This window comes from Verrucosispora sp. WMMA2044, from assembly GCF_027497155.1.
In the GTDB taxonomy this organism is placed as follows: domain Bacteria; phylum Actinomycetota; class Actinomycetes; order Mycobacteriales; family Micromonosporaceae; genus Micromonospora; species Micromonospora palythoicola.
Map to the genome: position 1 here is coordinate 57,672 of NZ_CP114913.1, position 112,593 is coordinate 170,264.

The following is a 112,593-nucleotide window of genomic DNA, read 5'->3' on the forward strand; positions in this document are numbered from 1 at the left end:
GGTTGGAGTCGGTGGGCGTACCGCTGAAGGGGCGCATCGCCCCGGCGGAGCAGGCGCTGCCGGGCCGGGCCGTCGGCCGGCTGTCGGACCTCGGCTGGGGTGGCCGGCTGCGCGGGCTGGTCGGGCCCGGCGCACCGGACGGCCCAGTGCCCGACGACGTGGCCGCCGCCGTCGTCGAGGTGCTCAAGGCGTGGGCGCACGGTGACGACCCCTGGCCGGACCGGCCGGTCGGGGTGGTCGCGGTGGGCTCCCGGACCCACCCGGCGCTTGTCGGTTCGCTGGCCGAGCGGATCGCCGCCGTCGGCCGGCTGCCGCTGCTGGGCCAGGTGGTCCCCGCCGGGTCGGTGGCCGCCGACGGTCCCCGTGGCAACAGCGCGCAGCGGGTACGCGCCCTGCACGGCACCCTCACCGTCCCCGCCGACCTCGCCGCCGCCGTCGCCGACCTGGGCGGCCCGGTGCTGCTGGTGGACGACCTGGTCGACTCCGGCTGGACCATGACGTTGGCGGCCCGGGAACTCCGCCGAGCCGGTGCTGCCGGCGTGCTGCCGCTGGCGCTCGCCCTCGCCGCCTGAGGGTGCGACCGGAACCACGATCGGGTCGGCTCGCCAGGTGCCCGATCAACGCGGCGGTACGGTGGGCCCATGGCTGACCAGGCACCCGACGCGCCCGCGCTCGGGTCGGTGCGCACCGCCGAGCGACACGCCGCCGGCCAGGCCCCCGGCGTGGCTCCGGTAGCCGGCCAGGCGCCTGCCACGGCCTCGGCGGTACCGGATCGCGCCACGCTGCGGTTGGCCCTGGTGGTCGGCGGGCTGGTGCTGGCGGTGCTGCTCGGATTCGGGCTCGGGCGGATCAACGGTGGTGGTGAACCCACGGCGGCAAGCGGCACCGGCAGCGCGCTGGCCGAGCACCCCCACGCCCCCGGCGCCGGCGCGCACTCGCACGGCGCCGACCAGGACGCGGCGGCCGAGGCCGGCGGTCTGGCGGTCAGCCGGGACGGATACACGCTGACCCCACTGGCCGACGAGTTCACCCTCGGGCAGGCCGGTGAACTGCGGTTCCAGATCCGGGACGGGCAGCGCCGGACGGTCACCCGGTTCGCTGTCGTGCACGACAAGCCGATGCACGTGATCGTGGTGCGGCGGGACCTGTCCGGGTACCAGCACCTGCATCCGACCATGGCGGTGGACGGCACCTGGTCGGTCCCGCTGACGCTGCCGTCGCCCGGCGTCTGGCGCGCGTACGCCGACTTCACCGCCGTCGCCGACGACGGCCGGCAGACGGCGACCACGCTCGGGGTGGACCTGGTCGCGCCGGGCGACTACACGCCCCGTGACCTGCCCGGCCCGGCGACCACGACCAGGGTCGACGAGTTCACCGTCGAGTACCGGGGCGCTCCGCAGCCCGGGCTCACCGTGCCGGTCGACTTCCGGATCACCGGGGCGGACGGCGTGGGCCCGACGCTGGAGCGCTACCTCGGTGCGTACGGCCACCTCGTCGCCCTGCGCCAGGGTGACCTCGGCTACCTGCACGTGCACCCGGAGGCGGAACTTGTCGACGGCGCGATCCGGTTCTGGCTCACCACACCAGCGCCCGGGCGGTACCGGCTCTACCTGGACTTCGCGACCGGGGGAGCGGTACGCACGGCGGAGTTCACCGTGTCGGTGTCGTAGGGCGGGTCAGCCCGCCGTCCGACGCATCGGGGTGGTGGTGGGATCCGAGGGCCGGCGGATCGGCCGGCGGGCGAGGTAGCGCAGCAGGTCGCGGATGTGGTGCTTCTCCTCCGCCGGCACCGCCGGATCCGCCAACCGTTGCAGGATCACCCGCACGTCGGCCTCCACCGGGCCGTCGTCGCCACGCCGCCACGGCCCGGAGCCCGCGTCGGGCAGACCGAGGGCGCGGAAGGCCGCCGCGACCGGCAGGTCGAGCGCCGCGCAGAAGCTGCGGACCTTGGCCAGTTCGGGGTAGTCCTGCCAGTCGCCGGCGAGCCAGCGGAAGACGGTCGAGCGACCGACGCCGGTGTGGGCGGCCAGGTCGGTGACGGTCCAGCCGCGCTCCTCGCGGGCGTCGTCGATGGCACGGCGCACGAAACGCGCGAAGGCCATCTGCGGCGAAACCTCTGCCGAACCCATCCGGTGGGTCTTCCCTCCCGACCGGCACCCGTCGGTGCGCTCTTCGAGAGTAGTACGGGAACGTTGCCGAACAATTGACTGATCGACCAGACGATTTCGGTGGCGGACGGCGATTCCGTCACATCGTCGGCGGCAGTTGCGTGAGCAGCGTCTCCAGCCGGGGGTTGAGCTGCCACTGGGTGACCAGGTCCCGGTACTCCGCGCGCTGGGCGGCGGTCGGTTCGGCGCCGGTCCGGCGGGCCCGGATGAGCAGGTTCCGCGGGGTGTGCGCGGAGTCGACGAACTCGACCACCTCGGCCCGGTAGCCGTGCAGGCGCAGCAACCCGGCACGCAGCGCGTCGGTGAGGACGTCCGCGAAGCGCTCCCGCAGGATGCCCTGCCGGGTCAGCAGGTCGTACGGGGGCGGGGCCGGCCGGGTACGCAGCTGCGCCGCGACGTCGTGGTGGCAGCACGGCGCGGCGAGCACCCAGCGGGCGCGCCAGCCCACCGCCCGGGCCAGCGCCTCGTCGGTGGCGGTGTCGCAGGCGTGCAGCGCGAGCACCAGGTCGGGTGACGGCTCGACGGTCGCGTCGGCGATCGTGCCGGCGACGAACCGCACCCGGTCGGCCCAGCCCAGCCGCTCGGCCAGCTCGGTGTTGCGGCGGCGCTGGTCGTCGCGCACGTCCACCCCCACCAGCTCGACATCGACCCCTGTGCTGGACAGATAGCGGTACGCGGCGAAGGTCAGGTACGCGTTGCCGCAGCCCAGGTCCACCACCCGAAGTGGTCGGTCCAACTGCCCGGCCAGCCCGTCCGGCAGGGTGGCGGTCAGCGCCCGCAGGAACGCGTCCACCTGCCGTCGCTTGGCCGCCGAGCCGCCGATCTCGGCGAAGAGCGGATCGCCCGGGTCGAGCAGGTACTCCTTGCTTCGGTCGTGCCCGGCGGCGGCCGGGGCAACCGACCGGCTCGCCGTGCTGCGGTGCACCTGGGCCTCGCCCGACTTGGTCACCCGCAGTTGCAGGGTGGCGTCGGCGGTTTCCACGTGCCAGTTGCCGAACGGCTCGGCCAGCAGCGCCTCCACCGCCGCCTCGGCCTCCGGCCCGAGACTCAGGTTCCGGGTGTGCGGCCGGTCCCCGTCGGAGGTGGAGATCTGCAGCCGCTGACCGGCCTTGAGCGCGACGGGACGCAGTTCGGCCCGGACCATCGAGGGACGCTGGCCGCGTCGCCGTCCGGCCGCCACGGCCCGGGTGAGGGCCGGTCCGAGCAGCATCGAGCGGACCTCGGTCAGGGCGGAGTCCAGTGGTTCGGGCATCGCTCCATCTTCCCGGACGATTCGGCGGCATCGTCAGCTGGCAGGCGGCCACGACCCCCCGCACTGCCCATCCGCCAGCTCTGCTTCAACCGACGCACAGGTTCCGGCGGGTAGCCGGTGCGTGGAGTGAAGCAGAGCAAAGGGGGCGGACAGCAGGTACCGCCCGGGCGGCGACGGGTCGGTCAGCGGCGCTGGCCGCGCTCCGTCGCCTCGGGCGGTACGTCGTCAGTCGGTGGTCGCTTCGGCCGGCGTACCGCTGTCGGCAGCGGCACCGCGGCGGCGTCGGCGGCGGCGCGGACGCGGGGCGGCGTCGGTGGCTCCGTCCTCGCTGCGGTCGGTGGCTGCCTCGGCGGGGGTGCCGTCGACGGCCGTCGAGACGGTCTCGGCGCCCGCCACCGCCTCGCCGGCCCGGCGGCGCCGGCGACGTCGGGGGGTACGGGTGCCTTCCTCGGCGTCACTCGCGGTGGCGTCGGTCGGCGTGGTGTCCGCACCGTCCTGCCGGCGACCGCTGCCGCCGCGTCCACGGCCACCCTCACCACGGCCGCCCTCACCACGGCCACCGTCGCCGCGAGCGCGGCGGCGGGTGCCGCGCGGCTCGCCCCGCCGGGAGCGGCCACCACCCAGATCCTCCTCGACCTCGGCGGCCAACCCGGCGCGAGTGCGTTCCGCGGTGGGCAGGGTGCCGGTGATCTCAGTGGAGATGTGCAGGTCGGTGTAGAGATGCGGCGAGGTGTGGTACGTCTCCGGCGGCTCGGGCATGTCCAGGCCGAGCGTCTTGTCGATGATCCGCCAGCGGGGCATGTCGTCCCAGTCGACGAAGGTCACCGCGACCCCGCTCGCGCCGGCCCGACCGGTCCGGCCGATGCGGTGGGTGTAGGTGTCCTGGTCTTCCGGACAGTCGTAGTTGATCACGTGGGTGACGCCGCTGACGTCGATGCCCCGGGCCGCCACGTCGGTGGCGACCAGGGTGTCGATCTTCCCGGCCCGGAATGCCCGCAGGGCCCGCTCCCGGGCACCCTGCCCGAGGTCGCCGTGCACCGCCGCGACCGCGAAGCCCCGGAAGTCCAGGTCCTCGGCGACCCGGTCGGCGGCCCGCTTGGTCCGGGTGAAGATGATGGTCAGTCCACGGCTCTCCGCCTGGAGGATCCGGGCCACGATCTCGATCTTGTTCATCGAGTGGGTGCGGTAGACGAGTTGCTCCGTCTGCGGCGAGGGGCCGGTCTCGGCGGTGTGCCCGGCGTGGATCGTGATCGGGTGGCGCAGGAAGCGTCGGGACAGCGTCACGATCGGGTCCGGCATGGTCGCGGAGAAGAGCATGGTCTGCCGGTCCTCCGGCAGCATCGCCAGGATCCGCTCGACGTCGTCCAGGAAGCCGAGGTCGAGCATCCGGTCGGCCTCGTCGAGCACCAGCGCGCGCACCCCGTGCAGGCGCAGGTGCTTCTGCTTGGCCAGGTCGAGCAGGCGGCCCGGCGTGCCGACGAGAATCTCCACACCCTTGCGCAACGCCTCGATCTGCGGCTCGTACGCGACACCGCCGTAGATCGGCAGCACGCGTACGCCCCGGGTGCGGCTGGCGGCGGCGATGTCCTTGGCGACCTGGATGCCCAGCTCGCGGGTTGGTACGACGACCAGGGCCTGCGGCAGCCCGTCACCACCCTCGTCGGGTGCGAAGACCCGCTCCAGCAACGGCACGCCGAAGCCCAGCGTCTTGCCGGTGCCGGTCGGTGCCTGCCCGATCAGGTCAGCTCCGCGCAGCGCGATCGGCAGCGCGTACTCCTGGATGGCGAAGGCGCGGGTGATGCCGGCCGCGGCCAGCGCGTCGACGGTCTCGTCGCGCGCGCCGAGCTCGGCGAAGGTCGGTGCCTCCGGTCGGACCGGGGCGGTCGGGGCCAGTTCCTGGCCGTCGATGATGTCTTGAATCGGCTCACTCATGTGGATTTGGGGGTGCCCTCTCGTGGGTGCGCCCCGTCATGTCCGCAGGGCGCGTTCGGTATGGCGCGGGCCACACGGTCGGCGGCAGAGAGCCGAACGGACCGGGCCGCACGCGCGCCGTGGGTCGGACTTCGACCGGATCGGAGTTGACTCCGGCCGGATCGGCACCTACGGCAACTCCTCCATGCTACCTGAACGGGTTAAACAGCGTCCCGATTCCATGGGGGCGGGCAACGACGCAAAGGTTTGTAAGTGACCTGTATCACAAACTGTGGGCGATGGTCGGGCGATTTGGCGCGGGTCTGCCGCGCCGCCGGCGGACGGTAGCCTGCGCACGTGTCCACCCCCACTCCGCCCGGCCACGGCGTTCCGGCCGCGCCCGGTGACGCCGCGACGGTCCCGCCCGGCGACGCCGTCACCGACCTGCTCGGTCTGGTGGCCCTCGGCGAACTGCTCGCCTTCGACCGGATGGCCGCCGATGCCCGGCTCGCCCCCGACCTGCGTCGCCGGGCCGCGCTGAGTGAGATGGCCGCTGCCGAGATCACCAACTACCGGCGGCTGGCCGACCGGCTCGCCGCGCTGGGCGTGCCGCCGGACGACGCGATGGCGGCGTACGTCACACCGTTGCAGGCGTACCACGACTCGACCGAGCCCCGCGACTGGGCCGAGGCGGTCACCAAGGCGTACGTCGGTGACGCCATCACCGACGACTTCCTTCGGGAGATCGCCGCCGCCCTCGGCGAACCCGAGCGTCAACTGGTCCTCGACGTGCTGCACGAGTCGCGGTACGCGGAGTTCGCGGCCGCCGAGATCCGGCTCGCCATCGAGAACGATCCGACCGTGGCGGGCCGACTGTCGATGTGGGCCCGACGCCTGGTGGGCGAGGCGCTGTCCCAGGCGGGACGGGTCGCCGCCGCCGACCACCGGGCCCTCACCACGCTGATCGTCGCGGGTGGTCAGGTCGACGTGGCGGAACTGTTCCGGCGGCTGACCGCCGCGCACACGGCGCGGATGGTCGCCGTCGGGCTCAACAACTGAGACCGGCAACAGGAGTGCGGCGTTAAACCCCGCCCACTGATCCTGTCGCCGGTCCGTCGGAACGTCAGCGGACGGTGAAACCGACCGCTCGGGGGGACGCCTCGGCGATCTCGACGTAGGCGACCTTGCCCACCGGCACGATGATCCGCCGCCCCTTCTCGTCGGTCAGGGAGAGGGTGCCCTCGCCCCTGGCGACGGCGTCGGTCACGATCCGCTCGATCTCGGCCGGCGACTGTGCGCTCTCCAGGACCAGCTCGCGCGGCGCGTACTGCACGCCGATCTTGACCTCCACTGTGCCTCCTCCATCGGGCGAAATGGCCGCCCTGCGAAGGCTATCCGATCACAAGGTCGAAGGTCAGGCTGACTCACCTTGCAGCGGAAAGCTGGCGATGCCCCGCCAGGACAGCGCCGCCACCAACGCCTCGGCCTCGGCCTTGGGCACCTGCCGCCCACCGGCCAGCCAGAACTGTGCGGCGGTCTCGGCCGCGCCCACCAGGCCCGAGGCGAGCAGCTCGGCGTGCGCCCGGCTGACCCCTGTGTCGGAGATGATCGTGTCGGTGATCGCCGCGATGCAGCCCTGCTCGACCCGCTCCACGCGCTGCCGCACGGCCGGCTCGTTGCGCAGATCCGACTCGAAGACCAGGCGGAAGGCCTCGCTCTCGTGATCGACGAAGTCGAAGTACGCCCGCACCGACGCGCTGACCCGCTCCTTGTTGTCGGTGGTGCTCGCCATGGCGTCGTGCACCTTGGCGACGATCGCGTCACAGTGCGTGTCGAGCAGCGCCAGATAGAGCTCCATCTTGCCGGGGAAGTGCTGGTACAGCACCGGCTTGGAGACCCCGGCCCGCTCGGCGATGTCGTCCATGGCCGCAGCGTGGTAGCCCTGCGCGACGAACACCTCCTGAGCAGCGGCAAGTAGCTGCTTGCGGCGCGCCGAACGGGGCAGGCGCGTGGGTCGGCCGGCGGTCTGGGCGCCGTTCCCCACAGCGGTCATGGGAACCTCCGAGGTTGTCGTACGGGCCGGCATATCACCCGAACCGGTCGGGGCCACTCGGCCCTTCGCGGAATTGGCCCGCCGCTGTAACTTATCGCCACTGTCGCCACACGGTAGCCTCAGCGGGGGCGACCAAGGAGCGCGCGGTGAGTGAAACAGGGCAACCCGGTGCCGCCACCCCGGGAGAGCACGGCGACGGGACGGGTCAGCGCGATGACCTGGCCCGATCCGGCAACGGGTGGTCGGCGTCCCCGGTCGACTGGTCGTGGGGCCCCGAGGTCGTGCCTGGCTCCGACGTGACCGGTTCGCGGTCGGAGTCTCCGTCCGGTTGGGCCACCGCCTCGTCACGCCACGCCGACCTGCCCGCTCCCGTCGGTGAGCAGGCGGAGCCCGAGCGGCCCGTCCGGGTCAACGGCAACCACGTCAACGGCCACCAGCCGAACGGCGCGCCCGTCGCCGACCAGTCGACCGGTGGCCGGCACGTCCCGGTCAGCGCGCCACCCGGCCTGCGCGGGCCGGCCCAGGATGCGGGCAAGGACCGCCTCGTCGTGCCGGCGCCTCGTCCGGTGCCCTCCGGCGAACAGCCAGGCACCGCCGGAACCGGTCGGCCGACCTCGTCGCCCCCGGCCGTGCAGGTGCCGCCGGTCGGCACCGCCCCCTCCGGCTTCGAGATGCCACCCGGCCTGCACGCACCCTCCGCCGAACGGTCCGCCGACGGCTGGCAGCACGGCTGGGACGACGCTCTTCGGCCGGAGCCGGCCGGTAAGCCCTGGCCGACCGCGCCCGCCGCCGATCCGGCGGCCGGGCCGGCTGACCGCCCTGCGGTCGACGGCACCGACCAGCCCGGCCGCTGGCCGGCCGCGTCGGGCGGCACCGACCAGCCGGCCGGCTGGTCGCCTGCCGAACCGCCCGTCGGTGGCCCGGACCGGCCCACCTGGGCCCAGCCCGACCCGGTCCGCGACTGGGCGCCACCGTGGGCGCGGGACGAGGACGCCCCCACCGACCGTCGGTCCCGTGAGGCGTCGGCCCGGAACTGGGCCAGCGAGCCCAGCCGCCCGTACGAGCCGCTCCGCGCCGAGGCGACGCGACCGTACGAGCCGGTTCGCGCGGAACGGCCCCGGCCGTACGAACCCCGTCGCGACGCCGAGCCTGATCCGGAAGGGCAGCCGCCCATCGGGCCCGACCCGGCGAACCAGCCGGCGGTCGTCGATCCGACCAGCGGCCCTCCGGACTCGCCGCGTCCCACCTGGGCGCGCTCAGCCGACCTGCCGCCGGCCGCTGAGCGTCCGTCCTGGGCGCTGCCGTCCGCCAGCGACGATCCGACCAGCCCACCGTCGGCCCCCCAACGTCCGTCGTGGGCGCGGTCGCCCGAGGTGCCGCCGGCGGCGGAGCGTCCGTCATGGGCGTTGCCGCCGGTCAGCGGTGCGCCGGCCAACGAGGGCCCGCCCTGGGGTACCCGGAACGAGGATGCGCCGCCGTGGGGCAACCGGTCCGGCGGCCCGCCGGCCGACGAGCGGCTGCCGTGGGCGCTGCGCCCGGCCAGTTCCCCGCCGGCCGGTACGCCGTCCGGCGCCGCCGATCCGACGAGCGCCCCACCGGCCGCGGCCCGGCCGCTCGCCCCTACCTCCGGCGTACCGCAGCCGACCGGTCCGAGCCGGCGGGAGACAACCGAGCCCGGCCCGACGCCGCCGGTCGCCGAGGCCCGGTCGGCCGGCGATCCTCCGGGGTACCGACCGTTCCGGCTGCGGCCGGTTCCGGACGAGCCGGCACCCGCGCCCGCCCCGGTCTCCGCGCCGCCGGATCCAACCACCACCGGGACAGCCCCGCCCGGCGAGATCCCGGGTGCGTCCGATCGCCGCGAACGCACCCCCTCTGCGCCCGTCCCGACGAGCGCAGCCCCCTATGCGGCACGCCGATCCGCGCCCGATCCGGTCCCGCCGACCGAGCCGGCCGGCGACCGTTCGCGGGACAGCACCACGGCGGTGTTGCCGCAGCGCGTCCCCGCCGAACCGGACGTGCCCGTCGTGCCGGAGCCGCCAGCTGTGGAGCCACCCGCCGAAACCCCGGAACTAGCCCGGATCGCCACTCATCTTCGCCGTGACGACGAGCCGGCCCCGCTGCGGGACCGGCCGGAGGGCTTCGACGTCAACGCGATCCTCGCCGCCGTTCGCGGCGTCGAGGGCGTACGCGACGCCGCCCTGCGGCGTACCCCCGCCGGAGCGCACAGCCTCCGCCTCGACCTCGCTGACGGTGCCGACCCGGCCGAGGTGAGCCGACATGTCGCCCGGTTGTTGCAGGAGCGGATGGGACTGGCTGCGGCACCTCGCGGCCTACCCGGAGTTCCCGCCGTGCCGGTGCGTCGGCGCGCCACGGAGAGCCGGAGCGAGGCGGGTGAGACCCGCCCGTCCGCGGAGCCGCGGCGCCCGTCCGCCAGACCCGGCGGCACCCGGACGGAGACTCCGCCGAGCCGGCCGGAGACGGTGCCGGAAACCACCCGGCGGCGCCGGCAGTCACCGGCACCGAACCGGGGTCGGGCGGTCGTCGACGAGCCGGGTGCGTCCGGCAGCCCGGCGACCCTCGGTGCGTCCTACTCCGGCGGGCAACTCACCACGACCGAGTCCGCGCCGTCGCGACCGCTGGACACCGGTGGGGCGCCGGGCCCCCGGGTGGTGCTCGACCACGTCCAGGTGAGCACGTTCGGGCTCGACGCCAATGTCGAGGTCCGGCTGGTCGCGGGCGACCGGAACGCCTCGGGGTACGCCACCGGGCCCGCCGTGGACGGCTTCGTGCTGCGGTTGTGCGGGGTCGCGGCGGCGGCGGCGATCGACGAGCTGCTCTACGCCGCCGGTCCCACGGCGGAACGTGGCCGGTGTTTCGTGGAGCACGCCGCGGTGGTGCCGTTCGGCAACTGCGAGGTGGCCACCGTGGTGGTGCTGCTGGTCTGCGACGGGTGGGTCGAGCAGTTGGCCGGGTCCGCTCTGGTGGCCGGCGATCCCCGGCAGGCGGTGGTGCGGGCGACCCTGGCCGCGGTCAACCGTCGACTGGAGGCGCTGCTGGCGTGAGCCGTTCCAGGCAAACTGGAACGGTGAAGCCTGCCACCCTCTGGCCCGAACGGCTGTTGCCCGCTCACTCGGTTCCGCCGCCCTGGCCGGGGCGGGAGGTGCGACTGGACGGAGCTGTCACCTACGTCCGGGAGACGCCGGCCACCGCCCCGAACGCCGAACCGGCGTTGTACGTGCACGGTCTGGGCGGCTCGTCGCAGAACTGGACCGACCTGGCCGGCCTGCTCGCCGATCGGCTGGACGGTCAGGCGATCGACCTGCCCGGCTTCGGTCGCAGCGAGCCGGGCCGGCGCTACACCGTGCCGGTCTTCGCGGACCGGGTGATCCGCTGGATCGAGTACTCCGACCGCGGGCCGGTGCACCTGTTCGGCAACTCGCTCGGCGGTGCGATCTCGGTACGGGTGGCGGCCCTCCGGCCGGATCTGGTCCGGACGCTGACCCTGGTGTCGCCGGCCCTGCCGTTTCTCGACTTCCGCCGGTCGTTGCAGGGACGGATGCTGCCGCTGCTGGCGATCCCCCGGGGCGAACGGGTGGCCGCCTGGCGGCTGGCCCAGCTCGCGCCGGAGGTGATGGCCCAGCAGGTGATGGAGGCATGCGTGGCCGATCTCAGCCGGATCAGCGACCAGCGTCGGAGCGAGGCGCTGGAGGAGATCCGGGTGCGCTACGAGGCGGAGCACTACGCGGCGGCGTACGTGCGCACCTTCCGTGGCCTGGTCTCCAGCTTCGTGCGGTCGTACCTGCCCGGGTCGGGCTCGCTGTGGCGGATGGCCGGTACGGTGCGCGCACCCTCGCTGGTCATCGGGGGACGGCAGGACCGGCTGGTCGACGTACGGGTGGCCCCGCAGGCCGCGCGGGTGATCCCGGACAGTCGACTACTCATGATCAATGGTGTCGGGCATGTGGCCCAACTGGAGGTGCCGCGCCTGGTTGCCCGGGCGGTGCTGGGCCTGCTCGCCGAGGCGGGGGAACCCGCCCGCCGGGCAGACCTGGCAGGATGACCGGGTGCCCAGCCCTGGTAGCCGTCGACGGTCGGCTCGTCCCGCTGGCCGTCACGCCGTCCGGCGACCGTTTTCGCACCGTGACCGAGCGGCGGCTCCGGTCGCTCCCGCCGCGCACGGGGTGCGGCGAGGGCTCGGATCGGGTGCGCTGGTCCGGGTAGCGATGCTGGTGGCCGCCGTCGGTGCCGCGGTGGCGATGGTGGCCGGCGGCACCGGCGTGGGCTCGGGGGCAGCCGACGAGGTCGCACCGGTGGTCTCCGGGCCGGTCGTGGCCCCGTCGTCCCCGGCACCCGTGCGGACACCGTCGCCGGTGGCGGTGTCCCCGTCGCCCGCGCCACCGGTCCTGCGGGAGCCCGGTTCGATCCCGTCGACGGGTCCGGGGCGGTTCGGCTACGACGACCGGGCCGGCCCGGTGCTGGGTTCGGCCGGTGACCTCCGGCGCTACCGGGTGGCGGTGGAGTCCGGCACCGGCGTGGACGCGGGCGAGTTCGCCCTGGCGGTGCGGACGGCGCTGGCCGGCCCGGGCAGTTGGGTGGACAGTGGTCGACTGCGGCTGCGGCAGGTCGAGCGTTCCGCTCGTCACGACTTCACCGTCTACCTGGCCACGGCTGGGACGGCGGGTCGGATGTGCGCCGCCGGAGGGGTGGACATCCGGGTCGGTGGCCGGCCGTACACCTCCTGCCGGGCGCCGGGAAAAGTGATCATCAACCTGGACCGGTGGCGGCTGTCGGTACCGCACTTCGTCGAGGCCGACGTGCCGCTGTCGCTCTACCGGACGTACGTGGTCAACCACGAGGTCGGGCACGAGCTGGGCAACCGGCACGAGCGCTGCCCGGGGCGCGGCGAGCCGGCTCCGGTGATGATGCAGCAGACGCTCTTCCTCAAGGGGTGCGTCGCGAACCCGTGGCCGTACCTGGACGGTCGGCGGTACCAGGGCCCGCCACTCTGAGCGGCGGCCGGACGATCAAATCGCGGTGATGTGCCGGAAAGGGATGCGACGATGGCGTCATGCCCTCTTCGCCCCTTTGGCGCGATTACGACCACTCGGCTCGACCGTCGGAGCCGGAGAATCGGCCTCGCCGACCGGTGGTGCCGCACCGGGTGGTCGTGACCCTGGGCATGGTGCTGGTGCTGGCCGCCACCACGGCGGTGCTGCTGGTCCGAACCGGTCAGCGGGTGGCCGCGCCGGAGCAGGGCTTCGGCAACCGGGTCGCCGCCGGGGCGGGTGGCGACGAGCAGGCCCGGCCGAGCAGGTATCCGTGGGTGGGTGACGGCAGCTTCACGGTGGCCGGTGACCAGTCGCCGGTGCACGGCGAGGGTGGTCCGGTGGCCCGCTACCGGGTCGCCGTCGAGCAGGGCACCGGCCAGGATCCGGTCGCCTTCGCCGCCGTGGTCGACGGGGTGCTGGCCGACAGGCGTAGCTGGATCGGCACCGGGGAGCTGCGCGTGCAGCGGATCGCCGAGGCGGATGCGGCCGACTTCACCATCTACCTGGCCACCCCGCGAACCTCCGAGGCGATGTGCGCCGAGGGGGGACTGAGTACCGAGGGCTACACCTCCTGCCGGCTGCCCGGGCAGGTCATCATCAATCTGGCCCGCTGGCTGGAGGCGGTGCCGGACTACGGCGCCCCGCTCGAGGTCTACCGGGCCTACGTGATCAACCATGAGGTCGGGCACGAATTCGGGGAGGGACACGAGGCGTGCCCGGCGCCCGGAGACCCGGCGCCGGTCATGCAGCAGCAGACGTACGGCCTGGATGGCTGCCTGCCGAACGCCTGGCCGATTCTCGACGGTCGCCGGCACGCCGGTATTCCCGCTCCCGCATAGCGGGCGACGTGTCGCTGCTCATGGTCGATGGGCACGTCGGCGAGCGACAATGGCCCGGTTGTCCGCCACATCGATCCCGGGGAGTCCACCGTGTCGCTGCCCCCGCTCGTCGAACCCGCCGCCGAGCTGACCGTTGACGAGATCCGCCGCTACTCGCGCCACCTGATCATCCCCGACGTCGGGGTCACCGGGCAGAAGCGGCTGAAGAACGCCCGGGTGCTCTGTGTCGGCGCGGGTGGCCTCGGTTCGCCCGCCCTGATGTACCTGGCCGCCGCCGGTGTCGGCACGTTGGGCATCATCGACTTCGACACCGTCGACGAGTCCAACCTCCAGCGCCAGATCATCCACGGGGTCTCCGACGTCGGACGCTCGAAGGCCGAGTCGGCCGCGGCGAGCATCCGGGAGATCAACCCGCTGGTGAATGTCGAGATCCACAACACCGCGCTGGACCGGGACAACGTCCGCGACATCTTCGCCCAGTACGACCTGATCGTCGACGGCACCGACAACTTCGCCACCCGCTACATGGTCAACGACGCGGCGGTGCTGCTCGGCAAGCCGTACGTCTGGGGGTCGATCTACCGCTTCGACGGCCAGGCGTCGGTGTTCTGGGCCGAGCACGGTCCCTGCTACCGGTGCCTCTACCCGGAGCCCCCGCCGCCGGGCATGGTGCCCTCCTGCGCCGAGGGCGGCGTGCTCGGTGTGCTCTGCGCCTCGATCGGCTCGATCCAGGTCAACGAGGCGATCAAGCTGCTCGCCGGCATCGGCGAGCCGCTTGTCGGCCGGTTGATGGTCTACGACGCCCTGGAGATGAGCTACCGCAAGATCAAGGTCCGGAAGGACCCGAACTGCGTGCTCTGCGGGGAGAACCCGACACTCACCGACCTGATGGAGGACTACGAGGACTTCTGCGGTGCGGTGTCGGAGGAGGCCCAGGAGGCGGTGGTCGACGCGACCATCACCGCGTCCGAGCTGAAGGAGTGGCAGGACGCCGGCAAGGACATCTTCCTCGTCGACGTCCGGGAGCCGGCCGAGTACGAGATCGTCCGCATCCCGGGGGCCACGCTGATCCCCAAGGGCGAGATCCTCTCCGGTGAGGCGCTGTCCAAGCTTCCGCAGGACCGGCAGATCGTGCTGCACTGCAAGTCCGGCGTTCGCTCCGCCGAGGCGTTGGCCGCGTTGAAGGCGGCCGGTTTCCGCGACGCGGTGCACGTGCAGGGCGGCGTGCTCTCCTGGATCAAGCAGATCGATCCCTCGCTGCCCGCCTACTGATCCCACCGCCGAGGGCCCCGTCGCCATTTCCATGGGGGCGGGGCCCTTCGCCGCCACCCTGCCGTCGGTCGGATCTCACCTATCCGTCCTCCTGAGGCGAGATCATGTTTGCGCCGGTAGCGTGGCCGCCGTGGTCGACATCGACGCCGCGATCGGGTTCGTGGTGGCTCACGGGGACGCGGTGGAGCGTGCCCGCCTGTCCTGGTTGCGTACCGGCACGCAGCCATCGCCGGAAGTGCTCGACAGCGCCGAGGTCGGGCAGACACTCGGCGGCGGCTGGCCGGCGTCCTGGGGCGACGAGGTCGCGTCGGTGGACGCGACCTGCTTCCGGCTGGCGGAACTGGACGATCTCGGCGCGCTCGGCCGGCCGAGCGCACGTCGGGCGCTGGACTGGCTCGCCGCCGGCCAGCAACCCGACGGTTGCTGGGAGGAGGACCGGGCCCTCGCGGACTCCGCGCCCGAGTGGGCCCGTCCGGGGGACCCGGAGGCGCGCCTGTACCTGACCGCCAACGCCGCGTTCTGGCTGACGGTGGCGGGCCTGGACGCGCGGGCCGCCGGGCCGTTGGACCACCGGGTCGGCGGGGCGTACGCCGGTGTGGTGCACGCCGCCAGCCAGGCGCTCGCCGCTCACCTGCGCCCGGACGGCAGTTGGCCGTCCTTCCTGGCCGCCGGTTGGCTCAGCGCGGCCGTCCTGCACCGGCAGCAGATGTTCTACGAGTCGGCGCAGATCAAGGCGGTCCTGGCGGAGCGGTTACCGCAGGCGTCGGCGGCCGACGCCGCCTGGCTCGCCGTGACGCTGCGCCGGGTGGGCGTCGACCATCAGGAGTGGACGCTTGTCGCCGCCCGACGCCGCCTCACCGAGACGCAGCGCAGCGACGGCGGCTGGAGCAGCGACGACGGCCACCAGTTCGACGTACACGCCACCCTCGCCGTCATCCGCGCCTTCCGCTGACCCCGGCCTCCGCGCACCCCTCCCGTGTTGAGGTGGAGGGGGTCAGGGGCGGAGGTGGCCGGTGCCGGTGACCACGTACTTGGTGCTGGTCAGTTCGGGGAGGCCCATGGGGCCGCGGGCGTGCAGCTTCTGGGTGGAGATGCCGATCTCCGCGCCGAAGCCGAACTCGCCGCCGTCGGTGAAGCGCGTCGAGGCGTTCACCATCACGGCGGCCGCGTCGACCCGGGCCACGAACTCCCGGGCGGCCGACTGCGAGTCGGTCACGATCGCCTCGGTGTGGCCGCTGCCGTAGCGCCGGATGTGCGCGACCGCCGCGTCCAGTGAGTCGACGACGGCGGCGGAGATGTCCGCGCTGAGGTACTCGGTGCCGAAATCCTCGTCGGTGGCCGCCACCACCGCGTCGGAGTGGGCCGCGACCCGGGCGTCGCCGTGCACCGTCACCCCGGCTTCGGCGAACGCGGCAAGCATCGCGGGCAGGAAGGCGTCGGCGATGTCGGCGTGCACGAGTAGCGACTCGGCGGTGTTACAGGTGGACAGCCGCTGCGTCTTGGCGTTGAGCGCGATCGACACCGCCATCGACAGGTCGGCGGCGGCGTCCACGTAGACATGGCAGTTGCCCACCCCGGTCTCGATCACCGGCACGGTCGACTCCTCGACCACGGTGCGGATCAGCGATGCTCCGCCACGCGGGATCAGCACGTCGACGAGCCCTCGGGCCCGCATCAGCTCCTTGACCGAGTCGCGGCTGCTGGCGTCGACCAGTTGCACCAGGTCGGCGGGGAGGCCGGCCTGGTCGATCGCGTCACGCAGCACCGTGACCAGGGCCGCGTTCGAGTGCGCGGCCGAGGAGGAACCGCGCAGCAGCGCCGCGTTGCCGGCCTTGAGACAGATGCCGGCAGCGTCCACTGTCACGTTGGGTCGCCCCTCGTAGATGATGCCGACCACGCCGAACGGCACCCGGATCTGCCGCAGCTCCAGCCCGTTGGGCAGGGTCGAACCGCGGACCATCTCGCCCACCGGGTCGGGCAGCGCGGCCATCTGGCGCAGCGCGTCGGCGATGCCGGCCACCCGCCCCTCGTCGAGGGCGAGCCGGTCCAGCACGGCCGCGCTCAGCCCGGCGTCGCGCCCGGCCGCCAGGTCCGCGGCGTTCGCGGCCAGGATCTCCGGCGTACCCGCCACCAGCGCGTCGGCCATCGCGTGCAGCGCGGCGTCCTTGGCGGTACGCGTGGCCACGGCAAGCGTCTCCGCAGCCGCTCGCGCCCGGCGGGCCTGCTCGCTCACGCTCATCTTCCACTCCTCAGGTGTCGGCCCTGGTCGGGCGATTCACAGCAGCACCAGGTCGTCGCGGTGGACGACCTCCCGTTCGTACGCCGGGCCGAGTGCCGCGGCGAGGTCGGCGGTCGACCGCCCGAGCAGGCCGGGCAGCTCGATCGCGTCGTAGTTGACAAGTCCTCGGGCCACCGGTGCGCCGGAGGTGTCGACGAGGTCGACCGGGTCGCCGGCGGTGAAGGCACCGTCCACGGCGGTTATCCCGGCGGGCAGCAGCGACTTGCGTCGGCCCACCACGGCGGCCACCGCGCCCGGGTCGAGATGCAGCCGCCCCCGGGGCGCGGTGGCGTGGGCGAGCCAGAACAGCCGGGCGGCGGGTCGCCGGAGGCTGGGGTGGAAGAAGGTGCCGACCGGCTCACCGGCCAGCGCGGCGAGCGCCTGGGTGGCGGAGGTGAGCACCACCGGGATGCCGAAACCGGTGGCGATCCGGGCCGCCTCGACCTTGGTCACCATGCCACCGGTGCCGACCCCCGCCCGCCCGCTGCCGCCGATCTCGACACCGACGAGATCCGCCTCGTCGCGTACCTCGGCGATGCGACGGGAGCCGGGGCGCGCCGGGTCGCCGGTCCAGAGCGCGTCGACATCGGAGAGGAGCACCAGCAGGTCGGCGTCGACGAGCGCGGCCACCAGCGCGGCCAGCCGGTCGTTGTCGCCGAACCGGATCTCCTCGGTGGCGACCGTGTCGTTCTCGTTGACGATCGGCACCGCCCGCAGGTCGAGCAGCTTGCGCAGGGTGCGGTACGCGTTGCGGTAGTGGGCCCGCCGGGTCACGTCGTCGACGGTGAGCAGCACCTGGCCCACGGTGCGGCCGTGCCGGGCGAAGGCGGCCGCGTACCGCCCGATCAGCAGGCCCTGGCCGACGCTGGCGGCGGCCTGCTGGGTGGCCAGGTCGCGCGGTCGCCGGGGCAGCCCGAGTGGGGCGAGGCCGGCGGCGATCGCGCCGGAGGAGACCAGCACCACCTCGCGGCCGTCGGCGGCCCGTAGACCGAGGGCGTCGACAAGCGCGTCCACCCGCCCGTCGTCCAGGCCGCCGGTGGCGGTGGTCAACGAGGAGGACCCGATCTTGACAACGACCCGCCGGGCCGCCGTGACTGCGTCGCGCACCCGCCCATTCTGCGCTGTCGTCGCGGCACGTCCCGCCGCCGTTCCCATAGTCTGGCCGCTTGTGACACCTGACGAGTACGTCGAGGCGGTGCTGGAACTGGTCGACCGGATCCCGCCCGGCCGGGTGATGTCGTACGGGGCGGTGGCCGACGCGTTGGCCGAGCGCTCCGGGCGGGCGTCGGCCCGGCTGGTCGGGGCGATCATGGCCCGCCACGGTGGTGGGGCCCCGTGGCACCGGGTGGTGAACGCGTCCGGCGGACTGCCGCCCCGGCTGGCCCGCGAGGCGCGGGCACGTTGGATCGCCGAGGGGACGCCGCTGCGCGGTACCGGGGTGGACATGCGGTCGGCCGGGTGGTGGCCCGGGCAGGGGATGTGACCCCCGCCATAACGTGAGTAATATTCGGCCTCATGACCGCACTGCCGGGTGGCTCCGGCCCCACGCCCGCCTCCGGCCTGGCGTCTACGACCTCCGCCTCGGTTCTGCCGGGCGCGACCTCGACCGTGCTGGGCACGCTGCCCAGGGGCGTGCACGCCGGCTACGCGCTCGGCTCGCTGGCGACCGGGGCCTTCGGCACCGTGCCGGGTCTGCTGCTGCTGCCCTACCTCACCGACACGCTCGGGGTGGCCGCCGGGGTGGCCGCCCTGCTGGTGCTGCTGCCGAAGGCGTGGGACGTGCTGGTCAACCCGGTCGCCGGGCGGATCTCCGACCGCACCCGGTCGCGCTGGGGTGCACGTCGTCCGTACCTGCTCTTCGGTGGGCTGGCACTTGCCGTCCTTTTCGGGGCCATCTTCGCCGCGCCGTTCGGAGCCGGTCCCGCCTCCGGGGCGTACGTCGCCGTCGCGTTCCTGGCCACGGCTACCGCGTTCGCCTTCTTCCAGGTGCCGTACGTGGCGATGCCGGCCGAGCTGACGAGTGACTACACCGAACGTACCCGGATGATGACCTGGCGGATCGCGGTGCTGGCGCTGGCCATCCTGGTCGCCGGTGCGGTGGCACCGCTGGTGCGCGACGCGGCCGGCGGAGGCGTTCCCGGGCACCGGTGGATGGGCGTCTTCGTGGCCGCCCTCATCGCGCTCGGCGCCGTCGGCGCCTTCCTCGGCACCCGGTCCGCCCCGCAGGGCACGGTCGGCGAGAGCGAGCCGAGCCTGCGCGCCCAACTCACCGTCGCCGCCCGCAACCGGCCCTTCCGGGCGTTGCTGCTCTGCTTCGTGGTGCAGTCCGCCGGGGTGGCCACCATCCTCGCCGGGGTCCAGTACTTCGCCGACCACGTGCTGGCAGATCCGACGACCGGCCCGACGGTGCTCTTCGTCTGCTTCGTCGGCCCGGCGCTCGTGGTGATGCCGCTCTGGTCCCGGGTGGGTGCGCGGGTGGGCAAGCTCGCCGCCCTGGTGGCGGCATCGCTGATCCTGGCCGCCGGCGGACTGGCGTTGGTCGCCGCGCCGGTGCTGCCGGCCGCCGTGGTCTACCTGTTGGTCGCGTTCCTCGGCGTCGGGTACGCCGGACAACAGGTGTTCGCGCTGGCCATGCTCCCGGACTGCATCGCGTACGACACCGCGCGCACCGGCCGCCGGCAGGCCGGGGTCTTCACCGGCGTGTGGACGGCCGGTGAGACCTTCGGTCTGGCCCTCGGCCCCGGCATCTACGGGCTGGTGCTCGCCCTGACCGGCTACGTCTCCTCCACCACCGGCACCTCCGCCACCCAGTCCGACACCGCCCGCCTCGGCGTCCTGCTCGGCTTCACGATCCTCCCCGCCCTCCTGATCGGCCTGGCCACCCTCCTGCTGCGCCCCTACGACCTGACCCCCGCCCGCCTCACCTCCACCACCCCACCCCCGACCACCGCCGATCATGCAGTCGTGGCAGGAACAGAAGCCGCTGAAAACCACGGAAAGGGCGCCACAACTCAATGATCGACGAGAACCGGCCGGACGGGATGCCGGCGGAGCAGGTGCTGGCGGAGATCCGCGAGCTGCGGGCGTTGGATCGACCGACGCACGGGGGGCGGCTGTTCGCGTACGTGTACGACCCCGCGGTGCCCGGGCTGGACGCGCTCGCCGCCGCCGCGTACGCCGAGAGCGCCCACGTCAACGGGCTCGACCCGACCGCCTTCCCGTCCCTGCTGGCCATGGAGAACACGCTTGTCGCGGCGGCGGCGCGGCTGCTCGGCGGCGGGCCGGGCACGAGCGCACCGGACGTCGTCGGCAGCGTCACCAGCGGCGGCACCGAGTCGCTCATCCTGGCCGTCAAGACCGCCCGGGACGCCCGGCCGGACATCGCGGCACCCCGGATCGTGGTACCGGCCAGTGCCCATGCCGCCTTCGCCAAGGCGGCTCACTACCTGCGGGTGGAACTCGACACCGTGCCGGTCGACCCGAGCACCCTGCGCCCGGCCGTCGCCGACGTGGCCGCCGCCCTCCGGCCGGAGACGGTGCTGGTGGCCTGCTCCGCCCCCTCGTACGCGCACGGCGTCGTGGACCCGGTCGAACAGATCGCCGAGGTGGCCGCCGCCGCCGGGGTCCGTTGCCATGTGGACGCCTGCTTCGGTGGCTGGACGCTGCCGTACCTGCGGCGCCTCGGCCTGCCGGTGCCCCCGTTCGACCTGGGCGTGCCCGGCGTCACCTCGATCTCGGTGGACCTGCACAAGTACGCGTACGCGCCGAAGGGCGTGTCGGTGCTGCTGCACCGCGATCCGCAACTGCGTGCCCCGCAGTACTTCGCCTACGCCGACTGGCCCGGGTACACCATGATCAACCCGGTGATCTCCTCCACCCGCTCCGGTGGGCCGATCGCCGCCGCGTACGCCACCGTGCGGCATCTCGGTGACGACGGCTACCTGGAACTGACCCGGCGCACCTGGGCGGCGGTGTGCACCCTGACCGAGGCGGTACGCGGCGCCGACGGGTTGCGGCTGGTCGCCGAGCCGGAGTCGACGGTGGTCTGCTTCACCGCCACCGAAACCGGGCCGGACCTGTTCGTGCTGGTCGACGAGTTGGCCGCGCGGGGCTGGCACACCCAGCCCCAGCTGTCGTACGCCGGCCTGCCGCCAAGCGTGCACCTCACGGTGACCGCCGCGGTGGCACCCCGGGCGGCGGAGTTCGGTCCCGATCTGGCCGACGCGGTCGCCGCCGCCCGCGCGGCGGGCCCGGTCGCGTTGCCGCCGGAGCTGCGGGCCCTGGCTGGCACGCTGGCGCCGGAGGGGCTCACCGGCGATGTGGTCGCCGGGCTCGCCGCCGGACTCGGGCTGGGCCCGGGTGGTGGGCTGCCGGAGCGGATGGCCCTGGTCAACACGTTGCTCGACGCCGCCCCACCGGCGCTGCGTGAACGGCTGCTCGTCGAGTTCGTCAGCCTGCTGCAACGTCCCGCGTGGTAGCGCCCACCGGTTCCTGATCGTGCACCGCTCGGCGACGTCCGTCGCCGGGCGGCGGCCACCGCAGACGTCGGGTCGCTGTGGTTGACTGTCGGGGACGGGAGGGGGAGCGGTCGTGCAGCTGCCTGCGGTGCTCGGTGAGCCGATCCGGTTCGTGCTCAACTGGGGCCGGCGCTACTCGCTCTGGGTCTTCAACTTCGGCCTGGCCTGCTGCGCCATCGAGTTCATCGCGACAAGCATGTCCCGGCACGACTTCATGCGGCTGGGCGTGATCCCGTTCGCGCACGGTCCCCGGCAGGCCGACCTGATGGTGGTCTCCGGCACCGTCACCGACAAGATGGCTCCGGCGATCAAGCGGCTCTACGACCAGATGCCCGAGCCGAAGTACGTGATCTCGTTCGGTGCCTGCTCCAACTGCGGCGGCCCGTACTGGGACTCGTACTCGGTGACCAAGGGGGTCGACCAGCTCATCCCGGTCGACGTGTACGTGCCCGGCTGCCCGCCCCGGCCGGAGGCGCTGCTGCACGGCATCCTCCGGCTCCAGGAGAAGATCGCCGCCGAGCAGTCCGGCATCGGCGGGGTGTCCCGCACCGACCCGCTCGCCCCACCGGTCGACGCCCCGCCCCGCGACGGCGCCCCCGCCCGCTCGGTCGCCTCCCTGACCGCACCGCCGGTGCGTCCACCGAATCCCTGACCGGCGGAGGTGCCCGGCCGGGTGTGGACCGCGGTCCGGTCGGTCCGGCGAGACCGGTCGCTCGGCTGGCCGTCCGGGTGGTGTGGCTTCGCTAGCGTACGGATCATGACCGATGTCGCCGAGCAGCGTTCCGCCTTCATCGTCGAGGTGCTGACCGAGGAGTTCGGCACCCTGATGGCGCTCGACCCGGCCGCCTTCCGGCGCAAGTTCCGCAAGATGGCCGCCTCGCCGTTCGCCTTCTACCGGGGCAGTGCCAGCCTCTTCTACGCCGACCAGCGGGGCGACTTCGCCGACGACCGCTTTCTCGACGCGCGGACCAGCCGGGTGTGGATCCACGGCGACCTGCACGCGGAGAACTTCGGCACCTACATGAACGGCTCCGGTCAGCTCGTCTTCAACGTCAACGACTTCGACGAGGCGTACGTCGGGCCGTTCACCTGGGACCTGCGGCGGTTCGTCGCCAGCGTCGCGTTGATCGGCTACACCAAGGCGCTCTCCGACCGGGTCATCAGCGACCTGGTCACCTGCTTCGCGAACGCGTACCTGGTCGAACTGCGGGCCATCGCCGCCGGTGGGGACGACGCCATCGGGTCGATCACCCTGGACAACGCCGACGGGGTGCTGCGCCGGGTGCTCCAGCAGGCGCGGCTGAACACCCGGGTCGACCTGCTGCGCGGACAGACCACCATCGACAACTACGAGCGGCGCTTCTCCGTGGGCGACGGGGTGTACGAGATCGACGGGGACGTGCGGGCGCGGGTGTGCGCGGCGTTCGAGGCGTACCTGGAGACGCTGCCCCCCACGGTGCAGGCCCGGCCGCTCGCCGCTCAGATCAAGGACGTGGTGTTGCGCAAGGGGGTGGGCATCGGCTCGGCCGGCCTACCCTCGTACAACCTCCTGCTGGAGGGGCACACCCAGGCGTTGGAGAACGACGTCGTGATCTACATGAAGCAGGCTCAGGTGCCGGCGGTGGCCCGCTACGTCGACGACGAGCGGGTCCGTGGCTACTTCCGGCACCAGGGGCACCGCACCGCCGAGTCGCAGCGGGCCCTCCAGGCGCACGCCGACCCGTGGCTGGGCTTCACCGAACTCGACGGCGTCGGTCAACTCGTCGCCGAGGTGTCCCCGTACGCGGCCGACCTCGACTGGGCGGACGTCAACGAGCCGGAGGAACTGGCCGGGGTGCTGGCCGACCTGGGGCGGGCGGTCGCCCGGATGCACTCGGTGGCCGACGACGAGTCCAGCCACGACCTGGTCGACTACTCGACCGAGGAGGCCATCGTCGCCGTCGTGGACGCGGACACCGCCGGCTTCGTCGGGCACCTGGTCGACTTCGCCCACACGTACGGGGTACGCGCCCGTCACGATCATCAGCTCTTCGTCGACCTGTTCCGCAACGGCCGGCTGCCCGGCATCTGACCCGAGCCTGCGGGGTGTTCAGCGGGCGAAGTCGAGGACGACCTTGATGTCCTGCGGTCCGGGCGAGTAGGCGGTGGCGTACTGGGCCAGCGGCACCCGGCGGGTGATCAGTGAGGCGAGCCAGGCCGGGTCGGCCTTGGAAAGGGCCTCGGCGGCACCCTCCCAGTGCCGCCGGTTGGCGTTCACCGAGCCGAAGACGACGTTGTTCTCCAGCACGAGGGTCCGGTTCAGCGCGCCCGCGTCGAAGTCGATCGTCCGGCCGCCGCTGGAGACCCCGGCCAGGCAGACGATCCCGTTGGGACCGACCTTGCACATCGCCTCCAGCACGACCGCCGGCGCGCCGGTGCACTCGACGATGACGTCCGGTTCGAGGTCCAGCTGGTCGAGCGGTCCGGAGTGGTACGTGGCACCGAGCGCGCCGGCGAGCGCCGGCTTCGGGCCTTCGGTGGCCAGGTCGAGCACGTGCACGGAGAGGCCCCGCTGACTGGCCAGCAGCGCGGCGAGCAGGCCGATCGGGCCGGCACCGGTGATCAACGCGGTGCGGGGCTGCCACTCCGCCCGCAGGCCGATCCGGTCGACGTGGTCCCACGCCTTGACCATCACACTCGTCGGTTCGAGCAGCATCCCCACCTCGATCAGTGCGGGATCGAGTCCCACCGCGAAGCGGGGCTGCAACCGCCACCGCTCGCGGGCGAAGCCCGGCAGCGCCTTGATGCCGTGCTCGGTGAACAGGCCGTTGCGGCACATGTCCCACTCACCGACCGCGCAGTTCGGGCAGGGCATCGGATCGGGATGCCGGACGATCCCGGCCACCAGGTCGCCCGGCTGCCGGGTGCCGGTCGGATCCTCCAGCACCCGACCCAGTGACTCGTGACCGAGCACCAGGTGATCGGTGCCGGGCGGCGCCTCGCCGTACTGCCCCTCGATGATCTCGATGTCGGTTCCGCAGACGCCAACCGAGAGGGCCTCCACCAGGATCGGTCCCTCTTCGGGGGCCGGTTCGGGGTAGTCGTCGAGCAGCCGCAGCGAGCCGGGTACTCCGGGAATGACGGTCACAGCGCGCACAGACTTCATCCTGGTGGCCGCCGACGGGTGGCACCGGCGAAGCGCACCGGAGTCACCCGCTTGCGTGCACCGGCCGCCCGCGTACCGGGTCGGTTGCCGTCCGGCGCCGCCTCCGCACGAGGCGAGGACGCCGGCCGCAGGGCCTAGGATCAGCGGCATGACACCGGAAGAGGTCGGCCAACGGCTCGTCGCGCTGCTCGCGCCCGTCGAGGCCACCGCGACGGTCTCCGGCGGTCAGGTCCATGCCCGGGCCACCGTCGACGTGCCCCCGCACGCCTGGCGGGCCGCGCTGCTGGCCGCTCGGGACGACACCGAGCTGGCCTGCGACTACTTCGACTGGCTGTCGGCGGTCGACGAGCTGGCCGACGGGTTCGACGTGGTGGCCCACCTCTGGTCCACCGCGCACCGGCACGGGGTGCTGTTGCGGGCCCGGGTGTCCCGCGACACACCGACTGTGGACTCCGTGGTGGCGGTCTACCCGGGGGCCGCCTGGCACGAGCGGGAGACTCACGAGATGTTCGGCATCGACTTCGCCGGGCACGCTGGCCTGCTCCCGCTGCTGCTGCCACCGGAGTTCGAGGGGCACCCGCTGCGCAAGGAGTTCGTGCTGGCATCCCGGGTGGCGAAGCCCTGGCCGGGCGCGAAGGAGCCGGGTGAGTCGGAGGCCGGCGGTGGACGCCGCCCGATCCGACCCCCGGGCGTGCCCGCGCCAGGTGAGTGGGGAGTCGTGCCGACCCCCGCCGGTGCCGGTGGGGTGGGGGAGGGCCCACGCGGCGGCACCCCGGCCCGCCCGGCCCGGGAGCGCCCGGCCCGTCCGGCACCGGGTGCCCGCGGGCCGCGTACCCCTCGGGAGGCCGGCTCCACCGGGGAGCCGGCGGCCCCCGGCGGCCCGACGGCTGGGGATCCGCCAGCATCCGAGGGTGGTCCGGCGCCGGATGACGGAGGTGGGGCCTGATGCCGCTCTGGCTGGAACTGGTTGTCCGGATCGGTGGCGTGCTGGCCGCCTTCCTCGTCCTGCCGTTGCTGGTGGGCCAGGCGGAACACAAGGTGATGGCGCACATGCAGGGCCGGCTCGGCCCGATGTACGCGGGCGGCTTCCACGGCTGGGCGCAGTTGATCGCCGACGGGGTGAAGTTCGTCCAGAAGGAGGACGTCACCCCGCGCGCGGCCGACCGACCGGTGTTCCGGTTGGCTCCGGCGGTGGCGCTGGTGCCGTACCTGCTGGCCCTGCTGGTGATCCCGCTCGGCCCGAACGACCTGGTCGGGCAGCCGCTCGACATCGGGCTGTTCTTCGTGCTGGCGGTGGTCGGGGTGGGCGTGCTGGCCGTGCTCATGTCGGCCTGGGCGTCGGCCAACAAGTACAGCCTGCTCGGTGGGCTGCGTGGTGCGGCACAACTGCTCGGTTACGAGCTGCCGCTGGTGCTGGCCGCCGCGTCGGTGGCGATGGCCGCCGGGACGCTCAGCCTCTCCGGCATCGTCGAGGCGTGGCAGCCGTGGTGGCTGCTCTGGCAGGCACCGGCGATGGTGATCTTCTTCGTGGCCGGGCTGGCCGAGATCCGCCGGCCACCCTTCGACATGCCGGTCGCCGATTCGGAGCTGGTCTTCGGCTACCTGACCGAGTACACCGGACTGCGCTTCGCGTTCCTGCTGCTGGCCGAGTACGTCGGCATCGTGGTGATCGCCGCACTCACCACCGTGCTGTTCCTCGGCGGCTGGCAGGGCCCGTTCGCCGACGCCCAGCTCGGCTGGCTCTGGACCCTGCTCAAGGTCGCCGCCGTCAGCTTCGTGATCATCTGGCTCCGGGTCTCCTACCCCCGGCTGCGCGAAGACCAGCTCCAACGCCTCTGCTGGCTGGTCCTGGTCCCCGCCGCCCTGGCCCAACTAGTCCTGACCGCCGCCATCCGCCTAACCCTCTGACCCCACCCCGAGACGACCCCCGTTGATCAAGAAGTTCACGTCCGGATTCGAGCCGACAGAGACGCAAACTTCTTGGTCAACAAGCGTGGGTGGGGTGGGCTCAGAGGAGGGGGGTGTGGGAGGGGTTCACGCGCTCGGTGGGGGTGGGGGGTTCGGGTGGGGTGCCGGTGCCGAAGGGGTGGCCGCCGAGGGACTCGCGGTCGTGCGGGGTGAGCCAGTTCGACAGGTCCGGGCCGAGCGGCACCACGCCGGTCGGGTTGATGTCCCGGTGCACCTCGTAGTAGTGCCGCTTGATGTGGTCGAAGTCGATCGTGTCGCCGAAGCCGGGCGTGGTGAACAGGTCCCGCGCGTACGCCCACAGCACCGGCATCTCGCTGAGCTTCTGCCGGTTGCACTTGAAGTGGCCGTGGTAGACCGGGTCGAAGCGGACCAGCGTGGTGAACAGCCGGACGTCGGCCTCCGTGATCGTGTCGCCGACCAGGTAGCGCTGCCCGGCCAGTCGCTCACTGAGCCAGTCCAGCCGGTCGAACAGCCGCCGGTACGCCCGCTCGTACGCCTCCTGGTTGCCGGCGAAGCCGCACCGGTAGACGCCGTTGTTGACGTCGGCGAAGACCACCGCGTTGACCTCGTCGATCTCGGCGCGCAGGTGTTCCGGGTAGAGCTGCGGAGCGCCGGGCCGGTGGTACGCGGTCCACTCGGTGGACAGGTCAAGGCTCATCTGGGCGTAGTCGTTGGTCGCCACCTGCCCGGTGGGCACGTCCACGATGGCCGGCACGGTGATGCCCCGGGGATAGTCCGGGTAGCGCGCGAAGTAGGCCTCCTGGATGCGCTCGATGCCGAGCACCGGGTCCCGCCCGTCCGGGTCGAGATCGAATGTCCAGCTCCGCGCGTCGTGCGTCGGGCCGGCGACGCCCATCGAGATGGTGTCCTCCAGGCCGAGCAGCCGCCGTACGATGATCAGCCGGTTCGCCCACGGGCAGGCGCGGCTGACGACCAACCGGTAACGCCCCGGCTCGACCGGATAGCCGTCCCGCCCGTCGGCGGTGATCCGGGTGGTGATGTAGTTCTGGTCCCGCTTGAACTCACCCGGCTCGACGTACCTGCCGCCGGTGCCCTTGCCGTCCTCGCCCATGTCGCCCCCAGGGTGTGCCCGTCTCGTCCGCACCCCATCATGGCGGATCTCCATCCGACCGGCCCGGTGACCGGGCGGCGGGCCAGAGCGGGGCCGGCGTGGCCCGCTCAGCGTGACCGAGGAGTGATCCGGTCGAGTGGGATGTCCATCTCCCACGGGTCGGCCAGCAGGATGCCGTCGCTCATCCGGGCGTGCTCGACGTAGACGCGCTTGACGGGGTCGAGCCGGTGGGCGTGCACCACGATCCCCGTCTCGGTCTCGATCCGCCAGAAGAAGGGAATGTCCGCCTCGGCGTAGAGCGCCGGCTTGAGCACCCGGTCGATGCTGCGGGATCCCTCCGAGACGATCTCCACCACCAGCAGAACCTCGTTCGGCAGGTAGGAGGAGGGGTTGCGGGCAGCCGCGTCCAGCTCGGTGACCAGCAGGTCGGGAATGAGGGACCGGCTGCGGGACATCCGCACCGACACCCCCTGGGTGACGTCGAACTCGGCGGGGCAGGTCTCCTGCAAGGCGGCACCGAGCAGCATTGCGATGGATTGGTGCAGTCGCGTGGGGGAGGGCGACACGATCAGTTGTCCGTCCAGGAGTTCACGGCGGCGGCCGTCGTCGGGCAGGCGGTCGAGGGCGTCCGTCGTCCACTCGCCCGGCGCCGGGTTGTCGTCGTGCAGCGCGGCGGTCATTGACGGGTCCTTTCCGGTGCGTCGTTTCTCCCCGTGGCCACGGTACTACCGGCTACCTCCGGGGGGTGGTCGCGCGCGCCGTGCCCACAGGGCAGGATGTTCGGCATGAGCGAGCGCGAGCGAAGCGAGGCGACCGGCCTGCCCGGCAGCGGCCTGGTCAAGGGGCTCGCCGTCACGTTGAAGACGATGACGAAACGCGCCACCACGGCGCAGTACCCGGACGTCGCCCCCGAGCTGCCGCCCCGTTCGCGCGGGGTGATCGCGCTGCTGGAGGAGAACTGCACGGTCTGCATGCTCTGCGCCCGCGAGTGTCCGGACTGGTGCATCTACATCGACTCGCACAAGGAGGAGGTGGCGGTGCCGGGGGCCGCCCGGGCACGGCAGCGCAACGTGCTCGACCGGTTCGACATCGACTTCTCGCTCTGCATGTACTGCGGCATCTGCATCGAGGTCTGCCCCTTCGACGCGCTCTACTGGTCGCCGGAGTTCGAGTACGCCGAGTACGACATCAAGGACCTGCTGCACGACAAGGATCACCTGGGCGAGTGGATGGCCACGGTGCCGCCGCCACCGGCCCACGACCCGAACGGCGAGCCGGCCAAGGAGGAGACCGCCGCCGCGCGCAAGGCGGCCGTCCCGGGCGCGCCCGCCGCCCGTCCGACCACCCCGGCGGTACGCCCCGAGCGCCGACCCGCGCCACCGCGCGCCGCCGACGACGAAGGCACGCCCGCGTGACCGGGGTGGACGTGCTGCTGCTCGCCCTCGGCGCGGTGGCGGTCGGCTCGGCGGCGCTGGTGGTGGCCACCCGTCACCTGGTCCGTGCGGGGCTCTACCTGGTGGTCTGCCTCGGCGCGGTGGCCGGCATGTACCTGGTGCTCGCCGCCGAACTGGTCGCCTGGGTGCAGGTGCTCATCTACGTCGGCGCGGTGGTGGTGCTGCTGTTGTTCGCCGTGATGCTGACCCGCGCGCCGATCGGCGCCTCCGCCGACCTGGACCGCCCCGGCTGGCCGGCCGCGTTGATCGGCGGTGGGGCCGGGCTCGGGCTGGCGGCGCTGCTCGTCGACGCGTACCGCTGGACAGCGGTGGAGCTACCCGAGGCGGGCACCGCCGAGCGCCTCGGTGAGCAGGTCTTCGGCAACTGGGTGCTGCCCTTCGAGGTGCTGTCGGTGCTGCTGCTCTCGGCGCTCGTCGGCGCCATCGTGCTGTCCCGCCCCGACATCGGCGCCACCGGGGACGCGACGCCGGGTGATCGGGGGCGGTCGCGGTGAGACCCGTCATCCCGTACGTCACGGCGGCGCTCCTGTTCGGTCTCGGCGTGTACGGCGTGCTGCGGCGGCGCAACGCGGTGCTGGTGCTGATGGCCGTCGAGTTGATGCTCAACGCGGTGAACCTGATCCTGGTCACCGCCGACACCACGGCGAAGGCGGTGCTGCCGCACGGCGGGCAGGTCTTCGCGCTCTTCGTGATCGTGCTGGCCGCTGCCGAGATCGGGGTCGGGTTGGCGATCGTCCTCCAGCTCTACCGGATGCGGGCCAGCGTCACCGTCGACGAGATCCCGTTGGCCGAGCGTCCGGCCGACGAGCCGGTGCCGGTCGCTGCCGGCCCGATCGCTCCCACCGGAGCCGGCCCGATCGCTGCCGGCCGGGACGGTCCACACGTTTTCGGTGCCGAGCCGGAGGGCCAGCGGTGAACACCACGACGCTGCTGGGCGCGCTGCTGCCGCTCGTACCGATGACCGCCGGCCTGACCGGCCTGCTGCTGCCACCATCGCCGCGGGGTGGGGCCATCGGCGAGGCGACGGCCCGCCGCCTGGCCGCCGCCCTCGGCATCGCTGGCGCGACCGGTGCCCTCGCCCTGGCGGTGGCCCTGCTGGTCACCCTGGACGGCCCGGCCGAGTCGTCGGCCACCTGGATCGAGCTGGGTGGGCTCACCGTCACCCTCGGGGTACGCCTCGACGGCGCCGCCGCCCTGGTCGCCGTCGCGGTCACCGCGGTCGCCCTGGCTGTGCAGACCTACTCGACCGGCTACCTTCGGCAAGGGCCGCCTGAGGAGCCCGACCACCGTTACCCGCCGTACGCGGCGCAGGTCAGCCTCTTCACCGCCGCCATGCTGCTGGTGGTGGTCTCCGGGGACCTGATCCTGCTGCTGGTCGGCTGGGAGGTGATGGGGCTCTGCTCGTACCTGCTCATCGCCCACGACCGGCGGCTGCCGGAGGCGCCGGCCGCCGCGATGAAGGCGTTCCTGGTCACCCGGGTCGGCGACGTCGGATTCCTGCTCGGCATCGCCCTGCTCGGCGTTTCGGCGGGCAGCTTCCGGATCGCCGACGTGCTCGCCCACGACCACGGCACCACCACGCTCACCGCCGCCTGCCTGCTGCTGCTCGCCGGGGTGGCCGGCAAGAGCGCGCAGTTCCCGCTGCACACCTGGCTGCCCGACGCGATGGCCGGCCCGACCCCGATCTCCGCGCTGATCCACGCCGCGACCATGGTCGCCGCCGGCGTGTACGCGGTCACCCGGCTGTGGTCGCTGTTCGAGGCCACGCCGACCGCGCTCGTCGTGCTCGGCATTATGGCCTCGGTGACGCTGCTGCTCGGCGCGCTGGCCGCCACCGCGCAGGACGACATCAAGCGGGTGCTCGCCTGGTCGACGGTCTCGCAGATCGGCTACATGACCGGCGCGCTCGCCGTCGGTTCCCCACCGGCCGCACTGTTCCACCTGCTCACCCACGCGGCGTTCAAGGCGCTGCTGTTCCTCGCCGCCGGTGCCGTGATCCACGCGGTCGGCACCACGCTGATGTCCCGGATGGGTGGGCTGCGGAGCAGCATGCCCGTGACCTTCTGGTGCACGCTGATCGGGCTCGGCGCGCTGGCCGGCGTACCGCCGCTGTCCGGCTTCTGGAGCAAGGAGGGCGTGCTCGCCGCCGCCGAGCAGACCGCCCTGCACGGCGACGGACCGGCACCGGCCTGGCTGGGCTGGCTGGTCTGGCTCGCCGCGCTGGTCGGTGTCGCCGTCACCGCCTGGTACGCCACCCGGCTGTTGCTGCGCACCTTCTTCGGCGCTACCCGCACCCCGCTGCCCCAGCCGCATGACCCGCCGGCCGTACTCCGCTGGCCGGTGCTGGCGTTGGCCGTACCGGCGGCCCTGCTCGGCCTGGCCGGCTTTCCGGGCTGGTTCTCCCGCCACCTGCAGGCCGGGCCGCCGGTCGGGTCCGACGCCGTGTCGGATCTGATGCCGCCGGACGGGCTGATCCACCTCACCCCGACCGTGCTGCTGCCGCTGGCACTGCTCGTGATCGGCGCCGGGCTGGCGTGGGCCGGCTGGCGACGGGACCGCACCGCCGATCCGGCGGCGGCGCTGGGTCCGCTGCGGCCGGTCCTCGCCCGCGCGTTCCGGCTCGACGACGTCCAACACACTCTCGTCGTACGACCGACGACAGTGGTGGCGCGGATGGCGCGCACCACCGACGAACGGGTGGTGGACGGTGCGGTCACCGGCACCGGACGCGCCGCCCGGGTCCTCGGCGGCGGTCTGGGCGTGCTGCATCGGGCGGCGCTGCCCCGGGCCGCCGCCGCGGTGCTGACCGGCGCGCTGCTGATCGGTCTGGCCGCAGTCCTGATCGGAGCGACGGCATGAGCGAGCGTCAGCGAGTGAATCATCAGTTCGGCGTTTCGGTGCCTCATGCCGTCCCGCAGCGCAGCGGAGGGCCGGCATGAGCGAGCGTCAGCGAGTGAATCATCAGTTCGGCGTTTCGGTGCCTCATGCCGTCCCGCAGCGCAGCGGAGGGCCGGCATGAGCGTCGGGGAGTTCCTGCTGGTGGCGGTGCTCGCGGTGCCGGCGCTCGGCGCGCTGGCGGTGGCGGCCACCCCCCGCGATCAGGCGGCCCGGGTCGTGGGCACCGTGGCCGCCGCGCTGACCCTCGTCGCGGCGGTGGCGCTGCTCGGCGGGCGAGCGGCCGGCTGGTCGGCGTACGCGCCGCCGGATGCCGCAGGCGCGGTGCGTCCCTGGCACGCGGTCGACCTGCCCTGGGTGCCGGGGCTGGACCTGCGCTTCCATCTGGGCGTGGACGGCATCTCCTGGCCGTTGGTGGTGCTCACCGCCCTGCTCACGCTGCTGTGCTGCGGATACAGCCTCTGGCGGGTGCCGGGTGGTGGCAGCGGTCGGGCCCTGGTGGCGCTGCTGCTGGTGGTCGAGGTCGGCATCCTCGGTACCTTCCTCGCCCTCGACCTGGTGCTGTTCTTCCTCTTCTTCGAGGTCGTCCTGCTGCCGATGTACGCGATCATCGTCGGCTGGGGCGGCGACGGCACGGATCCGGTCTCGCTGGACGCGCGGCGGCGGGCCGGGCGGAAGTTCGCCCTCTACACCCTGTTCGGTTCGGTGCTGCTGCTCGTCGGCGTGTACGTCGTGGTGGCCGCCGCCGGCACCGCCGACATCGTGACGCTGACCGGCGGCGCGGAGCTGTCCCGCGCCACGCAGCTCGCCGCCTTCACCCTGCTCGCGTTGGCCTTCGCGGTGAAGAGTCCGCTGTGGCCGCTGCACTCGTGGCTGCCCGACGCGCACACCCAGGCACCCACCGTCGGCAGCGTGCTGCTCGCCGGGGTGCTGCTCAAGATGGGCACGTACGGCCTGATCCGGGTCGCCTTGGGAGTGACTCCCGAAGGTGCCCGGTGGGCGGCGCCGGTGCTCGGCGTGCTCGCCGTCGCCGCCATCCTGATCGGCTCGCTGGTCTGCCTGGCCCAGACGGAACTGAAACGGCTGATCGCGTACTCAAGCGTCGGGCACATGGGCTTCGTGCTGCTGGGCGTCGCCACCCTGACCGCCACCGGCATCCAGGCGGCGCTGATCGGCAACGTCGCCCACGGCATCATCACCGGGCTGCTGTTCTTCCTGGCCGGCGCGATCAAGGACCGTATCCACACCGGCGCGTTCACCGAGCTGTCCGGGCTGCGGGAGACCGCCCCGCGCCTGTCCGGGCTGCTCGCGTTCGCGGCGGTCGCCTCGCTGGGGCTGCCCGGGCTGGCCGGCTTCTGGGGTGAGGCGTTCGCCGTGGTCGCCGCCGTCGAGTCCGGTGGTGCGCTCTGGACCACGCTGGCGGTGCTGGCCGCGATCGGCGGCGCACTGACGGCGGCGTACCTGCTGCGGATGCTGCGGCGGGTCACCCACGGCGAGCCCACCCCGGTGGTCGCCGCGCTCGGTCCCGGCCTGGCTCGTGCCGAACTGGTCGCCTGGGTGCCACTGGTGCTGCTCGCGCTGGCCGTCGGGTTGGCCCCGACGCTGGTGCTGGGCGTCGCCGAAGCCCCGGTCGAGGCCCTGGTGGGGGTGGTGGCGCGGTGAGCGAGCGTAGCGAGGTGGCGCGATGAGCGAGTCGAGTCTGGTGCAGGCCGTCGACCACGTGGCGCTGCTGCCGGCGTACCTGGCCGCCGGGACGGCGGTGCTGGTGCTGCTGGTGGACCTGCTGGCGGCCCAGCCGCGGGCCACCGTGGTCACGGCGGTCACCGGCGCGGTCGCCACCGCGGTCGGGGCGGCGGCGGTCGGTTCGGGGGCCGAGCGACGTACGTTCTGCGTCGGCGCCGACTGCTCGTACCTCTTCGACGGCCGGGCGGCCCTGGTCGCGGCGCTGGTGGCGTTGCTCGTCCTCGGGGTGCTGGCGTTGTCCGGGCCGCTGCTGCGGGCCGGGAACACCCCGGTGGGGGAGTACTGCTTCCTGCTCGCCTGCTCGATGACCGGTGGGGTGGTGCTCGGTGCGGCCGGCGACCTGATCACCCTGATCGTGGCGGTGGAGGTGCTCACCCTGCCGCTGTACGTCCTGGTCGGTCTGCGCCGGGGCAGCCTGGCCAGCGCCGAGGCGGCGGTGACCTTCTTCGTGGTCAGCGTGGTGGCCACCACGCTGACCCTGCTCGGTGCCGCGCTGCTCTACGCGGTCACCGGCGGGCTGCACCTGGAACGGCTGGGCATCCTCCTCGCCGACGAGGCGCTGCTCGACCTGCCACTGACCACGGTCGCGGTGACGCTCGTGGTGGCGGGACTGGCGTTCAAGGTGGCGGCGGTGCCGTTCCACGCCTGGGCGCCGGCCACCTACGACGGGGCCCCTCTGCCGGTCGCCGCGTACCTGTCGACCGCGTCGAAGCTCGGCGGGGTGATCGCGTTGCTGGCGGTGGTGCGTCACGCGCTGCCGCCGGAGGTGACCGGTCCGATGCTGGCCCTGGTGGCCGCACTGACGATGACCGTCGGCAACCTGGTGGCGCTGCGGCAGCGGCGCACGGTGCGGCTGCTCGCCTGGTCCTCGGTGGCCCAGGCCGGCTACATCCTCGCCCCGCTCGGCGCGCTGGCCCTGACCGCCGAGGCGGACGCCCGCACCGCCGCGTACGCCGCCGCCCTGGCGTACGCGGTCTTCTTCGTGCTGCTGGAACTGGCCGCCTTCGCCGGGGTGGTGGCGCTGCGCCCGGCCGGTGCGGACGGCGGCAGCCTCGACGACCTGCGCGGCGCGGCACGGCGGCATCCGTGGATCGGTGCCGGGCTGGCGTTCGCGCTGGTCGGCCTCGCCGGCCTGCCACCCGGTCTGGCCGGGCTGTTCGCCAAGGTGACGGTGGTCCGGTCGCTGCTCGGCGGCGACGCCGGCTGGCTCGCCCTGGTGGTGGCGGTCAACGCGGTCATCGGCCTGGCCTACTACCTGCGGGCCGCCGTGCTGCTCTACGCCCCCGCCGGCGACGTCACGGCCCCGGTCGCCCGACCCGCCCGCGCGGTGGCTGCCGCGCTCGCGGTGGCGACCGTGGTGGCGCTGGTCGTCGGGTTCGCGCCACAGGTCGTGCTCGATCTCGCCGGAGGCTGAGGTCCGCCCTTCCCTGGGTCACTCAGGTAACTCTCAGTCATGAGACGGATGGTTGACGGGTACCGGTGTGTTGTACCGGTCAGCGGATCCCGGCATCCGTGCACCGAAGGAGTGATCGTGCACCACAACCGTCTGAAGACCGCCGCGCTGCTCGGCCTGCTCACCTCGCTGATCCTGGCGGTGGGCTACTGGTTCGGCGGCAGTGGCGGTCTGGTCGTCGCCGTACTCGTGTCGCTGGTGATGAACGGCGTCACGTACTTCTACTCCGACAAGCTGGCACTTCGCTCGATGCGGGCGCAACCGGTCAGCGAGGCACAGTTTCCCGAGCTGCACCACATGGTCCGGGAGTTGGCCGCCGAGGCCCGGCAGCCCATGCCGCGGCTCTACGTGAGCCCGACCGCCCAGCCCAACGCGTTCGCCACCGGGCGGAACCCGCAGCACGCGGCCGTCTGCGTCACCCAGGGGATCGTCGAGCTGCTCGACTATCGCGAGTTGCGGGGCGTCATCGGTCACGAGCTGTCGCACGTCTACAACCGGGACATCCTGATCTCCAGCGTGGCCGCCGGCCTGGCCGGCATCATCACCATGCTGGCGAACCTCGCCCTGTTCATTCCGCTGGGCGGCAACGACGAGGACGGCCCGAACCCGCTGGTCCTGCTGCTCACCATCATCCTGGGGCCGATTGCCGCGACCGTCATCCAACTGGCGATCAGCCGCAGTCGCGAGTTCCAGGCGGACGCATCGGGTGCCGAACTCACCCGGGATCCGCTCGCCCTGGCCAGTGCCCTAAGGAAGATCCACATGGGTGCCCAGCGGCGGCCGTTGCCGGCCGAGGGGCAGCTCACCAGCACCGCACACCTCATGATCGCCAACCCGTTCCGGGGTGGCGGGGTGGCCGCGCTCTTCGCCACCCACCCGCCGATGGAGCAGCGGGTGGCCCGGCTGGAGCAGTTGGCGAGCCAGATGGGCCCCGTGCGTCACCAGCGCTGACCCACCCTGGCACCTGGTCCGCCCCGTCCTGGTCCGGCTCGCGACCGCCGCCCGCGCCTGGCTCGTCTGGCGCGGGCGGCGCCGTCTCGCCCAGGCGGACGGCAGCGCGAGTTGCGGCATGCCGGCCGCCCGGAGGCGGCCCGAGGGAGCAGGCTGCGGCATCCCGGGAACCGGGTGAGCGCCGCCACAGCGTCGGACCGGGTGGACTGTCGAGCGGAGGGCGTTAGGGTCTAACCGAGTCTTGCTCATTACACCTCGTGGAGGTCCGCTGTGGCTGGGCTGCGTCGGTATCTGGCTGTCTGGCAGATTCCGGGCGCACCGACCCTGCTGGTCACCGGCATCATCGGACGACTCGGGATCGGCATGACGCCACTCGCGCTGCTGCTCGTCGTCGAAGGAGTCACCGGACGTTACTCGTTGGCCGCCGCGGCCGGCGGCTGCTACGCCCTCTCCGGCGCCACGCTGAGTCCGGTGGCCGGTCGGATCGCCGACCGGATCGGTCCCACCCCGGTGCTGCTCGGCACCGCGATCGCCCACCCGCTCGCCCTGATCGGGCTGCTCTGGGCGGCCCGCGCCGACGCCGCCCCCTTCGCGCTGGTGCTGCTCGCCTCGGCGCTGGCCGGTGGGACGTACCCGCCGATGACCGCCGCGATCCGGGGCGCGTGGAACGGCCTGACGAACGTCGACTCCGGCCGGTACCACCTGCGCAACACCGCGCTCGCCGCCGAGACCACCCTGTTCGAGATCGTCTTCGTGCTCGGTCCACTGCTGGTGGCCGGGTTCGTGCTGGTCGCCGACGCCGGCGCGGCGCTGATCGGTGCCGCGGTGGTGACCCTGGTCGGCACCCTGTCGGTGGCGCTCGGTCAGGCCATGCGTGGCTGGCGTCCGCATTCCCGGGAGCACCATGCCCGTGGCCTCGGTCCGCTCCGGGTCGCCGGCTTCCCGGCCCTGCTGCTCTGCGTGGCCAGCATCGGTATCGCCTTCGGGGCGGCCGGCGTGACCGTCCCGGCCTTCGCCACCCGCTACAACTCCGACGACCCGAACGGCCTCGCCGGCCTGCTGCTGGCCGTCTGGGGGATCGGCAGCGCGATAGGCGGATTCTGGTTCGGGGTCCGCCGGCCGGCCCGCAACATGACCCGCCTGTTCGCCTGGCTGCTCGCCGTGCTCGCCGGCAGCTTCGCCGTCTTCGCCGTGATGCCCACGCCGGGCGCGCTGGGCACCGCCCTGCTGTTCGGCGGAGCCGCCATCGCTCCCGCACTGACCCTGGAGAACACCCTGGTCGGGCGGATATCGCCGACCGGCATGCTGAACGAGGCGTACACCTGGGTGGTGACCATGTCGGTCGGTGCGAGCGCGGTCGGCGGCGCCGTCTCCGGCCTGATCGTCGACCACGCCGGCGGAGTGCGGTGGGCCTTCCTGTTCGCCGGGGCCGCGGTCGCCGTCGGAGCGGTGGTCGCCGCGCTGCCGGCCGGCCCCATCGCCCGCGCGGAGGCCACCGCCCTGCGGGCCGAACAGCCCGTCTCGGCCTGACCCACGCCATCATGGGTACGACGGCAGGATGTTCCTCTTCTTCTCCAACCGGATCGGCTGCCTCGGCTCGATCCTGGTCAGCGCGATCCTGACGGTCGTGCTGCTGCTGATCTTCACCCGTTGAACCGGCTCCGACCGCTGCCCTGCCCGATCGGATCCGGCCCTCGACAAACCCGTACCCCCGGACCGGGGGCGGGCGGTAGCCTCGCGTGCCGAGGAGGCGAGTCATGGAGCTGACCGCGGTGGGCCCGACCCATCCGGCCGTCGTGGCGAGGTGGGCGACCTCTGCTGAGGAGAGCCGACGCTGGTGCTCCCGCGACCGAGTGACGGCGGAGGACGTCAAACGCTGGGGAACCGAGCCCGGCGTGCTCGCGTACCTGGCGCTCGTGGACGGAGAGCCAGCCGGGTACGGCGAACTGTGGCTCGACGACGACGAGGCCGAGGTGGAGTTGGCCCGCCTCATCGTGGCCCCGGCGTTGCGTGGCCGGGGCCTGGGCCGCCGGATGGTCACCCTGCTCACCAACCTGGCCCGGGACCACCAGCCGACGGTGCTGATGCGGTTGCACCCCGACAACGCTCCGGCGCTGCGGTGCTACACCGCCGCCGGCTTCGAACTGGTGCCAGCCGAGCAGGCGGATGAGTGGAACCAGGGCCAACCCGTGCCGTACGTCTGGCTGCGACACCGGCCCGACGAGTAACCCCGGTCGCGCACGGCTCTAGCGGTAGTTGGTGAACTGGAGGGCCACGCCGAAATCCTCGGCCTTGAGCAGCGCGATGACCGCCTGAAGGTCGTCCCGCTTCTTGCCGGTGACCCGCAACTGGTCGCCCTGGATCTGGGCCTGCACGCCCTTGGGGCCCTCGTCCCGGATCTTCTTGCTGATCGCCTTGGCCTTGTCCTGGTCGATGCCCTGGATCACCTTGGCGTCCAGCTTGAACACCTTGCCGGAGGGGCGAGGGTCTCCCGCGTCCAGCGACTTCAGCGAGATGTTCCGCTTGACCAGCTTCTCCTTGAACACGTCCAGCGCTGCCCGGACCCGCTCCTCGGTCTCCGCCTGGAGGCTGATCGCCTCCTCACCCGACCAGGAGATCTCCGCTCCCGTGCCCCGAAAGTCGAACCGCGTCCCGAGCTCCTTCTCCGCCTGCCGGAGAGCGTTGTCGACCTCCTGGCGGTCGACCTTGCTCACGATGTCGAACGACGGGTTCGCTGCCATACTCATGCTCCTGCTGTCCGGCTGGTTTGTGATCCTTTGACCCTGGTTGCCCAGGGGTACGACCCCCTGACGGTACCCGGTTGCGGCAGCAGCGGGTGGAGCCGCTATCCTTGCTTCCGCCGCCGCGCCACGGTGCGGGGGTACGCCCTGGCGGGTTGCCCGAGCGGCCAATGGGAGCGGACTGTAAATCCGTCGCGAAAGCTACAGAGGTTCGAATCCTCTACCCGCCACCAGGTGCACAAAGAGGCCCCTGACCAGCGCGAACGCCGGTCAGGGGCCTCTTTCGTGAGTCTCACTCAATCCCGCTTTGGCTCGCTCGATCTCGCTGGCTGTGTCACATGCGTGTCACCGAGATCATCGGTGACGGAAGCCGCCTGGCGGGTTGCGTCAGCGGCCGGGGCGGGTAAGCCAAGCGCTGCCTCTACCCGGCGGCGGGCGGCTTCCTCCTGGCCGTAAACGCACTTCGCGTAGACCCGCATGAGGACGTGCACGCTGTGCCCGGCCCACTCGGCGACCTGGGTAGCCGGCACCCCCGCATTGAGCCAGAGCGACACGGCGGCGTGTCGCAGGTCGTACGGTCGCCGAGCTAGTGGGGATCGCTGCTGAGCCGGGGTGAGCACCTTTGCCCGCGCGTCGCGCCACGCCTTCCCATAGGTGTTGTTCGGGATCGGCTGACCGGCGGTGGGGACGTACCGGCCGCCGGGGCCGCGTCGGGTCACGAACAGCCTGCCGTTCGATCCCGGCGGGTACTTCTTGACATGGTGGTCGAGCAGCCGCACGAGCGGCGGCGCAACGGGTACGTCTCGCGTCGCTGTCTTTGCCCGGTGCTTGAGCCCTCGGTGCTCGGCGGTGTCGTCTCCGTCGCCCCAGCCCCGACCTACGGCCACCGTCGAGCCAGTCAGGTGCAGCACGCCCCACCCCCCACGCTCGGCGGGCCGCTCGTACTCGTCCTCGCGCAGGTGGAGCACTTCCTCGGGGCGCAGCGCGGCGTAGTACATGCACCCGAAGAACGCTTCCAACTCGGGCACGCTGCGCCCCACCTCGGCGAGCAGCGCCCGAGCCTGATCGGGGTTGACCACCGCTCCCCGGTCGATCTCATCGGCCATCTTCGGCGCGGTCCAACTCACCAGGGACATTGGGTGCGCGTCGAGTAGCCGCAGCTCAACGGCGTACTTGAGAGCGCCGGAGAAGACGGCACGCTTGCGGGCGATCGTGCTTGGCGACGCGGGCGCACCGTCCATCCGCAGGGCAAGCGTGTCGAGCGCCTTTCGCACCAAGGCAGCGTCGGCGAGCGCCGTCAGATCGACGGTGTTGGCCTTGAGCCAGCGCACGGCGGCGGCCAGGTGGGCGGGCGGCTCGCCAGCGTCCCGGCGAGCCTTGTTGAACACCCACCCGTAGAGCGCGGCCCGCATCGCCTTGTCGCTGGGCACGCCCCGGTCGGTCGTCAGCAAGGTCGGGGTTACGGTGGCCAGCGTTTCGGCAATGCCCTTGCGGTGCTTCGCCGACGCGCGCGGCCACTTCATGTCGACGTAGGCAACCGCGTGGTCGAACCACGATCGGGCGTTGAGTGCGCGCGCCATCGGCTCGGGTAGGCCGCTGGCCTCATCGAACGCGACGCCTTCGCGCTGAGACACCACCAGCTTGGACCGGAAGCTCTCGGCCAGCGCGCGGGTGGCGAACGTGTCGCGGAACGGCCTGCCGGCGACCTTCCAGCGCACGCCGTAGGAAAAGCCCTTGGTGAGCTGCCGTTTCTGGATGCTGTAGACCCGTACGTCGTAGGTGCTCATGCTGCCTCTTCGTGGTCGTTGAGCCAGTTGTCCAGGTCGCGGCGGCGGACGTAGAGGCTGCCGTTGGGGTACTTGATGGTTCGGGGGGCGCGGCCGGTGGCCTTCCAGCGGAAGAAGGTCGAGCGGGGTACGCGCAGTTCGTCCAGGACTTCGGCGAGGGTGAGCAGGTTCCCGGTCGGGGTGTGGCGGGCGGTGGTCATCGGCGGGTGTCCTCCCTCGGGGTGGCGTGGAGGTAGATGCGCTGGAACAGCGGGGATCGGCGGGCGGGGTAGGGCCGGCTGACCTGCTCGATGTGCAGCACTCGGGCGATGGCGGCGAGCGCTGCGGTTGTTTCAGCGGGTGTGCCGTGCAGCCTGATTCGCACGGTGAGCGCCTTTCGGTCGGTGCGGGTCGTGTGTGGAGGGTCGGTTGGGCCGTGCGGCAGAAGGGCGTAGGGCGGCCCGTTGGGAGCGCCGTGAAGCCAAGATCTGGGGCTTCCCGGTGTAAGGCGTAGGGCGCGCTGCTCTCAGGGGCTCTCAGCGGGCCGTTTCCGGGGTGCCGGGGGTCGGGCCGGTGTGCGGTGCCGCCGGGGAGGGGCCGAGAGGCGTTGACACGTTGACAATCGGCGGCCGGGCGACCGTTTCCGCAGGTGGGAGCGGGTTTGGTGCTGTCAACGGGGGGCGTTGACAGGCGTTGACACCCGTTGACACCCGGCGGGCCGGCGGGCCGGCGGCGGATTGTCAACGCCTGTCAACGGCTGTCAACGGGGGGCGTTGACACCCTCGGACGTGTCCTGAGCTGCGCAAACGTCGCCGGTTGGGGCGGGTGTCAGCGTGTCAACGCTTCCGGGGTCCTCCGCCGTGGCGCGGGGGTGCAGCTCGTACCGGCCGTCTGGGCCGGAGCGGACCCACCCGAGGGCGGCCAGCTCGCCGAGCACCGCCGACACCTCATCGGACTTCGGGAGCCGGCGGGACACCTTGCGGTGCAGCTCCCGGCGGGTGAACGTGGCCATGCCCTTGGTGGTGAGAACGCCGAGCACGTACCGGGCGTTCTCGATCGCGGTGTCGCTGCCAATGGTGGTGAGCGCGGCCCGGTAGTGCGCGGCGAAGAACTCGGCGAGGCGTACGGCGTCGGCCATGCGGTCGGCGTCGATGGGGCGTCGCCAGGCGTCGGCGGGGTGGTGGGCGACGTGCAGCAGCCCCGCCAGCCGCAGCGTCGCGCCGGAGAGCTTGTTGCCCCACTCCCGCATGTCGTACAGGCTGCCGCCGGGCCGTAGCTCGGCCTCTACCTGCTCGGCGGCGGCCCGCCGCACGGTGCCGGCCTCGGGCGTGAGGACGACGACGGCGGGGTCTTCCCACTCGGCGAAGGTGGCGGCTAGGTCGTGCACCCGGTGCCGGAAGCCGGCGGTCACCGCCTCGGCGATCGGCGGCGTGTCCACGGCCCGGTAGCCGGCGAGGGAGCGCGGGAGTGCGAACAGGAACCGGGCCGGCAGTCCACGCCCGGCGAGGTCGGCGTTACCGCCGAACTTTCGCAGCACCGAGGGTTGCGCCATCACGCACACGGTCAGCGCGGGCTTGTCGACCGAGGCACCTTCGCGGGTCTGCCGCTCGTTGCTCATCGGCTGCCCCGCGTGCCCTTTCAGGTAGGGGTCGAGGTTCGGGGCACCGGAGTACCGACCGGCCAGGGTGTCGAAGATCCCGCCCTCATCGCTGATGATCGCCATGCGTCCGCCGTTGGCGGCCATCAGCCCTATCAGGGCTTCGGGGGTGGCGTCGTCCACGATCAGCCGGGGCAGGCCGGGCACGGTGATGGCCTCGGCGGCGATGGCGGCGGCCACCGCCTCGGCGGCGGCCTCATCGCGCTTGCCGGGGTCGCTGGCCTTGGCCGCTTGGGTCTTGGCCTGTTCGGCTTGCCGGTCGGCGATGTCGCGCAGCGCGGCGGCCTCGGCGATTCTCGGCCGCATGGCGTCAGCGAGGGTCGACTGAGCGGCGAACAGCGGGGCAGTCATCGCCCGGTGTACCGGGCTCTTGCGCTCGCCGGGGCCGGCGATGACGGCGGCGAACACGTTCACCGGCTCTCGCCACCCGGCCACCGGCTCCACTTCGAGGCGTCCGCCCGCGCAGGCGGAGAGGACGGCGACGGCGAGGGTGCCGGCCATCGCGGGATCGGTCTGGGTGAACCGGGCGACGCCGGTCACCATGTCGCCGAGCCAGCGGGGGAACACGTCGACCGGGAACGGCGGCGGCACGGTGGACGGCCCGGTCAGGGGCACTGGAACATCCCACAGCGGGCCGCCGGGCGGTGGTGCGTCGGTGTCGTGCGGGTGGTCGGTGGTGACGAGGTGGAGGCGGGCGGGTGTCATGCGGCCTCTCCGTTCTGTGCAGTGGTGCGGGTGCGGGTGCGGTAGGCGGCTTGGCGGCAGGCGTGGGAGCAGTGACGCGGCCACCGCCCGGTGGCGGGCCGGCGGAGCGGCTTGCCGCAGTGGCAGTGACGCAACCCGGCCGGCGGGGTTACGTCAGCGGCGGGGACGACGGCCAGGCGGCTTTCGTCATCGCCGTTATGGCGCCGGGGTTGCGTCACGGGGTCCGCGGGGCATGCGTCATCGGCCGCCGCGGTGGATGCGTCACCGTATGGCGCCGGGGTTGCGTCACGGCCAGGAGGGTTGCGCCGGCGGGTTTCGTCGGCGGCCCGGTGGCGCATGAGTTGCACGCCGATCCAGTGGGTGTAGGCGGGTGGGATGGCCTGGGTGAGGTTGGGCCAGGGCATCCAGTCGATGCCCATCGCGGCGCGGGCGGCGTCGGTGTTTGGTGACGCTTCCCCGTCGACGACGGGCTTTCGTCCCGCGCGCTGGCCGTAGCTGCCGTACACGGGCACGGGTGGCGTCTGCCGGTCGTGCCAGCACGGCGTACCGACAAGCGGCACGTTCGATTCGAACAGGCGGTGCCGGCGCACCCCGAGGCGCAGGCTGTCCCCGCAGATGGTGATCGGGTCGAGCAGGGGCGCTCCGGGCACGTTCTCGATGACGTACGCCCACGGCCCGCCCGGCTCGGCCACCGCTGCCCGCAACCGCTGCCGGATGGGCTCGATCAGGTCGGGGTGCTCATCGCGGCGGTGCGCGGGGGTGGCGGCGCTGAACCGCTGGCACGGCGGCGACGCGGCGATCACGTCGAAGCCGGCCAGGTCCACGGTGAGCGCGTCGGCCTGGATGAACGGGAACGGGTAGTACGGCTGCGGTCGGATGTCCACGCCCACCACGTCGAAACCGGCGGCGTAGTAGCCGGCCGACGCGCCGCCCGCGCAGCAGAACAGGTCCAACAGCCGCAGGCGGCGACTCATGCGGCCACCGTCCGGGGCCGCTTGCTGCCGGCGGTCAGGCCGGATCGGACGGTGCGGTATGCCTCGGCGGTGCGCAACCCGGCCGTCACGCCCGCCTGTTCCAGCACGCTTTGGGCGTCGTCCTCGCCGAGCGCCCCACCGGCCACGAGTTGGCCGAGGGCCACGGCGGCGATGTACAGCGCTCGGTTGCGCTCCCCGGCCGGCGAGGTGGTCACCCGGTCCACCTCGCGGGCGACGGCGGCCCGCACGTACCCGCCGGCCCGCCCCGTGCCGAGGTCGACCACCACTGGCCGTTGCGGCGGCAGCGGCGCGGGTGCGAGCAGTGCGGCCAGCCAGTCCGGCAGCGGGGCGGGGTCGGTGTCCAGGTCGACCACGTACGGACGACCGGCCACGGCGCTGCCGGCGGCGACCACGTAGCCGCCGTGCGCGCGGGTGTCGACCATCGGGCCGAGCGTGCCGGCGGTATTGCGCAACGCCGGCCGGGCCTCGGGGTGCCGGTAGTACAGGTGGGTGCCGCCCCGCCCCGTGGTCACGGTGTACGTCGGGTCGATGCCAGCCCCGTGCGCTGCGGCCAGGTCGGCGAGGGTGTCCAGCCCGGTCGGGCCGGCGCTGCCGTCCTTGCGGGTATCCAGGTCGACCACCACGAGGCGCGACGGCCCGCACGCCAGGCCGATGCCGTACGGGCGGGCGGTCCACGCCCGGCGGATGCGGTCGGGGTCGGTGGTGGCGCGGGCCTCCCAGCCGACGTGTCCGGTCCGGCAGCGGGGGTCGCGTCCGGTGCAGTCGTCGGCGGTGTGGTCGGGGAACGCGGGTCGCTTGTCGTCGGGGCGTAGCGGGAAGACGTGCCAGCCGCGTTCGGCGTGGCCGAGGGCGGCGGTCAACAGCGGGTTGTCCGACATGGTGCGGGTCCTCTCCATCGGAGCGGGCGGGGTGTCGGGGGTCGGGCGGGGGTGGCGGCGTTGGTGCCGCCCGTGGGCGCAGGCGGCGCAGTCCCGGCGTTGCACCAGCACGGGCCGCCCGCTGTGCGCGTGGTCGGCGGGGAGCAGCCGGCCGCAGATGTGCGGGTAGGGCTCGGCGTCGGTCACCGGGCGGCCGAGCACCGCGCTCGCGGCGAGCCACCGGGCCGGCATCGGGTCACCGCCTCGGCCGGGGCCGGGGGCGGGCGGCGATGGCGGCGCGGGTGACGGCCTGGCGCACGTCGCCGAGCAGTCCCACCAACTGCCGCCGGGCGGCCAACTCGGTCGGGGCGAGCGCCACGCGCACGCGCACCTCGGCGTGCTCCCGCCCGGCGGCAGTGCGTACCCGCACCAGCACGGCGCGAGAGCGGCCGGCGATGTCGACCACGATCTCTTCCGAGCGGTGCTCGCCGAGGCCGCAGCGGTGGTCCCGGCCGCACCACTCGGTGTGCTCGGCGGCCCGCCGGTTCATCGGGTGGCCTCGGAGCGGAGGCGGTGGAAGTAGTTGAAGATCCACCGTCCGGCGCGGAGCCGGTAGCCCCGGTCGCAGCGGCGGCAGGCACGCGGGCGACGCAGTATGCGGGTGGTGGTGCGGCCCGTTCCGGCACACCGCCGGCAGGTGGTGAAGGGCTTGACCCAGCACAGCCCGGTGTAACCGAGCGTGACCGTGGCGAGGATGGCGGCGACAGCGATAGCGAGGGTGATCAGGGGGTTCACAAGTGCCTCCAGGGCCGGTTTTCGGGCGTGAAGGGCCGTGAGCTGCTATCTGCAACCGAGCAGCTCATGATTCGGATGGGGTGCTAGCAGGGCTGCAATCGATAGCAGGGTGAGGTGCTATCGATTGCAGCCCCGCATCGGTCAGCCGGCGGACCGCTTCCGGTCACGCTCCGCGATGGCGGTCAGCAGCTCGGCGTGGACGATGCCGCGCTTGGTGGTCTGCTCACCGTCGATGCGCTTGCCCACGGCGGTGACCGTGATCGCCGAGTGCGGCTTGAGCGCCGCCGTGAGTTGCGCCGACTCCCACCCGCCGTATGTGTCGGGTCGCAGCTCGGCCAGCAGAGCGCACAGCGTCTCGTTCCACGCCTTCTTCTCGTCGCCGGGCCACACGCGGGCCAGGTCGCCGAGCACGTCCGCCACGGGCGCTACGTCGCGGGTCTGCTCGTCGGGCTTGGGCAGGGTGCCGGCGGCCTGGCGCAGCGCGACGGCGCGGGCGACGATCCGGGCGGCGGCGGTGGTGTCGACCTTGTACGACTTGCCCGCCGAGGGCTTGGGGCCGAAGCCTCGCAGGATGCCCCACCCGGCCTCATCGCCGGGCACGAACACAGTGGCCCGGTAGCCCTGCTTGTAGGCCGAGGTGCCGAGGATCATGTCGTTAGCCGTCTGGTCGGCCACGGACAGGCAGAACCGGGAGTTGACGTTGCGGGTGATGCCGGTCGGCAGGCTGTCCTTGTCGGGGATCTGCGTACCGATCAGCAGGATCACGCCGAACGCCCGGCCGAGCTTGATGACCTTTTCCAGGATCTCCCCGGCTTCCTTGCCGTACTTGCTGGTCATCAGCTCTTGCAGCTCATCGAAGAACGCCACGAGCGGGTGAAGCCCGGACCCCTTGAGGTTGGCCAGTTCCGGCGTGACCTTGTTCTCCGGTGCCTTGCCCAACCTGGCGTAGTGCTCGATGCGCTTGGAGCGGCGGCGGCACTCCTCGTACAGCCACTCGATGAACGCGAAGCACCGCGCCAACGTCTCGTCATCGAAGCCGTTGCCGTACTCGGTCATGACCGGCTCCAGCACGGCGAAGTCACCGACGCCCTTGAGTTCGTAGCCCCGGATTTCCGCACGCGGATCGAGCGCGGCGGCCAGCACGAGCGTGCGCAGCGCGAACGTCTTACCCGATCCGGGCTGGCCACCGAACAGCCAGTTTCGGAACATCATTCCCGCGTGGATCGTGTCCAGCCGGGGCGTGGTGGCGAACGGGAACGCCTTGAACAGGTCGACCTTCGCCGACTCCGACAGCAGCGGCCAGGGCGGTTGCGTCATCTGCGAGGCCGGTTCGTAGCCGACCCACAGCGCCAGCCGGCCCGTGTGACCGGGCGCGGAGTCGGGCCACACCTGATCCAGCGGCAGCCGCATTGCCGAGGCGAGCTTGCCCCGGCGGGCCACCACCTCGGATGCCTCCACCCCGTAGGGCAGGTCGACCACGGCGAGGTGGCCGGGGCCGTCGCGGTGGATGTCCACCGGGAAGCTGATCGCCTTCGCGTCCTTGGCAACCGCCGAGTTGATGGCCGGCAGTTGCAGCGAGGTCAGCGCCCGGCGGACCAGCTCGGCGGTGAGCTTGCGGTAGCGGGTGCCCTCGGTCACCCGGTCGGTGAGCGGCTTGTCCGCCGGCCGTCCGAGCGTGGCCAGCAGCGGCAGCACCGCCGCCAGCGCGACCCACCGCCACCACGACGGGCCGATGGTGAGAACGATCGCGCCGGCCGCCATCGCGCCGGCCGAGCCGGCCAGGACCCACCACCGCCAGACGGTCTGGCGCTGCCGGCGGGCGTCGAGCTTCATCCAGGTGTCGGCGTCGCCCTTGTTCGCGGCGGCCTGCCGCAGGTGCCAGTTCCCTTCCTCGGCGCTGGCCCAGTGCAGCGCCTTTCCGACGCCCCGGAACAGGCCCAACGGGGCGTAGACGGCGGTCTTCGCCGCGTACTTGGGCAGGCGCACCGCGTGGTAGGCGGTGACGTAGCCGGCGTCCTTGCTCTGGTGCCGGACGGCGGCCCGCAGTGCGCGCCACGACCTGGCCCAGTCGGCCAGGATCGGCCGGCGGTCACGCTGGCGGGCCAGCGCATCGCGGGGGATGTCGTCGGCAGCGTCGACCGGCCCGCCGTCGCGGTCCGGGTCGTCGGCGATGCTCTCGGCGTCCTCGCCGTCGTCGTCCAGGTCGCTTCCGTCACCGCCGTCCGGGGCGACGGATGCCTGCCGACGGGCGCGGGCGTCGTCCAGGTCCACCACCTCGGCATCCTGGCCGGCGGTGGGGTCGGTCAGGTCCGCCTCGGCGGCCTGCCAGTCGAAACGGTCGTCCTCGTGCGGGTTGGGGCTAGCCACGATCGTTCTCCTGTCGTGTCGGTTAGGCGGCGATGAGCAGGGCGGAGATGAACAGGAACGCCACGTGCCAGGACTGATCCAGGGCGTACGCGCCGGTCCCGAGACAGGGCTTGTCGTCGTGGCCGGGGCGGGGCGTGCCGAGCGCGTAGAAGCGCGCCGAGCCGAGCGCTTCGGCGATGCGCCGCAGCGGGGTACGCCGGTCGGCGATGTAGTGCGACACCGCCGAGACGGTCAGTCCCACGCCGACCGCCCATGGGTCCAGCCGCAGCCCGGTGCCGGCGATCAGGAACACCAGCGCGACCAGGGCGGTCGCGGTGTAGGTGGCGACGTGGGCGGCGCAGGCGAGGCGACCGGGCCAGCCGGGCAGGCCCTTGCAGTCGGCTTGGTGCTGCGACTGGATCCAGTGGTCGCCCACCTGGTGAGCGACGTAGAGGGCGGCGAACACGGCGGCGAACGTCGCGGCGTGCGCGCCGGTCGGATCTGCGAACATGAGGGGCATCTCCCGAGGTCGGTAGGTACGGCTGAGGGGTGAGGGCCGGCGGCGCGGCACGGTTTCCAGGCCGAGGGGCCGCGCCGCCGGGCAGCACTAGTCGTGCGTGCGGACCAGGTGCGCCAGCGCGGCACCCATGCCGAGCACGGCGACGGGCAGGCAGGAAACGAGGGTGGTGATCCACCACGGGGCGGCGGTGACGTTGTAGGCGGTGAGCAGGTGGTAGGCCACCTGGCCGAGCGCGCCGACCGCGAGGGACGCCAATGCGGACCACTTGGCGAACGTGCGCGCCCGGGTCGGCACCCGACCGGACAGCCACACGTACAGCGCGTACGCGGCGTACGCCTCCACCCCGATCGGCAGGGTGATCGCCGAGTCGATCGTGGCCCACGAACCCGGCTCCACGATCCCGGGCAACAGGTCCACCTTCCCGAACCCGGTGAGCTTCCCGAGCCCCACCCAACCGGACCACACGGCCACGAACGCACCGAGAGCCATCAGCACCACCGGCCACACCACCGGCCGGTGGGCCGGGCCGGTCGGGGTGGGTGTGTCCGGGCGACTGACCGGCGCGACCTCGGCCGGCGGCTCGGCCGTCGTGATCTCCGGGCCGGGAGTCGGGTCCGGCTCGACCGGCGGCACGGGCTCGGGTACGGCCGGCGCGGGGGTCGGGTCCGTGGTGTCCGGCTCGGTCGTCTCGGCCGGCGGCGCGGCGGGCTCGGCCTTGAGCAGCGCGAGGAGTTCACCGGCCTTGGGTGCGCCTGCGGAACTCGCGCATGAGCCGGTTGCGGGACGGGAACGTCTCGCCGTCGGGCAGGTCCAGGTCCCGGGCGGCGGGCAACAGGTCCTCGATGGGCTGCGGGTAGCGGGTGCCGTTGATCGTGGGGGCGGTCATGCTGCGTCCTCCAGCGGGTAGGCGCACGCGAGGCATTCGCCAAGCGAGCGCGGGATGTAGTAGGGCCGCACCTGGCCGCAGACGCGGCACGTACGGCGGGCGGTCAGCGCGGCGCGGACTGCCCGGAGCTGCGCGGGGGTGGCGGTGCGCTTGGGACGGGCCAGGTCGAGCCGGTAGAGGTAGGCGGCGCGGGTGCCGCCGACGCCGCGCCAGAGCACCTGAGCGGCGATCGGCTGACCACCGGGGCGTAGGCCGGCGGCGGTCAGTTGGCGGCGGGTGGCGTAGCCGGGCGGGGCACCTCGCCACCAGTAGGTGGGGATGCCGTACCGCGCCCCGTCCGGGTCGTGAAAGGCGGCGCGGATGCGGGACATCAGGCCGCGCGGCGCGGGTCGGTGCGGGCGGTCACCTCGGCGGCGGCGCGGGTGACGCGGGCCTCGGCCCGGCGCAGCCGCCGCCAGTCCAGCGGCGACGGGCCGCCGTGGTCCTCGGCGTAGAGCATCGTGATCTCGGCGTCGAGCACGTCCAGCTCGGCGGCGATCAGCGGCCACTCCGTCTCGATCGCGGCCAGGTCGGCGGCGGTCGGCTCGGCGGCGATGAGAGCGAGGTGCTTCCTCACGGGAACCTCCGGTACAGGTCGTTGCAGCGGGGGAACCCTCGGGGCCGGGTGGTGACGCAAGCCCGGCGCCGGCGGGGTTGCGTCAGCCGTTCGTGACGCAACCCGCCAGGCGGGATACGTCTCGTCGACGGGCATCCGTCACCGGTCACCGCGGTGGATGCGTCACCACCCGGCCCCGAGGTCATGCAGTGCGCGCTAGCCGCTTCACTCGCCCCGCTCACCCGGGACCTACCGGGGTCGACCACCTGTGTGGTTCAAGGCAGGGATGCCGCTCAGCGGCCCCACGCGCACTCATTCCTGTCGCTGTGAAGTTGAGAAACAACGACCTGATCCGGCGTCTCATGGGCATGCGGCAACGGTGTGCCGCCGTTCCCCGAGTCATCCGGCCGGCTGTCGTACCTGGCTAGCCAGGTGCGATGGGATGACGGTAGGGCGGCATGGCTAGCCAAGTCAAGAGGGCGCGGTGAACTTCCCTAACTTGGCTAGCCAGAGCTACGCTCAGCGGGTGAGCGAGAACCTTGACTTCCTCGGCGAACTCGATCCCGACGACCCCAAACAGGCGTCGCAGCAGATCGCGAACAAGCTGCGAGCCGCGATCCTCACGCGGCGGCTGGCCCCGGGCGACAAACTCCCGTCGCAACCCGACCTCGCAGCCCGGTACGGCGTGGCGAGAGAAACCGTCAAGCGGGCTCTTGAGCTGCTACGCGCCGAGCGGTTGATCATCTCCCGGCAGGGAAGCGGCGCGTTCGTACGGGCGCAGACGCAGCGGGCGGTAGAGCTGCGGCCACACATTGAAGCCGCGTTCGAGCGGCCACACGTCACCATCGACTTCGCCGGGTTCTCGGGCGAGACGCTGCGAGACGCGCTCGCCGAGGCGCTCGACAAGGTGCGGGTTGGGAGGCTCGTGCCGGAGACGATCGCGGTGCGGGTGCTGATCTCCGACATGACGGTGCCTATGGCGCTGCCCGCTCGGGCCGAGACTCAGGCGGACGATCCGGCGGTGCGAGAGCGAGCCGAGCGCATCACGCGCCGGGCGGCAGACGGCATCATCGACCAGGTAGCCGAACTGGGCGACCTCGGCCTGATCCGCTCGACCACAGTAGAGGTGCGGCTGCACCGAGCGTCGCCCCTGTTCAAGCTGTACATCTTGAACGGCGAAGAGGTCTTCTACGGCTTCTATCCAGTCGTGGAGCGCACAGTCTCGATCAAGGGTGAGCCCATGGCGATCTACGACCTGATGGGCAAGGACGTGCCGCTGTTCCACTACGCCGTCACCGACGACGACACGTCTCACGGCACGCAGTTCGTAGAAGCGTCCCGCCAGTGGTTCGACTCAGTGTGGTCGACCATCGCCTACCGGTACGACGGATGAGCGCCGACCTCGGCCGGCTGTTCGGCGAGGTTGGCGCGGTGCTGCTCGACTTCGACGGACCGGTGTGCAGCATCTTCGCTGGCTATCCCGCACCGCAGGTGGCGGCCGAGCTGGTTGACGTGCTGCGGCGGAACGGTGTCGACGTGCCGCCCGACCTCGCCAGCGAGCCGGACCCGCTTGAGGTGCTGCGCCGGACCGGCGCGACTGGCACCCAGGGCGTCACGCGGACAGTCGAGGATGCACTCTGCGATGCCGAGCGCCGGGCCGCCGGCACTGCCGAGCCGACGCCGTACGGCCGGGAGGTCATCGTTGCCGCTCGACAGGCCGGACTACCCGTAGCTGTGGTCAGCAACAACTCGGCCGGCGCGGTCACGGCCTACCTGACCGCGCACCGGCTCACCGGGTACGTGTCGCCGGTGGTGGGCCGGGCCTATGCCGACCCGAAGCGCATGAAGCCCAACCCGGAACCGATCATCCAGGCGGTTCGCATGCTTGGCGAGACACCGGGCCGCTGCGTCCTCGTCGGTGACTCGCTGTCGGATATCGAGGGAGCGCGCGCGGCCGGAGTGCGGGTGATCGGCTACGCGAATCGACCCCACAAGGCCGAGGTGTTCCGGTCGGCGGGAGCAGACGTGGTGATTACCAGCATGAGCGCGATAGCCGGGGTGCTGATCGAGCGGCCTGCCGGCTGAGGTCAACGCGCAGTGGCACGAGACGCAAGCCAGCCGGCGGTGACGCCTCCGCTGTCTGGCGCCGGGGTTGCGTCAATTGCCGCCGCGCGGGGTATCGGTCACTGACCGCCGTGCGGGCGAGAGTGAACCGACGAGTACGACCTAGAGGCAGTTCTCGTCGGCCCACTCCTTCATGACGGCACTTACGGCATCAGATGTGTACCACCCGCTGCGCCGATCATGTTGGACGAGATCCGTGTTGTGACCATTGAGGTGAACGACGAAGTCCTCGTCAAGAACGATCGGCGGAGTGAGCCCCTTGCTGCCTTGGCTGGCCAACTTTGCGGCCCGGTTGACGACCTGGCCCATGTATACGACATCATGAATACCGCTGCCGTTGAACCCTGCCTTAATCATCAAGGCGCGTCCATCGGCCACGCCGATGCCGACGCGGATAGGGGTTTCGTATCCAGCAGTCTTCATTTTGTAGTTCAGGATCCTGAGGAGGGAATTGATTTTAAAAGCTGCCGAGAAAACCTCGTCGTTGTCGCTCTTTTGGCTAGAGTTGAACACTCCCCACACTCCGTCGCCAACAATGTTGACCTCATGCACTTTGGGGACGCCGCTAAGTATGGCAACCATCTCACTGATGTATGCGCGGTAAATCTTTGCGAGGAGGGGCCGAGAGTAGACGTCCGGCAGTTTTGATGAGTCGCGAATATCCACGAATAGAGCAGAGCACCATTGAGCATAAAAACCGTTTGTGTAGGTGAGCCGGTCGCGATCGGGAAGTTCATCAACTTCCTCGAAATTTCCGCGCGGTTGCTTGAGGTAACCGTCGATCCGCTCGATGCTAGCCAAGTAGTTGTACGGTCTGTACTTACCATCCATGCTTAGCCACCTGCCATCCTACCAACGATGATCGTAACTCCCGCCAGGGTTGCGAGTGCTAGCGCTAACCAGCGAATAGCGCGCTCCGCCCACCGGAACTTTCGATGTGCGACGCCTGCGTTGGCATGAACTTGCCGGGCAATGTGTTCAGTCAGTCGCTTCTTGTCGGTCGTCAGAGCGGTAAGAACTTCTGTGTAGGTCGGGCTGTCGTCCGCGTAATCACGAGCAATGTGAGCGAAGAACAGCAAGTTGGATGGGTCCGGGTCTGCCACGGTAATTGCCTCGTCGACTCCGCCGTTCTCGCGCGGCCGGTTCTCGTCGAGAGTGTCCGGATCGGGCTTGTCCGGCCGGTGCGTCATCGCCTTGAGCTTGGCGCTAAGGCGGCTGACGCGTCCGGTGCGCGGCGTGAGCGCAAGGAGGGCACACGTCCCAGCAAGGATTACGGCGGAGCCGCAGAGTATGCCAAAGATGGTGAGCCACCACCCAGGCCGGGTCTGGTTCTTCACGAGGTTGAAGAGAACTCCCCCGGTTACTCCGCTTGCAGCGAGGATGGTAGCGCTCTTCGCCTCGGCGTGCTTGACCCAATCGTTGACGAGGCTAAGCGCCTTCCATGCCTGATCCGGCTCGCAGTCGTCGCTTTTCTCCTCGGGCTGAGTCATCAGCGCAACCCAGCAATGCGAGCACGCAGAGCAGCCCGCTCCCGTTGTGCCTTCAGAGCTAGGACGCTCCGTTGCCGCGCCGCTGCCTCTTGCGCCTTCGCGTGGTCTAGGTCGTCGCGCTTCTTTTCGCCGCGCAAGATGGCGGCGCAGAACTCCTCGCCGTGGATGGCACACCACTGTGAGGACAAGGCACGGCCTTGTGCCTCTAGGTCACCGTCTGGAAGCCGCTCAATGGTGTGGTCCGACCAGATGGTCGGGCTCGGACCGTCGCCGCAGGGGCAGGAGTAGGTTAGGTACTCGTACTTCTCGGCCTGATCCCACACCGTGCCGGTGACGGCCATTACGTGCCTGTCTACGCCTTGAGCGGCCTTGGCAGCGTAATTCACCGCCTTGCCGGCCCATACCGGCTCCTGTTGGTTCGGGTTCCGTGGCGTCCCCACGCGCTTCACGAGGAGACGGCTGGCAGCGACCCCTACCTTGAAGCCCGTCTTCGGCAGTTCTTCGTCATTAGGCCAGCGGGCCTCTAGCCGGCGCACGAGGTCAAGGCTGAATGTCTTGATCGTAATGCCAGCGCAAATAGCCCTCTCATATCGCATCTCACCCCAGAAGAGGGCGAACGCGCCATCACCCTGAATGGCCAGGAAATCGGCATCAAACTCATCGAAGATCCGAACGACCCCGCCGGTGCTGGCCTGGTAGATGCTCGCGGTGCTCTTCGCGTGCTTGCCGGTCCCGAGCCGCGTAGAGTTTTTGAGGTCTGCGACCACCGCTACAGCGTCGGTAACCTTGTGCCACCTGCGCGCCTGGACCGGCAGCTCATCCACGTCTAGCTCGTGGCCCTTGTCTACTACCTCTGGGCCGGAAGCGAACTCGTCCTTTGCCGCCTGGTCCAGTTCCTCGATGAGGCCCTTCAGACCTACCTGTGTCATAGCTCCGCCTCGCAGTCGTGTCCCAGAGTGGACGGTACGACGTAGGTGCGACAGCAAGGCCCCACCGCTCGGGCGAAAGTCGGTGACGGATGCACCGCGGACACCGGCACGTGCCGTCGACGGGCATTCATCACCGGCCGCCGCGGTGGATGCGTCACCGCCGGCACGAGCCCGGATAGTCACGTGCACTCACGGCTGCGATCCGTGACCCTGGATGGGTGACGGAGATCTTCGTGGATGAGCGCCTGTTGGGATTCTGCATCTTCTGTGGCGGTGAGCCCGATACCAGGGATCACGTGCCCCCCAAGGTGTTCCTGGACAAGCCCTACCCCGACAACCTCCTGATCGTGGGTTCCTGCGACAGGTGCAACGGAGGGTCGTCGCTGGATGAGCAGTTCGTCGCCTGCCTCCTGGAGGTCGTCATGTGCGGGACGGTTGAGCCGGGAGCACTGCGGCGACCGAACATCGCGCGGACCCTCACCCGCAGCCCCGCGCTAGCTGCTCAGCTTGGACAGGGACTGCAGCCAGGCGGCGGCTTCCTTGTGAGCGAGCAGGACGGCCAGCGGCTGACGCGGGTCTTGGAGAAGATCGGCCGAGGGCTGTGGGCGTACCAGACGCAGGAACCGACAGGCACCCTTGCCGCACGGGTCGGGTGGAACGCCTGGTTGACGTTGAGCGATGCTCAGCGACAGGAGTTCCTTACCGTCCATGACGAGGTCTTCCCTGAGCTGGGTAGCCGTATGTTCATCAGGCTGTTTGAGGACGGGCCGAACCGCTGGACGGTGGTTCAGGAAGGCCGGTTCGCCTACCTCGTCGAAGTCCTAGAGGGCGGCGGCCGAATCAAGCTGATCATCGGGGACTACCTGGCGGGGGAGGTCGATCTGGTGGAGGGCACGGACGACTGACCGTTGTGAAGTCACATACGTGTCACTGAACGTGGCGCTAAGGGCGTTGGTGCTGGTCAGAGGCTCGCGCTTGGCGCTCTGTAAATCCGTCGCGAAAGCTACAGAGGTTCGAATCCTCTACCCGCCACCAGGTGCGACAACGGCCCTTGACCAGCAGAAATGCTGATCGAGGGCCGTCGTCGTTGAAGTGATCCGGTCCGGCTGAGAGATTCAGGCATCCATGGGGGTGACTGAACGAGGTCTGCGGCCTACTCTGGCGGTGGCGGACTCTCCCGTGATTGGGTCGATCCGTCGGGATATGAACTGACTGAGGTGGCGGGTGGGGGTGCGTTGGAGGCCCTGTCACTTCACAGTGTCGGCCGGCAACACTCCACGATCATGTCCGCTAGATCCAATACGCCGCCTTGGCGGCGGAATAGGCAGTTGGTGCTTTCTTCGACTGTGGCTGCCGTCGTGCCGTCCATGACCGGCTCTGACCTGCGCGGACTCATGCGGACGGGTCGCGCTGCCAAACGACCGGACCGACATCAGGTTCGCGAACTTTCCAGCGATGGACCGGCTGTGGCACCATCGGGGGACCTCCATTGCGTTCCCGTCACCCCGTCAGGAGCACAGATGTCTGCTCAACGTTTGGGCCGGCTGCTCGGCTCCCTTCTGCTGGTCTGCGGCTTGGTGGTCGCGTCAGGCGTCGTCGCTGATCTTGAGTTCAGGTCGGACGGCCTCGAATGGCAGATGCCGGTCCTGGGCACCGTGGTGCGCTGACACCCACCCGTCTCCGCACCGGCGGCCTCGACGCCTCCGGAAACCCGACGTCGCGAGGGGAGCCATGACGTCTCGTGTCGGTTCCCCCTCCCGACGTACCGAGAATGCCTGGGTGATCACCGGGCCCCTCGCCCTGTGCGCAGTGCTCTTCTCGCTCCTACTCGGGCTGACCGTGCGTCCTGCTCTGGGTGACTGGCCGCTCACCCTGCTGCTCACGGTGGCGATGATCGTCGCAGCGATGCCGACGATCAACGTGGTGGTGCGCCGACAGGCACTCGGCATCACCTTCACCGAGATCCCGCTCGTCGTCGCGCTGTACGTGCTGCCACCGCTGTCGGTGGTCCTGGCGTACACCGTGGCCACGCTCGTGGTGCAACTGCGGCGCAAGCTCCTGCCCGCGAAGCTCTGGTTCAACGTCGCCCTCGCGGCGAGCGCCACGTCGCTGGCCACCGTCGTCTACACGCTGCTGCCGAAGCCCGCGGGCGTCGGTCCGGGCGCCTGGGCGGTCATGCTCGCCGCCGTCGGCACCCACACTCTGGTCGCCCTGGCGGCGATGGTCGCCGTGTTCACGATCGTGCAGAGCTGGCAGGCGGGACGGGAACTGCTGCGCGCCGCGCCACCGATGTTGCTCGGCGTCACGCTCAATCTCTTCATCGGCCTTCTCATCATCATCGCCCTGGAGAGCACCCTCTGGGCCGTGCTCCTCTTCGCCGGGCTGGCGATCGCGTTCGCGCTTGTCTATGACACGTACACGCAGTTCATCCGGCAGCACCGCACCCTCGCCGAGATGTACGAGCTCACCAAGGCGATCACCGAGAGTGGATCCGACAGCACTCTCATCGACGTGCTCCTGGTGCGTATCCGAAGCTTGATGCAGGCGGAGTACGCCACGCTCTGGCTGCCCGCCCAGGGACGTCACCCCGAGGTTCTGCTCAGCGCGCAGGAGGGCAAGCCGGGCCTGCTCGACGCCGCGCTCACCCCGGCGACGCTGCGTGACGTTGCGGTGGCCCGACAGGAGACGGTGACCCTGGGACGGGGGTTGGGCGGTAGCCCGGAGGTGCGCGAGGCGTTGGGGCCGAATCCGGCCAAGGACGTGATAGTGGTGCCGTTGCGGTCCGGCAAGGCTGTCATCGGCACGCTGGAGGTCGCGAACCGGCTCGGTGACACCAACTTCTTCCGCGCCCCGGACGTCCCCGTCTTCGAGACGGTCGCCGCGCACGCCGCCGTCGCGCTGGAGAATTCCCGCCTGGTCGACCGGCTGCGGCACGACGCGTACCACGATGCGCTGACGAAGCTGCCCAACCGCCGCCGTATTCTCGCCGCGCTGGCCGAGGCGGTCCGGATCCGGGCCCCCGGCGAGGTGGTCGCGCTGCTGCTCTTCGACGTCGACCGGCTGCGCCAGGTCAACGAGGCGCTCGGCCACGCGGCAGGGGACAAGGTCCTCATCGAGGTCGCCGATCGGCTACGTGGCTGTGTGCCGTCGGCCGCGCTGGTCGGGCGGGCCGGTGGCGACGAGTTCCTGGTGACGTTGCGGCTGGAGAGCGCCGAGGCGGCGGTCGAGCTCGCCGGCCAGTTGCGGGAACAGATCCGCGACGAGATGGTCTTCGACTCGCTCACGCTGGACGTGGACACCGCGGTCGGGGTTGTCGTACACCCGGATCACGGCGACGCGCCGGCGACCCTGCTGCAACGGGTGGACGTGGCCGCGACGGCGGCCAAGGCGGTCCCGGGCAGCGTGCAGCTGTACACGCCGGCGTTGGAGTCGCGGTCGCTGCACCGGCTCGGGCTCGCCGGGGACCTGCGCAACGCCCTCGACAACGGCGAGCTGGAGGTCTACTACCAGCCCAAGGTGACGCTGCGGGACCGCCGGCTCATCGGGGTCGAGTGCCTGGCCCGGTGGGAGCATCCGACGCACGGCGCGGTCGCCCCGGCGGACTTCGTCGCCGTGGCCGAGCACACCGGTCAGCTCGGCCGGCTCACCGAGTTCGTGCTCCGGGAAGGGCTGCGGCACAGCCGGGACTGGGCGCACGGCGGCCAGTCGCTCGCCGTCGCGGTCAACCTCTCCGCGCGTACGCTTCTCGACCAGCACTTCCCGGAGCAGATCCGGGACCTGCTCGCGGAGTACGGGGTGCCGGCGCAGCTGCTGACCCTGGAGATTCCGGAAGCCGGCGTGCTGGACGGCACGGAGCGCCCGATCCCGACCCTGCGTCGCCTGCGTGATCTCGGTGTACGGCTCTCGGTGGACGACTTCGGCACCGGCAGTTCCTCGCTGGCCCACCTGCGTCGCCTGCCGGTGCACGAGGTGAAGGTCGACCACTCCTTCGTGCAGGGCATGGCCACCGATCCGGGAGACCTGGCGATCGTCAACGCCGTGGTCACCCTCTCCCAGCAGTTCGGTCTCACCGTGGTGGCCGAGGGCGTGGAGAGCGAGCTGACCCTGGAGTTGCTCCAGGACATCGGCTGCGAGGTCGGCCAGGGGTTCCTGTTCAGCCGCCCATTGCCGTTCGAACGCCTGGAGGCGTGGTTCGGTGCCCAGATCGACCCGGAGTCGATCTCCAGCAGCGAGCTTCCGAGGCTGCGCGTGGTGCCCTGAGCTGGGCGTACGGCGTCCCTGGGGATCCGATTTCACCAGCAGGACCGGGCCGTGTACTCTTACCTCTGCGCGAGCACCGAGTGATCGCGCAGGCCCCCTTAGCTCAGTCGGCAGAGCGTCTCCATGGTAAGGAGAAGGTCTACGGTTCGATTCCGTAAGGGGGCTCAGAGGGTCCGGCTGGGCCCACCGCGGCGGTGTAGCTCAGATGGCAGAGCAAGCGGCTCATAATCGCTGTGTCGCCGGTTCAAGTCCGGCCACCGCTACTCTCGTCCGCCCCGGATGTTTCCGGTGGCCGGTGGGACGGGCGCCACAGGCGCCCGCTTTGCGTGTCCGCCCAGGTGGCGCGTACGCTTTAGCGCCGTAGTTGTATCCGTTATCGAGGAAGGCACTCCGCCGTGGCGAAGGCGACCGATGTCCGGCCGAAGATCACTTTGGCGTGTGTGGAGTGCAAGGAGCGCAACTACATCACGCGCAAGAACCGTCGTAACGACCCGGACCGCATCGAGCTGAAGAAGTTCTGCCCCCGGGACGGACGGCACACCCTGCACCGCGAGACGCGCTGAACCCGTCCGGGCCGATCGGCCCGGATCAGCACCCGTCATGATCGCCGGTTCGTACGGACGGCGCGGCTGAAGCCGACGTCGACCGCTCGGATCGGCGATCGTGCTGTGCGTGTAGGTTCGCGGCATGCCCCTGGACCAGTCCTTCGTCGGTCGGACCTATCCGCCGACCGCCCCCTATCAGGTGGGCCGAGAGAAGATCCGCGAGTTCGCGACGGCTGTCGGCGCCACCGATCCCGCGCACCACGATCCGCAGGCCGCCCGCGCGCTGGGTCATCCGGACGTGGTCGCGCCGCCGACGTTCCCGGTGGTGATCACCATGGCCGCCAGCCGTCAGCTGATCGAGGACCCCGCGCTCGGCATCGACTACAGCCGGGTGGTCCACGGCGACCAGCGGTTCGCGTACACCCGGCCGGTGGTGGCCGGCGACGAGCTGGTCTGTGTCAACACGGTCGAGGACATCACCAGCCGGGGCGGCCACGAGTTCCTGACCACCCGGACCGACGTCACCACGACCGCCGGGGAACCGGTGGTCGCGGTCTGGTCCAAGCTCGTCGTACGCGGGGAGGCCTGACATGGAACTGCCTACCCAGACGTTCCGGGTGACCCGGGCGGACCTGGTCCGTTACGCCGGTGCCTCGGGCGACTTCAACCCGATCCACTGGAGCGACCGGTTCGCCACCAAGGTGGGGCTGCCCGGTGTGATCGCCCACGGCATGTTCACCATGGCGCTCGTCGGTCGGGCGGTCACTGCCTGGGCCGGCTCGCCCGACGCGGTGGTCGACTTCGGCGTGCGGTTCACCCGCCCGGTGGTGGTCCCCGACGACGACACCGGCACCGAGATCGTGGTGACCGCCGTCGTCCGTGAGGTGACCGACGCGGGTCTGACCAGGCTGGACGTGACCGCCACCTGCCTCGGCGAGAAGGTGCTCTCGCAGGCGCGGGCCACCGTGCGCACGGCCGGCTGACCGGCACCGGGCGGCGCGTCGGGTAGACCGGTTGGGAAAGTCGGGTCGGTACCCGTACACTGGTCCGCCGTGGGGCAAGTGACCCCTGCCTGGTCGTGTGATGTTGTGACCGGGTGGGGTGAGCGTTGCCGCTCACAGGGGTGTAGCTCAATTGGCAGAGCAGCGGTCTCCAAAACCGCAGGCTGCAGGTTCAAGTCCTGTCACCCCTGCGCCTCAGGCCTGACCGTTCCGTGGGTCGCACCGCCTTCTGGTGGCGCCCGGCCCGTGGTGGTGGCATCGGCGGGGAGGTTCCGAGGCATCGGGCCCTTCCGGTTGATCCGCCGGCCGCGGCCCGTCCCGGGACGGTTGGTCCGGCCGGCGTGACCAAACGCCGCGCACGCGCCCCGCGTGCGACACCGACATCCCGCGACGGAGGGCGAAGTGGCCGACAACAAGCGGCGCGGCGAGGACGCCGACGACGAGCGCCTGAACGACGAGGTCGTCAACGACAGCGCCGAGGATGACGCCACCGACGCGGACGAGCCGGTTTCGCGAGGCGGCACCGCCACCCGTTCGCGGGCGCGGGCGGATTCTGCCGACGGCCGCAAGACGCGTACCGACGCCGACAAGGTGGGCCTGTTCGGTCGCATCGCGCGTTTCATCCGCGAGGTCGTGGCCGAACTGCGTAAGGTCATCTGGCCGACCCGCAAGGAACTGCTGACCTACACGGCAGTGGTGATCGCGTTCGTCACGGTGATGCTGACGATCGTGGCTGTCCTGGACTACGGCTTCGCCAAGGGCGTGTTGTGGGTCTTCGGCAACCCCAGCTGACCGGCTGAACGTGTGATAGTGACGGAAGTGAGCAAGCGTGCCTGAGTACGACGAGACCGCCGAGACCACGGACGAGCAGTCCACGGTGGCGACGGCGGCTGGTGACGAGTCGGTCGAGGCCGCCAGCGAGCCGGAGTTCGCCATGACCGAGCCCGCTCCCGAGGAGGACTTCGACCCGGTCGCGGAGCTGCGGCAGAAGCTGCGCTACGCGCCGGGTGACTGGTACGTGGTGCACTCCTACGCCGGTTACGAGAACAAGGTCAAGACCAACCTCGAGACCCGGATCACGTCCCTCGACATGGAGGACTACATCTACCAGGTCGAGGTGCCGACCCGGGAAGAGGTCGAGGTCAAGAACGGCAAGCGCTCCCAGGTGCAGGCCAAGGTCTTCCCCGGCTACATCCTCGTGCGGATGGAGTTGACCGCGGAGTCGTACTCCTGCGTGCGGAACACTCCCGGAGTCACCGGCTTCGTCGGCGCCACGGACCGGGCCGACCGCCCGGCGCCGCTCAGCCTCGACGAGGTGCTCAAGTGGCTGGCACCGGCCGTCGAGACCGAGCAGAAGAAGGCCAAGCCGGAGGTCAAGGTCCTCGACTTCGAGGTCGGCGACTCGGTCACGGTCACCGACGGTGCCTTCGCCTCCCTGCCGGCCACGATCAGCGAGATCAACGCCGACCAGCAGAAGCTCAAGGTGCTGGTGTCGATCTTCGGCCGGGAGACGCCGGTGGAGCTGAACTTCAACCAGGTCGCCAAGATCTGATTCGTCGACTGCCGGCGGCGGGCAATCGCCGCCGGTCGTCGTTCGTCCGGTTCACCCGTCCGGCGCACCTCCGTGGCTGCCGGGATCCAGGTCTGCGCTACCCTAGAACGTCGCCGCCGTCGCATGCGCGCTGACCGTGCGCGCACCGACGGCGGTGTCGTGTGAACCTTTCCCAGTTCCAAGCCCCAGGAAGAGACATGCCTCCGAAGAAGAAGCTCGTCAAGACGTTCACGCTTCAGCTGCCGGCGGGCCAGGCCACTCCGGCGCCGCCGGTCGGTCCCGCGCTCGGCCAGCACGGTGTGAACATCATGGAGTTCTGCAAGTCGTACAACGCGCAGACCGAGTCGCAGCGGGGCGACATCGTCCCCGCCGAGATCAGCGTGTACGAGGACCGGTCCTTCACCTTCGTGCTGAAGACCCCGCCCGCCGCCCGGCTGCTGATCAAGGCTGCCGGTGTGCAGAAGGGCTCGGGCGTCCCGCACACGCAGAAGGTCGGTTCGGTGACCCGTGCCCAGCTGCGGGAGATCGCCGAGAAGAAGATGGCCGACCTCAACGCCAACGACCTCGACCAGGCTGAGAAGATCATCGCCGGCACCGCCCGGTCGATGGGCCTGAACGTCACCGACTGACGTCGGCCACCACCGAACCGTACGGATCGTGGGAGGGCGCGCGAGCACCGCGGCCCGCCAGAGACCACAGGAGTAGACAGCAGATGCAGCGCAGCAAGAGCTACCGCAAGGCCGCCGAGGTCATCGACCGGTCCAAGCTCTACACCCCCGTCGAGGCCGTCAAGCTGGCCAAGGAAACCACCGCCGTCAAGTTCGACGCCACGGTCGAGGTCGCGATGCGCCTCGGCGTCGATCCCCGCAAGGCGGACCAGATGGTCCGCGGCACGGTCAACCTGCCGCACGGCACCGGCAAGACCGCCCGCGTGATCGTCTTCGCGGCCGGCGCGAAGGCCGAGGAGGCCGTCGCCGCCGGTGCCGACGAGGTGGGCACCGACGAGCTGGTCGCCCGGATCCAGGGCGGCTGGCTGGACTTCGACGCGGCGATCGCCACGCCCGACCAGATGGCCAAGATCGGCCGGATCGCGCGGATCCTGGGCCCGCGCGGTCTGATGCCGAACCCGAAGACCGGCACGGTGACCATGGACGTCACCAAGGCCGTCTCGGACATCAAGGGCGGGAAGATCACCTTCCGGGTGGACAAGCACTCGAACCTGCACCTGATCATCGGTAAGGCCTCGTTCTCCGAGGCCCAGCTGGTCGACAACTACGCGGCCGTCCTCGACGAGGTGCTGCGGGCCAAGCCGTCGGCCGCGAAGGGCAAGTACCTCAAGAAGGTCACCCTCACCACCACGATGGGACCGGGCGTACCGGTTGACCCGAACGTGGTGAAGAACCTGCAGGAGGGCTCGGCCGACAGCTGAGCACGACGCACCGACGCGGCCCCGCCACCTCTGGCGGGGCCGCGTTCGTCTGTCCGGTGTGGCAGGCTCGCGGCATGTGGCTGGAGGACGTCGGGCTGCGGTACCACCGGCGCGGCCCGTGGGTGCTGCGGCAGGTGACGGTGCGCGTGGCGGCGGGCGAGGCGGTGGTGGTGCGGGGCCGCAACGGGGCCGGCAAGTCGACGCTGCTCCAGCTCGCCGCCGGAGTCCTGCGCCCGTCCCGGGGGCGGGTGCTCGACCGGCCGGCGGTCGTGGGCTGGGTGCCGGAGCGCTTCCCGGCCGAGCAGCCGTTCACGGTCGACGGCTATCTCACCGCGATGGCCCGGATCGCCGGCCTGTCCCCGGCCACGACGGAGCGGACGGTGCGACGCTGGGTCGACCGACTCGGCCTCGGCCCGTTCCGCACGGTCCGGCTGGCTCAGCTGTCGAAGGGCACCGCCCAGAAGGTCGGCCTGGCCCAGGCGGTGTTGCGTCCGCCCGGCCTGCTCGTTCTCGACGAGCCCTGGGAGGGCCTGGACGCCGCAGCGCGTGAGCTGGTTCCGCAGCTGGTCGACGAGGTGCTGGCCGACGGCGGATCGGTGCTGGTCAGCGATCACCGAGGGGAGACGGTCCGGCTGCCCGACGCTCGGGAGTGGTTGGTGGCCGACGGTGCGGTGGTCGAGCGGGTCCCCTCGGGCGAGGCGTCGGTCGCGGTGGTCGAGCTGGAGGTTCCGGTGGGCCAGCTGCCGGCCACCGTCGCCCGCCTACGCGCCGAGGGCCACCACGTCCTGCGGGTACGCGGCCAGAGCGCACCGCCCGAGGCCACCGGACCGGGAGCGGAACCGTCGTCCGAGGTGGCCCGGTGACCGCGTTGGTGCGATTCCGGCTCGCCGGCTTCCTGCGTACCGGGCGGGCGTTGGCACCGGTCCTGGCCGGCCTGCTCACCCTGGGCATCCTGTACGGCGGCGGTCGAGCCCAGCCGGCGGAGGCCTACGGCGTATCGGCCGTGGTCCTCTTCCCGGTGCTGGCCTGGCAGACCAAGATCCTGCTGGACGTGGAGCCGGACGTGCAGCGTCGCCTGGCCCTGGTCGCGGTCGGCCCGGCACGGGAGCAGGCGGCCGGGCTGGTCGCCGCGGTGGTGGCTGGCCTTGGGCTGGTGGCGGTCGCCCTGGTCTTTCCCTGGCTGGTCGGCGGGGTGGCCGGTCCCAGCCTGCCCGGTGACCGGTCGGTTCCCGCAGGCGTGGCGCTCGGTCTCTGGGCGCACCTGCTCGCCCTGCCGGCCGCCGTGGCGCTGGGCGCGCTGGCCAGCCGGGTGATCACCCGAAGCGCCGGCTACGGTGTGGTGGTGCTCACTCTCGGTGCGGTCGGCGCACTGGTGCTCGGTTTCTCGGGGTCGGTCGCGCCGTGGCTGGCGCCACCGCTGTTACCCACCGCCAGGGCGCTGGTCGGCCCGTTGTCCGGGTCGACCGCGCTGCTGCTGACGGCGTGGGCGCTGGTCTGGGCGGCGGTGGTACTGACCGGCTACGCCCGCGCCCGCACCCGGCGCGCCTAGCGCGTGGTCGAGGTCCTCCGTCGAGCCGAGGCGAGGGCCTGGACCGCCGTGGCCGGACGGAGCGGCCGCCACGGGCCGCCGGCAGCCGGTGCCACGGGCGGCCACCCTGCGCGGTAGTGCGAGCCGTCGACTCGGTGGCGGCCGTTGCCTTTGCCCGGCCGCCGAGGGCGATTTGGCGGTCACCGCGGGTGTCGCGTAGCCTGGTGCGTGAAGTTCCACCCAGAGACCGCTGGTCACCGTGCCTCGGCACGGTCGAAGGTCCCGCGAAGACGGGCGACCCGCGCAGGGCGGTAAGCGATATCGGCAGCATCCTGTGGTCCGCCGACCACCTGATTCCGGCCGTCCTCGCCCCGTGCGCCCTGCGCCGGGGCTTTTCTGTTGCCGCGATGCCTCCGCCCCGTCACAGGCGCTCGCCTGCGACGGTGACCAGCCTCGAGCAACGAGAGAGGAGGGACATGGCGGACAAGCCGATCCGGGCCGACAAGGCCACGGCCGTCGCAGAGCTGACCGAGAGCTTCCGCAGCGCGGGTGCCACCGTGCTGACCGAGTACCGCGGTCTGACTGTTTCCCAGCTCACCCAGCTGCGGCGCTCACTCGGCAAGGAGACCAGTTACACGGTCGCCAAGAACACGCTGGCGAAGCGTGCCGCGGCGGACGCGGGCATCTCCGGCCTTGACGAGCTGTTCACCGGTCCTACCGCGCTGACTTTCGTTTCGGGCGACGTCGTCGAGGCGGCGAAGGGTCTTCGCGACTTCGCGAAGGCCAACCCGAAGCTCGTCATCAAGGGCGGTGTCTTCGAGGGCAAGGCCATTTCCGCGGCCGAGGTCACGAAGCTCGCCGACCTGGAGTCCCGCGAGGTGCTGCTGGCCAAGCTGGCCGGCGCGATGAAGGGCAACCTGAGCAAGGCCGCGGCCCTGTTCCAGGCCCCGCTGTCGAAGACCGCCCGCTTGGCGGCCGCCCTGCAGGACAAGCGCGAGAAGGAAGGCGCCGAGGCGGCCTGAGGCCGCACCGACGCACCACGTTCTTAGTTTGAACCATTAGGAAAGGACGCCAGACATGGCGAAGCTCAGCACCGACGAGCTGCTCGACGCGTTCAAGGAGATGACGCTGATCGAGCTCTCCGAGTTCGTGAAGCAGTTCGAGGAGACCTTCGAGGTCACCGCCGCCGCCCCGGCCGCGATGATGATGGCGGGTCCGGCCGCCGGTGGCGCCGCTGCCGAGGCCGAGCCGGAGAAGGACGAGTTCGACGTCATCCTCGACGCCGACGGCGGCAAGAAGATCCAGGTCATCAAGGTCGTGCGTGAGCTGACCGGCCTGGGCCTCAAGGAGGCCAAGGACCTGGTCGAGGCCGCTCCGAAGCCGGTCCTGGAGAAGGTCAACAAGGAGACCGCGGACAAGGCCAAGGCCAAGCTCGAGGGTGAGGGCGCCAAGGTCACCCTCAAGTGACCTGAGTTCCCACCTGGCCGTCCCGGCTCACATGAACCGGGCACCGCACGTCCCAGTGGGCGGCGATCCGACAGTGGATCGCCGCCCGCCGTGTTCGTGGGCCGCCGCACCCGGCATGAGCAGGGTGTCGAGCCAGGTTCGCGGCGCGTCGACCAGAGCCGGCGGGCTCGCCCGTGGGTGGGAAAGAGGGCCGATGCCGACGAGGGCCCTTGACGCGGCCCTGGACTGCCAGGCACGCTGACATCTGCAAGACCTTCCGCGCTTGCGACGGCCACCGCGCGGGTAATGCAGCGGCAGCTCCACTCGCCACGCAGACCCGAGCGGCCCGGCAGGGACGTTGCGTTCCGAGCGGCCCGGTTCGACCCGTTCGAGGGGTCCCGAGGCACGTTCCGCGACAACCTGCGGGGTGGGCTGGACAGCGGTTAGCCTCTCGGCTACACTGCTAGTTTGCGCTGCCTTCCGACTTGACCCCTGCTCGGAAATGTCCGTTTGTGGATATTTTCTGGTGGGGTCATTGGAGTGCACGCGTACCAGCCGTTCTGCAGCACCGGTCCTCGGAAGGACGCATCTTGGCAGCTTCCCGCCCTGCGAAGACCAGTCGTACGTCGAGCGCATTCGCTCCCCGCCGAGTTTCCTTCGGTCGGATCACCGAACACCTCGAGGTCCCCAACCTCCTCGCCATTCAGAACGAGTCCTTCGACTGGCTCGTCGGCAACGAGGCTTGGCAGGGCCGGTCGGCGGACGACCCGCACGCACGCTCGGGTCTCGCGGAAATCCTCGACGAGATCAGTCCCATTGAGGACTTTTCCGGCACTATGTCGCTTTCCTTCTCGGCGCCGCGCTTCGACGAGGTCAAGGCCTCGATCGAGGAGTGCAAGGAGAAGGACCTCACCTACTGCGCGCCACTGTTCGTGACCGCGGAGTTCACCAACAACACCACCGGCGAGATCAAGAGCCAGACGGTGTTCATGGGTGACTTCCCGATGATGACGCCGAAGGGCACCTTCATCATCAACGGCACCGAGCGTGTGGTGGTCAGCCAGCTCGTCCGCTCGCCGGGCGTGTACTTCGACAAGCAGCCGGACAAGACCTCCGACCGCGACCTCTCCAGCGTCAAGGTCATCCCGAGTCGGGGTGCCTGGCTGGAGTTCGACATCGACAAGCGCGACACGGTCGGCGTTCGCATCGACCGTAAGCGTCGGCAGGCCGTCACGGTGCTGCTCAAGGCCATCGGATGGTCGGCCGAGCAGATCCGTGAGAAGTTCGGCTGGTCCGAGCTGATGATGACCACGCTCGAGAAGGACCACATCGCCGGCCAGGACGAGGCGCTACTCGACATCTACCGCAAGCTGCGCCCTGGCGAGCCGCCGACCCGCGAGAACGCCCAGACCCTGCTCGACAACCTCTTCTTCAACCCGAAGCGGTACGACGTAGCCAAGGTCGGTCGGTACAAGTTCAACAAGAAGCTCGAGCTGGACGTGCCGATCACCACCGGCACGCTCACCGAGGACGACATCGTCGCCACCGTGGAGTACCTCTGCCGGCTGCACGCCGGTGAGGAGGGCTACGAGGCCGACGACATCGACCACTTCGGCAACCGGCGGCTGCGTACCGTGGGCGAGCTGATCCAGAACCAGGTTCGGGTCGGCCTGTCCCGGATGGAGCGGGTCGTCCGGGAGCGGATGACCACCCAGGACGTCGAGGCGATCACGCCGCAGACCCTGATCAACATCCGGCCGGTCGTCGCCGCGATCCGGGAGTTCTTCGGCACCTCGCAGCTGTCCCAGTTCATGGACCAGACCAACCCGCTGGCGGGCCTGACCCACCGGCGACGGCTGAGCGCGCTCGGCCCCGGTGGTCTGTCCCGGGAGCGGGCCGGCTTCGAGGTCCGTGACGTGCACCCGTCCCACTACGGCCGGATGTGCCCGATCGAGACGCCGGAAGGCCCGAACATCGGTCTGATCGGCGCGCTGTCCACCTTCGCCCGGGTCAACCCGTTCGGCTTCATCGAGACGCCGTACCGGAAGGTCATCGACGGTCGGGTCACCGACCAGATCGACTACCTGACCGCGGACGAGGAGGACCGGTTCGTCAAGGCGCAGGCCAACGCCCCGCTGCGGGCCGACGGCTCGTTCGCCGAGGACCGGGTCCTGGTCCGGCGTAAGGGCGGCGAGACCGAGGACGTCGCGCCGGGTGCCGTGGACTACATGGACGTGTCGCCGCGGCAGATGACCTCGGTCGCGACCGCGATGATCCCGTTCCTTGAGCACGACGACGCCAACCGCGCCCTGATGGGCGCGAACATGCAGCGTCAGGCGGTGCCGCTGGTCAAGGCCGAGTCTCCGCTGGTCGGCACCGGCATGGAATACCGTGCCGCCGTCGACGCCGGTGACGTGGTCGTGGCCGAGGTCGGTGGCGTGGTCGAGGACCTCTGCGCCGACTACATCACGGTCCACCAGGACGACGGCCACCGCCGGACGTACCTGCTGCACAAGTTCCGCCGCTCCAACGCCGGTTCCTGCGTCAACCAGAAGCCGGTGGTCTTCGAGGGCGACCGCGTCGAGGCCGGCCAGGTCATCGCCGACGGGCCGTGCACCGACGAGGGCGAGATGGCGCTCGGGCGCAACCTCCTGGTGGCGTTCATGTGCTGGGAGGGCCACAACTACGAGGACGCGATCATCCTGTCGCAGCGCCTCGTGCAGCAGGACGTGCTCACCTCGATCCACATCGAGGAGCACGAGGTCGACGCCCGGGACACCAAGCTCGGCCCGGAGGAGATCACCCGCGACATCCCGAACGTCAGCGAGGAAATGCTCGCCGACCTCGACGAGCGCGGCATCATCCGGATCGGTGCCGAGGTCGTTCCCGGTGACATCCTGGTCGGCAAGGTCACGCCCAAGGGCGAGACCGAGCTGACCCCGGAGGAGCGACTGCTCCGCGCGATCTTCGGTGAGAAGGCGCGGGAGGTCCGGGACACCTCGCTGAAGGTGCCGCACGGCGAGACCGGCACGGTCATCGGCGTGCGTACCTTCTCCCGGGAGGACGGCGACGAGTTGCCGCCGGGCGTCAACGAGCTGGTCCGGGTCTACGTCGCCCAGAAGCGGAAGATCCAGGACGGTGACAAGCTCGCCGGTCGACACGGCAACAAGGGCGTCATCTCCAAGATCCTGCCGGTCGAGGACATGCCGTTCCTGGAGGACGGCACCCCTGTCGACATCGTGCTCAACCCGCTGGGTGTGCCGAGCCGGATGAACATCGGCCAGGTGCTGGAGACTCACCTGGGCTGGGTGGCCAAAACCGGTTGGCAGGTCGAGGGCGACGACGCCGAGTGGAAGCGGCAGCTGCAGAGCATCAGCGCCGACTCCTCCGAGCCGGACACCAACGTGGCCACTCCGGTCTTCGACGGTGCCCGCGAAGAGGAGATCTCCGGTCTGCTCGCGTCGACCCTGCCCAACCGGGACGGCAAGCAGCTGATCGGGGCCACCGGCAAGGCGCAGCTGTACGACGGTCGTTCCGGCGAGCCGCTGCCCGACCCGATCGCCGTCGGCTACATCTACATCCTGAAGCTCAACCACCTGGTCGACGACAAGATCCACGCTCGGTCGACCGGCCCGTACTCGATGATCACGCAGCAGCCGCTGGGTGGTAAGGCGCAGTTCGGTGGTCAGCGCTTCGGTGAGATGGAGTGCTGGGCGATGCAGGCCTACGGTGCCGCGTACGCCCTGCAGGAGCTGTTGACGATCAAGTCCGACGATGTCCTCGGCCGGGTGAAGGTCTACGAGGCCATCGTCAAGGGCGAGAACATCCCCGAGCCGGGCATCCCGGAGTCGTTCAAGGTGCTGCTCAAGGAGCTGCAGTCGCTGTGCCTCAACGTCGAGGTGCTGTCCAGCGACGGTGTGGCCCTGGAGATGCGCGAGACCGACGACGAGGTGTTCCGGGCCGCGGAGGAACTGGGTATCGACCTGTCCCGGCGCGAGCCGAGCTCGGTCGAGGAAGTGTGACGTTGGGGTTTCGGGGCGGGGCGACCCACTCCGGGCGGTCAGGCTTGATCCCTTCGTGGGTCACCCCGCCCCGAAACCAAAACCCGGTGAGCTGCTGACGCACCAAGCGACGTGTGAGGGATTTGAACGTGCTCGACGTCAACTTTTTCGACGAGTTGCGAATTGGGCTGGCGACCGCGGACGACATTCGTCAGTGGTCGCACGGCGAGGTCAAGAAGCCCGAGACGATCAACTACCGCACCCTCAAGCCGGAGAAGGACGGGCTCTTCTGCGAGAAGATCTTCGGTCCGCAGCGGGACTGGGAGTGCTACTGCGGTAAGTACAAGCGGGTCCGGTTCAAGGGCATCATCTGCGAGCGCTGCGGCGTCGAGGTGACCCGCTCGAAGGTCCGCCGTGAGCGGATGGGCCACATCGAGCTGGCTGCCCCGGTGACCCACATCTGGTACTTCAAGGGCGTGCCGAGCCGGCTGGGCTACCTGCTGGACCTCGCCCCGAAGGATCTCGAAAAGATTATCTACTTCGCCTCGTACGTCGTGACGAGCGTTGACGCCGAAGCGCGTCACCGTGACCTCTCGACCATCGAGAACGAGATCCTGGCCGAGAAGCGGCAGTCGGAGAACAGCCGCGACTCGGAGATCGAGAAGCGGGCGGCCAAGCTCGAGGCCGACCTGGCCGAGCTGGAGGCCGAGGGCGCGAAGGCGGACGTCCGGCGCAAGGTCAAGGAGGGCGGAGAGCGCGAGATGCGCCAGATCCGCGACCGGGCCCAGCGCGAGATCGACCGTCTGGACGAGGTGCTGGACACCTTCCGCAAGCTGGAGCCGAAGCAGCTGGTCACCGACGAGCTGCTCTACCGTGAGCTGCGCGACCGGTTCGGTGAGTACTTCACCGGTGGCATGGGCGCCGAGGCGATCAAGGCCCTGGTGCAGAACATGGACCTTGAGGCCGAGGCCGAGAACCTGCGGGAGACCATCCGCACCGGTAAGGGCCAGCGGAAGATCCGGGCGCTCAAGCGGCTCAAGGTCGTCGCGGCGTTCCAGAACACCCGCAACTCGCCGCTCGGCATGGTGCTGGACTGCGTACCGGTCATCCCGCCGGACCTGCGCCCGATGGTGCAGCTCGACGGTGGCCGTTTCGCCACCAGCGACCTGAACGACCTCTACCGTCGGGTCATCAACCGGAACAACCGGCTCAAGCGACTGATCGACCTCGGCGCGCCCGAGATCATCGTCAACAACGAGAAGCGGATGCTGCAGGAGGCTGTCGACGCGCTGTTCGACAACGGCCGCCGCGGCCGGCCGGTCACCGGCCCGGGTAACCGTCCGCTCAAGTCGCTGTCCGACATGCTCAAGGGCAAGCAGGGCCGGTTCCGCCAGAACCTGCTGGGCAAGCGCGTCGACTACTCCGGCCGGTCGGTCATCGTGGTCGGCCCGAAGCTCAAGCTGCACCAGTGCGGCCTGCCCAAGCAGATGGCGCTGGAGCTGTTCAAGCCGTTCGTGATGAAGCGGCTGGTCGACCTCAACCACGCGCAGAACATCAAGTCCGCCAAGCGGATGGTCGAGCGGCAGCGGCCGGTCGTGTGGGACGTGCTGGAAGAGGTCATCGGCGAGCACCCGGTGCTGCTCAACCGGGCGCCGACCCTGCACCGACTCGGCATCCAGGCCTTCGAGCCGCAGCTGGTCGAGGGCAAGGCCATCCAGATCCACCCGCTGGTCTGCACCGCGTTCAACGCCGACTTCGACGGTGACCAGATGGCGGTGCACGTGCCGCTGTCCGCCGAGGCCCAGGCCGAGGCGCGGATCCTGATGTTGTCGTCGAACAACATCCTCAAGCCGGCCGACGGCAAGCCGGTCACCATGCCCACCCAGGACATGGTCATCGGGCTCTACCACCTGACCCACCTCACCACCGGTGAGCGTGGCGAGGGCCGGGCGTTCAGCTCGGACGCCGAGGCGCGGATGGCGTACGACAACGGTGAGCTGCACCTGCAGGCACCGGTGAAGATCCGACTGCGGGACGTGGTCGAGGTCGACAACGGCGCCGGTGGTCAGCCGTGGACCGCGCCCGAGGGCTGGGTCCCGGGCGAGCCGCTGACGGTCGAGACGACTCTCGGTCGGGTGCTGTTCAACGAAACCCTGCCGCAGGGCTACCGGTTCGTGAACTACGAGATCCGCAAGGGTCAGCTCTCCGCGATCGTCAACGACCTCGCCGAGCGGTTCCCGAAGGTGGCCCTGGCGGCCACCCTCGACGGGCTCAAGGAGGCTGGCTTCCACTGGGCCACCTGGTCCGGCGTGACCATCGGCATGGAGGACGTCATCGCTCCGCCGCGCAAGCGGGAAATCCTGGAGCGGTACGAGAAGGAAGCCGACCGGATCGACAAGCAGTACCAGCGTGGTCTGATGACCGCCGAGGAACGTCGCGGCGAGCTCATCGAGATCTGGACCAAGGCGACCAACGAGGTCGCCAAGGAGATGGACACCGCGCTGCCGCAGGAGAACCCGCTGTGGAAGATGATCAACTCGGGTGCTCGCGGTAACCTGCTCCAGCTCCGGCAGATCGCGGCGATCCGTGGTCTGGTGGCCAACCCGAAGGGTGAGATCATCCCGCGGCCGATCAAGGCCAGCTACCGGGAGGGTCTGTCCGTGCTGGAGTACTTCATCTCCACGCACGGTGCCCGTAAGGGTCTCGCGGACACGGCTCTGCGTACCGCCGACTCGGGTTACCTGACCCGGCGTCTGGTGGACGTCTCGCAGGACGTCATCATCCGCGAGGAGGACTGCGGCACCGATCGGGCCATCCCGATGCAGGTCGGTCAGCAGCTCGACGGCCGGCTGGTGGTGCACGAGCACGCGGAGACCAGCGTGCACGCCCGCACCCTGGCCGACGACATCAAGGGGCCGGACGGCACCGTCGTCGCGGAGCGGGGCGCGGACATCAACTCGATCCTGGTCGACCGGATCGTCGCCGCCGGGGTCGAGACCGTCCGGGTGCGCAGCGTGCTCACCTGCGAGTCGAAGCTGGGCGTCTGCGGTGCGTGCTACGGCCGCTCGCTGCCCACCGGCAAGATCGTCGACGTCGGCGAGGCGGTCGGCATCATCGCCGCCCAGTCCATCGGTGAGCCGGGTACGCAGCTGACGATGCGTACCTTCCACACCGGTGGTGTCGCGGGTGAGGACATCACCCAGGGTCTGCCGCGTGTTCAGGAGATCTTCGAGGCCCGGATCCCGAAGGGCAAGGCGCCCATCGCCGACACCCCCGGCCGGATCCGGATCGAGGACGGCGAGCGGTCGCGCAAGATCGTGGTCATCCCGGACGACGGCAGTGACGAGATCGTCTACGACAAGATCTCGAAGCGGGTTCGGCTGCGGGCGCACGACGGCGACCACGTCGAGGTCGGCGAGAAGCTCACCGAGGGCACCATCGACCCGCACGAGCTGCTGCGCATCCTCGGCCCGCGGGCGGTCCAGGTCCACCTGACCCAGGAGGTCCAGGAGGTCTACCGCTCGCAGGGTGTGCTCATCCACGACAAGCACATCGAGATCATCATCCGTCAGATGCTCAAGCGGGTGACGGTCATCGACTCCGGCTCGACCGAGTTCCTGCCGGGTGTGCTCGTCGACCGGGCGCTGTTCGAGTCGGAGAACCGCCGGCTCGTCGGCGAGGGTGGCGAGCCCGCCGCCGGTCGTCCGGTGCTGATGGGCATCACGAAGGCCTCGCTGGCCACCGACTCCTGGCTCTCGGCGGCCTCCTTCCAGGAGACCACCCGGGTGCTGACCGACGCGGCGATCCACGCCCGTAGCGACTCGCTCATCGGTCTCAAGGAGAACGTGATCATCGGTAAGCTCATCCCGGCCGGTACCGGCATCAGCAAGTACCGCAACGTCCGGGTCGAGCCGACCGAGGAGGCGAAGGCCAAGGTCTACTCGATGACCGGCTACCCGGAGACCGACTACGGCTTCGGGCCGGCCAGTGGTCAGGCGGTCCCGCTGGACGACTTCGACTTCGGGTCGTACCGCTAGACCGTGCGGTGACATGGGAGGCCCCGGCGCAGGCGCGCCGGGGCCTCCTCGTGTTTGCGGGGTGTCCGTGGGCGCGGTGGGGGACCGTTCCCGCGCCGCGGGTCCGGTTCGTGCTGCGGGTACGCCGCGGACACCCGTCGACGGGGGCATCATGTGGTCATGACGATCGCACCCGGATCGGCGCCCCTCGCGTCGGCACCGCGTCACCCGCTGGACCCGGATCCGGTCCGGGCGACCAAGGCCCGGGCGGTCTTCGCCCTCGGTCTGATGGCGGCTCTGACGGGGCTGCTGATCGGTGGCGTGGTGCCGGCCACGGTCGCCCTGCACCTGGCTCGACAGGCGCGCCGCGAGGCGTACGCCTCGGCGGGTTTCCTGACCGGAGCGGCCTGGCTGCGTCGGGGCGAGCGGCTGGCGTGGACGGGCCTGGTGCTGGTCGCGGTCAGCCTGGTGGTGGCGTTGGTGATCGGGATCATCCGGCTCGCCGAGGCACCGTACGGGCAGGACTTCGCGCCCAACGTCGACTGACCCGGCGCGACCACGGGTCGCCGCGCCCCGCACCGGGGGGCTGACTTGCGACGGTAGCCTGACCGGTGTCCGTCGCGCGGTGCGGGGACGCTGCCCGACAAGGAGGATCCCGTGACGGAACCGGCGCGTCCCGAGGGCGGCGAAGCCGCTCAGCCCGCTACCGGGCGCCCGGAGGCCGACCTGACCGGATGGGCCCGGCCCGAACCGGAGCAGGCCGTCCCGCCGACCTCCCCGTCAGCCATCGGTTCGCCCTTCGGGCCGCCGCCTGGCTCGCCGGCTTTCGGGCCGCCGCCTGGCTCGGCACCGCCCGCTCCCGCGTTCTTCGGGCCTCCGGCCGCCGGCCCGCCAGCCTTCGGACCGACGCCCGGACCGTCGGCGCCGGCCTGGCCCGCCGGTGGCTCGGGCTGGAGGCAGCCGCCGCCACCACCGCCGCAGGAGCGTCCCCGACCGCCGAAGCGGGTCCAACCGGTGCCCGGGACCCCGTTCGCGGTGGTGCATCTCGACGTGCCCCCGGTCGCCTCGGGCCTGGCGGTCGGTTCGTTGGTGGCGGGCATCACCTCGATCCTGGTCTCGGTCCTGGTCATCTGCTTCGGCGCGATCGGGGGAGGGGCGAACGGGGCCTGGGCGGCGGGCGCCTTCGCCGCGCTGGGTGGCCTCACCGGCGCGGGTGCGGTGGTGGCGGGCCTGCTCGGAATGCGGCAGATCCGACGCCCGGCACCCCCGCCGGCGGTCCGCTTCACCGGCCGTGGCCTGGCCATCGCGGGGGTCAGTTGTGGCGGGGCGGGACTGCTGCTCTGCCTGGTGGGGTTGGGACTGGCGCTGGTGTTGGCGCTGGCCTGAGCAGGGGCGCCGAGGCGGGCCGGCTCGGGGGCTCGCGGGCCGGGTCCCGGCAGAGCCGGTACACTTGTATCCGTAGGTGCCCATCACGGGCGGGTGGTTGACAGAAGCCGGCCGGCAAGCGGTGCGACGTCCGGCAGGTCTTCCGTTTTGACCTGCGCGGCTGTGGTAGGTACTCTTTCCCCTTGTGCCCGGGCCCGCCCGGGCAACTCGTGCGTGTGCTGGAGCCGGCGATCCGGCATCCGGGTCGCACCACGACTGAGCCAGAAGATCCGGCCTGCGGCGATCCGTGTGCCGGTGACAAACCCCGTTCTGCGTGTGAGCGCCGGACGGGAACCGTGAGTTTGGCGACACGCCCGACCGCGGGTGCCGGGACCTCCGCGAGGTGGCCCTGGTCGGAATGTAGGAGAGCCGGTCACGAGATCGGCTACGGCAGACGGCGCGGCCGCGAGCAGCGGCCGAAGGGAGCGGAGAAACCCGGTGCCCACCATTCAGCAGTTGGTCCGAAAGGGCCGTCAGGCGAAGACCACCAAGACCAAGACCCCCGCGCTCAAGGGATCCCCCCAGCGTCGGGGCGTGTGCACCCGGGTGTACACCACCACCCCGAAGAAGCCGAACTCGGCGCTGCGCAAGGTCGCTCGTGTCAAGCTCAGCAGCCAGGTCGAGGTGACCGCCTACATCCCCGGTGTCGGGCACAACCTGCAGGAGCACTCGATTGTGCTCGTGCGTGGTGGCCGGGTGAAGGACCTCCCCGGTGTGCGTTACAAGATCGTTCGCGGTTCGCTGGACACCCAGGGCGTCCGCAACCGCAAGCAGGCGCGCAGCCGTTACGGCGCGAAGAAGGAGAAGAGCTGACATGCCGCGTAAGGGACCTGCTCCGCGGCGACCGCTGGTCGCTGACCCGGTGTACAACTCGCCGCTGGTCACGCAGCTGGTGAACAAGATCCTGCTGCGCGGCAAGCGTCAGCTCGCCGAGCGCGTCGTCTACGCCGCCCTGGAGGGCTGCCGGGAGAAGTCCGGTACCGACCCGGTCGTCACCCTCAAGCGCGCCATGGACAACGTCAAGCCGACCCTCGAGGTGCGCAGCCGCCGTGTCGGTGGCGCGACCTACCAGGTGCCGGTCGAGGTGCGCCCGGCTCGGGCGACCACGCTGGGCCTGCGCTGGCTGGTGACCTACGCTCGCGCCCGGCGGGAGAAGACGATGATCGAGCGGCTGATGAACGAGCTGCTGGACGCGAGCAACGGCCTCGGTGCCGCCGTCAAGCGGCGCGAGGACACGCACAAGATGGCCGAGTCCAACAAGGCCTTCGCGCACTACCGCTGGTAACACCCTGGTCCCGGCGCCATCCGGTGCCGGGACCGCCACCAGTTGTGTCGAGACGACGATAAGTAGGGATTGAAGTGGCCGCCGCAGACGCGCTCGCCAACGTACGCAACATCGGCATCATGGCGCACATCGATGCCGGTAAGACCACTACCACCGAGCGAATCCTGTTCTACACCGGTATCACGTACAAGATCGGTGAGGTCCACGAGGGCGCCGCCGTCATGGACTGGATGGAGCAGGAGCAGGAGCGCGGTATCACCATCACTTCCGCCGCCACGAAGTGCGAGTGGAAGGGCCACACGATCCAGATCATCGACACGCCCGGCCACGTCGACTTCACGGTCGAGGTGGAGCGGTCGTTGCGGGTCCTGGACGGTGCGGTCGCGGTCTACGACGGCGTGGCCGGCGTGGAGCCGCAGACGGAGAACGTCTGGCGCCAGGCGGACAAGTACAACGTCCCGCGGATGTGCTTCGTCAACAAGCTGGACCGGACCGGTGCCGACTTCTTCCGCTGCGTGCAGATGATGATCGACCGGCTGAACGCCACCCCGCTGGTGCTCCAGATCCCGATCGGGCTCGAGGGCGACCACATCGGCGTCGTCGACCTGGTCGAGATGCGCGCCCTCACCTGGCGCGGGGAGACCCAGAAGGGTGAGGACTACGCGATCGAGGAGGTCCCGGCGGACCTGGCCGACTCCGCGGCCGAGTGGCGCGAGAAGCTGATGGAGACCCTGGCCGACGTCGACGACTCGGTGATGGAGAAGTACCTGGAGGGCGAGGAGATCTCCGTTGCGGAGATCAAGGCCGCCATCCGGCGGGCCACCATCGCCAGCAAGGCGAATCCGGTGCTCTGCGGCTCGGCGTTCAAGAACAAGGGCGTGCAGCCCATGCTCGACGCCGTCATCGACTACCTGCCGTCGCCGCTGGACATCCCGGCGATCGAGGGTACGGCCACCGACGGTGAGACGCCGATGCAGCGTAAGCCGTCCACCTCGGAGCCCTTCTCCGGCCTGGCGTTCAAGATCCAGACCGACAAGCACCTCGGCAAGCTCACCTACGTCCGGGTCTACTCCGGCGTGGTCGAGTCCGGGTCCCAGGTGGTCAACTCCACCAAGGACCGCAAGGAGCGGGTCGGCAAGATCTACCAGATGCACGCCAACAAGCGGGAGGAGCGCAGCTCCGCCAAGGCTGGCGACATCATCGCGGTGCAGGGTCTGAAGCAGACCACCACCGGTGACACCCTGTGTGACCCGGCGAACCCGGTCATCCTGGAGTCGATGACCTTCCCGGAGCCGGTCATCGAGGTGGCCATCGAGCCGAAGACCAAGGCTGACCAGGAGAAGCTGAGCACCGCCATCCAGCGGCTGGCCGAGGAGGACCCGACCTTCCGCGTCAAGCTGGACGACCAGACCGGCCAGACGGTCATCTCCGGCATGGGCGAGCTGCACCTGGACATCCTGGTCGACCGGATGCGCCGCGAGTTCAACGTCGAGGCGAACATCGGTAAGCCGCAGGTGGCGTACCGTGAGACCATCCGCCGCGCGGTGGAGAAGGTCGAGTACACCCACAAGAAGCAGACCGGTGGTTCCGGCCAGTACGCCCGGGTGATCGTCAGCCTGGAGCCGCTGCCGCTGGGCAACGACTCGCCGACCTACGAGTTCGCCAACGCCGTCACCGGTGGCCGCATCCCCCGGGAGTTCATTCCCTCGGTGGACGCGGGCGCGCAGGACGCGATGCAGTACGGCGTCCTCGCCGGCTTCCCGCTGGTCGGTGTCAAGCTGACGCTGCTGGACGGCCAGTACCACGAGGTCGACTCGTCGGAAATGGCATTCAAGATCGCCGGCTCGATGGTGATGAAGGACGCGGCCCGCAAGGCCGATCCCGCGCTGCTCGAGCCGATGATGGCTGTTGAGGTCACCACTCCCGAGGAGAACATGGGTGACGTCATCGGCGACCTCAACTCCCGACGCGGCATCATCCAGGCGATGGAGGAGCGCAGCGGCGCCCGTGTCGTCCGCGCCCTGGTGCCGTTGTCGGAGATGTTCGGCTACGTCGGCGACCTGCGGTCGAAGACCCAGGGCCGGGCTAGCTACAGCATGCAGTTCGACTCCTACGCGGAGGTTCCTTCCTCCGTGGCTAAGGAGATCATCGCCAAGGCGACTGGTGAGTGACGCTCACCTGACGTGATCGGATGATCCGACGGTGGTCGCGGGAGCATTCCCCGACCGCGACCACCTCGGTCGGATTGTGTGAATTCCGGGCCTGTAGGCTTCATCGCCGCAGAACCCACAAAAGCTCTCCGGCCGTCAGGCCGGAAAGGCTGTCGACAGAGTCCTAAGCGCCACTCCTGGCGCACCGGGGCGAACGAACCAAGAAGTCCACAGGAGGACACCAGTGGCGAAGGCGAAGTTCGAGCGGACTAAGCCGCACGTCAACATCGGCACCATTGGTCACATCGACCACGGTAAGACGACGCTGACGGCGGCCATCACCAAGGTCCTGCACGACCAGTACCCGGACCTGAACCCGTACACGCCGTTCGACGAGATCGACAAGGCGCCCGAGGAGAAGGCCCGGGGCATCACGATCTCGATCGCGCACGTCGAGTACCAGACCGAGGCGCGGCACTACGCGCACGTCGACTGCCCCGGTCACGCCGACTACATCAAGAACATGATCACCGGTGCCGCCCAGATGGACGGCGCGATCCTGGTGGTCGCGGCGACCGACGGCCCGATGCCGCAGACCCGCGAGCACGTGCTGCTGGCCCGCCAGGTCGGCGTGCCGTACATCGTCGTGGCGCTGAACAAGAGCGACATGGTCGACGACGAGGAGCTGCTGGAGCTCGTCGAGCTCGAGGTCCGTGAGCTGCTCTCGGCCCAGGAGTACCCGGGCGACGACCTGCCGGTCGTTCGCGTGTCGGCGCTCAAGGCCCTCGAGGGCGACCCGGAGTGGACCGGCCGGCTCCTGGAGCTGATGAACGCGGTCGACACCGCGATCCCGCAGCCGGAGCGCGAGACCGAGAAGCCGTTCCTGATGCCGATCGAGGACGTGTTCACGATCACCGGTCGTGGCACCGTCGTCACCGGTCGCGCCGAGCGCGGCGTGCTCAAGCCGAACGAGGAGGTGGAGATCGTCGGTATCCGCGAGAAGTCGCAGAAGACGGTCTGCACCGGCATCGAGATGTTCCGCAAGCTGCTCGACGAGGCCCGTGCGGGTGAGAACGTCGGTCTGCTGCTGCGCGGCATCAAGCGCGAGGACGTCGAGCGCGGCATGGTGGTCGTGAAGCCGGGCACCAGCACCCCGCACACCGAGTTCGAGGCGACGGTCTACATCCTCTCCAAGGAGGAGGGCGGCCGGCACACCCCGTTCTTCCAGAACTACCGTCCGCAGTTCTACTTCCGGACCACGGACGTCACCGGTGTCGTCACCCTCCCCGAGGGCACCGAGATGGTCATGCCGGGCGACAACACCACGATGACCGTGAAGCTGATCCAGCCCATCGCGATGGAGGACAACCTCAAGTTCGCGATCCGGGAGGGTGGCCGTACGGTTGGCGCTGGTCGCGTCACCAAGATCATCAAGTGAGCTGGGTAACCCCGATTAGACCCGCCGCCGGTCGTGCGGCATACTAGTCAGGTTGCGTAACGACAGTTCGCCGCCCGTGTTCGGCTTCCGCTGAACCTCCGGGTAGGCAGAGCAGTCGGGCGTGGGGTGGTTGGCGGCCCGTCCGTCAACCACCCTCGCGCGGCGTTCAGGTCGCCTCAGTGCGATCGGCGCCTGGACCCACCGCGGTCAGGATCGCTCCGGTATCCCGGGGCGGAGCCTGGCCCCAGGGCGCGACACGCCCGACCGCGGGGGTGGGCGAAGAGGGTCTGTGCCAGCCGGTACAGACACCCGCAACACAGCGGCATCGAGAGAAGGAACAGAAGCCACCATGGCGGGACAGAAGATCCGCATCCGGCTCAAGGCCTATGACCACGAGGTCGTCGACTCCTCGGCTCGGAAGATCGTCGAGACGGTGACGCGTACCGGGGCGCAGGTCGCGGGCCCGGTGCCGCTGCCCACGGAGATCAACCGTTTCTGCGTCATCCGCTCGCCGCACAAGTACAAGGACTCGCGCGAGCACTTCGAGATGCGTACGCACAAGCGACTGATCGACATCATCGACCCGACCCCGAAGACGGTCGACTCGCTCATGCGCCTCGACCTGCCGGCTGGCGTCGACATCGAGATCAAGCTGTAGGGACCGGACACATGGACAGGCAAGTTAAGGGGATCCTGGGCGCGAAGCTCGGCATGACCCAGGTCTGGGACAACAACCGCGTTGTCCCGGTGACCGTGGTTCAGGCCGGCCCCTGCGTCATCACCCAGGTTCGTGACGCCGACAAGGACGGTTACTCCGCGGTCCAGCTGGCGTACGGGACGATCGACCCGCGTAAGGCCAAGAAGCCGCTGCGTGGTCACTACGCCAAGGCCGACGTGGCGCCGCGCCGGCACATCGTCGAGCTGCGCACCAGCGACGCGGCGGACTACTCGCTCGGCCAGGAGGTCACGGTCGAGGAGTTCCCGGCCGGTGTCTCGATCGACGTGACCGGCAAGACCAAGGGCAAGGGCTACGCCGGCCCGATGAAGCGGCACGGCTTCCACGGTCTGCGCGCCAGCCACGGTGTCGAGCGCAAGCACCGCTCGCCGGGCTCGATCGGCGCCTGCGCCACCCCGGGTCGCGTCTTCAAGGGCACCCGGATGGCCGGCCGCATGGGCGGCGTGCGCTACACCGTGCAGAACCTGACCGTCCAGGCGGTCGACACCGAGAACAATCTCCTGCTCGTCCGTGGCGCCATCCCCGGCCCCAAGGGCGCGCTGGTCCTGGTCCGTACCGCGGCCAAGGCCAAGGCGAAGAAGGGCGGTGCGGGCAAGTGACCACCGTTGACGTCCTCAACTCAGAGGGCACCAAGACCGGCTCGGTCGAGCTGCCCGCCGACATCTTCGACGCGCAGGCCAACATCGCGCTGATGCACCAGGTCGTCGTGGCGCAGTTGGCCGCCGCCCGGCAGGGCACCCACAAGACCAAGACCCGGGGCGAGGTCGCCGGCGGCGGCAAGAAGCCCTACAAGCAGAAGGGCACCGGTCGGGCCCGCCAGGGCTCGATCCGCGCGCCGCAGTTCGCCGGCGGTGGCGTGGTCCACGGCCCGGTGCCGCGCGACTACAGCCAGCGCACCCCGAAGAAGATGAAGGCCGCCGCGCTGCGCGGGGCACTGTCGGACCGGGCGCGCGCCGGGCAGGTACACGTCGTCGAGGCGTTCGTCTCGGGCGAGAAGCCGTCGACCAAGGCCGCGCTGGCCGCGCTCGCCAAGCTGACCACCGCCCGGCGGGTGCTGGTCGTGCTGAGCAGCACCGACGAGCTGAACTGGGTGTCGCTGCGCAACGAGCCGCGGGTGCACCTGATCGAGGCCGGCCAGCTCAACACGTACGACGTGCTGGTGGCCGACGACGTGGTCTTCACCAAGGAGGCCCTGGACGAGTTCCTGGGCGTACCGGCCGAGACCACCGAGGAGGGTGGCAAGTGAGCACGATCGCCGATCCGCGCGACATCATCGTCGCGCCGGTCGTCTCGGAGAAGAGCTACAGCGAGCTGAACCGCAACTGGTACACCTTCCTGGTGCACCCGGACGCGAACAAGACGGCGATCAAGATCGCTATCGAGCAGATCTTCAACGTCCGTGTCCTGACGGTCAACACGCTCAACCGCGAGGGCAAGCGCAAGCGGACCCGTACCGGGTTCGGCAAGCGCAAGGACACCAAGCGGGCGATGGTGAAGCTGGCTGAGGGCGACCGCATCGAGGCCTTCGGCGGCCCGGTCAGCTGAGGGGTGTAGACAATGGCTATCCGTAAGTACAAGCCGACGACGCCGGGCCGGCGTGGCTCCAGCGTCGCCGACTTCGCCGAGATCACCCGGTCGACTCCCGAGAAGTCGCTGCTGGTCCCGCTGCCCAAGAAGGGCGGCCGGAACGTGCACGGCCGGATCACCGCTCGTCACCAGGGTGGCGGCCACAAGCGGCAGTACCGGCTGATCGACTTCAAGCGGGTCGACAAGGACGGCGTGCCGGCAAAGGTCGCGCACATCGAGTACGACCCGAACCGCACCGCGCGGATCGCGCTGCTGCACTACGCCGACGGCGAGAAGCGTTACATCATCGCGCCGAAGGACCTGAAGCAGGGCGACACGGTCGAGTCGGGTCCGAGCGCCGACATCAAGCCGGGCAACAACCTGCCGCTGCGCAACATCCCGGTCGGTACCACGATCCACAACGTGGAGCTGCGTCCGGGCGGTGGCGCCAAGCTGGCCCGCTCGGCCGGCGTCGGCATCCAGCTGCTCGGCCGGGAGGGCGCGTACGCCACGCTGCGTATGCCGTCCGGTGAGATCCGGCGGGTGGACGTGCGCTGCCGCGCCAGCGTCGGTGAGATCGGCAACGCCGACCAGTCGAACATCAACTGGGGTAAGGCCGGCCGGATGCGCTGGAAGGGCAAGCGCCCGACCGTCCGTGGTGTCGCCATGAACCCGGTCGACCACCCGCACGGTGGTGGTGAGGGCAAGACCTCCGGTGGTCGCCACCCGGTCAACCCGCAGGGTAAGCCCGAGGGCCGCACCCGTCGTAAGGGCCAGCCGAGTGACCGGCTGATCGTCCGCCGCCGCTACGCCACGCGTAAGCGCGGCTGAGGGAGATAAGACATGCCTCGCAGCCTGAAGAAGGGCCCGTTCATCGACGACCACCTGCTCAAGAAGGTGGAGACGCAGAACGAGAAGGGCTCGAAGAACGTCATCAAGACCTGGTCGCGCCGCTCGACGATCATCCCCGAGATGCTCGGGCACACGATCGCCGTGCACGACGGACGCAAGCACGTCCCGGTGTTCGTGACCGAGGCGATGGTCGGGCACAAGCTCGGCGAGTTCGCGCTGACCCGCACGTTCAAGGGTCACGAAAAGGACGACCGGAAGAGCCGCCGGCGCTGACGCCGCGGGCATACGGATAGAGGATCAAGGGGTTACAGCGATGCCAGGAAAGGGCGACGCTCCGGTGCTTCCGGGCGCGCGGGCGGTTGCGCGGTACGTGCGCATCTCGCCGATGAAGGCGCGCCGGGTGGTCAACCTCGTCCGCGGCCTGCCCGCGAAGGAGGCGCTCACGGTGCTGCAGTTCGCGCCGCAGGCTGCGAGCGAGCAGGTGTACAAGGTGCTCGCGAGCGCGATCGCCAACGCGGAGAACAACGAGCGGCTGGACCCCGACGCGCTGCTCGTCAGCGAGGCGTTCGTGGACGAGGGCCCGACGATGAAGCGGTTCCAGCCACGGGCGCAGGGCCGGGCGTACCGGATCCGTAAGCGCACCTGCCACATCACCGTGGCGGTCGAGGCGGTCGCGCCGGCCGCGCCGAGGAAGTCGGCGAACAAGGCGGCTCCGGCGAAGCAGACCGCGCCGGCCGAGACGCAGAGCAACACGGAGGGCGCCGAGTAATGGGTCAGAAGGTTCACCCGCACGGGTTCCGGCTCGGCATCTCGACCGACTGGAAGTCCCGCTGGTTCGCGGACAAGCTCTACAAGGACTACATCGGCGAGGATGTCAAGATCCGCCGGATGATGTCCAAGGGGCTGGAGCGCGCCGGCATCTCCAAGGTCGACATCGAGCGCACCCGCGACCGGGTCCGGGTCGACATCCACACCGCGCGGCCGGGCATCGTCATCGGCCGTAAGGGTGCCGAGGCCGACCGGATCCGCGGCGAGCTGGAGAAGCTCACCGGCAAGCAGGTGCAGCTGAACATCATCGAGGTGAAGAACCCCGAGTCGGACGCGCAGCTGGTCGCCCAGGGCGTTGCCGAGCAGCTCTCCAGCCGGGTCAGCTTCCGTCGCGCGATGCGTAAGGCGATGCAGTCGGCGATGAAGAACCCGATGTGCAAGGGCATCCGGGTGCAGGTCTCGGGTCGCCTCGGCGGCGCCGAGATGAGCCGGACGGAGTTCTACCGCGAGGGTCGGGTTCCGCTGCACACGCTGCGGGCCAACATCGAGTACGGCTTCTTCGAGGCCCGTACCACCTTCGGCCGTATCGGCGTGAAGGTCTGGATCTACAAGGGCGACGCGGTGCCGGGTCGGGAGGCTCCGGCCGAGGCTCCGTCGCGCCCGCGCCGGGAGCGCGGTGACCGGCCCGAGCGGCCGCGCCGTGGTCGGTCGGGTTCGTCCGGCACGACCTCCGGTGGCACCGAGGCCGGCCGGGCTGCCGCGACGACCGTCGCGCAGCAGGCTGAGACGCCGAGTGGCGAGCCGGTCGACAGCGCTGCTGTCGCGGCCGCGGCCTCGGCTCCGGCAGAAACGCAGCAGGAGGGCTGACAGATGCTGATGCCGCGCAAGCCCCCGAAGGGCTTCCGCAAGCCGCACCACCCGGACCGCAGCGGCGCGTCCAAGGGCGGCAACCGGGTGGTGTTCGGCGAGTTCGGGATCCAGGCTCTGGAGCCGGCGTACGTGACCAACCGGCAGATCGAGTCGGCGCGTATCGCGATGACCCGCCACATCAAGCGTGGCGGCAAGGTCTGGATCACCATCTTCCCGGACCAGGCCCTCACCAAGAAGCCGGCGGAAACTCGGATGGGTTCCGGTAAGGGCTCGCCCGAGTGGTGGGTCGCGAACGTCAAGCCCGGGCGGGTTCTCTTCGAGATGTCCTTCCCGAACGAGCAGATCGCGCGAGAGGCGATGCGTCGCGCGATCCACAAGCTCCCGATGAAGTGCCGCATTGTTACGCGCGAAGTGGGTGAATCCTGATGGCAGCGGGCGTTAAGGCCTCCGAGCTGCGTGAGCTCTCCGAGGAGGAGCTGGTCACGAAGCTGCGTGAGGCCAAGGCGGAGCTGTTCAACCTCCGCGTGCAGGCCGCAACCGGGCAGCTGGACAACAACCGGCGGCTGCAGGTCATCCGTCGGGAGATCGCCCGGATCTACACGATCATGCGTGAGCGTGAGCTGGGGCTCTCGGCCGCGCCGACTGAGGTGACTGCTTCATGAGCGAGAACACGACTCCCACCAAGCCGCGGGGCCGCCGTAAGGTCCGCGAGGGCCTCGTGGTCAGCGACAAGATGGAAAAGACCGTCGTGGTCGAGGTCGAGGACCGGGTCAAGCACGCGCTGTACGGCAAGATCATGCGCCGGACCAGCAAGCTCAAGGTCCACGACGAGCAGAACTCCGCCGGCATCGGTGACCGCGTCCTGATCATGGAGACCCGGCCGCTCTCCGCCACCAAGCGGTGGCGGCTCGTGGAGATCCTCGAGAAGGCCAAGTAGCGAAGGCTCGAGCTCGGCCGGGACGGTCGGGCGCAGGTTCCGCCAGGCTCCGGCCGCTCCGGCGGCCGGAGAACCGGCAGACATAGGAGATAGACGTGATTCAGCAGGAGTCGCGACTGCGCGTCGCCGACAACACGGGTGCCCGGGAGATCCTGTGCATCCGGGTTCTCGGTGGCTCCGGTCGGCGCTACGCGAGCATCGGCGACGTCATCGTGGCCACCGTCAAGGACGCGATCCCGGGTGCCGGTGTGAAGAAGGGCGACGTGGTCAAGGCTGTCGTCGTCCGCACCGCCAAGGAGAAGCGGCGGCCGGACGGTTCGTACATCCGCTTCGACGAGAACGCCGCCGTCATCATCAAGGACGGTGGGGACCCGCGCGGTACCCGCATCTTCGGCCCGGTCGGCCGCGAGCTGCGGGACAAGCGGTTCATGAAGATCATCTCTCTCGCGCCGGAGGTGTTGTGACCGTGAAGGTCAAGAAGGGCGACACGGTCGTCGTCATCGCCGGCAAGGACAAGGGTGCCAAGGGCAAGGTCATCGCGGCCTACCCGCGGCAGGACAAGGTCCTGGTCGAGGGCGTGAACCGGATCAAGAAGCACACTCGCATCAGCACCACCCAGCGTGGCGCCAAGACCGGTGGCATCGTCACCCAGGAGGCCCCGATCCACGTCTCGAACGTGATGGTCGTGGACTCCGACGGCAAGCCGACCCGCGTCGGTTACCGGATCGACGAGAACGGCCAGAAGGTCCGCATCGCGCGTAGCACCGGTAAGGACCTGTGATGACCACGGCTACCGAAACCAAGACGATGCCGCGCCTCAAGGAGCGGTACCGCAACGAGATCATCGCTCAGCTGCGCGAGCAGTACGAGTACGGCAACCCGATGCAGGTGCCGCGGCTGGTCAAGATCGTCGTGAACATGGGTGTGGGCGAGGCCGCCCGGGACGCCAAGCTCATCGACGGTGCGGTCCGCGACCTGGCCACCATCACCGGCCAGAAGCCGCAGGTCCGGCGGGCGACGAAGTCCATCGCGCAGTTCAAGCTGCGGGAGGGCATGCCGATCGGCGCTAAGGTGACTCTGCGCGGCGACCGGATGTGGGAGTTCCTGGACCGGCTGCTGTCCATCGCGCTGCCGCGTATCCGCGACTTCCGCGGCCTGGACGGGCGCAAGCTCGACGGGCACGGCAACTACACGTTCGGTCTGACCGAGCAGTCGGTGTTCCACGAGATCGACCAGGACAAGATCGATCGCCAGCGGGGCATGGACATCACGGTGGTCACGACCGCCACGACCGACGACGAGGGCCGGGCGCTGTTGAAGCTCCTGGGCTTCCCGTTCAAGGAGAACTGAGATGGCCAAGAAGGCGCTGATCCTCAAGGCGGCCGCGAAGCCGAAGTTCTCGGTTCGCGCGTACACCCGCTGCCAGCGGTGCGGGCGTCCCAAGGCGGTCTACCGCAAGTTCGGGCTCTGCCGGGTGTGCATCCGGGAGATGGCCCACCGCGGTGAGCTGCCCGGCGTGTCCAAGGCTTCCTGGTAATAGCCCGGCGCGCTGCGGCGCGTCAGCTGGACTGTCTCTTCGCCGTAGGCCTGCGACGTGTCGCGGGAACCCCGGCGAGAAAGGTTGACGAGTTTTCATGACGATGACCGACCCGATCGCAGACATGCTCACGCGTCTGCGTAACGCCAACCAGGCGTACCACGACCGGGTGACGATGCCGTACTCGAAGATCAAGGCGAACATCGCCGAGGTCCTCAAGTCCGAGGGTTACATCGCCACCTGGGCAGTCGAGGAGCCCGAGGAGGGTGCCGTCGGCAAGCGACTGGTCGTCGAGCTGAAGTACGGCCAGAACCGGGAGCGGAGCCTGGCCGGCATCAAGCGCGTCTCCAAGCCCGGTCTGCGGGTGTACGCCAAGTCGGACGGGCTCCCCCGGGTGCTCGGTGGGCTGGGCGTGGCGATCATTTCGACGTCCCAGGGACTGCTCACCGACCGGCAGGCCCGCAAGCGGAGCGTTGGCGGGGAAGTCCTCGCCTTCGTCTGGTAACGGGAGACAGGTAGAAATGTCGCGTATTGGACGTAAGTCGATCCCGGTGCCATCCGGAGTCGACGTGACGATCGACGGCCGGACCGTCAAGGTCAAGGGCCCCAAGGGCGAGCTGTCGCACACCCTGGCCGAGCCGATCACCATCGAGCGGGCCGAGGACGGGCAGCTGAGCGTCAACCGCCCGAACGACGAGCGCAAGGCCAAGGAGCTGCACGGCCTGAGCCGTACCCTGGTCGCCAACATGATCGTCGGGGTCACCGAGGGCTACCGTAAGAGCCTGGAGATCGCCGGCACCGGTTACCGGGTCACCGCCAAGGGCAAGGACCTGGAGTTCGCGCTGGGGTTCTCGCACCCGGTGCAGGTGCAGGCGCCCGAGGGCATCACCTTCACGGTGGAGCGGCCGACGCTGTTCCACGTGGCCGGCATCGACAAGCAGCTCGTCGGTGAGGTCGCCGCCAACATCCGGAAGATCCGCCCGCCGGAGCCCTACAAGGGCAAGGGCGTGAAGTACCAGGGCGAAGTCATCCGACGCAAGGCCGGAAAGGCAGGTAAGAAGTGAGCGCCACGCTGCTCAAGCGCCGCCGCGGCGTCGCCGCCAAGCGTGCCGTCGGGCGGGCGCGGCGGCACTTCCGAGTGCGCAAGAACGTCAGCGGCACCGCCGCGCGTCCCCGCCTGGTGGTCACCCGTTCGCTGCGGCACATCGTCGCCCAGATCGTGGACGACACCAAGGGTCACACCCTGGCGTCGGCCTCGACCCTGGACGCCTCGGTGCGCGGCACGGAGGGCGACAAGAGCGCCCTGGCTGGCAAGGTCGGCACCCTGCTGGCCGAGCGGGCCAAGGCCGCGGGCATCTCCAAGGTCGTCTTCGACCGCGGCGGCAACCGGTACGCGGGGCGGGTAGCCGCGCTCGCCGACGCCGCCCGCGAAGCCGGGCTCGAGTTCTGACAATCCCCGTCACGAGAGAGAAGGAAGGCTGCTGATGCCAGGTCAACAGCGCCGTGGCGGCGGGTCCGGTGGCAACGAGGGTGGTCGCCGCGACAACCGCCGTGAGGGCGGCCGCGGAAACGCGCCCGCCGAGAAGACCCCGCACCTCGAGCGGGTCGTCGCGATCAACCGCGTCGCCAAGGTCGTGAAGGGTGGTCGTCGCTTCAGCTTCACCGCCCTGGTGATCGTGGGCGACGGCGACGGCACCGTCGGCGTGGGCTACGGAAAGGCCAAGGAGGTGCCCGCGGCGATCGCCAAGGGCGTCGAGGAGGCCAAGAAGCACTTCTTCAAGGTGCCGCGGATCGGTTCCTCGATCCCGCACCCGGTCACGGGCGAGGACGCCGCCGGGGTGGTGCTGCTCAAGCCGGCCTCCGCCGGTACGGGTGTCATCGCCGGTGGACCGGTTCGTGCCGTGCTGGAGTGCGCGGGCATCCACGACGTGCTCTCCAAGAGCCTGGGCTCGTCGAACCCGATCAACATCGTGCACGCCACGGTGGCCGCGCTGAAGGGGCTGGAGTCCCCGGAGGCTGTTGCCGCGCGGCGGGGCCTGCCGGTGGAGGACGTCGCTCCGGCGGCCATGCTGGCCTCGCGGGCGGAGGTGGCGTCCTGATGGCACGTCTCAAGGTCACCCAGGTCCGTTCCGAGATCGGGACCAAGCGCAACCAGCGGGAGTCGCTGCGTTCGCTCGGTCTCAAGCGGATCAATGACGTGGTGGTCAAGGAGGACCGGCCCGAGATTCGCGGCATGATCTTCACGGTCAACCACCTCGTGAAGGTCGAGGAGGTCGAGTAATGACGATCAAGGTCCACCACCTGCGTCCGGCGCCGGGTGCCAAGACCGCGAAGACCCGTGTGGGTCGCGGTGAGGGCTCCAAGGGCAAGACCGCCGGTCGCGGTACCAAGGGTTCGAAGGCCCGGAAGAACATCTCGGCGGCGTTCGAGGGTGGGCAGATGCCCATCCACATGCGCCTGCCGAAGCTGAAGGGCTTCAAGAACAAGTTCAAGGTGGTCTTCCAGGTCGTGAACCTGGACCGCCTGGCCGAACTGTTCCCCAACGGTGGCCAGGTCGGCCCGACCGAACTGGTCGAGGCCGGCGCGGTCCGCAAGGGACAGCCGGTGAAGGTTCTCGGCACCGGGGACCTCGGCGGGGTGGCGCTTCAGGTGTCGGCGCACGCGTTCAGCGCGTCGGCCAAGGAGAAGATCACGGCCGCCGGTGGCTCGGTCACCGAGCTGTAGGGCTGTTTCACCCATGGCGCCCGCCAGTTGATCCCAGCTGGCGGGCGCCATGGTCTACAACGGGCCTTCGCGCCCGGTAACATCGGATTCGGTTTATGTAGCCGGGCACATCTGCCCGGACGGGGATCGGGCTGTTAGAGTCCCTTCCCAGCCATGGATATCGGGCACTTGCCCGGAACCCACCCCGACCCGCCAGGGACGACCGGCGGCCCGCCTCGCGCAGGAGGAAGAAGTTGCTGTCCGCCTTTCTCAGTGCGTTCCGTACGCCTGACCTGCGCAAGAAGCTGCTGTTCACAGTCGGCATCATCGCGATCTACCGGCTCGGCGCCACGGTGCCCAGCCCAGGCGTCTCGTACGGCAACGTGCAGAAGTGCCTGGAGTCCACCGAGGGCTCCACTGGGGTACTGAACCTGCTCGACCTCTTCTCCGGCGGCGCGCTGCTGCAGCTGTCGATCTTCGCGCTGGGCATCATGCCCTACATCACCGCGTCGATCATCCTGCAGCTGCTGACGGTGGTCATTCCCCGGCTGGAGCAGCTCCGCAAGGAGGGCCAGGCCGGCCAGGCGAAGATCACCCAGTACACCCGCTACCTGACGCTGGGGCTGGGTGTCCTCCAGGCCTCGGCCTTCGTGGCGCTGGCCCGCTCCGGGCAGCTGTTCAACAACCAGTGCAACGAGGAGATCATCCCGACCGGCACCGGCATCCCGGACTGGCTGACCCTGTCCATCCTGGTGATGACGATGACCGCCGGCACCGGCATGGTCATGTGGCTCGGTGAGCTGATCACCGACCGCGGCGTCGGCAACGGCATGTCCGTCCTGATCTTCACCTCGATCGCGGCCCGGCTGCCCAGCGAGGGCTGGCGGATCAAGGAGAGCCAGGGCTGGTGGAAGTTCCTGCTCGTCATCGCCCTGGTGCTGGTGGTCATCACCGCGGTCACCTTCATCGAGCAGGCGCAGCGCCGCATCCCGGTGCAGTACGCCAAGCGCATGATCGGCCGGCGGATGTACGGCGGCACCTCGACCTACATCCCGCTCAAGGTCAACCAGGCGGGTGTGATCCCGGTCATCTTCGGTTCCTCGCTGCTCTACCTGCCGCAGCTGGCGTTGCAGTTCTTCGACCAGAACGACCCGGGCAAGACCCAGGCGTGGATCCAGAACAACCTGGTCGACCCGACCAGCCCGATCTACATCGCGGTCTACTTCCTGCTGATCATCTTCTTCACGTACTTCTACGTCTCGATCACGTTCAACCCGACCGAGGTCGCGGACAACATGAAGAAGTACGGCGGCTTCGTGCCGGGCATCCGTCCCGGCAAGCCGACCGCCGACTACCTGGACTTCATCCTCAGCCGCATCACCCTGCCGGGTGCGCTGTACCTCGCGATCATCTCGATCCTGCCGAACTTCTTCTTCATCTGGCTCGACCGGCAGCAGTACCTCAACTTCCCGTTCGGTGGTACCGCTGTGCTGATCATGGTCGGCGTTGCTCTGGAGACGAGCAAGCAGATCGAGAGTCAACTGATGCAGCGGAACTACGAAGGGTTCCTGCGGTAGATGAGACTGGTTCTGGTGGGCCCGCCGGGTGCGGGCAAGGGCACACAGGCGGAGTTCATCGCCGCGCACCTGTCCGTGCCGAAGATCTCGACCGGCGACATCTTCCGGGCCAACGTGTCCCAGGGCACCCCGCTCGGCGTCGAGGCCAAGCGGTACATGGACGCCGGCAAGCTGGTGCCGGACGAGGTCACCATCAACATGGTGCGCGACCGACTCGCTGAGCCCGACGCCGCCGAGGGTTTCCTGCTCGACGGGTTTCCCCGGACCACCCCGCAGGCCGCCGCACTGGACAAGCTCCTCGCCGATCTCGGAACCGCGCTGGACATCGTGCTCGAGCTGGTCGTCGACGACGACGAGGTGATCCGGCGGCTCTCCGGCCGGCGCACCTGCCGGGGTTGCGGCAAGATCTGGCACGTCGAGTTCGATCCGACCAGCCGGGAAGGCATCTGCGACCGATGCGGTGCGGAGCTGTTCCAGCGGGACGACGACAAGCCGGAGACCATCGCCGCGCGGCTGCGGGAGTACGCCGAGAAGACCGCGCCGCTCGTGGACTACTACGGTGCGCAGGGCAAGCTGGTCGGCATCGACGCCACCGGCCCGGTGGAGGACGTCACCGTCCGCGCCATAGACGCCCTTCGCTCGTACGGGGGCTGAGGTCGGCCGGCTGCCGGCCGGATAGAGTGCTGACAGCGGGGTACGCGGGTCGTACCCCGCTGTTTCGGCAACGAAAGGTAGCGCCTCCATGCGTCGTCCCCAGCTGGACATCCAGCTGAAGACCCCTGAGCAGATCGAGAAGATGCGTGCCGCCGGCCTCGTGGTCGCGGAGGCGCTTCGCCGGATGCGGGAGGCGGTTGCTCCCGGCGTGAGCACCGCCGACCTGGACGCGATCGCCGAGACGACGATTCGTGGGGCGGGAGCGGTTCCGTCGTTCAAGGGCTACCACGGGTTCCCGGCGTCGATCTGCTCCTCGGTGAACGAGCAGATCGTGCACGCGATCCCGGCGCCGGACCAGGTCCTCGCCGAGGGTGACCTGATCTCGATCGACTGCGGCGCGGTGCTCGACGGATGGCACGGCGATGCGGCGATCACGGTCGGCGTGGGCGAGGTCGACCCGGCGCTGCTGCGGATGGCCGAGGTCGCCGAGGACGCGATGTGGGCGGGCATCGCCGCGGCCGCGCGCGGTGCCGCCAGCGGCAAGGGCCGGCTGACCGACATCTCGCACGCGGTGGAGCGCGCGGTACGCAAGGCGGGGCGTTACGGCATCGTCGACGGCTACGGCGGCCACGGCATCGGCACCGAGATGCACCAGGATCCACACGTGCTCAACCACGGCCGGCCGGGCAAGGGGCCCCGGTTGGTGCCGGGGCTGGCGCTGGCCATCGAGCCGATGATCACGATGGGTTCGCCGCGTACCGCGGAGCTCGCCGACGGCTGGACCGTGGTCACCCGCGACGGCTCCCGTGCCGCGCACGTCGAGCACAGCATGGCCCTGCTGCCCGACGGGGTGTGGGTGCTCACCGCGTTCGACGGCGGCCGGGCCCGCCTGGGTGACCTGGTCACCGCTCGCCAGCCGAGCACCACGTCGACCGCCTGACGGAAGCAGCGGCGTCGGTGCCGTGACTGCCGCAGCGCGACTGCCGACAGGGCGGCGCTGGCCGGGCGGTGGCATGCTTGCCGGCATGGACGAGCGGGACGCCATGCGGGCAGCGGACTCCGACCGGCAGGCCGTCGCCGACCGCCTCCGGGTCGCCCTCGACGAGGGCCGACTCGACCTGCACGAGTACGACGACCGGTTGCAGCGGGCCTATGCCGCCCGCACGTACGCCGAACTGGACGCCCTCGTCGGTGACCTGCCGGCGCCCCCCGGTGCGGCGCTGCCGAAGCCTCGGGGCGCGGACGTCCCGGTGCCGGCCGAGACCGGACGCGGGCTGACCGCGCGCTGGCTGGCCGAGATCTGGGAACCCTGGCTCAAGGTGGTCGGGATCGTGGTGGTCGTCTGGGCCGTCACCTCACTGGCGGCCCGGGACGCCCTCTACTTCTGGCCGGGCTGGGTCGCGGGTCCGTGGGGCGCGGTCGTGCTGGTGCGTACCGTCACCGGGCTGGCCGGCGGTGAGCCCGCGCGGTGGGCGGCTGAGCGGGAGCGCCGCCGGCGGCGGAAGGCGGAGAAGCGGGCGCTCAAGCGTGAGCGTAAGGCTGTCGGCCGAGATCCCGACCGGGGCGATGTGGGCTGAACGTCCGGTTTCCTGGACCCGGTCGAGCCCAGGTGGCCGGTCGGTTTGGCGACGGCGTGCAGGCGGGCGTACACTTTCTGATCGGCGCGCAGCGTCCACTCCGCCATGCCCACCAGCGCTTCGGTGGGTCGCGGAGCCGCGGCTGGCGCGGGAAGCCTGATCTTGGTCAAGCACCCGTGTAAGACGTTGTGGGCCGTCCGGAGCAACCGACGTCAGGACAGCGGAGGACATGCCGAAAAAAGACGGAGCCATCGAGATCGAAGGTCGGGTCATCGAGCCCCTGCCGAACGCCATGTTCCGGGTGGAGCTCGCCAACGGCCACAAGGTGCTGGCTCACATCAGCGGCAAGATGCGGCAGCACTACATCCGCATCCTGCCGGAGGATCGGGTCGTCGTCGAGCTCTCGCCGTACGACCTGACCCGCGGGCGCATCGTCTACCGCTACAAGTAAGCCTGACGGCGGCCGGGAAACGTCCCGTGTCCGTCTTCGACGTCCGGTGTCGCGCCTCGCGACGCCGGGCCAGATGGGAAGTAAGGCAACCGTGAAGGTCAAGCCGAGCGTCAAGAGGATCTGCAACAAGTGCCGGGTGATCCGCCGGCACGGCCGGGTCATGGTCATCTGCACCGACCCGCGCCACAAGCAGCGCCAGGGCTGAACCAGCCCACACATCACACATGCTCGTCCCAGCCGCGAGCGGTGCGCAGCGCGTACTCAATCGTGGTTGACCCCCGGTCGAAGGCCGGGGCCCGCTCGGGCAGCGACCGATCCCGGTCGCCGGTGCCATCGGTGCCGGAGGGACAGGGACGGCCGGTAGCGGGGTGGGACGGGTCCACACCTTCGCCAGCACACCACGAGGAGTACGCCCGCACATGGCACGTCTAGTCGGCGTCGACCTTCCCCGCGAGAAGCGGATGGAGATCGCGCTCACCTACATCTTCGGCGTGGGTCGCACCCGCGCCCTGGAGACGCTCAGCGCCACCGGCATCTCGCCGGACAAGCGCGTCCGGGACCTCACGGACGAGGAGCTGGTCCAGCTCCGCAACCACATCGAGGCCAACTACAAGGTTGAAGGCGACCTGCGCCGCGAGGTCGCCGCTGACATCCGCCGCAAGGTCGAGATCGGCTGCTACGCCGGCATCCGGCACCGCCGGGGCCTGCCCGTGCGTGGCCAGCGGACCAAGACCAACGCCCGGACCCGCAAGGGCCCGAAGCGGACCGTCGCCGGCAAGAAGAAGCCCGGCAAGAAGTAGTTTCTTTAAACCGGAATTCTGGTCGTTCTCCGTCGAGGTAGGCCGGACTCCTACCGGAACCGGTGTCTACGAAATCAACGGGGCGAGAAGCCAGAACCCATTCAGGAGCGCACAGACTTATGCCACCGAAGGCTCGTGCCGGGGCCGCTGTCAAGAAGGTCCGGCGCAAGGAACGCAAGAACGTCGCCCACGGGCAGGCGCATATCAAGAGCACCTTCAACAACACCATCGTCTCGATCACCGATCCGACTGGTGCCGTCATCTCCTGGGCCTCGTCCGGCCAGGTGGGCTTCAAGGGCTCCCGCAAGTCGACTCCGTTCGCCGCGCAGCTGGCCGCCGAGGCCGCCGCGCGTCGGGCCATGGAGCACGGCATGCGCAAGGTCGACGTGTTCGTCAAGGGCCCCGGCTCCGGCCGGGAGACCGCCATCCGTTCGCTGCAGGCCGTGGGCCTCGAGGTCGGGCAGATCTCCGACGTCACCCCGCAGCCGCACAACGGGTGCCGTCCGCCGAAGCGTCGTCGGGTCTGAGAGGTAGAGAGAGAAGATGGCTCGTTACACCGGTGCCGACTGCCGCCGCTGCCGGCGGGAGAAGATGAAGCTGTTCCTCAAGGGCAGCAAGTGCGATGGTCCGAAGTGCCCGTTCGAGTCCCGGCCGTTCCCACCCGGGCAGCACGGCCGCGGCCGCACGAAGGAGACGGAGTACCTGCTCCAGCTCCGTGAGAAGCAGAAGGCCCGTCGCGTGTACGGCGTGCTGGAGAAGCAGTTCCGCGGCTACTACGAGGAAGCCGTGAGCAAGAAGGCCAAGACCGGCGAGGTGCTGCTGCAGATCCTCGAGTCGCGGCTGGACAACGTGGTCTACCGGGCCGGCTACGCCAAGTCCCGGGACATGGCCCGTCAGCTGGTCAAGCACGGTCACTTCACGGTGAACGGCAAGAAGGTCGACATCCCGTCGTACCGCGTCAAGGAGCACGACATCATCGAGGTCCGGGGCAAGAGCAAGGAGCTCACCCCGTTCATCGTGGCCCAGGCCGAGGCCGGCTCCAAGACCGTTCCGGCGTGGTTGGAGGCGATCCCGAGCCAGATGAAGGTCCTGGTGCACTCGCTCCCGGCCCGACAGGTGATCGACACCCAGGTCCAGGAGCAGCTGATCGTCGAGCTCTACTCCAAGTAAGAGCTCGTTGCGGTGGCCCGCCCGGCCGGGCGGGCCACCGGAACAGTTTGTGTCGCGGGCGTCATATGGCGGGCGCCCCGGAAGAGAAGAGAAGACATGCTCATCAGCCAGCGACCGACCCTCTCCGAGGAGTCGATCAACGAGACCCGGTCCCGGTTCACCATCGAGCCGCTGGAGCCGGGCTTCGGCTACACCCTGGGCAACTCGCTGCGGCGTACGCTGCTGTCGTCCATCCCGGGTGCGGCCGTCACCTCGATCAAGATCGACGGTGTGCTGCACGAGTTCACCACCATCCCCGGGGTCAAGGAGGACGTGGTCGAGCTCGTCATGAACATCAAGGAGCTCTGCGTCAGCTCCGAGCACGACGAGCCGGTCAGCATGTACCTGCGGAAGCAGGGCCCGGGCGACGTGACCGCGGGTGACATCCAGCCGCCGGCCGGTGTGTCGGTGCACAACCCGGACCTGAAGCTGGCCACCCTCAACGGCAAGGGCCGGCTCGACATGGAGCTGACCGTCGAGCGGGGTCGTGGCTACGTCACGGCGGCGCAGAACAAGCAGGCGGGCGCGGAGATCGGCCGGATCCCGGTCGACTCGATCTACTCCCCGGTGCTCAAGGTGACCTACCGCGTCGAGGCGACCCGGGTCGAGCAGCGGACGGACTTCGACCGGCTGATCATCGATGTCGAGACCAAGCCGTCCATGGGGCCGCGTACCGCACTGGCCTCGGCCGGTTCGACGCTGGTGGAGCTGTTCGGGCTGGCCCGTGAGCTGGACGAGACCGCCGAGGGCATCGACATCGGCCCGTCACCGCAGGACGCGCAGCTGGCGGCGGACCTGGCCCTGCCGATCGAGGAGCTGGACCTGACCGTCCGCTCCTACAACTGCCTCAAGCGCGAGGGCATCAACTCCGTTGGTGAGCTCATCGGGCGTACCGAGGCCGACCTCCTCGACATAAGGAACTTCGGTCAGAAGTCGATCGACGAGGTCAAGATGAAGCTCGCCGGGATGGGTCTCGGGCTGAAGGACTCGGCTCCGAACTTCGACCCGGCGCACGTCGTGGACGCCTTCGGCGAGGCCGATTACGACACCGACGACTACCGCGAGACCGAGCAGCTCTAGTCCGCGCTGCCGCCACACCTGAGGAGCACCAAGCATGCCCACGCCCACCAAGGGCCCCCGCCTCGGCGGCAGCCCCGCGCACGAGCGGCTGATGCTGGCCAACCTGGCCACCGCGCTGTTCCAGCACGGCAAGATCCAGACCACCGAGACCAAGGCCCGGCGGCTGCGTCCGCTCGCCGAGCAGCTGATCACCAAGGCCAAGCGGGGCGACCTCGCGTCGCGCCGCCGGGTGCTGACCGTGGTCAAGGACAAGGACGTGGTCTACGCCCTGTTCGACCAGATCGCGCCGCGGTACGCCAACCGCAACGGCGGCTACACCCGGATCGTGAAGACCGGTCCGCGCAAGGGCGACGCCGCGCCGATGGCGATCATCGAGCTGGTCGAGGAGCTTCAGGTCGCCGAGCCGAAGGCGAACAAGAAGACCGCCGGTCGTAAGGCCGCCCAGCAGGACAAGGTCGAGGCGCTGGCTCCGGCCGACGAGGCCCCCGCGACCCGGTCGGCCGACCAGGACGCCGAGCCGCCGCAGTCGGCCTCCGGTGACACCGCCGCTGCCCGCGAGGACAGCGACCTGGCCATCGAGGAAGGCAAGGCCTGACCAAGGCCGGTTGAAACAGGCCCTGAGGCCGTTGTCGGGCCCGGCATCCCCACGGGGGTGCCGGGCCCGATTCGTCGAGGAGGTACCACGTGGACGAGCGCACCCGGGTGCGACTGGACGTCGCGTACGACGGCACGGCCTTCTCCGGCTGGGCCGCCCAGCCGGGGCGGCGTACGGTCGCGGGAGTGCTTGTCGAGGCGCTGGATCTGGTGCTCGGCGCCGGTGTCGCGGCCGGCCTGACCGTCGCCGGCCGCACCGACGCGGGGGTGCACGCCAGCGGGCAGGTCTGTCACCTGGACCTGCCCGTCGACGTCTGGCGGATGCACGAGGGGCGGCTGCTGCGCCGGTTGGCCCGGCTGCTGCCGACCGATGTGCGGGTCCGGGCGATGGGTGCGGTGCCGGCCAGCTTCGACGCCCGTTTCTCGGCGACCTTCCGCCGCTACGAGTACCGGGTGACCGACGCGCCGTGGGGTGGTGACCCGCTGCGCCGGCACGAGACCCTGGCCTGGCCCCGGGCGCTCGACCTCGACCGGCTCGCCGCCGCGGCGGCCGGCCTGGTGGGGGAGCACGACTTCGCCGCGTACTGCCGGCGCAAGGAGAACGCCACCACGTTGCGGGAGGTGACCAGGATGGACTGGCGGCGGGACGTCGACGGGATCCTGGTCGCCACCGTGCAGGCCGACGCGTTCTGTCAGGCGATGGTCCGTAGCCTGGTCGGCGCCATGCTGGTCGCCGGCGACGGTCGCCGACCGGTCCGGTGGCCGGCCGACCTGCTGACCCGTCGGGAGCGGGCCAGCGAGGTGACCGTGGCACCGGCGCACGGGCTGACCCTGGTGGCGGTCGGCTACCCGGACGATCCCGCCGAGTACGCGCGCCGGGCCGAGGCGACCCGACGGCTACGGGTACCCGCCGACAGTTGAGCCGCCGACCGCGCCTGCCGTCGGCGGCCGGTCAGTCCTCGGTGGACTCGTCCTGGCTGCCGGTGTCGTCGGCGGGTTCCTCGGTCGGCTGGCTGGCCGTTCCGCCTTCGGCCCGCCGCTCCAGCACACCCTGGTTGAGGTGCTGTTCGAGCATGTCGAACAGGATCTCGCGGACCCCGGTGTCACCGGAGCGGATGGTGGCGCCGTCGGTGCGGGCGACCACCGCGTAGGCGATGTAGTGACCGCGTACCTGCCAGCCGACCCGGGCCGGTGCGGTGGCGACGACCTCGGTGCCGTCCCCCGCCGACATGCCGCGGAAGCGGCCCTGCCGCTCGTCGAGCAGTTGGCGGATCCGGTCCCGGGCCCGCTCGGCGCTGGACCGGTCGGTGAGGTTGAACAGTCCCGTGGTGACCAGGTGGTCGCCGTCCGGTGCGCGGAGGGTGGCCCGGACGACCTGGTTGCAGCCGAGCCGGACCAGCAGGTCCGAGACCTCCCCGGTGGCGGCCACCGCGCAACTGGCGCTGGACTGGGTGCGGAGCACCTCGTAGCCGTTCTCGCCGTCGCCGACGGCCAGCGTGCTGGCGGGGAAGACCTCGCGGGCGGTGAGCGGCGCCTGGTCGGTGTCCCGGGAGTCGAGGTCGCTCGCCTCGGCGGGCACCGTGCCGCGGGTGGTGTCCGGTCCGGCGCTGGGCGCGGCCTGCTGACCGATCAGGGTCCGACCGTCCAGCAGGGTCGCGGCGGTGAGCCCGCAGAGACCGAGCAGCACCAGCGCCGCGGCACCACCGACCAGCACCTGCCAGGTGCGACCGCCGCCCCGGCGGGGCGGCGGCACGACAGTCGTGGTGCCGGTCTCCGGCGGTGCCGCCGCCACGCCGACAGGCACCGCGTCGTCGGGTGCCACCGGTGCCGCGTCGTACCGTGGTGGCGGCTCCTGCTGCGTGGCGGGGAACGCCTCGCGTTGCGGTGCCGACGACGGCACCATGATCTGGTTCGGCCGGGCCAGCGACGGGGTGGGGAAGCGCGACGGGGACGGCCCGGCCGGGGGCGGCGGTCCGGGCCGGGGCGCAACGTCCTCAGGCTCGTCGTCCCGGTAGGGGACGTATGCGTCCTCATCGGAGTCGTACCGATACACCATGTCGTCCAGAGTAGGGATGTTTATCCCTTTAGTAGGTATTTTGCGGAAAAGTGCTGGACGAACGTGTCGGAGCCACCGCGACCGCCGCACCTTCGGCCCGGTCGGCACTCGGTGCGAGAATGTGCCGCGTGACCGGGGACCACTACTTCGCCGCCCAGCCGAACGCGCCCGCCCAGACGCGTGAGGTGCAGTTCACCGTTGCCGGCCGCGACTACACCCTGGCCTCCGCGGCCGGAGTCTTCTCGGCCACCCGCCTCGACCCGGGCACCGCGGTGCTGCTGCGCAAGGCCGACCTGCCGGATGCCGCGGCAGCCGGCGATCTGCTCGATCTCGGCTGCGGGTTCGGCCCGATCACCTGCGTGCTCGCCACGGTCGCGGTGACGGCGACGACCTGGGCGGTGGACGTGAACGAGCGGGCCCGGCTGCTGACGGCCGAGAACGCCGCCCGGCTCGGTCTGTCCGACCGGGTACGGGTGAGCGCACCCGAGGAGGTGCCCGCCGACCTCCGTTTCGCGCAGATCTGGTCCAACCCGCCGATCCGGATCGGCAAGGACGAGCTGCACCAGATGCTGTTGCGCTGGCTGCCCCGGCTCGCCCCGGACGGGGTGGCCTGGCTCGTGGTGGCCCGCCACCTCGGCGGTGACTCGTTGCAGCGCTGGCTGGTCGAGCAGGGGTGGCAGGTGGCTCGACAGGCCAGTCAGAAGGGGTTCCGGGTGTTGCGCGTCACCCGCTGACCGGGTAATCGGTTGGCCCGTCGGCCCGGCTCGGGGAGGATGCCCGCGTGGGATACGTGGACGTGGCGGCGGTCGGGCATGTGCTGCCCGACGGGCGGGAACTCTTCGCCGACGTGTCGTTCCGGGTCGGTGAGGGTGCCAAGGTGGCGCTGGTCGGGCCGAACGGTGCGGGCAAGACGACGTTGCTGCGGATGGTCGCCGGTGACCTGCCGGTACGCTCCGGCGCGATCGCGCGCACCGGTGGACTGGGCGTCATGCGCCAGTTCATCGGCATGATCGGTGACGAGTCGACGCTGGCCGACCTGGCCCTGTCACTCGCGCCACCGCCACTGCGCGACGCCGGGCGCCGGCTGGCCGAGACCGAGGCGGCCATGCGCGAGGCCGAGCTGCGCGGCAAGTACAGCACCGCCGCCGGCAGGGCCCAACTGGCGTACGCCGACGCGTTGGCGGCCTGGGGTGAGACCGGCGGGTACGACGCCGAGGTGCTCTTCGACACCGTCGCCACCATCGTCCTCGACCTGCCCTGGGACACCGCCCGGCAACGCCCGGTCCGGACCCTCTCCGGCGGCCAGCAGAAACGCTTCGCGCTGGAACTGCTGCTGCGCGGTCCCGACGAGGTACTGCTGCTCGACGAGCCGGACAACTTCCTCGATGTGCCCGGCAAACGCTGGTTGGAGGCGCGGCTGCGGGAGTCGGCCAAGTCGGTGCTCTACGTCTCGCACGACCGGGAGCTGCTGGCGCACACCGCCGACCGGGTGGTAGCGGTGGAGGGCGGCAGCGCCTGGGTGCACCCCGGCGGCTTCGCCAGCTGGCACGCGGCGCGCGTGTCACGGCACGACCGTCTCGACGAGCAACGCAAACGGTGGGACGAGGAACACCAGAAGCTGCGCGAGCTGATGCTGATGTACAAGCAGAAGGCCGCGTACAACTCAGGCATGGCCTCGCGGTATCAGGCGGCGCAGACCCGGTTGCGCAAGTTCGAGGAGGCCGGGCCGCCGCCCGTACCGCCGAAGGAGCAGGACATCCGGATGCGGCTGGCCGGCGGACGGACCGGCAAGCGCGCGCTGGTCTGCGAGCAACTGGAGCTGGACGGCCTGACCTATCCGTTCGACCTGGAGTTGTGGTACGGCGACCGGCTCGCGGTGCTCGGTGCCAACGGCACCGGCAAGTCGCACTTCCTTCGTCTGCTGGCCCGGGGCGGCACGGATCCGGACCCGGCGAACGGCCCGGTCGACGGCGCGGCGGCGCTGGCCCCGGTGGCGCACGACGGGGTGGCCCGGCTCGGCGCGCGGGTCCGACCCGGTCACTTCTCCCAGACCCACGACCGGCCGGAGCTGATGACGCGGACGCTGGTGGAGATTCTCTGGCGGGGCGACGAGCACCGGGCCGGCATGGATCGGCACGCGGCCATGGCGGCGCTGTCCCGGTACGAGCTGGCGGGGCAGGGCGACCAGCGCTTCGGCACCCTCTCCGGCGGGCAGCAGGCCCGTTTCCTGGTGCTGCTGCTGGAGCTGTCCGGCGCGACCATGCTGCTGCTGGACGAGCCCACCGACAACCTCGACCTGGCCTCGGCCGAGGCGTTGGAGGCCGGGCTCACCGCGTTTTCCGGCACGGTGGTGGCGGTCACCCACGACCGCTGGTTCACCCGTACCTTCGACCGTTTCCTGCTGTTCCGGGGCGACGGCGAGGTGGTCGAGACCGACGAGCCGGTCTGGGACGTGGCCTGACCCACGGCCGGCTGCGGTCGGCCCTGCGACCTTCTGACCGGGCGACATATGGTGATCTGGTGAGTGAGATGACCTATCGCCGGTTGGGCGACTCCGGGCTCGTGGTGTCCGTCGTGGGGATCGGCTGCAACAACTTCGGCCGCAAGCTCGACCCGGACGGCACGCGCGCGGTGGTCGACGCGGCCCTCGACGCCGGGATCAACTTCTTCGACACCGCCGACATCTACGGCGAGCCGCACGGCGCCTCGGAGGCGCAGCTCGGCGCGGCGCTCAAGGGCCGCCGGGACGAGGTGGTGCTGGCAACCAAGTTCGGCATGTCGATGGCCGGCAGCAACGGACGGGACTTCGGGGTACGCGGCTCGCGGCGGTACGTGATGCGGGCGGTCGAGGCGTCGCTGCGTCGGCTGGACACCGACTACATCGACCTGTACCAGTTCCACGAGCCGGACCCGGGCACCCCGATCGACGAGACGCTGTCCGCGCTGGACGACCTGGTCCGCGCCGGCAAGGTGCGGTACCTCGGCAACTCCAACTTCGCCGGCTGGCAGATCGCCGACGCCGACTGGACGGCGAGGAGCCGGGGACTCACCCGGTTCGTCAGCGCCCAGAACCACTACAGCCTGCTCAACCGGGACGCCGAGATCGAGGTGCTGCCGGCCTGTGACCGGTTCGGGTTGGGCATGCTGCCGTTCTTCCCGCTGGCCAACGGGCTGCTCACCGGCAAGTACAAGCGGGGTGAGGCGCCGCCCGCCGGCAGTCGGCTGGCCGGCGGCGGCCGGTACGCCCAACGGCTCGCCGCCGCCGACTGGGACACCATCGAGGGCATCGAGGCGTACGCCGCGCAGCGGGGTGTGCCGATGCTGCACGTGGCGATCGGTGGGCTGGCCGCCCAACCGGCGGTCACCTCGGTCATCGCCGGAGCCACCACGCCGGAGCAGGTGCGCGCCAACGCCGAGGCCGGCGCCTGGCACCCCACCGAGGACGACCTCAAGGCACTGCGCACCGTGCTCGACAGCTGACCGGAACGTGGCGGGGCCCCGCCCGGCGGATGCCGGACGGGGCCCCTGTGTGCACACCTGGAACTGTCGGTCAGAGGCGACGCCCCGGGGCCAGGCGGGTGGGGTCGCCGCCGAGGCGGCCGGCACCCTTGACGGACTCGCCGTCGTTGGCGCGTACGCCCATCTTGCTGGCTGCGCCACCGAGCCGGACGATCATGGCGTCGGCGTCCCGGATCAGCACGTCCCGGATCTCCGCCTCGCCAACCAGTTCGGCGTCGCCGGCCAACGTCCGGAACGCGGTGAGCTGGTTGATCGCCCGTCGGTCGTTGCCTTCCGCCTCCGCCGTACGGGCGTTGGAGAGCCGCTTCGACAACTGGTTGTACGCCTTGTTGCTGAGTCGGCCCGTCGCCTTGAACCGGTCCAGCAGGTTCTGCATGTCCCGGAACGAGGTGGTGACGAAGAAGCGGACCGTGCTGGTGGTGGCGTTGCCCGCCTTGTCGGTCGCCGTGACGGTCAGCTCGTGCAGGCCCAGCGGCAGCTCGTACATCGCCTGGAGGGTGCCGCTGACGTAGGGACGGTCGTCGAGCTGGCCGACCACGGTCGCGATGCCCGAGGTCGGGTCGACCGCCTGCCAGGACACCCGGACGTCCTGGCTGTCACCGTAGAGCTGGCCGTCGGCGATGCCGGAGACCAGCAGGGTCGGCTTGGTGCCGTCGATGCGTACCACCGCCGCCTTCAGCGTCTCGGCGTTGCCGGCGGTGTCGGTGGCCCGGTAGAGCAGCTCGTGGTCGCCGTCGCCACTGATCTCGACCGGCTCGGTATACGGCGTCCAGTCGCCACCGTCCAGCGACCACTCCAGCAGCGCCACCCCGGAACCGGCGTCGGTCGAGGTGAGCACCACCGGGATGGTGCCGTCGTGCCAGCCCTCGTCGTTCGCCGGGGCGAACGTCGCGGTGCTGACCGGCGCGGTGGCGTCGATGCGGACGGTGACCGTCTTCGTCTCCTCCACGTTGCCGGCCTCGTCGACGGAGCGGAACCGCAGCTCGTGCTCGCCGTCCCCGGTCACCGGCACCGGTGCGGTGTAGGCGGTCCACTCGGTGGCGTCGTCGAGCTGGTACTCGGTGCGCGCCACCCCACTGCCACCGTCCTCGTCGGCGGCGGTCAGGGTGACCGTCGCCGGACCGGTGAGCCAACCCTCGACCGGGGTGCCGGACACCTCGGCCGTGGTGACCGGCGCGGTGTCGTCGTCCGGTCCGGTCTCGGTGGAGAACCGGAAGTAGTCGAACGACGCCGACTTCGAGGCGGTCTGGTTGCCACCGAGGGTGAACACGCCCACCTTCGGGGTAGCCCCCACGGCCGCGTTGGTCAGCTCGGTCAGGGCCGTCCAGGTGGTGCCGTCGGCCGAGTACGACCCGGTGAAGGTGTCACCGGTGCGGGCCAGCCGCAGATACCACTCGGCCGAGGTCAGGTTCTCCGCACCCGGCTGTGGATCCTGGATCGTCCCGTCGATCTCGCTGCGCAGCTCGATCCGCCGGGACACCGGCTGGCCGGCCTGGTTGTCCACCACGAAGTCGAACTTCAGGTAGTTGTCGTCGTCGCCGTACACGATCAGACCGGCCTGCTGGTACTGCTCGTCCAACAGACTGCCGTCGATCTTGGTCTCCATCGTCCAGTCGCCGGCCGGCGTGTTCTGAAGGATGAAGTTCGTCGGCCCGGTGTTGTTGGTGCCGTAGATGTCACCGTTGGGCACGTCGATGTGCAACGAGCCACCGCTGACCCGGTAGGCGCTCAGGTCCTCCCGGAGGATCGCGTTCCACCGGCACTTGTCCAGCGAGATGCCGGTGAACTCGTCGGACGGGTCGACCGGGCCGGCCGGCTCGTCCGGAATCACCTGGAACCAGTCGAACGCGGCGTCCACCACGGGCGCGTCGGTGCCGCCGTTGAGGGCGAACAGGCCGATCCGCGGGTTCTCGATGCCCTCCAACGCAGCCGAGCGACCGACCGGGGTGAAGGTCTGACCGTCGGCCGAGAGCGCGGCGGTCAGGCTGGTGCCGTCGCTACTCACCCGCAGGTAGACGGTGTCACCCGCCGGTGCGTCGGTGCTGTCGGCGGCCTCGTTGCGCGGGGTGCCGGCGGTCTCCCGGATGAACTCCACCCGCCGGCTGCCGTTGTAGAGCAGGTCCACCTTGGCGTAGTTCTCGTCGTCGCCGTAGACCAGCAGGCCAGCCTGCTGGTAGTTGGCCGTCACCGGCAGGGTGACCTTTGTGGTCGCCTGCCAGGCTCCCGACGGTGCCGGTTGGAGCACCAGGTTGGTGGCGTCGTTACGGCTGCCGTAGAGGTCACCGGCCCCGGTGGGAAGTCGCAGCGCGCCGTCGGAGACGGACAGGAGCTGGTTCTCCCGCACCACGCTGGTCCACCGGTCGCGGTCGAGCGTGTCACCGTCGAAGTTGTCCGAACGTGCCCCGAGGCACGACGTGTTCGGCGAGTCGACCCGGACCGGGACGGTCGCGTACGACCGGGCACCACGGCTGTCGGTCACCGTCAGGGTGGCGGTGAAGTTGCCGGGTGCGGCGTACGTGTGCTCGGCCTGGAGCGTGTCCGCCGTGCCGCCGTCACCGAAGTCCCACTCGTACGTCAGCGGGGTGTCACCCTCGGGGTCGGTGGCGGTGCCGCCGAACGCGATGGTGACCGGCGCGGTGCCGGTGGCCGGCGTGGCGGTCGCGGTGACCGTCGGCGGCGCGTTGTCGGTGACGCCCTTGCCGACGAAGTCCGCCCAGTTGACGTTGAACAGCGATCCCGCGCCGCCCGCCGGGTCCTGGGCGACGAAGTACAGCGAACCGCTCGCCGCACCGGTCACCGGCGCGGTGACGTCGGTGTAGGTCTGCCAGTCGCCGGTGCCCGGTACGGTCGCCGAGGCGACCACCGGACCGTCGACCGCGCCGGCCCGCACCTCGATCACACCGCCGCTGGTCGCCGAGGCGACCCGGAAGCGGATCTCGTCGATCTCGGTCAGGTCGGCCGGTACGACCGACCACCAGTCGCCGTCCTCGATGGCGCCGATGTTCTGGCCGCCGCCGGCAGAGTCGCCGGTGGTCTCGCGCATCACCCCGGCGTCACCGCCGCCGGTGCCGTCCTCGGTCCGGCCGGTCGCGGTGAAGTACTCGGCCTGCTTGCGCTTGGGCTGGAGAATCTCGATCGCCCGGCCGGTCAGCGGGTCGGCCCCACCGGAGCCGCCCTGGTCGGTGTAGGTCGCCTCGAAGACGGTGAAGACGTTCGCCTCGGCACCGTGCCCGGCGGCGAGCTGGGTCTGCACCGTGCCGGTGCAGCCGGTGTGCTGCTCCAGCGGGTGGGCGTGCTCGTCGTGACCGAGCAGGACCTGGAGCTGGACGTCGTCACAGTCGATCGTCCCGTCCTCCGGGTCGGTCACCGTGATCGTGTACTTGACCTGGTCACCCCAGTCGAAGAAGCCGCCGTTCGGCGGAAACTCGATCTCCACGGTCGGCGCGGTGTTGCCCACCGTGATCGGCACGTTCGCCACCGCCGTACGCCCCTTGGGGTTGGTGACGGTGAGCTGGGCGGTGTAGTTGCCCGGCTCGGCGTACGTGTGGGTGGGGTTGGCCTCGGTGGAGGTGCCACCGTCGCCGAACGTCCAGGCGTAGGTGAGTGCTCCCCCGTCGGGGTCGCGCGATCCGGCGCTGGAGAAGGTCACCTCCAGCGGTGCCTGCCCGGAGGTGGGCTCGGCGGTGGCCACCGCGATCGGTGCCCGGTCACCGGCGATGTAGTCGATCCGGTAGACGCCGGAGTTGTCGTTGTTGCCGCCGAAGCCGCTGCCCCACTCGATCAGGTACATCGCACCGTCCGGACCGAACTCGAAGTCCATCGGGCGGATGAAGGACATCCCGGTGAGCAACTGGTTGATGTCGACCAGTTCGGTGCCGTCGGCGGAGACCTGCATCGTGTACATCTTCGACTGGTTCCACTCGCCGAGCAGCGCCTTGCCGTCGTAGTACGCCGGCCACTTGCGGTTCGAGTCGAGGTCGGCGTCGTACCGGTAGACCGGGCCGCCCATCGGCGCGCCACCGCCACCGATCTCGGGGTAGCGCGGGTCACCGCCGTAGCCGTAGTCGACGGTGGCCGGGATGGCCGGCGGCAGGTTGGTCAGGCCGGTGTTGTTCGGCGAGTTGTTCACCACGGCGGCGCAGTCGAACTTCGGACCGCTCGGGCCGGAGGGGAACTGGTAGTCGTTGTACGCCTCGTTGGTGCCCGTGCAGTACGGCCAGCCGTAGTTGCCCGGTTCGGCGACGATGTTCCACTCCACCAGGCCCTCGGGCCCACGGTTCGGGTTGTCCGACGAGGCGTCCGGGCCGTAGTCGGCGACGTAGAGGGTGTCGGTGGCCGGGTCGATGCCGATCCGGAACGGGTTACGGAAGCCCATCGCGTAGATCTCGGGCCGGGTCTGTGCCGTACCCGGCGGGAAGAGGTTGCCCTCCGGGATGGTGTACGTCCCGTCGTCCTCCGGGTGGATCCGGATCACCTTGCCGCGCAGGTCGTTGGTGTTGCCGGAGGTGCGCTGCGCGTCGTAGTCGGCGCGTCCGGGCCGCTCGTCGATCGGCGTGTACGCGTCCGAGGAGAACGGGTTGGTGTTGTCCCCGGTGGCCAGGTAGAGGTTGCCATCGGAGTCGAACGTCATGGTGCCGCCGGCGTGGCAGCAGGTGTTGCGCTGGGTGTCGACCTGGAGCACGACCTCCTCGGTGGCCGCGTCGATCGAGTCACCGCTCACCGTGAACCGGGAGAGCAGGTTGCGCGCCACCCCGTCGTTCGGGGCGTAGTAGAGGTAGACCCAGTTGTTGGTGGCGAAGTCCGGGTCGAGCCGGATGCCGATCAGGCCGTCCTCGTTGCCGGTGAAGACGTCGAGGTCAATGGCGGTGACCGTGTTGCCGGTGTCCGGCTTGACGATCTGCACCCGGCCGTCGCGTTCGATGTAGAACACCCGGCCGTCGGGGGCGATGTCCAGCTCCATCGGGTTGCTGGTGTTGCTGTCCAGCGTCACCTTCTCGAAACTGGCGGTCAGCGACGCCCCGCAGTCGGCGCCCTGGATCCCGGCCGCGGTGCGGATTCCGCCGAGCAGGTGGGTGCGGAACTCCGGCTCGGCGTACGACTCGTCGGTGTGGCCGCCGCCGGTGTACCAGGCTCGGCCGCCGTCGTAGTCCTGGCACCAGGCGATCGGGTGGTCGTGCCCCATCGCTCCGGAGCCGGGGTTGTAGCTGGTCTCGTCGAGGGTGGCCAGCACGTGCACCGAACCGCGCGGGTTGGTGCGGTAGTTGTACCACTCGTCGAACCGGGACCAGCGTCCCGGCAGGTGGGCGGTGGAGGGGTGAGCCGGGTCCTCCACCTTGACCGTGGCCTGCTGGTTGGCCGGGTGGCTGTTGAAGTACGCCCCCACCAGTTCGCCGTACCAGGACCAGCTGTACTCGGTGTCGGCGGCGGCGTGGATGCCGGCGTAGCCGCCACCGGCCTGGATGTAGCGCTCGAACGCCGCCTGCTGGTCGGCGGTCAGCACGTCTCCGGTGGTGGAGAGCCAGATGACCGCCCGGTACTGAGCGAGGTTCGCGTCGGTGAATGCGGCGCCGTCCTCAGTGGTGTCGACGGTGAAGCCGTGCTCGGCGCCGAGCTCCTGGATGGCGGCGATGCCGGTGGGGATGGAGGCGTGGCGGAAGCCGGCGGTCTTGGAGAAGACCAGCACCGAGAACGTCTCGGCGGCGGCCTCCGGAACCGCCTGGGCGACGGGGGCGGGCGCGGCCTGTGCGGCCGGGGCCGCGAGAAGCATGCTCGCGGCGAGGCCGAGGGAGAGAACGGCGGCGGTCAGGGGTGCGCGGGCACGAGGTGTTCGGGGCACTCCGGTCTCCTTTGTCCTTGCTGGGACAGGGGTCACGGGGTCGGCCCGCCGAAGACCGTCCCTGATGGAGCTGGTCCGGACACCTTGCCGAAGGGGGCCGGGCCAGCATTTATGTCGAGTCGCTGAACAAATTAGTTCCGTTAGAACGATTAATGGCAAGACTTCAATGGATAACGTTTCGGTAAACGCAAGCGACATTCCCGTACAGCCCACTCAAACCGCTACGGGCGCCGGCCCGCACCTCGGGCGGAGGTGCGGGCCGGCAGTTGTGTGTCGGCGAGCCAGGCCGACTACCCGGGAGTGAGCCGGAAGTAGTCGAAGGTGGCCGTCTTCGACGCGGTCTGGTTGGCACCGAGAGTGAACAGGCCCACCCTCGGAGTCGCCCCGACCGCGGTGCTCGTCAACGTTTGCAGGGTCGTCCAACTCGTGCCGTCGGCCGAGTACGCGGCGGTGAAGGTGTTTCCGCTGCGCGCCAGCCGCAGGTGCCAGATGCCCTGGGTCAGGCCGGTCGCCTGGGGCTGCGTACTCTGCACCACTCCGCCGACCTCGCTGCGGAACTCGATCCGTCGCGAGACCGTCTGACCGGCCGCGTTGTCCGTCACGTAGTCGAACTTCAGGTAGTTGTCGTCGTCGGCGTACACCAGCAGACCAGCCTGCTGGTACTGCTCGTTGAACAGGCTGCCGTCGACCCGGGTCTGCATGGTCCAGTTCCCGGCCGGGCTGTTCTGGAGGATGAAGTTCGTCGGCCCGGTGTTGCCGGTGCCGTAGATGTCACCGTTCGGCACGTCGATGCGCAACGCGCCGTCGGTCACCCGGTACCGGGTCGAGTCCTCCCGTACCACGGCGTTCCACCGGCACTTCTCCAGGCCGGTGCCGGTGAACTCGTCCGACGGCGTGACGACGCCCGTGGTGACCTCCGGGGTGATCCGGATCCAGTCGAACTGGGCGTTCACCACCGGCGCGGTGGTGCCGCCGTTGAGGGCGAAGAGACCGATCCGGGGGTTGCTGATCCCGGCCAGCGCGGCGGACCGACCGACCGCGGTGAAGGTCTGCCCGTCCGTCGAGTAGGCGGCGGTCAGGTTCGTCCCGTCGCTGGTCAGTCGCAGATGGATGGTGTCGCCGGTGGGCGCCGCGGTGGAGTCCGTGCTCTCGTTGCGCGGGGTACCGGCGGTTTCCCGGAGGAACTCGACCTTCCGGTTGCCACCGTAGACCAGGTCCAGCTTGGCGTAGTTGTCGTCGTCGCCGTAGAGCAGCAGACCGGCCTGCTGGTAGTCGGCCCGGGCCGCCACGGTGACCCGGGTGGTCGCCTGCCAGGCACCGCTGGGTGCGGGCTGGAGCACCAGGTTGGTGGCGTCGTTGCGGGTGCCGTACAGGTCACCCGCCGCGGTGGGCAGCCGCAGTGAACCGTCGGCGAGGGAGTACGACTCCGTCCCGCGCACCACGCTCGTCCATCGCTGACGATCCAGCGAGCTACCGGTGAACTCGTCGGACCGCTGTGGTCCCGGCTCGGCCTGGCAGGGGTTGCCCGCCCCGTCGACCCGGACCGGCACGCTGGCCTGCCCTCGCGCACCCCGGCTGTCGGTGACCGTCAGGATGGCGGTGTAGCTGCCCGGCGTGGTGTAGGTGTGGGTGGCGTTGAGCGTGTTCGCGGTCGCACCGTCACCGAAGTCCCAGGCGTACGTCAGGGGGGTGTCCCCGTCCGGGTCGGTGGCCGTACCGGTGAAGGTCACCGCCAACGGCCCGGTCCCGCTGGTCGGGGTGGCCGAGGCGGTGACCGTCGGCGGGGCGTTGCCGCTCACCCCGGGTCCGACGAAGTCCATCCAGTTGACGTTGAACAGGGTGCCGGAGCCGCCGTTCGGATCCCGGGCGACGAAGTACAACGCGCCCTCCGCCGCGGCGCCGTTGGGTATCTGCGCGGTGACGTCGGTGTACGTCTGCCACCCTCCGGTGCCGGTCACGGCGGCGGTGGTGATCAGCGGTCCGTTCGCGGCTCCGGCGCGCACCTCGATCCGACCACCGGAGGTGGCCGAGGCGACCCGGAACCGGATCGAGGTGAGGCCGGTCAGGCTGGCCGGACTGACCGACCACCAGTCGCCGTCCTCGATGAATCCGATGTTCTGGCCACCGCCGGCGGTGTCACCGGTGGTCTCCCGCTCCACCCCGGCGGTGCCGCCGCCGGTGGCACCCGCCACCCGTCCGGTGGCGGAGTAGTACTCGGCCTCCTTACGTTTCGGCTGAAGGACCACGAGCGCCCGGCCGGTCTGCGGCTCGGCCCCGTCGGCCCCGCCCTGGTCGGTGTAGGTCGCCTCCAGAACGGTGAAGACGTTCGCCTCCGCCCCGTGGCCGTCGGCGAGCTGGGTCTGCACCGTGCCGGTGCAGCCGGTGTGCCGCTCCAGCGGGTGAGCGTGCTCGTCGTGGCCGAGCAGGACCTGGAGTTCGACCTCGTCGCAGTCGATCGTCCCGTCCTCCGGGTCGGTGACCTTGATGGTGTAGGCGACCTGGTCACCCCAGGCGAAGAAGCCACCGTCCGGGGGGAACTCGATGGTCACGGTCGGTGCCGTGTTGCCGACGGTGATCGGCACGTTGGCCACCGCGCTGCGCCCGGCCGGGTTGGTCACCCGCAGTTGCGCGGTGTAGCTGCCGGACTGGGTGTAGGTGTGGGTCGGGTTGGCCTGGGTGGAGGTGCCGCCGTCGCCGAACGTCCAGGCGTAGGTGAGTGCTCCGCCGTCGGGGTCGCGTGAGCCGGCGCTGGAGAAGGTGACGGCCAGCG

General features: G+C 70.5%; 114 protein-coding genes, 4 tRNA genes and 1 pseudogene (2 of these 119 running past the window's edge). 89 read left to right on the forward strand and 30 right to left on the reverse strand.

The features are described 5' to 3' along the window. A protein-coding gene (locus tag O3597_RS00265; RefSeq protein ID WP_281602954.1) for a DEAD/DEAH box helicase crosses the window boundary here: on the forward strand, positions 1-572 show its 3' end. It extends 1,603 nt beyond the left edge of the window; 572 of the gene's 2,175 nt are visible here — the last part of the coding sequence; the start codon falls outside the window, past its left edge; it ends in the stop codon at positions 570-572. Positions 573-641: 69 nt separating this feature from the next. Continuing rightward, the gene (locus O3597_RS00270) at positions 642-1,670 is read left to right on the forward strand and encodes a hypothetical protein (RefSeq protein WP_281602955.1); all 1,029 of its coding nucleotides are present in this window, start codon (positions 642-644) and stop codon (positions 1,668-1,670) included. A 6-nt stretch (positions 1,671-1,676) separates the two neighbouring features. Here O3597_RS00270 and O3597_RS00275 read toward each other — a convergent pair whose 3' ends face one another. The 3 genes from O3597_RS00275 to O3597_RS00285 all read right to left on the reverse strand — a co-directional run bounded on the left by O3597_RS00275 (position 1,677) and on the right by O3597_RS00285 (position 5,352). Next, a complete protein-coding gene (locus O3597_RS00275) occupies positions 1,677-2,129 on the reverse strand; it encodes a helix-turn-helix domain-containing protein (RefSeq protein ID WP_210829788.1) in 453 nt (150 codons plus the stop codon). A gap of 118 nt (positions 2,130-2,247) precedes the next feature. Then, complete coding sequence (locus O3597_RS00280; RefSeq protein ID WP_281602956.1) at positions 2,248-3,420, reverse strand: SAM-dependent methyltransferase; 1,173 nt, start codon at positions 3,418-3,420, stop codon at positions 2,248-2,250. A gap of 225 nt (positions 3,421-3,645) precedes the next feature. Further along, positions 3,646-5,352 carry a DEAD/DEAH box helicase gene (locus O3597_RS00285; RefSeq protein ID WP_281602957.1) on the reverse strand — a complete coding sequence of 569 codons (1,707 nt, stop codon included), beginning with the start codon at positions 5,350-5,352 and terminating at the stop codon, positions 3,646-3,648. Between the two features lie 336 nt (positions 5,353-5,688). Here O3597_RS00285 and O3597_RS00290 point away from each other — a divergent pair, with 336 nt between their 5' ends. Further along, the gene (locus tag O3597_RS00290; RefSeq protein WP_281602958.1) at positions 5,689-6,390 is read left to right on the forward strand and encodes a ferritin-like fold-containing protein; all 702 of its coding nucleotides are present in this window, start codon (positions 5,689-5,691) and stop codon (positions 6,388-6,390) included. Between the two features lie 64 nt (positions 6,391-6,454). Here O3597_RS00290 and O3597_RS00295 read toward each other — a convergent pair whose 3' ends face one another. Together O3597_RS00295 and O3597_RS00300 are read right to left on the reverse strand one after the other, a co-directional pair. Then, complete coding sequence (locus O3597_RS00295) at positions 6,455-6,682, reverse strand: DUF3107 domain-containing protein (RefSeq protein ID WP_099849490.1); 228 nt, start codon at positions 6,680-6,682, stop codon at positions 6,455-6,457. A gap of 63 nt (positions 6,683-6,745) precedes the next feature. Continuing rightward, on the reverse strand, positions 6,746-7,384 hold the full coding sequence (locus O3597_RS00300; protein ID WP_131302398.1) for a TetR/AcrR family transcriptional regulator: 639 nt from the start codon (positions 7,382-7,384) through the stop codon (positions 6,746-6,748). Positions 7,385-7,530: 146 nt separating this feature from the next. Here O3597_RS00300 and O3597_RS00305 point away from each other — a divergent pair, with 146 nt between their 5' ends. The 6 genes from O3597_RS00305 to O3597_RS00330 all read left to right on the forward strand — a co-directional run bounded on the left by O3597_RS00305 (position 7,531) and on the right by O3597_RS00330 (position 15,495). Further along, on the forward strand, positions 7,531-10,446 hold the full coding sequence (locus O3597_RS00305) for a hypothetical protein (RefSeq protein ID WP_281602959.1): 2,916 nt from the start codon (positions 7,531-7,533) through the stop codon (positions 10,444-10,446). 23 nt (positions 10,447-10,469) lie between these two features. After that, entirely contained in the window at positions 10,470-11,444 is a 975-nt protein-coding gene (locus O3597_RS00310; protein WP_281602960.1) for an alpha/beta hydrolase, read from the forward strand. 121 nt (positions 11,445-11,565) lie between these two features. Beyond that, complete coding sequence (locus O3597_RS00315) at positions 11,566-12,393, forward strand: DUF3152 domain-containing protein (protein ID WP_281602961.1); 828 nt, start codon at positions 11,566-11,568, stop codon at positions 12,391-12,393. 152 nt (positions 12,394-12,545) lie between these two features. Further along, positions 12,546-13,271, forward strand: a complete 726-nt coding sequence (locus O3597_RS00320) for a DUF3152 domain-containing protein (protein WP_281602962.1) — start codon at positions 12,546-12,548, stop codon at positions 13,269-13,271. A 27-nt stretch (positions 13,272-13,298) separates the two neighbouring features. Then, positions 13,299-14,543 carry an adenylyltransferase/sulfurtransferase MoeZ gene (gene moeZ / locus O3597_RS00325; protein ID WP_208020950.1) on the forward strand — a complete coding sequence of 415 codons (1,245 nt, stop codon included), beginning with the start codon at positions 13,299-13,301 and terminating at the stop codon, positions 14,541-14,543. 31 nt (positions 14,544-14,574) lie between these two features. Beyond that, positions 14,575-15,495, forward strand: a complete 921-nt coding sequence (locus tag O3597_RS00330; protein ID WP_235944920.1) for a prenyltransferase/squalene oxidase repeat-containing protein — start codon at positions 14,575-14,577, stop codon at positions 15,493-15,495. A 42-nt stretch (positions 15,496-15,537) separates the two neighbouring features. Here O3597_RS00330 and O3597_RS00335 read toward each other — a convergent pair whose 3' ends face one another. Together O3597_RS00335 and proB are read right to left on the reverse strand one after the other, a co-directional pair. Further along, positions 15,538-16,782 (reverse strand): glutamate-5-semialdehyde dehydrogenase, encoded by a 1,245-nt coding sequence (locus O3597_RS00335; protein ID WP_164448427.1) that lies wholly within the window; start codon positions 16,780-16,782, stop codon positions 15,538-15,540. 36 nt (positions 16,783-16,818) lie between these two features. Further along, complete coding sequence (gene proB, locus O3597_RS00340; protein WP_281602963.1) at positions 16,819-17,928, reverse strand: glutamate 5-kinase; 1,110 nt, start codon at positions 17,926-17,928, stop codon at positions 16,819-16,821. A gap of 61 nt (positions 17,929-17,989) precedes the next feature. Between proB and O3597_RS00345 the strand changes: the two genes are divergently transcribed. The 5 genes from O3597_RS00345 (at position 17,990) to O3597_RS00365 (ending at position 23,409) form a co-directional block, all read left to right on the forward strand. Next, complete coding sequence (locus O3597_RS00345; RefSeq protein WP_281602964.1) at positions 17,990-18,304, forward strand: MGMT family protein; 315 nt, start codon at positions 17,990-17,992, stop codon at positions 18,302-18,304. Positions 18,305-18,336: 32 nt separating this feature from the next. Next, a complete protein-coding gene (locus O3597_RS00350; RefSeq protein ID WP_281602965.1) occupies positions 18,337-19,839 on the forward strand; it encodes an MFS transporter in 1,503 nt (500 codons plus the stop codon). Further along, positions 19,836-21,299 carry an aminotransferase class V-fold PLP-dependent enzyme gene (locus O3597_RS00355; RefSeq protein WP_281602966.1) on the forward strand — a complete coding sequence of 488 codons (1,464 nt, stop codon included), beginning with the start codon at positions 19,836-19,838 and terminating at the stop codon, positions 21,297-21,299. The genes O3597_RS00350 and O3597_RS00355 overlap by 4 nt, the downstream gene beginning before the upstream one ends. Positions 21,300-21,411: 112 nt before the next feature. Then, entirely contained in the window at positions 21,412-21,990 is a 579-nt protein-coding gene (locus tag O3597_RS00360; protein WP_164448422.1) for an NADH-quinone oxidoreductase subunit B, read from the forward strand. A 105-nt stretch (positions 21,991-22,095) separates the two neighbouring features. Then, a complete protein-coding gene (locus tag O3597_RS00365; RefSeq protein WP_281602967.1) occupies positions 22,096-23,409 on the forward strand; it encodes a DUF2252 domain-containing protein in 1,314 nt (437 codons plus the stop codon). An 18-nt stretch (positions 23,410-23,427) separates the two neighbouring features. On the opposite strand, the gene O3597_RS00370 is transcribed toward O3597_RS00365, so the two are convergent. After that, positions 23,428-24,474, reverse strand: a complete 1,047-nt coding sequence (locus tag O3597_RS00370; protein WP_281602968.1) for a glucose 1-dehydrogenase — start codon at positions 24,472-24,474, stop codon at positions 23,428-23,430. A gap of 157 nt (positions 24,475-24,631) precedes the next feature. On the opposite strand from O3597_RS00370, the gene O3597_RS00375 reads away from it, so the two are divergent. Together O3597_RS00375 and O3597_RS00380 are read left to right on the forward strand one after the other, a co-directional pair. Beyond that, positions 24,632-25,429 carry an NADH-quinone oxidoreductase subunit C gene (locus tag O3597_RS00375; RefSeq protein WP_281602969.1) on the forward strand — a complete coding sequence of 266 codons (798 nt, stop codon included), beginning with the start codon at positions 24,632-24,634 and terminating at the stop codon, positions 25,427-25,429. Further along, entirely contained in the window at positions 25,429-26,391 is a 963-nt protein-coding gene (locus O3597_RS00380; RefSeq protein ID WP_164448418.1) for a complex I subunit 1 family protein, read from the forward strand. The genes O3597_RS00375 and O3597_RS00380 overlap by 1 nt, the downstream gene beginning before the upstream one ends. 100 nt (positions 26,392-26,491) lie before the next feature. Here O3597_RS00380 and O3597_RS00385 read toward each other — a convergent pair whose 3' ends face one another. Together O3597_RS00385 and O3597_RS00390 are read right to left on the reverse strand one after the other, a co-directional pair. Next, positions 26,492-27,523, reverse strand: a complete 1,032-nt coding sequence (locus tag O3597_RS00385; protein WP_281602970.1) for a glutathione S-transferase C-terminal domain-containing protein — start codon at positions 27,521-27,523, stop codon at positions 26,492-26,494. Between the two features lie 107 nt (positions 27,524-27,630). Beyond that, on the reverse strand, positions 27,631-28,203 hold the full coding sequence (locus O3597_RS00390) for a Uma2 family endonuclease (protein ID WP_164448416.1): 573 nt from the start codon (positions 28,201-28,203) through the stop codon (positions 27,631-27,633). 96 nt (positions 28,204-28,299) lie between these two features. Between O3597_RS00390 and O3597_RS00395 the strand changes: the two genes are divergently transcribed. From O3597_RS00395 to O3597_RS00435, 9 genes are all read left to right on the forward strand, one after another. Then, positions 28,300-28,938, forward strand: coding sequence for an NADH-quinone oxidoreductase subunit I (locus O3597_RS00395; protein WP_281602971.1), 639 nt, complete (start codon positions 28,300-28,302; stop codon positions 28,936-28,938). Beyond that, complete coding sequence (locus O3597_RS00400) at positions 28,935-29,471, forward strand: NADH-quinone oxidoreductase subunit J (protein ID WP_164448415.1); 537 nt, start codon at positions 28,935-28,937, stop codon at positions 29,469-29,471. Before O3597_RS00395 ends, O3597_RS00400 begins: the two co-directional genes overlap by 4 nt. Continuing rightward, positions 29,468-29,893 (forward strand): NADH-quinone oxidoreductase subunit NuoK, encoded by a 426-nt coding sequence (nuoK, locus tag O3597_RS00405; protein ID WP_281602972.1) that lies wholly within the window; start codon positions 29,468-29,470, stop codon positions 29,891-29,893. Before O3597_RS00400 ends, nuoK begins: the two co-directional genes overlap by 4 nt. Continuing rightward, the gene (locus O3597_RS00410) at positions 29,890-31,836 is read left to right on the forward strand and encodes an NADH-quinone oxidoreductase subunit L (protein WP_281602973.1); all 1,947 of its coding nucleotides are present in this window, start codon (positions 29,890-29,892) and stop codon (positions 31,834-31,836) included. Before nuoK ends, O3597_RS00410 begins: the two co-directional genes overlap by 4 nt. Before the next feature lie 156 nt (positions 31,837-31,992). Then, positions 31,993-33,534 carry an NADH-quinone oxidoreductase subunit M gene (locus O3597_RS00415; protein WP_281602974.1) on the forward strand — a complete coding sequence of 514 codons (1,542 nt, stop codon included), beginning with the start codon at positions 31,993-31,995 and terminating at the stop codon, positions 33,532-33,534. A 22-nt stretch (positions 33,535-33,556) separates the two neighbouring features. Continuing rightward, complete coding sequence (locus O3597_RS00420; RefSeq protein ID WP_281602975.1) at positions 33,557-35,029, forward strand: proton-conducting transporter membrane subunit; 1,473 nt, start codon at positions 33,557-33,559, stop codon at positions 35,027-35,029. A 117-nt stretch (positions 35,030-35,146) separates the two neighbouring features. Then, entirely contained in the window at positions 35,147-36,019 is an 873-nt protein-coding gene (htpX, locus tag O3597_RS00425; protein ID WP_164448412.1) for a zinc metalloprotease HtpX, read from the forward strand. Positions 36,020-36,289: 270 nt separating this feature from the next. Beyond that, positions 36,290-37,549, forward strand: coding sequence for an MFS transporter (locus tag O3597_RS00430; protein ID WP_281602976.1), 1,260 nt, complete (start codon positions 36,290-36,292; stop codon positions 37,547-37,549). Between the two features lie 227 nt (positions 37,550-37,776). Then, positions 37,777-38,247 carry a GNAT family N-acetyltransferase gene (locus tag O3597_RS00435; protein WP_164448410.1) on the forward strand — a complete coding sequence of 157 codons (471 nt, stop codon included), beginning with the start codon at positions 37,777-37,779 and terminating at the stop codon, positions 38,245-38,247. 18 nt (positions 38,248-38,265) lie between these two features. Here the strand turns inward: O3597_RS00435 and O3597_RS00440 are convergent, their stop codons facing one another. Then, a complete protein-coding gene (locus O3597_RS00440) occupies positions 38,266-38,760 on the reverse strand; it encodes a YajQ family cyclic di-GMP-binding protein (RefSeq protein ID WP_210829654.1) in 495 nt (164 codons plus the stop codon). Between the two features lie 149 nt (positions 38,761-38,909). On the opposite strand from O3597_RS00440, the gene O3597_RS00445 reads away from it, so the two are divergent. Then, a tRNA-Tyr gene (locus O3597_RS00445) sits at positions 38,910-38,993 on the forward strand. A gap of 63 nt (positions 38,994-39,056) precedes the next feature. On the opposite strand, the gene O3597_RS00450 is transcribed toward O3597_RS00445, so the two are convergent. From O3597_RS00450 to O3597_RS00510, 13 genes and pseudogenes are all read right to left on the reverse strand, one after another. Next, a complete protein-coding gene (locus tag O3597_RS00450; RefSeq protein ID WP_281602977.1) occupies positions 39,057-40,547 on the reverse strand; it encodes an integrase in 1,491 nt (496 codons plus the stop codon). Further along, positions 40,544-40,747 carry a helix-turn-helix domain-containing protein gene (locus O3597_RS00455; protein ID WP_281602978.1) on the reverse strand — a complete coding sequence of 68 codons (204 nt, stop codon included), beginning with the start codon at positions 40,745-40,747 and terminating at the stop codon, positions 40,544-40,546. Before O3597_RS00455 ends, O3597_RS00450 begins: the two co-directional genes overlap by 4 nt. Next, positions 40,744-40,911 carry a hypothetical protein gene (locus O3597_RS00460; RefSeq protein WP_281602979.1) on the reverse strand — a complete coding sequence of 56 codons (168 nt, stop codon included), beginning with the start codon at positions 40,909-40,911 and terminating at the stop codon, positions 40,744-40,746. Before O3597_RS00460 ends, O3597_RS00455 begins: the two co-directional genes overlap by 4 nt. A 375-nt stretch (positions 40,912-41,286) precedes the next feature. After that, on the reverse strand, positions 41,287-42,888 hold the full coding sequence (locus tag O3597_RS00465; RefSeq protein ID WP_281602980.1) for a YfjI family protein: 1,602 nt from the start codon (positions 42,886-42,888) through the stop codon (positions 41,287-41,289). After that, the gene (locus tag O3597_RS00470) at positions 42,885-43,862 is read right to left on the reverse strand and encodes a DNA cytosine methyltransferase (RefSeq protein WP_281602981.1); all 978 of its coding nucleotides are present in this window, start codon (positions 43,860-43,862) and stop codon (positions 42,885-42,887) included. Before O3597_RS00470 ends, O3597_RS00465 begins: the two co-directional genes overlap by 4 nt. Then, positions 43,859-44,992 (reverse strand): bifunctional DNA primase/polymerase, encoded by a 1,134-nt coding sequence (locus O3597_RS00475; RefSeq protein ID WP_281602982.1) that lies wholly within the window; start codon positions 44,990-44,992, stop codon positions 43,859-43,861. Before O3597_RS00475 ends, O3597_RS00470 begins: the two co-directional genes overlap by 4 nt. 4 nt (positions 44,993-44,996) lie before the next feature. Continuing rightward, positions 44,997-45,290 (reverse strand): hypothetical protein, encoded by a 294-nt coding sequence (locus tag O3597_RS00480; RefSeq protein ID WP_281602983.1) that lies wholly within the window; start codon positions 45,288-45,290, stop codon positions 44,997-44,999. After that, positions 45,287-45,535, reverse strand: coding sequence for a hypothetical protein (locus O3597_RS00485; protein WP_281602984.1), 249 nt, complete (start codon positions 45,533-45,535; stop codon positions 45,287-45,289). Before O3597_RS00485 ends, O3597_RS00480 begins: the two co-directional genes overlap by 4 nt. 141 nt (positions 45,536-45,676) lie before the next feature. Continuing rightward, entirely contained in the window at positions 45,677-47,902 is a 2,226-nt protein-coding gene (locus O3597_RS00490; protein ID WP_281602985.1) for a cell division protein FtsK, read from the reverse strand. A gap of 22 nt (positions 47,903-47,924) precedes the next feature. Continuing rightward, the gene (locus O3597_RS00495; protein WP_281602986.1) at positions 47,925-48,392 is read right to left on the reverse strand and encodes a DUF3307 domain-containing protein; all 468 of its coding nucleotides are present in this window, start codon (positions 48,390-48,392) and stop codon (positions 47,925-47,927) included. Between the two features lie 96 nt (positions 48,393-48,488). Then, positions 48,489-49,287, reverse strand: a pseudogene (locus tag O3597_RS00500) (ABC transporter permease). Continuing rightward, positions 49,284-49,658 (reverse strand): RRQRL motif-containing zinc-binding protein, encoded by a 375-nt coding sequence (locus O3597_RS00505; RefSeq protein ID WP_281602987.1) that lies wholly within the window; start codon positions 49,656-49,658, stop codon positions 49,284-49,286. Before O3597_RS00505 ends, O3597_RS00500 begins: the two are co-directional and overlap by 4 nt. Continuing rightward, a complete protein-coding gene (locus O3597_RS00510) occupies positions 49,658-49,903 on the reverse strand; it encodes a DUF6284 family protein (RefSeq protein WP_281602988.1) in 246 nt (81 codons plus the stop codon). Before O3597_RS00510 ends, O3597_RS00505 begins: the two co-directional genes overlap by 1 nt. A 505-nt stretch (positions 49,904-50,408) precedes the next feature. Here O3597_RS00510 and O3597_RS00515 point away from each other — a divergent pair. Next, positions 50,409-51,275, forward strand: coding sequence for a winged helix-turn-helix domain-containing protein (locus O3597_RS00515; RefSeq protein WP_281602989.1), 867 nt, complete (start codon positions 50,409-50,411; stop codon positions 51,273-51,275). Further along, positions 51,272-51,967: an HAD family phosphatase gene (locus O3597_RS00520; protein WP_281602990.1), complete on the forward strand. Its 696-nt coding sequence runs from the start codon at positions 51,272-51,274 to the stop codon at positions 51,965-51,967. The genes O3597_RS00515 and O3597_RS00520 overlap by 4 nt, the downstream gene beginning before the upstream one ends. Positions 51,968-52,108: 141 nt before the next feature. On the opposite strand, the gene O3597_RS00525 is transcribed toward O3597_RS00520, so the two are convergent. Genes O3597_RS00525 through O3597_RS00535 form a run of 3 tightly spaced genes read right to left on the reverse strand, consistent with a single transcriptional unit; the run spans position 52,109 to position 54,425 of the window. Beyond that, positions 52,109-52,837 (reverse strand): adenylate/guanylate cyclase domain-containing protein, encoded by a 729-nt coding sequence (locus O3597_RS00525; RefSeq protein WP_281602991.1) that lies wholly within the window; start codon positions 52,835-52,837, stop codon positions 52,109-52,111. 2 nt (positions 52,838-52,839) lie between these two features. After that, a complete protein-coding gene (locus tag O3597_RS00530; RefSeq protein ID WP_281602992.1) occupies positions 52,840-53,496 on the reverse strand; it encodes a Pycsar system effector family protein in 657 nt (218 codons plus the stop codon). After that, on the reverse strand, positions 53,496-54,425 hold the full coding sequence (locus O3597_RS00535; protein WP_281602993.1) for a hypothetical protein: 930 nt from the start codon (positions 54,423-54,425) through the stop codon (positions 53,496-53,498). Before O3597_RS00535 ends, O3597_RS00530 begins: the two co-directional genes overlap by 1 nt. 218 nt (positions 54,426-54,643) lie before the next feature. Between O3597_RS00535 and O3597_RS00540 the strand changes: the two genes are divergently transcribed. From O3597_RS00540 to truA, 58 genes are all read left to right on the forward strand, one after another. Then, a complete protein-coding gene (locus O3597_RS00540; protein ID WP_281602994.1) occupies positions 54,644-55,330 on the forward strand; it encodes a hypothetical protein in 687 nt (228 codons plus the stop codon). Positions 55,331-55,945: 615 nt separating this feature from the next. Then, the gene (locus O3597_RS00545; protein WP_164448409.1) at positions 55,946-56,092 is read left to right on the forward strand and encodes a hypothetical protein; all 147 of its coding nucleotides are present in this window, start codon (positions 55,946-55,948) and stop codon (positions 56,090-56,092) included. Positions 56,093-56,156: 64 nt separating this feature from the next. Continuing rightward, the gene (locus O3597_RS00550) at positions 56,157-58,685 is read left to right on the forward strand and encodes a bifunctional diguanylate cyclase/phosphodiesterase (protein WP_164448408.1); all 2,529 of its coding nucleotides are present in this window, start codon (positions 56,157-56,159) and stop codon (positions 58,683-58,685) included. Positions 58,686-58,777: 92 nt separating this feature from the next. Further along, positions 58,778-58,850: transfer RNA gene (locus tag O3597_RS00555), tRNA-Thr, on the forward strand. A gap of 25 nt (positions 58,851-58,875) precedes the next feature. Next, positions 58,876-58,948 (forward strand) — tRNA-Met (locus O3597_RS00560). Positions 58,949-59,080: 132 nt separating this feature from the next. Continuing rightward, positions 59,081-59,248: a 50S ribosomal protein L33 gene (gene rpmG / locus O3597_RS00565; RefSeq protein ID WP_093403583.1), complete on the forward strand. Its 168-nt coding sequence runs from the start codon at positions 59,081-59,083 to the stop codon at positions 59,246-59,248. Positions 59,249-59,372: 124 nt separating this feature from the next. Beyond that, positions 59,373-59,819, forward strand: a complete 447-nt coding sequence (locus O3597_RS00570; protein ID WP_281602995.1) for a MaoC family dehydratase N-terminal domain-containing protein — start codon at positions 59,373-59,375, stop codon at positions 59,817-59,819. 1 nt (position 59,820) lies between these two features. After that, positions 59,821-60,213, forward strand: coding sequence for a MaoC family dehydratase (locus O3597_RS00575; protein ID WP_164448406.1), 393 nt, complete (start codon positions 59,821-59,823; stop codon positions 60,211-60,213). 136 nt (positions 60,214-60,349) lie between these two features. Continuing rightward, positions 60,350-60,422, forward strand: a tRNA-Trp gene (locus O3597_RS00580). Positions 60,423-60,633: 211 nt separating this feature from the next. Then, positions 60,634-61,023 (forward strand): preprotein translocase subunit SecE, encoded by a 390-nt coding sequence (secE, locus tag O3597_RS00585; RefSeq protein WP_164448405.1) that lies wholly within the window; start codon positions 60,634-60,636, stop codon positions 61,021-61,023. Between the two features lie 37 nt (positions 61,024-61,060). After that, on the forward strand, positions 61,061-61,783 hold the full coding sequence (nusG, locus tag O3597_RS00590) for a transcription termination/antitermination protein NusG (protein WP_164448404.1): 723 nt from the start codon (positions 61,061-61,063) through the stop codon (positions 61,781-61,783). A gap of 197 nt (positions 61,784-61,980) precedes the next feature. Continuing rightward, positions 61,981-62,412, forward strand: coding sequence for a 50S ribosomal protein L11 (gene rplK / locus O3597_RS00595; RefSeq protein ID WP_093403591.1), 432 nt, complete (start codon positions 61,981-61,983; stop codon positions 62,410-62,412). An 83-nt stretch (positions 62,413-62,495) separates the two neighbouring features. Beyond that, a complete protein-coding gene (rplA, locus tag O3597_RS00600) occupies positions 62,496-63,212 on the forward strand; it encodes a 50S ribosomal protein L1 (RefSeq protein WP_164448403.1) in 717 nt (238 codons plus the stop codon). Between the two features lie 74 nt (positions 63,213-63,286). Then, the gene (locus tag O3597_RS00605) at positions 63,287-64,075 is read left to right on the forward strand and encodes an ATP-binding cassette domain-containing protein (RefSeq protein WP_281602996.1); all 789 of its coding nucleotides are present in this window, start codon (positions 63,287-63,289) and stop codon (positions 64,073-64,075) included. After that, positions 64,072-64,761 carry a hypothetical protein gene (locus O3597_RS00610; protein WP_281602997.1) on the forward strand — a complete coding sequence of 230 codons (690 nt, stop codon included), beginning with the start codon at positions 64,072-64,074 and terminating at the stop codon, positions 64,759-64,761. The genes O3597_RS00605 and O3597_RS00610 overlap by 4 nt, the downstream gene beginning before the upstream one ends. 455 nt (positions 64,762-65,216) lie before the next feature. Then, the gene (gene rplJ / locus O3597_RS00615; protein WP_013735964.1) at positions 65,217-65,762 is read left to right on the forward strand and encodes a 50S ribosomal protein L10; all 546 of its coding nucleotides are present in this window, start codon (positions 65,217-65,219) and stop codon (positions 65,760-65,762) included. A gap of 55 nt (positions 65,763-65,817) precedes the next feature. Beyond that, positions 65,818-66,207 carry a 50S ribosomal protein L7/L12 gene (rplL, locus tag O3597_RS00620; RefSeq protein ID WP_281602998.1) on the forward strand — a complete coding sequence of 130 codons (390 nt, stop codon included), beginning with the start codon at positions 65,818-65,820 and terminating at the stop codon, positions 66,205-66,207. Positions 66,208-66,776: 569 nt separating this feature from the next. Next, positions 66,777-70,208 (forward strand): DNA-directed RNA polymerase subunit beta, encoded by a 3,432-nt coding sequence (locus O3597_RS00625; protein WP_164447889.1) that lies wholly within the window; start codon positions 66,777-66,779, stop codon positions 70,206-70,208. Positions 70,209-70,336: 128 nt separating this feature from the next. Continuing rightward, a complete protein-coding gene (locus O3597_RS00630; protein WP_164447946.1) occupies positions 70,337-74,224 on the forward strand; it encodes a DNA-directed RNA polymerase subunit beta' in 3,888 nt (1,295 codons plus the stop codon). A 159-nt stretch (positions 74,225-74,383) separates the two neighbouring features. Beyond that, entirely contained in the window at positions 74,384-74,749 is a 366-nt protein-coding gene (locus O3597_RS00635; RefSeq protein ID WP_164447888.1) for a hypothetical protein, read from the forward strand. Positions 74,750-75,217: 468 nt separating this feature from the next. Further along, the gene (locus O3597_RS00640) at positions 75,218-75,589 is read left to right on the forward strand and encodes a hypothetical protein (protein ID WP_281602999.1); all 372 of its coding nucleotides are present in this window, start codon (positions 75,218-75,220) and stop codon (positions 75,587-75,589) included. A 477-nt stretch (positions 75,590-76,066) separates the two neighbouring features. Beyond that, on the forward strand, positions 76,067-76,441 hold the full coding sequence (rpsL, locus tag O3597_RS00645; protein WP_013735958.1) for a 30S ribosomal protein S12: 375 nt from the start codon (positions 76,067-76,069) through the stop codon (positions 76,439-76,441). 1 nt (position 76,442) lies between these two features. After that, positions 76,443-76,913, forward strand: coding sequence for a 30S ribosomal protein S7 (gene rpsG / locus O3597_RS00650; RefSeq protein ID WP_093403604.1), 471 nt, complete (start codon positions 76,443-76,445; stop codon positions 76,911-76,913). Between the two features lie 74 nt (positions 76,914-76,987). Beyond that, a complete protein-coding gene (gene fusA, locus O3597_RS00655) occupies positions 76,988-79,084 on the forward strand; it encodes an elongation factor G (RefSeq protein ID WP_164447886.1) in 2,097 nt (698 codons plus the stop codon). Positions 79,085-79,307: 223 nt separating this feature from the next. Beyond that, positions 79,308-80,501, forward strand: a complete 1,194-nt coding sequence (gene tuf, locus O3597_RS00660) for an elongation factor Tu (protein ID WP_099849588.1) — start codon at positions 79,308-79,310, stop codon at positions 80,499-80,501. A 349-nt stretch (positions 80,502-80,850) separates the two neighbouring features. Further along, entirely contained in the window at positions 80,851-81,159 is a 309-nt protein-coding gene (gene rpsJ / locus O3597_RS00665) for a 30S ribosomal protein S10 (RefSeq protein ID WP_007073037.1), read from the forward strand. 11 nt (positions 81,160-81,170) lie between these two features. Further along, positions 81,171-81,836, forward strand: coding sequence for a 50S ribosomal protein L3 (gene rplC, locus O3597_RS00670; RefSeq protein WP_164447885.1), 666 nt, complete (start codon positions 81,171-81,173; stop codon positions 81,834-81,836). After that, positions 81,833-82,483: a 50S ribosomal protein L4 gene (gene rplD / locus O3597_RS00675; protein ID WP_269738310.1), complete on the forward strand. Its 651-nt coding sequence runs from the start codon at positions 81,833-81,835 to the stop codon at positions 82,481-82,483. The genes rplC and rplD overlap by 4 nt, the downstream gene beginning before the upstream one ends. Continuing rightward, positions 82,480-82,782, forward strand: a complete 303-nt coding sequence (gene rplW, locus O3597_RS00680) for a 50S ribosomal protein L23 (protein WP_093403611.1) — start codon at positions 82,480-82,482, stop codon at positions 82,780-82,782. Before rplD ends, rplW begins: the two co-directional genes overlap by 4 nt. 12 nt (positions 82,783-82,794) lie before the next feature. Continuing rightward, positions 82,795-83,634, forward strand: a complete 840-nt coding sequence (gene rplB / locus O3597_RS00685; protein WP_093403613.1) for a 50S ribosomal protein L2 — start codon at positions 82,795-82,797, stop codon at positions 83,632-83,634. A gap of 12 nt (positions 83,635-83,646) precedes the next feature. Continuing rightward, entirely contained in the window at positions 83,647-83,928 is a 282-nt protein-coding gene (gene rpsS / locus O3597_RS00690) for a 30S ribosomal protein S19 (RefSeq protein ID WP_013735950.1), read from the forward strand. Positions 83,929-83,968: 40 nt separating this feature from the next. After that, the gene (rplV, locus tag O3597_RS00695) at positions 83,969-84,424 is read left to right on the forward strand and encodes a 50S ribosomal protein L22 (RefSeq protein WP_164447883.1); all 456 of its coding nucleotides are present in this window, start codon (positions 83,969-83,971) and stop codon (positions 84,422-84,424) included. After that, positions 84,424-85,290, forward strand: coding sequence for a 30S ribosomal protein S3 (rpsC, locus tag O3597_RS00700; protein ID WP_164447882.1), 867 nt, complete (start codon positions 84,424-84,426; stop codon positions 85,288-85,290). Before rplV ends, rpsC begins: the two co-directional genes overlap by 1 nt. Before the next feature lie 3 nt (positions 85,291-85,293). Continuing rightward, positions 85,294-85,719, forward strand: a complete 426-nt coding sequence (gene rplP, locus O3597_RS00705) for a 50S ribosomal protein L16 (protein WP_007465292.1) — start codon at positions 85,294-85,296, stop codon at positions 85,717-85,719. Beyond that, positions 85,719-85,955 carry a 50S ribosomal protein L29 gene (rpmC, locus tag O3597_RS00710; protein WP_007073028.1) on the forward strand — a complete coding sequence of 79 codons (237 nt, stop codon included), beginning with the start codon at positions 85,719-85,721 and terminating at the stop codon, positions 85,953-85,955. The genes rplP and rpmC overlap by 1 nt, the downstream gene beginning before the upstream one ends. Next, entirely contained in the window at positions 85,952-86,230 is a 279-nt protein-coding gene (gene rpsQ / locus O3597_RS00715) for a 30S ribosomal protein S17 (protein WP_093403616.1), read from the forward strand. The genes rpmC and rpsQ overlap by 4 nt, the downstream gene beginning before the upstream one ends. 95 nt (positions 86,231-86,325) lie before the next feature. Continuing rightward, complete coding sequence (gene rplN, locus O3597_RS00720) at positions 86,326-86,694, forward strand: 50S ribosomal protein L14 (RefSeq protein WP_007073026.1); 369 nt, start codon at positions 86,326-86,328, stop codon at positions 86,692-86,694. Further along, complete coding sequence (rplX, locus tag O3597_RS00725; RefSeq protein WP_170863408.1) at positions 86,691-87,011, forward strand: 50S ribosomal protein L24; 321 nt, start codon at positions 86,691-86,693, stop codon at positions 87,009-87,011. Before rplN ends, rplX begins: the two co-directional genes overlap by 4 nt. Next, on the forward strand, positions 87,011-87,580 hold the full coding sequence (rplE, locus tag O3597_RS00730) for a 50S ribosomal protein L5 (protein WP_093403618.1): 570 nt from the start codon (positions 87,011-87,013) through the stop codon (positions 87,578-87,580). Before rplX ends, rplE begins: the two co-directional genes overlap by 1 nt. Before the next feature lies 1 nt (position 87,581). After that, complete coding sequence (locus O3597_RS00735) at positions 87,582-87,767, forward strand: type Z 30S ribosomal protein S14 (RefSeq protein ID WP_007073023.1); 186 nt, start codon at positions 87,582-87,584, stop codon at positions 87,765-87,767. A 97-nt stretch (positions 87,768-87,864) separates the two neighbouring features. Continuing rightward, positions 87,865-88,272 (forward strand): 30S ribosomal protein S8, encoded by a 408-nt coding sequence (gene rpsH / locus O3597_RS00740; RefSeq protein WP_093403619.1) that lies wholly within the window; start codon positions 87,865-87,867, stop codon positions 88,270-88,272. Positions 88,273-88,288: 16 nt separating this feature from the next. Further along, positions 88,289-88,831 (forward strand): 50S ribosomal protein L6, encoded by a 543-nt coding sequence (gene rplF / locus O3597_RS00745; RefSeq protein WP_093403620.1) that lies wholly within the window; start codon positions 88,289-88,291, stop codon positions 88,829-88,831. Continuing rightward, entirely contained in the window at positions 88,828-89,217 is a 390-nt protein-coding gene (rplR, locus tag O3597_RS00750; RefSeq protein WP_093403621.1) for a 50S ribosomal protein L18, read from the forward strand. The genes rplF and rplR overlap by 4 nt, the downstream gene beginning before the upstream one ends. Positions 89,218-89,251: 34 nt before the next feature. After that, a complete protein-coding gene (rpsE, locus tag O3597_RS00755; protein WP_093403623.1) occupies positions 89,252-89,866 on the forward strand; it encodes a 30S ribosomal protein S5 in 615 nt (204 codons plus the stop codon). Beyond that, positions 89,866-90,048, forward strand: a complete 183-nt coding sequence (gene rpmD, locus O3597_RS00760; protein WP_018784560.1) for a 50S ribosomal protein L30 — start codon at positions 89,866-89,868, stop codon at positions 90,046-90,048. Before rpsE ends, rpmD begins: the two co-directional genes overlap by 1 nt. Further along, positions 90,048-90,491, forward strand: coding sequence for a 50S ribosomal protein L15 (gene rplO / locus O3597_RS00765; RefSeq protein ID WP_164447881.1), 444 nt, complete (start codon positions 90,048-90,050; stop codon positions 90,489-90,491). Before rpmD ends, rplO begins: the two co-directional genes overlap by 1 nt. Positions 90,492-90,724: 233 nt before the next feature. Beyond that, complete coding sequence (secY, locus tag O3597_RS00770) at positions 90,725-92,047, forward strand: preprotein translocase subunit SecY (RefSeq protein WP_281603000.1); 1,323 nt, start codon at positions 90,725-90,727, stop codon at positions 92,045-92,047. After that, a complete protein-coding gene (locus O3597_RS00775) occupies positions 92,048-92,701 on the forward strand; it encodes an adenylate kinase (protein ID WP_164447879.1) in 654 nt (217 codons plus the stop codon). 88 nt (positions 92,702-92,789) lie between these two features. Next, positions 92,790-93,641 (forward strand): type I methionyl aminopeptidase, encoded by an 852-nt coding sequence (gene map / locus O3597_RS00780; RefSeq protein ID WP_164447878.1) that lies wholly within the window; start codon positions 92,790-92,792, stop codon positions 93,639-93,641. A gap of 85 nt (positions 93,642-93,726) precedes the next feature. Next, the gene (locus tag O3597_RS00785; protein ID WP_281603001.1) at positions 93,727-94,278 is read left to right on the forward strand and encodes a DUF1707 domain-containing protein; all 552 of its coding nucleotides are present in this window, start codon (positions 93,727-93,729) and stop codon (positions 94,276-94,278) included. A 229-nt stretch (positions 94,279-94,507) separates the two neighbouring features. Then, positions 94,508-94,729, forward strand: a complete 222-nt coding sequence (gene infA, locus O3597_RS00790) for a translation initiation factor IF-1 (RefSeq protein WP_007073013.1) — start codon at positions 94,508-94,510, stop codon at positions 94,727-94,729. A 91-nt stretch (positions 94,730-94,820) separates the two neighbouring features. After that, the gene (rpmJ, locus tag O3597_RS00795; protein WP_012184307.1) at positions 94,821-94,934 is read left to right on the forward strand and encodes a 50S ribosomal protein L36; all 114 of its coding nucleotides are present in this window, start codon (positions 94,821-94,823) and stop codon (positions 94,932-94,934) included. A gap of 214 nt (positions 94,935-95,148) precedes the next feature. After that, the gene (gene rpsM / locus O3597_RS00800; protein ID WP_093403631.1) at positions 95,149-95,529 is read left to right on the forward strand and encodes a 30S ribosomal protein S13; all 381 of its coding nucleotides are present in this window, start codon (positions 95,149-95,151) and stop codon (positions 95,527-95,529) included. 119 nt (positions 95,530-95,648) lie between these two features. Further along, complete coding sequence (rpsK, locus tag O3597_RS00805; protein WP_013288613.1) at positions 95,649-96,056, forward strand: 30S ribosomal protein S11; 408 nt, start codon at positions 95,649-95,651, stop codon at positions 96,054-96,056. Positions 96,057-96,072: 16 nt separating this feature from the next. Next, on the forward strand, positions 96,073-96,699 hold the full coding sequence (gene rpsD / locus O3597_RS00810) for a 30S ribosomal protein S4 (RefSeq protein ID WP_093403633.1): 627 nt from the start codon (positions 96,073-96,075) through the stop codon (positions 96,697-96,699). Positions 96,700-96,795: 96 nt separating this feature from the next. Then, entirely contained in the window at positions 96,796-97,818 is a 1,023-nt protein-coding gene (locus O3597_RS00815) for a DNA-directed RNA polymerase subunit alpha (RefSeq protein WP_013735931.1), read from the forward strand. A 34-nt stretch (positions 97,819-97,852) separates the two neighbouring features. Then, positions 97,853-98,413, forward strand: a complete 561-nt coding sequence (gene rplQ / locus O3597_RS00820; protein WP_164447877.1) for a 50S ribosomal protein L17 — start codon at positions 97,853-97,855, stop codon at positions 98,411-98,413. 89 nt (positions 98,414-98,502) lie between these two features. Continuing rightward, positions 98,503-99,333, forward strand: coding sequence for a tRNA pseudouridine(38-40) synthase TruA (gene truA / locus O3597_RS00825; RefSeq protein ID WP_281603002.1), 831 nt, complete (start codon positions 98,503-98,505; stop codon positions 99,331-99,333). Between the two features lie 31 nt (positions 99,334-99,364). On the opposite strand, the gene O3597_RS00830 is transcribed toward truA, so the two are convergent. After that, complete coding sequence (locus tag O3597_RS00830; protein WP_281603003.1) at positions 99,365-100,468, reverse strand: hypothetical protein; 1,104 nt, start codon at positions 100,466-100,468, stop codon at positions 99,365-99,367. Positions 100,469-100,596: 128 nt separating this feature from the next. On the opposite strand from O3597_RS00830, the gene O3597_RS00835 reads away from it, so the two are divergent. From O3597_RS00835 to O3597_RS00845, 3 genes are all read left to right on the forward strand, one after another. Continuing rightward, positions 100,597-101,202 carry a methyltransferase gene (locus O3597_RS00835; protein WP_164447874.1) on the forward strand — a complete coding sequence of 202 codons (606 nt, stop codon included), beginning with the start codon at positions 100,597-100,599 and terminating at the stop codon, positions 101,200-101,202. Positions 101,203-101,249: 47 nt separating this feature from the next. Further along, entirely contained in the window at positions 101,250-102,929 is a 1,680-nt protein-coding gene (locus O3597_RS00840; RefSeq protein ID WP_281603004.1) for an ATP-binding cassette domain-containing protein, read from the forward strand. A gap of 68 nt (positions 102,930-102,997) precedes the next feature. Then, the gene (locus O3597_RS00845) at positions 102,998-103,948 is read left to right on the forward strand and encodes an aldo/keto reductase (protein ID WP_281604662.1); all 951 of its coding nucleotides are present in this window, start codon (positions 102,998-103,000) and stop codon (positions 103,946-103,948) included. A 70-nt stretch (positions 103,949-104,018) separates the two neighbouring features. On the opposite strand, the gene O3597_RS00850 is transcribed toward O3597_RS00845, so the two are convergent. Continuing rightward, positions 104,019-109,823: a ThuA domain-containing protein gene (locus O3597_RS00850; protein WP_281603005.1), complete on the reverse strand. Its 5,805-nt coding sequence runs from the start codon at positions 109,821-109,823 to the stop codon at positions 104,019-104,021. 290 nt (positions 109,824-110,113) lie between these two features. Continuing rightward, on the reverse strand, positions 110,114-112,593 hold the 3' portion of the coding sequence (locus O3597_RS00855; protein ID WP_281603006.1) for a ThuA domain-containing protein. The gene runs 2,182 nt beyond the window's last position; only the last 2,480 of its 4,662 coding nucleotides appear in the window; its start codon lies beyond the right edge, outside the window — the gene reads right to left on this strand; it ends in the stop codon at positions 110,114-110,116.

What these genes read in the sequence shown, in the direction of transcription:
- O3597_RS00270 (WP_281602955.1), top strand. Translation starts at nt 642, where the DNA reads ATGGCTGACCAGGCACCCGACGCGCCCGCGCTCGGGTCGGTGCGCACC.
- O3597_RS00275 (WP_210829788.1), bottom strand. Translation starts at nt 2,129, where the DNA reads ATGGGTTCGGCAGAGGTTTCGCCGCAGATGGCCTTCGCGCGTTTCGTG.
- O3597_RS00280 (WP_281602956.1), bottom strand. Translation starts at nt 3,420, where the DNA reads ATGCCCGAACCACTGGACTCCGCCCTGACCGAGGTCCGCTCGATGCTG.
- O3597_RS00285 (WP_281602957.1), bottom strand. Translation starts at nt 5,352, where the DNA reads ATGAGTGAGCCGATTCAAGACATCATCGACGGCCAGGAACTGGCCCCG.
- O3597_RS00300 (WP_131302398.1), bottom strand. Translation starts at nt 7,384, where the DNA reads ATGACCGCTGTGGGGAACGGCGCCCAGACCGCCGGCCGACCCACGCGC.
- moeZ (WP_208020950.1), top strand. Translation starts at nt 13,299, where the DNA reads ATGGGCACGTCGGCGAGCGACAATGGCCCGGTTGTCCGCCACATCGAT.
- O3597_RS00330 (WP_235944920.1), top strand. Translation starts at nt 14,575, where the DNA reads ATGGGGGCGGGGCCCTTCGCCGCCACCCTGCCGTCGGTCGGATCTCAC.
- O3597_RS00335 (WP_164448427.1), bottom strand. Translation starts at nt 16,782, where the DNA reads ATGAGCGTGAGCGAGCAGGCCCGCCGGGCGCGAGCGGCTGCGGAGACG.
- O3597_RS00350 (WP_281602965.1), top strand. Translation starts at nt 18,337, where the DNA reads ATGACCGCACTGCCGGGTGGCTCCGGCCCCACGCCCGCCTCCGGCCTG.
- O3597_RS00355 (WP_281602966.1), top strand. Translation starts at nt 19,836, where the DNA reads ATGATCGACGAGAACCGGCCGGACGGGATGCCGGCGGAGCAGGTGCTG.
- O3597_RS00365 (WP_281602967.1), top strand. Translation starts at nt 22,096, where the DNA reads ATGACCGATGTCGCCGAGCAGCGTTCCGCCTTCATCGTCGAGGTGCTG.
- O3597_RS00375 (WP_281602969.1), top strand. Translation starts at nt 24,632, where the DNA reads ATGACACCGGAAGAGGTCGGCCAACGGCTCGTCGCGCTGCTCGCGCCC.
- O3597_RS00380 (WP_164448418.1), top strand. Translation starts at nt 25,429, where the DNA reads ATGCCGCTCTGGCTGGAACTGGTTGTCCGGATCGGTGGCGTGCTGGCC.
- O3597_RS00385 (WP_281602970.1), bottom strand. Translation starts at nt 27,523, where the DNA reads ATGGGCGAGGACGGCAAGGGCACCGGCGGCAGGTACGTCGAGCCGGGT.
- O3597_RS00390 (WP_164448416.1), bottom strand. Translation starts at nt 28,203, where the DNA reads ATGACCGCCGCGCTGCACGACGACAACCCGGCGCCGGGCGAGTGGACG.
- O3597_RS00395 (WP_281602971.1), top strand. Translation starts at nt 28,300, where the DNA reads ATGTTCGGCATGAGCGAGCGCGAGCGAAGCGAGGCGACCGGCCTGCCC.
- O3597_RS00415 (WP_281602974.1), top strand. Translation starts at nt 31,993, where the DNA reads ATGAGCGTCGGGGAGTTCCTGCTGGTGGCGGTGCTCGCGGTGCCGGCG.
- O3597_RS00420 (WP_281602975.1), top strand. Translation starts at nt 33,557, where the DNA reads ATGAGCGAGTCGAGTCTGGTGCAGGCCGTCGACCACGTGGCGCTGCTG.
- O3597_RS00435 (WP_164448410.1), top strand. Translation starts at nt 37,777, where the DNA reads ATGGAGCTGACCGCGGTGGGCCCGACCCATCCGGCCGTCGTGGCGAGG.
- O3597_RS00440 (WP_210829654.1), bottom strand. Translation starts at nt 38,760, where the DNA reads ATGGCAGCGAACCCGTCGTTCGACATCGTGAGCAAGGTCGACCGCCAG.
- O3597_RS00450 (WP_281602977.1), bottom strand. Translation starts at nt 40,547, where the DNA reads ATGAGCACCTACGACGTACGGGTCTACAGCATCCAGAAACGGCAGCTC.
- O3597_RS00455 (WP_281602978.1), bottom strand. Translation starts at nt 40,747, where the DNA reads ATGACCACCGCCCGCCACACCCCGACCGGGAACCTGCTCACCCTCGCC.
- O3597_RS00465 (WP_281602980.1), bottom strand. Translation starts at nt 42,888, where the DNA reads ATGACACCCGCCCGCCTCCACCTCGTCACCACCGACCACCCGCACGAC.
- O3597_RS00470 (WP_281602981.1), bottom strand. Translation starts at nt 43,862, where the DNA reads ATGAGTCGCCGCCTGCGGCTGTTGGACCTGTTCTGCTGCGCGGGCGGC.
- O3597_RS00475 (WP_281602982.1), bottom strand. Translation starts at nt 44,992, where the DNA reads ATGCCGGCCCGGTGGCTCGCCGCGAGCGCGGTGCTCGGCCGCCCGGTG.
- O3597_RS00480 (WP_281602983.1), bottom strand. Translation starts at nt 45,290, where the DNA reads ATGAACCGGCGGGCCGCCGAGCACACCGAGTGGTGCGGCCGGGACCAC.
- O3597_RS00495 (WP_281602986.1), bottom strand. Translation starts at nt 48,392, where the DNA reads ATGTTCGCAGATCCGACCGGCGCGCACGCCGCGACGTTCGCCGCCGTG.
- O3597_RS00505 (WP_281602987.1), bottom strand. Translation starts at nt 49,658, where the DNA reads ATGTCCCGCATCCGCGCCGCCTTTCACGACCCGGACGGGGCGCGGTAC.
- O3597_RS00520 (WP_281602990.1), top strand. Translation starts at nt 51,272, where the DNA reads ATGAGCGCCGACCTCGGCCGGCTGTTCGGCGAGGTTGGCGCGGTGCTG.
- O3597_RS00525 (WP_281602991.1), bottom strand. Translation starts at nt 52,837, where the DNA reads ATGGATGGTAAGTACAGACCGTACAACTACTTGGCTAGCATCGAGCGG.
- O3597_RS00530 (WP_281602992.1), bottom strand. Translation starts at nt 53,496, where the DNA reads ATGACTCAGCCCGAGGAGAAAAGCGACGACTGCGAGCCGGATCAGGCA.
- O3597_RS00535 (WP_281602993.1), bottom strand. Translation starts at nt 54,425, where the DNA reads ATGACACAGGTAGGTCTGAAGGGCCTCATCGAGGAACTGGACCAGGCG.
- O3597_RS00545 (WP_164448409.1), top strand. Translation starts at nt 55,946, where the DNA reads ATGTCTGCTCAACGTTTGGGCCGGCTGCTCGGCTCCCTTCTGCTGGTC.
- O3597_RS00550 (WP_164448408.1), top strand. Translation starts at nt 56,157, where the DNA reads ATGACGTCTCGTGTCGGTTCCCCCTCCCGACGTACCGAGAATGCCTGG.
- O3597_RS00570 (WP_281602995.1), top strand. Translation starts at nt 59,373, where the DNA reads ATGCCCCTGGACCAGTCCTTCGTCGGTCGGACCTATCCGCCGACCGCC.
- O3597_RS00575 (WP_164448406.1), top strand. Translation starts at nt 59,821, where the DNA reads ATGGAACTGCCTACCCAGACGTTCCGGGTGACCCGGGCGGACCTGGTC.
- rplK (WP_093403591.1), top strand. Translation starts at nt 61,981, where the DNA reads ATGCCTCCGAAGAAGAAGCTCGTCAAGACGTTCACGCTTCAGCTGCCG.
- rplA (WP_164448403.1), top strand. Translation starts at nt 62,496, where the DNA reads ATGCAGCGCAGCAAGAGCTACCGCAAGGCCGCCGAGGTCATCGACCGG.
- O3597_RS00605 (WP_281602996.1), top strand. Translation starts at nt 63,287, where the DNA reads ATGTGGCTGGAGGACGTCGGGCTGCGGTACCACCGGCGCGGCCCGTGG.
- rplJ (WP_013735964.1), top strand. Translation starts at nt 65,217, where the DNA reads ATGGCGGACAAGCCGATCCGGGCCGACAAGGCCACGGCCGTCGCAGAG.
- rplL (WP_281602998.1), top strand. Translation starts at nt 65,818, where the DNA reads ATGGCGAAGCTCAGCACCGACGAGCTGCTCGACGCGTTCAAGGAGATG.
- O3597_RS00635 (WP_164447888.1), top strand. Translation starts at nt 74,384, where the DNA reads ATGACGATCGCACCCGGATCGGCGCCCCTCGCGTCGGCACCGCGTCAC.
- rpsG (WP_093403604.1), top strand. Translation starts at nt 76,443, where the DNA reads ATGCCGCGTAAGGGACCTGCTCCGCGGCGACCGCTGGTCGCTGACCCG.
- rpsJ (WP_007073037.1), top strand. Translation starts at nt 80,851, where the DNA reads ATGGCGGGACAGAAGATCCGCATCCGGCTCAAGGCCTATGACCACGAG.
- rplC (WP_164447885.1), top strand. Translation starts at nt 81,171, where the DNA reads ATGGACAGGCAAGTTAAGGGGATCCTGGGCGCGAAGCTCGGCATGACC.
- rplB (WP_093403613.1), top strand. Translation starts at nt 82,795, where the DNA reads ATGGCTATCCGTAAGTACAAGCCGACGACGCCGGGCCGGCGTGGCTCC.
- rpsS (WP_013735950.1), top strand. Translation starts at nt 83,647, where the DNA reads ATGCCTCGCAGCCTGAAGAAGGGCCCGTTCATCGACGACCACCTGCTC.
- rplV (WP_164447883.1), top strand. Translation starts at nt 83,969, where the DNA reads ATGCCAGGAAAGGGCGACGCTCCGGTGCTTCCGGGCGCGCGGGCGGTT.
- rpsC (WP_164447882.1), top strand. Translation starts at nt 84,424, where the DNA reads ATGGGTCAGAAGGTTCACCCGCACGGGTTCCGGCTCGGCATCTCGACC.
- rplP (WP_007465292.1), top strand. Translation starts at nt 85,294, where the DNA reads ATGCTGATGCCGCGCAAGCCCCCGAAGGGCTTCCGCAAGCCGCACCAC.
- rpmC (WP_007073028.1), top strand. Translation starts at nt 85,719, where the DNA reads ATGGCAGCGGGCGTTAAGGCCTCCGAGCTGCGTGAGCTCTCCGAGGAG.
- rpsQ (WP_093403616.1), top strand. Translation starts at nt 85,952, where the DNA reads ATGAGCGAGAACACGACTCCCACCAAGCCGCGGGGCCGCCGTAAGGTC.
- rplE (WP_093403618.1), top strand. Translation starts at nt 87,011, where the DNA reads ATGACCACGGCTACCGAAACCAAGACGATGCCGCGCCTCAAGGAGCGG.
- O3597_RS00735 (WP_007073023.1), top strand. Translation starts at nt 87,582, where the DNA reads ATGGCCAAGAAGGCGCTGATCCTCAAGGCGGCCGCGAAGCCGAAGTTC.
- rpsH (WP_093403619.1), top strand. Translation starts at nt 87,865, where the DNA reads ATGACGATGACCGACCCGATCGCAGACATGCTCACGCGTCTGCGTAAC.
- rplF (WP_093403620.1), top strand. Translation starts at nt 88,289, where the DNA reads ATGTCGCGTATTGGACGTAAGTCGATCCCGGTGCCATCCGGAGTCGAC.
- rpsE (WP_093403623.1), top strand. Translation starts at nt 89,252, where the DNA reads ATGCCAGGTCAACAGCGCCGTGGCGGCGGGTCCGGTGGCAACGAGGGT.
- rpmD (WP_018784560.1), top strand. Translation starts at nt 89,866, where the DNA reads ATGGCACGTCTCAAGGTCACCCAGGTCCGTTCCGAGATCGGGACCAAG.
- rplO (WP_164447881.1), top strand. Translation starts at nt 90,048, where the DNA reads ATGACGATCAAGGTCCACCACCTGCGTCCGGCGCCGGGTGCCAAGACC.
- O3597_RS00775 (WP_164447879.1), top strand. Translation starts at nt 92,048, where the DNA reads ATGAGACTGGTTCTGGTGGGCCCGCCGGGTGCGGGCAAGGGCACACAG.
- map (WP_164447878.1), top strand. Translation starts at nt 92,790, where the DNA reads ATGCGTCGTCCCCAGCTGGACATCCAGCTGAAGACCCCTGAGCAGATC.
- O3597_RS00785 (WP_281603001.1), top strand. Translation starts at nt 93,727, where the DNA reads ATGGACGAGCGGGACGCCATGCGGGCAGCGGACTCCGACCGGCAGGCC.
- infA (WP_007073013.1), top strand. Translation starts at nt 94,508, where the DNA reads ATGCCGAAAAAAGACGGAGCCATCGAGATCGAAGGTCGGGTCATCGAG.
- rpsM (WP_093403631.1), top strand. Translation starts at nt 95,149, where the DNA reads ATGGCACGTCTAGTCGGCGTCGACCTTCCCCGCGAGAAGCGGATGGAG.
- rpsK (WP_013288613.1), top strand. Translation starts at nt 95,649, where the DNA reads ATGCCACCGAAGGCTCGTGCCGGGGCCGCTGTCAAGAAGGTCCGGCGC.
- rpsD (WP_093403633.1), top strand. Translation starts at nt 96,073, where the DNA reads ATGGCTCGTTACACCGGTGCCGACTGCCGCCGCTGCCGGCGGGAGAAG.
- O3597_RS00815 (WP_013735931.1), top strand. Translation starts at nt 96,796, where the DNA reads ATGCTCATCAGCCAGCGACCGACCCTCTCCGAGGAGTCGATCAACGAG.
- rplQ (WP_164447877.1), top strand. Translation starts at nt 97,853, where the DNA reads ATGCCCACGCCCACCAAGGGCCCCCGCCTCGGCGGCAGCCCCGCGCAC.
- O3597_RS00830 (WP_281603003.1), bottom strand. Translation starts at nt 100,468, where the DNA reads ATGGTGTATCGGTACGACTCCGATGAGGACGCATACGTCCCCTACCGG.
- O3597_RS00845 (WP_281604662.1), top strand. Translation starts at nt 102,998, where the DNA reads ATGACCTATCGCCGGTTGGGCGACTCCGGGCTCGTGGTGTCCGTCGTG.